General features: G+C 59.0%; 108 protein-coding genes and 1 pseudogene (2 of these 109 cut by a window edge). 59 read left to right on the forward strand and 50 right to left on the reverse strand.

The window, feature by feature from the left end:
• The 7 genes from modA to ACZRJ6_RS14650 all read right to left on the reverse strand — a co-directional run.
• On the reverse strand, window positions 1-321 hold the beginning of the coding sequence (gene modA, locus ACZRJ6_RS14620) for a molybdate ABC transporter substrate-binding protein (RefSeq protein ID WP_463968608.1). It extends 447 nt beyond the left edge of the window; 321 of the gene's 768 nt are visible here — the first part of the coding sequence; its start codon is at window positions 319-321; its stop codon lies beyond the left edge, outside the window.
• Window positions 322-471: 150 nt separating this feature from the next.
• The gene (locus tag ACZRJ6_RS14625) at window positions 472-1,536 is read right to left on the reverse strand and encodes an NAD(P)H-dependent flavin oxidoreductase (protein WP_463968607.1); all 1,065 of its coding nucleotides are present in this window, start codon (window positions 1,534-1,536) and stop codon (window positions 472-474) included.
• Window positions 1,537-1,708: 172 nt separating this feature from the next.
• The gene (ada, locus tag ACZRJ6_RS14630) at window positions 1,709-2,761 is read right to left on the reverse strand and encodes a bifunctional DNA-binding transcriptional regulator/O6-methylguanine-DNA methyltransferase Ada (RefSeq protein WP_463968606.1); all 1,053 of its coding nucleotides are present in this window, start codon (window positions 2,759-2,761) and stop codon (window positions 1,709-1,711) included.
• An 87-nt stretch (window positions 2,762-2,848) separates the two neighbouring features.
• Window positions 2,849-3,514 carry a DNA oxidative demethylase AlkB gene (gene alkB / locus ACZRJ6_RS14635; protein WP_463968873.1) on the reverse strand — a complete coding sequence of 222 codons (666 nt, stop codon included), beginning with the start codon at window positions 3,512-3,514 and terminating at the stop codon, window positions 2,849-2,851.
• 4 nt (window positions 3,515-3,518) lie between these two features.
• Window positions 3,519-4,247 (reverse strand): 2OG-Fe(II) oxygenase, encoded by a 729-nt coding sequence (locus ACZRJ6_RS14640; RefSeq protein ID WP_463968605.1) that lies wholly within the window; start codon window positions 4,245-4,247, stop codon window positions 3,519-3,521.
• An 82-nt stretch (window positions 4,248-4,329) separates the two neighbouring features.
• Window positions 4,330-4,497, reverse strand: a complete 168-nt coding sequence (locus tag ACZRJ6_RS14645) for a hypothetical protein (RefSeq protein ID WP_463968604.1) — start codon at window positions 4,495-4,497, stop codon at window positions 4,330-4,332.
• 29 nt (window positions 4,498-4,526) lie between these two features.
• Window positions 4,527-4,829: a DUF1883 domain-containing protein gene (locus tag ACZRJ6_RS14650; protein ID WP_133102683.1), complete on the reverse strand. Its 303-nt coding sequence runs from the start codon at window positions 4,827-4,829 to the stop codon at window positions 4,527-4,529.
• A gap of 211 nt (window positions 4,830-5,040) precedes the next feature.
• Between ACZRJ6_RS14650 and ACZRJ6_RS14655 the strand changes: the two genes are divergently transcribed.
• From ACZRJ6_RS14655 to ACZRJ6_RS14670, 4 genes are all read left to right on the forward strand, one after another.
• Window positions 5,041-5,391, forward strand: a complete 351-nt coding sequence (locus ACZRJ6_RS14655; RefSeq protein ID WP_149414659.1) for a hypothetical protein — start codon at window positions 5,041-5,043, stop codon at window positions 5,389-5,391.
• Window positions 5,392-5,617: 226 nt separating this feature from the next.
• Entirely contained in the window at window positions 5,618-6,268 is a 651-nt protein-coding gene (locus ACZRJ6_RS14660) for a c-type cytochrome (RefSeq protein WP_463968603.1), read from the forward strand.
• Window positions 6,265-7,191: a c-type cytochrome gene (locus ACZRJ6_RS14665; protein ID WP_463968602.1), complete on the forward strand. Its 927-nt coding sequence runs from the start codon at window positions 6,265-6,267 to the stop codon at window positions 7,189-7,191. Before ACZRJ6_RS14660 ends, ACZRJ6_RS14665 begins: the two co-directional genes overlap by 4 nt.
• A gap of 71 nt (window positions 7,192-7,262) precedes the next feature.
• Window positions 7,263-7,493 carry a hypothetical protein gene (locus ACZRJ6_RS14670; RefSeq protein ID WP_463968601.1) on the forward strand — a complete coding sequence of 77 codons (231 nt, stop codon included), beginning with the start codon at window positions 7,263-7,265 and terminating at the stop codon, window positions 7,491-7,493.
• A gap of 9 nt (window positions 7,494-7,502) precedes the next feature.
• Here ACZRJ6_RS14670 and ACZRJ6_RS14675 read toward each other — a convergent pair whose 3' ends face one another.
• Window positions 7,503-7,784, reverse strand: coding sequence for a hypothetical protein (locus ACZRJ6_RS14675; RefSeq protein ID WP_463968600.1), 282 nt, complete (start codon window positions 7,782-7,784; stop codon window positions 7,503-7,505).
• A gap of 145 nt (window positions 7,785-7,929) precedes the next feature.
• On the reverse strand, window positions 7,930-8,115 hold the full coding sequence (locus ACZRJ6_RS14680) for a hypothetical protein (protein ID WP_016969599.1): 186 nt from the start codon (window positions 8,113-8,115) through the stop codon (window positions 7,930-7,932).
• 307 nt (window positions 8,116-8,422) lie between these two features.
• On the opposite strand from ACZRJ6_RS14680, the gene galU reads away from it, so the two are divergent.
• Together galU and gorA are read left to right on the forward strand one after the other, a co-directional pair.
• Window positions 8,423-9,262, forward strand: a complete 840-nt coding sequence (galU, locus tag ACZRJ6_RS14685; RefSeq protein WP_463968599.1) for a UTP--glucose-1-phosphate uridylyltransferase GalU — start codon at window positions 8,423-8,425, stop codon at window positions 9,260-9,262.
• Window positions 9,263-9,394: 132 nt separating this feature from the next.
• Window positions 9,395-10,753: a glutathione-disulfide reductase gene (gorA, locus tag ACZRJ6_RS14690; protein ID WP_463968598.1), complete on the forward strand. Its 1,359-nt coding sequence runs from the start codon at window positions 9,395-9,397 to the stop codon at window positions 10,751-10,753.
• Here the strand turns inward: gorA and ACZRJ6_RS14695 are convergent, their stop codons facing one another.
• Window positions 10,754-11,761, reverse strand: coding sequence for a DNA-binding protein (locus ACZRJ6_RS14695; protein WP_463968597.1), 1,008 nt, complete (start codon window positions 11,759-11,761; stop codon window positions 10,754-10,756).
• A 173-nt stretch (window positions 11,762-11,934) separates the two neighbouring features.
• Here ACZRJ6_RS14695 and ACZRJ6_RS14700 point away from each other — a divergent pair, with 173 nt between their 5' ends.
• From ACZRJ6_RS14700 to ahpF, 3 genes are all read left to right on the forward strand, one after another.
• Window positions 11,935-12,867 carry a site-specific integrase gene (locus ACZRJ6_RS14700; RefSeq protein WP_463968596.1) on the forward strand — a complete coding sequence of 311 codons (933 nt, stop codon included), beginning with the start codon at window positions 11,935-11,937 and terminating at the stop codon, window positions 12,865-12,867.
• A 132-nt stretch (window positions 12,868-12,999) separates the two neighbouring features.
• A complete protein-coding gene (ahpC, locus tag ACZRJ6_RS14705) occupies window positions 13,000-13,563 on the forward strand; it encodes an alkyl hydroperoxide reductase subunit C (protein WP_463968595.1) in 564 nt (187 codons plus the stop codon).
• A gap of 131 nt (window positions 13,564-13,694) precedes the next feature.
• On the forward strand, window positions 13,695-15,260 hold the full coding sequence (gene ahpF / locus ACZRJ6_RS14710) for an alkyl hydroperoxide reductase subunit F (protein WP_463968594.1): 1,566 nt from the start codon (window positions 13,695-13,697) through the stop codon (window positions 15,258-15,260).
• Window positions 15,261-15,322: 62 nt separating this feature from the next.
• On the opposite strand, the gene gloA is transcribed toward ahpF, so the two are convergent.
• Window positions 15,323-15,844, reverse strand: coding sequence for a lactoylglutathione lyase (gene gloA, locus ACZRJ6_RS14715; protein WP_463968593.1), 522 nt, complete (start codon window positions 15,842-15,844; stop codon window positions 15,323-15,325).
• A gap of 199 nt (window positions 15,845-16,043) precedes the next feature.
• On the opposite strand from gloA, the gene ACZRJ6_RS14720 reads away from it, so the two are divergent.
• The gene (locus ACZRJ6_RS14720) at window positions 16,044-16,580 is read left to right on the forward strand and encodes a DUF4946 domain-containing protein (RefSeq protein WP_463968872.1); all 537 of its coding nucleotides are present in this window, start codon (window positions 16,044-16,046) and stop codon (window positions 16,578-16,580) included.
• A gap of 224 nt (window positions 16,581-16,804) precedes the next feature.
• On the opposite strand, the gene ACZRJ6_RS14725 is transcribed toward ACZRJ6_RS14720, so the two are convergent.
• The 3 genes from ACZRJ6_RS14725 to ACZRJ6_RS14735 form a co-directional block, all read right to left on the reverse strand.
• The gene (locus tag ACZRJ6_RS14725; protein ID WP_463968592.1) at window positions 16,805-17,170 is read right to left on the reverse strand and encodes a histone-like nucleoid-structuring protein, MvaT/MvaU family; all 366 of its coding nucleotides are present in this window, start codon (window positions 17,168-17,170) and stop codon (window positions 16,805-16,807) included.
• 197 nt (window positions 17,171-17,367) lie between these two features.
• On the reverse strand, window positions 17,368-18,909 hold the full coding sequence (locus ACZRJ6_RS14730; RefSeq protein ID WP_463968591.1) for an EAL domain-containing protein: 1,542 nt from the start codon (window positions 18,907-18,909) through the stop codon (window positions 17,368-17,370).
• Between the two features lie 122 nt (window positions 18,910-19,031).
• Window positions 19,032-19,904, reverse strand: coding sequence for a LysR family transcriptional regulator (locus tag ACZRJ6_RS14735; protein WP_463968590.1), 873 nt, complete (start codon window positions 19,902-19,904; stop codon window positions 19,032-19,034).
• A gap of 78 nt (window positions 19,905-19,982) precedes the next feature.
• On the opposite strand from ACZRJ6_RS14735, the gene ACZRJ6_RS14740 reads away from it, so the two are divergent.
• Both ACZRJ6_RS14740 and hppD read left to right on the forward strand, forming a co-directional pair.
• The gene (locus ACZRJ6_RS14740; RefSeq protein WP_463968589.1) at window positions 19,983-20,912 is read left to right on the forward strand and encodes a DMT family transporter; all 930 of its coding nucleotides are present in this window, start codon (window positions 19,983-19,985) and stop codon (window positions 20,910-20,912) included.
• A 273-nt stretch (window positions 20,913-21,185) separates the two neighbouring features.
• Window positions 21,186-22,262 (forward strand): 4-hydroxyphenylpyruvate dioxygenase, encoded by a 1,077-nt coding sequence (gene hppD, locus ACZRJ6_RS14745; protein ID WP_149414648.1) that lies wholly within the window; start codon window positions 21,186-21,188, stop codon window positions 22,260-22,262.
• A gap of 66 nt (window positions 22,263-22,328) precedes the next feature.
• Here the strand turns inward: hppD and rarD are convergent, their stop codons facing one another.
• On the reverse strand, window positions 22,329-23,210 hold the full coding sequence (gene rarD, locus ACZRJ6_RS14750) for an EamA family transporter RarD (RefSeq protein WP_463968588.1): 882 nt from the start codon (window positions 23,208-23,210) through the stop codon (window positions 22,329-22,331).
• Window positions 23,211-23,341: 131 nt separating this feature from the next.
• Here rarD and ACZRJ6_RS14755 point away from each other — a divergent pair, with 131 nt between their 5' ends.
• Window positions 23,342-23,818, forward strand: a complete 477-nt coding sequence (locus ACZRJ6_RS14755) for an Lrp/AsnC family transcriptional regulator (protein WP_463968587.1) — start codon at window positions 23,342-23,344, stop codon at window positions 23,816-23,818.
• Between the two features lie 36 nt (window positions 23,819-23,854).
• On the opposite strand, the gene ACZRJ6_RS14760 is transcribed toward ACZRJ6_RS14755, so the two are convergent.
• Both ACZRJ6_RS14760 and ACZRJ6_RS14765 read right to left on the reverse strand, forming a co-directional pair.
• Window positions 23,855-24,865 carry an aldo/keto reductase gene (locus ACZRJ6_RS14760; RefSeq protein ID WP_463968586.1) on the reverse strand — a complete coding sequence of 337 codons (1,011 nt, stop codon included), beginning with the start codon at window positions 24,863-24,865 and terminating at the stop codon, window positions 23,855-23,857.
• A gap of 120 nt (window positions 24,866-24,985) precedes the next feature.
• Window positions 24,986-26,296, reverse strand: a complete 1,311-nt coding sequence (locus tag ACZRJ6_RS14765) for an MFS transporter (protein ID WP_463968585.1) — start codon at window positions 26,294-26,296, stop codon at window positions 24,986-24,988.
• Between the two features lie 171 nt (window positions 26,297-26,467).
• Here ACZRJ6_RS14765 and ACZRJ6_RS14770 point away from each other — a divergent pair, with 171 nt between their 5' ends.
• From ACZRJ6_RS14770 to ACZRJ6_RS14780, 3 genes are all read left to right on the forward strand, one after another.
• Window positions 26,468-27,568: a sugar diacid recognition domain-containing protein gene (locus ACZRJ6_RS14770; protein ID WP_463968584.1), complete on the forward strand. Its 1,101-nt coding sequence runs from the start codon at window positions 26,468-26,470 to the stop codon at window positions 27,566-27,568.
• A 111-nt stretch (window positions 27,569-27,679) separates the two neighbouring features.
• The gene (locus ACZRJ6_RS14775) at window positions 27,680-28,825 is read left to right on the forward strand and encodes a glycerate kinase (protein WP_133102658.1); all 1,146 of its coding nucleotides are present in this window, start codon (window positions 27,680-27,682) and stop codon (window positions 28,823-28,825) included.
• A gap of 78 nt (window positions 28,826-28,903) precedes the next feature.
• A complete protein-coding gene (locus tag ACZRJ6_RS14780) occupies window positions 28,904-29,416 on the forward strand; it encodes a GNAT family N-acetyltransferase (protein WP_463968583.1) in 513 nt (170 codons plus the stop codon).
• On the opposite strand, the gene ACZRJ6_RS14785 is transcribed toward ACZRJ6_RS14780, so the two are convergent.
• Complete coding sequence (locus ACZRJ6_RS14785) at window positions 29,413-30,105, reverse strand: aspartate/glutamate racemase family protein (RefSeq protein WP_463968582.1); 693 nt, start codon at window positions 30,103-30,105, stop codon at window positions 29,413-29,415. The genes ACZRJ6_RS14780 and ACZRJ6_RS14785 overlap by 4 nt on opposite strands.
• Before the next feature lie 126 nt (window positions 30,106-30,231).
• On the opposite strand from ACZRJ6_RS14785, the gene ACZRJ6_RS14790 reads away from it, so the two are divergent.
• Window positions 30,232-30,726, forward strand: coding sequence for a hypothetical protein (locus tag ACZRJ6_RS14790; RefSeq protein WP_149414639.1), 495 nt, complete (start codon window positions 30,232-30,234; stop codon window positions 30,724-30,726).
• Between the two features lie 49 nt (window positions 30,727-30,775).
• On the opposite strand, the gene ACZRJ6_RS14795 is transcribed toward ACZRJ6_RS14790, so the two are convergent.
• Entirely contained in the window at window positions 30,776-30,901 is a 126-nt protein-coding gene (locus tag ACZRJ6_RS14795; RefSeq protein ID WP_463968892.1) for a hypothetical protein, read from the reverse strand.
• 283 nt (window positions 30,902-31,184) lie between these two features.
• Between ACZRJ6_RS14795 and ACZRJ6_RS14800 the strand changes: the two genes are divergently transcribed.
• On the forward strand, window positions 31,185-31,856 hold the full coding sequence (locus ACZRJ6_RS14800; protein WP_463968581.1) for a DUF3313 domain-containing protein: 672 nt from the start codon (window positions 31,185-31,187) through the stop codon (window positions 31,854-31,856).
• Window positions 31,857-32,116: 260 nt separating this feature from the next.
• Here the strand turns inward: ACZRJ6_RS14800 and ACZRJ6_RS14805 are convergent, their stop codons facing one another.
• The 4 genes from ACZRJ6_RS14805 to ACZRJ6_RS14820 are packed head-to-tail and all read right to left on the reverse strand — an operon-like array spanning window position 32,117 to window position 34,275.
• Window positions 32,117-33,517, reverse strand: a complete 1,401-nt coding sequence (locus ACZRJ6_RS14805; protein ID WP_463968580.1) for a DUF1254 domain-containing protein — start codon at window positions 33,515-33,517, stop codon at window positions 32,117-32,119.
• A 27-nt stretch (window positions 33,518-33,544) separates the two neighbouring features.
• Complete coding sequence (locus ACZRJ6_RS14810) at window positions 33,545-33,775, reverse strand: hypothetical protein (protein WP_463968579.1); 231 nt, start codon at window positions 33,773-33,775, stop codon at window positions 33,545-33,547.
• A gap of 9 nt (window positions 33,776-33,784) precedes the next feature.
• Entirely contained in the window at window positions 33,785-33,919 is a 135-nt protein-coding gene (locus tag ACZRJ6_RS14815; protein WP_463968891.1) for a hypothetical protein, read from the reverse strand.
• The gene (locus ACZRJ6_RS14820; RefSeq protein ID WP_463968578.1) at window positions 33,916-34,275 is read right to left on the reverse strand and encodes a response regulator; all 360 of its coding nucleotides are present in this window, start codon (window positions 34,273-34,275) and stop codon (window positions 33,916-33,918) included. The genes ACZRJ6_RS14815 and ACZRJ6_RS14820 overlap by 4 nt, the downstream gene beginning before the upstream one ends.
• A 602-nt stretch (window positions 34,276-34,877) precedes the next feature.
• Here ACZRJ6_RS14820 and ACZRJ6_RS14825 point away from each other — a divergent pair.
• From ACZRJ6_RS14825 to ACZRJ6_RS14845, 5 genes are all read left to right on the forward strand, one after another.
• Window positions 34,878-38,372, forward strand: coding sequence for a response regulator (locus ACZRJ6_RS14825; RefSeq protein ID WP_463968577.1), 3,495 nt, complete (start codon window positions 34,878-34,880; stop codon window positions 38,370-38,372).
• Window positions 38,373-39,188: a CheR family methyltransferase gene (locus tag ACZRJ6_RS14830; RefSeq protein ID WP_463968576.1), complete on the forward strand. Its 816-nt coding sequence runs from the start codon at window positions 38,373-38,375 to the stop codon at window positions 39,186-39,188.
• Complete coding sequence (locus tag ACZRJ6_RS14835) at window positions 39,185-39,790, forward strand: chemotaxis protein CheB (protein ID WP_463968575.1); 606 nt, start codon at window positions 39,185-39,187, stop codon at window positions 39,788-39,790. Before ACZRJ6_RS14830 ends, ACZRJ6_RS14835 begins: the two co-directional genes overlap by 4 nt.
• A complete protein-coding gene (locus ACZRJ6_RS14840) occupies window positions 39,784-40,977 on the forward strand; it encodes a hybrid sensor histidine kinase/response regulator (protein ID WP_463968574.1) in 1,194 nt (397 codons plus the stop codon). The genes ACZRJ6_RS14835 and ACZRJ6_RS14840 overlap by 7 nt, the downstream gene beginning before the upstream one ends.
• A gap of 78 nt (window positions 40,978-41,055) precedes the next feature.
• Entirely contained in the window at window positions 41,056-41,433 is a 378-nt protein-coding gene (locus ACZRJ6_RS14845) for a response regulator (RefSeq protein WP_463968573.1), read from the forward strand.
• A gap of 68 nt (window positions 41,434-41,501) precedes the next feature.
• On the opposite strand, the pseudogene ACZRJ6_RS14850 reads toward ACZRJ6_RS14845, so the two are convergent.
• The 3 genes and pseudogenes from ACZRJ6_RS14850 to ACZRJ6_RS14860 all read right to left on the reverse strand — a co-directional run.
• Window positions 41,502-41,969, reverse strand: a pseudogene (locus tag ACZRJ6_RS14850) (response regulator); the annotation flags it as partial.
• Between the two features lie 37 nt (window positions 41,970-42,006).
• Window positions 42,007-43,065, reverse strand: a complete 1,059-nt coding sequence (locus ACZRJ6_RS14855) for a tetratricopeptide repeat protein (protein WP_463968572.1) — start codon at window positions 43,063-43,065, stop codon at window positions 42,007-42,009.
• Between the two features lie 75 nt (window positions 43,066-43,140).
• The gene (locus ACZRJ6_RS14860) at window positions 43,141-44,034 is read right to left on the reverse strand and encodes a bestrophin family protein (RefSeq protein WP_463968571.1); all 894 of its coding nucleotides are present in this window, start codon (window positions 44,032-44,034) and stop codon (window positions 43,141-43,143) included.
• 237 nt (window positions 44,035-44,271) lie between these two features.
• Here ACZRJ6_RS14860 and ACZRJ6_RS14865 point away from each other — a divergent pair, with 237 nt between their 5' ends.
• Genes ACZRJ6_RS14865 through ACZRJ6_RS14885 form a run of 5 tightly spaced genes read left to right on the forward strand, consistent with a single transcriptional unit; the run spans window position 44,272 to window position 49,871 of the window.
• Window positions 44,272-45,936: an AMP-binding protein gene (locus tag ACZRJ6_RS14865; protein ID WP_463968570.1), complete on the forward strand. Its 1,665-nt coding sequence runs from the start codon at window positions 44,272-44,274 to the stop codon at window positions 45,934-45,936.
• Between the two features lie 22 nt (window positions 45,937-45,958).
• Complete coding sequence (locus ACZRJ6_RS14870; protein ID WP_463968569.1) at window positions 45,959-46,726, forward strand: SDR family NAD(P)-dependent oxidoreductase; 768 nt, start codon at window positions 45,959-45,961, stop codon at window positions 46,724-46,726.
• A 12-nt stretch (window positions 46,727-46,738) separates the two neighbouring features.
• A complete protein-coding gene (locus tag ACZRJ6_RS14875; RefSeq protein WP_463968568.1) occupies window positions 46,739-47,932 on the forward strand; it encodes an acetyl-CoA C-acyltransferase in 1,194 nt (397 codons plus the stop codon).
• A gap of 23 nt (window positions 47,933-47,955) precedes the next feature.
• Window positions 47,956-49,083, forward strand: coding sequence for an acyl-CoA dehydrogenase (locus ACZRJ6_RS14880; protein WP_463968567.1), 1,128 nt, complete (start codon window positions 47,956-47,958; stop codon window positions 49,081-49,083).
• A gap of 14 nt (window positions 49,084-49,097) precedes the next feature.
• Window positions 49,098-49,871 carry an enoyl-CoA hydratase gene (locus ACZRJ6_RS14885; RefSeq protein WP_149414049.1) on the forward strand — a complete coding sequence of 258 codons (774 nt, stop codon included), beginning with the start codon at window positions 49,098-49,100 and terminating at the stop codon, window positions 49,869-49,871.
• A gap of 63 nt (window positions 49,872-49,934) precedes the next feature.
• Here the strand turns inward: ACZRJ6_RS14885 and ACZRJ6_RS14890 are convergent, their stop codons facing one another.
• A complete protein-coding gene (locus ACZRJ6_RS14890) occupies window positions 49,935-50,930 on the reverse strand; it encodes an aldo/keto reductase (RefSeq protein WP_463968566.1) in 996 nt (331 codons plus the stop codon).
• Between the two features lie 120 nt (window positions 50,931-51,050).
• Here ACZRJ6_RS14890 and ACZRJ6_RS14895 point away from each other — a divergent pair, with 120 nt between their 5' ends.
• Together ACZRJ6_RS14895 and ACZRJ6_RS14900 are read left to right on the forward strand one after the other, a co-directional pair.
• Entirely contained in the window at window positions 51,051-51,968 is a 918-nt protein-coding gene (locus tag ACZRJ6_RS14895; RefSeq protein WP_463968565.1) for a LysR family transcriptional regulator, read from the forward strand.
• A 211-nt stretch (window positions 51,969-52,179) separates the two neighbouring features.
• Entirely contained in the window at window positions 52,180-52,374 is a 195-nt protein-coding gene (locus tag ACZRJ6_RS14900) for a hypothetical protein (RefSeq protein ID WP_149414052.1), read from the forward strand.
• A gap of 1 nt (window position 52,375) precedes the next feature.
• Here ACZRJ6_RS14900 and ACZRJ6_RS14905 read toward each other — a convergent pair whose 3' ends face one another.
• On the reverse strand, window positions 52,376-52,759 hold the full coding sequence (locus ACZRJ6_RS14905; protein ID WP_463968564.1) for a fe2+ zn2+ uptake regulation protein: 384 nt from the start codon (window positions 52,757-52,759) through the stop codon (window positions 52,376-52,378).
• 251 nt (window positions 52,760-53,010) lie between these two features.
• On the opposite strand from ACZRJ6_RS14905, the gene pvdQ reads away from it, so the two are divergent.
• Window positions 53,011-55,338, forward strand: a complete 2,328-nt coding sequence (pvdQ, locus tag ACZRJ6_RS14910; protein WP_463968563.1) for a bifunctional acylase PvdQ — start codon at window positions 53,011-53,013, stop codon at window positions 55,336-55,338.
• A gap of 60 nt (window positions 55,339-55,398) precedes the next feature.
• Here pvdQ and ACZRJ6_RS14915 read toward each other — a convergent pair whose 3' ends face one another.
• The 3 genes from ACZRJ6_RS14915 to ACZRJ6_RS14925 all read right to left on the reverse strand — a co-directional run bounded on the left by ACZRJ6_RS14915 (window position 55,399) and on the right by ACZRJ6_RS14925 (window position 58,279).
• Entirely contained in the window at window positions 55,399-55,923 is a 525-nt protein-coding gene (locus ACZRJ6_RS14915) for an AAA family ATPase (RefSeq protein WP_463968562.1), read from the reverse strand.
• Window positions 55,920-56,483, reverse strand: a complete 564-nt coding sequence (gene pnuC / locus ACZRJ6_RS14920) for a nicotinamide riboside transporter PnuC (protein WP_463968561.1) — start codon at window positions 56,481-56,483, stop codon at window positions 55,920-55,922. Before pnuC ends, ACZRJ6_RS14915 begins: the two co-directional genes overlap by 4 nt.
• 161 nt (window positions 56,484-56,644) lie before the next feature.
• On the reverse strand, window positions 56,645-58,279 hold the full coding sequence (locus tag ACZRJ6_RS14925; RefSeq protein WP_463968871.1) for a methyl-accepting chemotaxis protein: 1,635 nt from the start codon (window positions 58,277-58,279) through the stop codon (window positions 56,645-56,647).
• 252 nt (window positions 58,280-58,531) lie between these two features.
• On the opposite strand from ACZRJ6_RS14925, the gene ACZRJ6_RS14930 reads away from it, so the two are divergent.
• Window positions 58,532-59,362, forward strand: a complete 831-nt coding sequence (locus ACZRJ6_RS14930; RefSeq protein WP_463968560.1) for an undecaprenyl-diphosphate phosphatase — start codon at window positions 58,532-58,534, stop codon at window positions 59,360-59,362.
• Window positions 59,363-59,367: 5 nt separating this feature from the next.
• Window positions 59,368-59,751: a DUF1294 domain-containing protein gene (locus ACZRJ6_RS14935; RefSeq protein ID WP_463968559.1), complete on the forward strand. Its 384-nt coding sequence runs from the start codon at window positions 59,368-59,370 to the stop codon at window positions 59,749-59,751.
• On the opposite strand, the gene ACZRJ6_RS14940 is transcribed toward ACZRJ6_RS14935, so the two are convergent.
• Both ACZRJ6_RS14940 and ACZRJ6_RS14945 read right to left on the reverse strand, forming a co-directional pair.
• The gene (locus ACZRJ6_RS14940) at window positions 59,740-60,090 is read right to left on the reverse strand and encodes an MmcQ/YjbR family DNA-binding protein (protein WP_463968870.1); all 351 of its coding nucleotides are present in this window, start codon (window positions 60,088-60,090) and stop codon (window positions 59,740-59,742) included. The genes ACZRJ6_RS14935 and ACZRJ6_RS14940 overlap by 12 nt on opposite strands.
• Before the next feature lie 11 nt (window positions 60,091-60,101).
• A complete protein-coding gene (locus tag ACZRJ6_RS14945) occupies window positions 60,102-61,010 on the reverse strand; it encodes a LysR substrate-binding domain-containing protein (RefSeq protein WP_463968558.1) in 909 nt (302 codons plus the stop codon).
• A 125-nt stretch (window positions 61,011-61,135) separates the two neighbouring features.
• Between ACZRJ6_RS14945 and ACZRJ6_RS14950 the strand changes: the two genes are divergently transcribed.
• Window positions 61,136-61,747, forward strand: a complete 612-nt coding sequence (locus ACZRJ6_RS14950) for an FMN-dependent NADH-azoreductase (RefSeq protein ID WP_463968557.1) — start codon at window positions 61,136-61,138, stop codon at window positions 61,745-61,747.
• 226 nt (window positions 61,748-61,973) lie between these two features.
• Window positions 61,974-63,011 carry a dienelactone hydrolase gene (locus ACZRJ6_RS14955; RefSeq protein WP_133102622.1) on the forward strand — a complete coding sequence of 346 codons (1,038 nt, stop codon included), beginning with the start codon at window positions 61,974-61,976 and terminating at the stop codon, window positions 63,009-63,011.
• Here ACZRJ6_RS14955 and ACZRJ6_RS14960 read toward each other — a convergent pair.
• Both ACZRJ6_RS14960 and ACZRJ6_RS14965 read right to left on the reverse strand, forming a co-directional pair.
• A complete protein-coding gene (locus tag ACZRJ6_RS14960) occupies window positions 63,005-64,177 on the reverse strand; it encodes an MFS transporter (RefSeq protein ID WP_463968556.1) in 1,173 nt (390 codons plus the stop codon). The two genes, ACZRJ6_RS14955 and ACZRJ6_RS14960, sit on opposite strands and share 7 nt — an antisense overlap.
• Window positions 64,178-64,361: 184 nt before the next feature.
• Window positions 64,362-65,951: an ABC-F family ATPase gene (locus ACZRJ6_RS14965; protein ID WP_149414063.1), complete on the reverse strand. Its 1,590-nt coding sequence runs from the start codon at window positions 65,949-65,951 to the stop codon at window positions 64,362-64,364.
• A 589-nt stretch (window positions 65,952-66,540) separates the two neighbouring features.
• Between ACZRJ6_RS14965 and ACZRJ6_RS14970 the strand changes: the two genes are divergently transcribed.
• Complete coding sequence (locus tag ACZRJ6_RS14970; RefSeq protein ID WP_463968555.1) at window positions 66,541-67,353, forward strand: class I SAM-dependent methyltransferase; 813 nt, start codon at window positions 66,541-66,543, stop codon at window positions 67,351-67,353.
• 138 nt (window positions 67,354-67,491) lie between these two features.
• Here the strand turns inward: ACZRJ6_RS14970 and ACZRJ6_RS14975 are convergent, their stop codons facing one another.
• The gene (locus ACZRJ6_RS14975; protein WP_463968554.1) at window positions 67,492-67,899 is read right to left on the reverse strand and encodes a TIGR03067 domain-containing protein; all 408 of its coding nucleotides are present in this window, start codon (window positions 67,897-67,899) and stop codon (window positions 67,492-67,494) included.
• 382 nt (window positions 67,900-68,281) lie between these two features.
• Here ACZRJ6_RS14975 and ACZRJ6_RS14980 point away from each other — a divergent pair, with 382 nt between their 5' ends.
• The 4 genes from ACZRJ6_RS14980 to ACZRJ6_RS14995 all read left to right on the forward strand — a co-directional run bounded on the left by ACZRJ6_RS14980 (window position 68,282) and on the right by ACZRJ6_RS14995 (window position 72,466).
• On the forward strand, window positions 68,282-69,625 hold the full coding sequence (locus tag ACZRJ6_RS14980; protein ID WP_463968553.1) for an LPS O-antigen chain length determinant protein WzzB: 1,344 nt from the start codon (window positions 68,282-68,284) through the stop codon (window positions 69,623-69,625).
• Window positions 69,626-69,938: 313 nt separating this feature from the next.
• Window positions 69,939-70,838 carry a lipid A hydroxylase LpxO gene (gene lpxO / locus ACZRJ6_RS14985; RefSeq protein WP_463968552.1) on the forward strand — a complete coding sequence of 300 codons (900 nt, stop codon included), beginning with the start codon at window positions 69,939-69,941 and terminating at the stop codon, window positions 70,836-70,838.
• 119 nt (window positions 70,839-70,957) lie between these two features.
• Window positions 70,958-71,275 carry a hypothetical protein gene (locus tag ACZRJ6_RS14990; RefSeq protein WP_463968551.1) on the forward strand — a complete coding sequence of 106 codons (318 nt, stop codon included), beginning with the start codon at window positions 70,958-70,960 and terminating at the stop codon, window positions 71,273-71,275.
• Window positions 71,276-71,305: 30 nt separating this feature from the next.
• Window positions 71,306-72,466 (forward strand): PQQ-dependent sugar dehydrogenase, encoded by a 1,161-nt coding sequence (locus ACZRJ6_RS14995; protein ID WP_463968550.1) that lies wholly within the window; start codon window positions 71,306-71,308, stop codon window positions 72,464-72,466.
• A gap of 31 nt (window positions 72,467-72,497) precedes the next feature.
• On the opposite strand, the gene ACZRJ6_RS15000 is transcribed toward ACZRJ6_RS14995, so the two are convergent.
• The gene (locus ACZRJ6_RS15000) at window positions 72,498-72,977 is read right to left on the reverse strand and encodes a nuclear transport factor 2 family protein (protein WP_463968549.1); all 480 of its coding nucleotides are present in this window, start codon (window positions 72,975-72,977) and stop codon (window positions 72,498-72,500) included.
• A 57-nt stretch (window positions 72,978-73,034) separates the two neighbouring features.
• Window positions 73,035-73,598, reverse strand: coding sequence for a TetR/AcrR family transcriptional regulator (locus tag ACZRJ6_RS15005; RefSeq protein ID WP_463968869.1), 564 nt, complete (start codon window positions 73,596-73,598; stop codon window positions 73,035-73,037).
• Between the two features lie 125 nt (window positions 73,599-73,723).
• Here ACZRJ6_RS15005 and pssA point away from each other — a divergent pair, with 125 nt between their 5' ends.
• The gene (gene pssA, locus ACZRJ6_RS15010; protein WP_463968548.1) at window positions 73,724-75,067 is read left to right on the forward strand and encodes a CDP-diacylglycerol--serine O-phosphatidyltransferase; all 1,344 of its coding nucleotides are present in this window, start codon (window positions 73,724-73,726) and stop codon (window positions 75,065-75,067) included.
• Window positions 75,068-75,115: 48 nt separating this feature from the next.
• On the opposite strand, the gene efeO (ACZRJ6_RS15015) is transcribed toward pssA, so the two are convergent.
• From efeO (ACZRJ6_RS15015) to efeU, 4 genes are read right to left on the reverse strand one after another with little or no spacing between them, the layout of a single operon-like run.
• Window positions 75,116-75,934 carry an iron uptake system protein EfeO gene (gene efeO, locus ACZRJ6_RS15015; protein ID WP_463968547.1) on the reverse strand — a complete coding sequence of 273 codons (819 nt, stop codon included), beginning with the start codon at window positions 75,932-75,934 and terminating at the stop codon, window positions 75,116-75,118.
• A gap of 28 nt (window positions 75,935-75,962) precedes the next feature.
• Entirely contained in the window at window positions 75,963-77,267 is a 1,305-nt protein-coding gene (gene efeB / locus ACZRJ6_RS15020) for an iron uptake transporter deferrochelatase/peroxidase subunit (RefSeq protein WP_463968546.1), read from the reverse strand.
• A gap of 13 nt (window positions 77,268-77,280) precedes the next feature.
• Entirely contained in the window at window positions 77,281-78,483 is a 1,203-nt protein-coding gene (efeO, locus tag ACZRJ6_RS15025) for an iron uptake system protein EfeO (RefSeq protein ID WP_463968545.1), read from the reverse strand.
• Window positions 78,484-78,493: 10 nt separating this feature from the next.
• Window positions 78,494-79,342 (reverse strand): iron uptake transporter permease EfeU, encoded by an 849-nt coding sequence (gene efeU, locus ACZRJ6_RS15030; RefSeq protein WP_463968544.1) that lies wholly within the window; start codon window positions 79,340-79,342, stop codon window positions 78,494-78,496.
• Window positions 79,343-79,509: 167 nt separating this feature from the next.
• On the opposite strand from efeU, the gene ACZRJ6_RS15035 reads away from it, so the two are divergent.
• Both ACZRJ6_RS15035 and ACZRJ6_RS15040 read left to right on the forward strand, forming a co-directional pair.
• Window positions 79,510-80,526 carry an AraC family transcriptional regulator gene (locus ACZRJ6_RS15035; protein ID WP_463968543.1) on the forward strand — a complete coding sequence of 339 codons (1,017 nt, stop codon included), beginning with the start codon at window positions 79,510-79,512 and terminating at the stop codon, window positions 80,524-80,526.
• Between the two features lie 118 nt (window positions 80,527-80,644).
• A complete protein-coding gene (locus ACZRJ6_RS15040; RefSeq protein ID WP_463968542.1) occupies window positions 80,645-80,938 on the forward strand; it encodes a hypothetical protein in 294 nt (97 codons plus the stop codon).
• A 227-nt stretch (window positions 80,939-81,165) separates the two neighbouring features.
• On the opposite strand, the gene ACZRJ6_RS15045 is transcribed toward ACZRJ6_RS15040, so the two are convergent.
• From ACZRJ6_RS15045 to mexE, 3 genes are read right to left on the reverse strand one after another with little or no spacing between them, the layout of a single operon-like run.
• Window positions 81,166-82,581, reverse strand: coding sequence for an efflux transporter outer membrane subunit (locus ACZRJ6_RS15045; protein WP_463968541.1), 1,416 nt, complete (start codon window positions 82,579-82,581; stop codon window positions 81,166-81,168).
• Complete coding sequence (locus ACZRJ6_RS15050) at window positions 82,578-85,757, reverse strand: efflux RND transporter permease subunit (protein ID WP_463968540.1); 3,180 nt, start codon at window positions 85,755-85,757, stop codon at window positions 82,578-82,580. Before ACZRJ6_RS15050 ends, ACZRJ6_RS15045 begins: the two co-directional genes overlap by 4 nt.
• A 15-nt stretch (window positions 85,758-85,772) precedes the next feature.
• Complete coding sequence (mexE, locus tag ACZRJ6_RS15055) at window positions 85,773-87,017, reverse strand: multidrug efflux RND transporter periplasmic adaptor subunit MexE (protein WP_463968539.1); 1,245 nt, start codon at window positions 87,015-87,017, stop codon at window positions 85,773-85,775.
• Between the two features lie 367 nt (window positions 87,018-87,384).
• Here mexE and ACZRJ6_RS15060 point away from each other — a divergent pair, with 367 nt between their 5' ends.
• The 10 genes from ACZRJ6_RS15060 to ACZRJ6_RS15105 all read left to right on the forward strand — a co-directional run bounded on the left by ACZRJ6_RS15060 (window position 87,385) and on the right by ACZRJ6_RS15105 (window position 97,304).
• The gene (locus ACZRJ6_RS15060) at window positions 87,385-87,678 is read left to right on the forward strand and encodes a metal-sensing transcriptional repressor (protein WP_463968538.1); all 294 of its coding nucleotides are present in this window, start codon (window positions 87,385-87,387) and stop codon (window positions 87,676-87,678) included.
• 7 nt (window positions 87,679-87,685) lie between these two features.
• Complete coding sequence (locus ACZRJ6_RS15065) at window positions 87,686-88,555, forward strand: nickel/cobalt efflux protein RcnA (RefSeq protein ID WP_463968537.1); 870 nt, start codon at window positions 87,686-87,688, stop codon at window positions 88,553-88,555.
• 377 nt (window positions 88,556-88,932) lie between these two features.
• Window positions 88,933-89,838, forward strand: coding sequence for a catechol 1,2-dioxygenase (catA, locus tag ACZRJ6_RS15070; protein ID WP_463968536.1), 906 nt, complete (start codon window positions 88,933-88,935; stop codon window positions 89,836-89,838).
• 67 nt (window positions 89,839-89,905) lie between these two features.
• Window positions 89,906-90,853, forward strand: a complete 948-nt coding sequence (locus tag ACZRJ6_RS15075) for an AraC family transcriptional regulator (protein ID WP_463968535.1) — start codon at window positions 89,906-89,908, stop codon at window positions 90,851-90,853.
• Between the two features lie 107 nt (window positions 90,854-90,960).
• Complete coding sequence (locus ACZRJ6_RS15080; RefSeq protein ID WP_463968534.1) at window positions 90,961-92,337, forward strand: SRPBCC family protein; 1,377 nt, start codon at window positions 90,961-90,963, stop codon at window positions 92,335-92,337.
• Window positions 92,334-92,822: a benzoate 1,2-dioxygenase small subunit gene (benB, locus tag ACZRJ6_RS15085; protein WP_463968533.1), complete on the forward strand. Its 489-nt coding sequence runs from the start codon at window positions 92,334-92,336 to the stop codon at window positions 92,820-92,822. The genes ACZRJ6_RS15080 and benB overlap by 4 nt, the downstream gene beginning before the upstream one ends.
• Window positions 92,823-92,832: 10 nt before the next feature.
• Window positions 92,833-93,855 (forward strand): benzoate 1,2-dioxygenase electron transfer component BenC, encoded by a 1,023-nt coding sequence (benC, locus tag ACZRJ6_RS15090; RefSeq protein WP_463968532.1) that lies wholly within the window; start codon window positions 92,833-92,835, stop codon window positions 93,853-93,855.
• 10 nt (window positions 93,856-93,865) lie between these two features.
• On the forward strand, window positions 93,866-94,627 hold the full coding sequence (locus ACZRJ6_RS15095) for a 1,6-dihydroxycyclohexa-2,4-diene-1-carboxylate dehydrogenase (protein WP_463968531.1): 762 nt from the start codon (window positions 93,866-93,868) through the stop codon (window positions 94,625-94,627).
• A gap of 55 nt (window positions 94,628-94,682) precedes the next feature.
• Window positions 94,683-96,017: an MFS transporter gene (locus ACZRJ6_RS15100; protein ID WP_463968530.1), complete on the forward strand. Its 1,335-nt coding sequence runs from the start codon at window positions 94,683-94,685 to the stop codon at window positions 96,015-96,017.
• A 39-nt stretch (window positions 96,018-96,056) separates the two neighbouring features.
• Entirely contained in the window at window positions 96,057-97,304 is a 1,248-nt protein-coding gene (locus ACZRJ6_RS15105; RefSeq protein WP_463968529.1) for an OprD family porin, read from the forward strand.
• Here ACZRJ6_RS15105 and ACZRJ6_RS15110 read toward each other — a convergent pair.
• On the reverse strand, window positions 97,301-97,525 hold the full coding sequence (locus tag ACZRJ6_RS15110) for a DUF2790 domain-containing protein (protein ID WP_463968528.1): 225 nt from the start codon (window positions 97,523-97,525) through the stop codon (window positions 97,301-97,303). The two genes, ACZRJ6_RS15105 and ACZRJ6_RS15110, sit on opposite strands and share 4 nt — an antisense overlap.
• A gap of 110 nt (window positions 97,526-97,635) precedes the next feature.
• On the opposite strand from ACZRJ6_RS15110, the gene ACZRJ6_RS15115 reads away from it, so the two are divergent.
• Window positions 97,636-98,571, forward strand: a complete 936-nt coding sequence (locus ACZRJ6_RS15115; RefSeq protein ID WP_463968527.1) for a LysR family transcriptional regulator — start codon at window positions 97,636-97,638, stop codon at window positions 98,569-98,571.
• Between the two features lie 9 nt (window positions 98,572-98,580).
• Here ACZRJ6_RS15115 and ACZRJ6_RS15120 read toward each other — a convergent pair whose 3' ends face one another.
• A complete protein-coding gene (locus tag ACZRJ6_RS15120; RefSeq protein WP_463968526.1) occupies window positions 98,581-99,495 on the reverse strand; it encodes a LysR family transcriptional regulator in 915 nt (304 codons plus the stop codon).
• A gap of 248 nt (window positions 99,496-99,743) precedes the next feature.
• Between ACZRJ6_RS15120 and ACZRJ6_RS15125 the strand changes: the two genes are divergently transcribed.
• Both ACZRJ6_RS15125 and pgm read left to right on the forward strand, forming a co-directional pair.
• On the forward strand, window positions 99,744-100,766 hold the full coding sequence (locus ACZRJ6_RS15125) for a zinc-dependent alcohol dehydrogenase family protein (RefSeq protein WP_463968525.1): 1,023 nt from the start codon (window positions 99,744-99,746) through the stop codon (window positions 100,764-100,766).
• A 356-nt stretch (window positions 100,767-101,122) separates the two neighbouring features.
• On the forward strand, window positions 101,123-102,769 hold the full coding sequence (pgm, locus tag ACZRJ6_RS15130) for a phosphoglucomutase (alpha-D-glucose-1,6-bisphosphate-dependent) (protein WP_463968524.1): 1,647 nt from the start codon (window positions 101,123-101,125) through the stop codon (window positions 102,767-102,769).
• 623 nt (window positions 102,770-103,392) lie between these two features.
• On the opposite strand, the gene ACZRJ6_RS15135 is transcribed toward pgm, so the two are convergent.
• Complete coding sequence (locus tag ACZRJ6_RS15135) at window positions 103,393-104,631, reverse strand: acyl-CoA dehydrogenase family protein (protein WP_463968523.1); 1,239 nt, start codon at window positions 104,629-104,631, stop codon at window positions 103,393-103,395.
• Window positions 104,632-104,908: 277 nt separating this feature from the next.
• Between ACZRJ6_RS15135 and sfnG the strand changes: the two genes are divergently transcribed.
• Window positions 104,909-106,000: a dimethylsulfone monooxygenase SfnG gene (sfnG, locus tag ACZRJ6_RS15140; protein WP_149413352.1), complete on the forward strand. Its 1,092-nt coding sequence runs from the start codon at window positions 104,909-104,911 to the stop codon at window positions 105,998-106,000.
• A gap of 4 nt (window positions 106,001-106,004) precedes the next feature.
• On the opposite strand, the gene ACZRJ6_RS15145 is transcribed toward sfnG, so the two are convergent.
• Window positions 106,005-107,099 (reverse strand): GNAT family N-acetyltransferase/peptidase C39 family protein, encoded by a 1,095-nt coding sequence (locus ACZRJ6_RS15145; RefSeq protein ID WP_463968522.1) that lies wholly within the window; start codon window positions 107,097-107,099, stop codon window positions 106,005-106,007.
• Between the two features lie 94 nt (window positions 107,100-107,193).
• On the opposite strand from ACZRJ6_RS15145, the gene ACZRJ6_RS15150 reads away from it, so the two are divergent.
• Together ACZRJ6_RS15150 and ACZRJ6_RS15155 are read left to right on the forward strand one after the other, a co-directional pair.
• The gene (locus tag ACZRJ6_RS15150; RefSeq protein WP_463968521.1) at window positions 107,194-108,780 is read left to right on the forward strand and encodes a RimK family protein; all 1,587 of its coding nucleotides are present in this window, start codon (window positions 107,194-107,196) and stop codon (window positions 108,778-108,780) included.
• Window positions 108,781-108,786: 6 nt separating this feature from the next.
• Complete coding sequence (locus ACZRJ6_RS15155; RefSeq protein WP_463968520.1) at window positions 108,787-109,722, forward strand: magnesium transporter CorA family protein; 936 nt, start codon at window positions 108,787-108,789, stop codon at window positions 109,720-109,722.
• Window positions 109,723-109,765: 43 nt separating this feature from the next.
• Here the strand turns inward: ACZRJ6_RS15155 and map are convergent, their stop codons facing one another.
• Window positions 109,766-110,471, reverse strand: partial view of a type I methionyl aminopeptidase gene (map, locus tag ACZRJ6_RS15160; protein ID WP_463968519.1) — the 3' portion only. Its footprint extends 47 nt past the window's final position; only the last 706 of its 753 coding nucleotides appear in the window; its start codon lies off the right edge, out of view; it ends in the stop codon at window positions 109,766-109,768.

Consider the following 110,471-nt stretch of genomic DNA (forward strand, 5'->3'; position numbering starts at 1 on the left):
TACGGCGTAAGTGAAGCGCGAACCCTTAACGGTATCGCCTTCGCTTTCGAGTTTTTGCGGGGTGGTGTCGTCGGCGCTGAGGAACACCTCAAACGGCGCGCCGTTCTTGATTTGGGCGTAGAACTGGCCGGTGGCACCGTAGGCGGCGACCAGTTTGTGGCCAGTGTCTTTTTCGAAGTCGGCGGCAATTGCCTGGATTGGCGCGGTGAAGTTGGCGGCCACGGCCACCTGGACTTCATCGGCCTGGGCCGAGCCGAAGGCAAAGAGGGCGATAAACGTTGCGAGGGTGGACGGGGCCAGGCGTGAAGCGCGAATCATCATGAAGCAGCTCCTTTGGGGGCCGCCTGTGGCGGCTTGTTATAGGCAGAGGGCTAATCGCTATGTAGCGGAATATATAGCGGTTAGCCATCGGCGGTACAGTGCCACGTTGCCCCAGGACAGTGTGTTGATGACCTCCCTGCGAGGGTGATTTCAGGTTCTGCCGAGCTTCTCCAAGGTTTGGTGGGCCAGTTCCAGGGTTAGGTTGTAGGTGGAGATGTCTTTACCCAGGCGCAACGCCTGGCCCGCCCACAGGTTACTGAAGCCCGCTTCATCCCTGGCCCGTAGCGGCATCAGTGCGCCGCCGGACAGCGGGAAGGCCGGTGCCGTCGGGTTGATCGCCCCCAGTTCGCGCATCACTCGGTTGATGATGCCGCGCGCCGGGCGCCCGGTGAACAGGTTGGTCAGCGCCGTTTCGCTGGCCTGGGCGGTACGCAAGACATGGTGGTGCGATGGCGTGACGTTGGCCTCGGGTGTGAACAGGTACGCTGTACCCATCTGCACCGCCGACGCACCAAGGGCGAAAGCGGCAACAATGCCCCGGGCATCACCGATCCCGCCGGCGGCAATCACCGGCACGCTGACGGCATCGACGATCTGCGGCACCAGGGCCATGGTGCCGATCTGGCTGCTGAGGTCTGCGCTAAGGAACATCCCGCGATGACCGCCTGCTTCAAAGCCCATGGCGATGATCGCATTGCAGCCGTGCTGCTCAAGCCAGATGGCTTCTTCCACCGTGGTGGCTGATGACAGCACTTTCGCGCCGGTGGCCTTGACTCGATCCATCAGGGCTTTTTCCGGCAGGCCAAAGTGAAAACTGACGACTTCTGGACGGAATTCTTCCACCACTTGGCAGGCGGCATCGTCGAAGGGCGCGCGGTTGGACACGGGTGTCGGCGCCTCAAAGTCAGCGCCCAGCTCGCGGTAGTAAGGTTCCAGCAGGTTTTTCCACTCAGCGTCGCGCTCGGCATCGGGTGCGGGCGGCTTGTGGCAAAAGAAGTTGACGTTCAGCGGCGTTGAGCTGTGTTGACGAATGGCGGTCAGCGCTTCACGCAGTTGTTCGATGCTCAGCGCTGCGGCTGGCATTGAGCCCAGCGCGCCGGCCTTGTTGGCGGCGATGACCATGGCCGGGCCAGTGGCGCCAGCCATGGGCGCCTGGATGATCGGCAGTTCGATGCCAAGCAGGTCGAGAATTCGGGTGTCTGGCCAGGTGCTCATGGGTTGCTTCTCCAGCGTTGAAACACTTAGGAATGGCTACGGGTTGCTTTTAGCAGGGGTAGATAGCGTAAGGCCAGTCTGTATTACTCACTGGACGAGCCCGGCCTTTCGTGCGGGGTTGTATGGGGTGGGATCAGTCGTTGACCTGCCCAAGTGCCTCAAGGGCGAGTGATCAGCTTTCTGCCGTGCTTTCCCGCTCCAGCAACTGCCGCTTGCGCTCAACCCCCCAACGATACCCTGACAGGTTGCCATCGCTGCGCACCACGCGATGGCAGGGAATTGCCACCGCCAGGCTGTTGGCGCCACAGGCCTGGGCCACGGCGCGAAAGGAGGTCGGTGCGCCGATACGCTTGGCAATCTCTGCGTAACTGGCGGTGCTGCCCACAGGGATCTCTCGCAAGGCTTGCCAGACCCGTTCCTGGAAGGCAGTGCCGCGTAAATCCAGGGGCAAGTCCAGGCCCAGCGCCGGCGCTTCGATAAAGCCCACCACTTGGGCAATCAGTTGTTCGAAGTCACGGTCCGCGCCAATGAGATACGCGCGGGGAAATTGATCCTGCAGGTCGCGCAACAGCTTGTCCGGATCATCCCCGAGCAGAATTGCGCAAACCCCTCGATTACTCTGCGCCACCACAATTGCCCCCAGCGAGCATTGGCCAACGGCGAAGCGGATATCGCTGTTAGTGCCGCCGGCCTTGTAGTCGCTGGGTTTCATGCCGAGCAACCGGTCGGCTGATTCGTAGAAGCGACTGTTGGAGTTGAAGCCTGCGTCGTACAACGCATCGGTCACCGACTGACGATCCTTGAGGCCTTCTCGCACTTTGCGTGAGCGATGGGCGCTGGCGTATCCCTTGGGGGTCAGGCCGGTGACGGTCTTGAACACGCGGTGAAAGTGGAAGGGGCTCAAGCCGGCGAGGCTGGCCAGGGTTTCCAGGCTTGGGAGGTTCTCGGCCTGTTCGATATGTCGGCAGGCGGTTGCCACCAGTTGGGCGTGGCGCTGGGCAATTTGGGTTTGATCCCCTGAGGCGCGTTTGCTTGGGCGATAACCGGCGGCTTCGGCTTGTTGTGGCGTGTCGAAGAACTCGACGTTTTCCAGGCGCGGCAGGCGCGAGGCACTGCTGGGGCGGCAATATACACCGGTGGTTTTTACGCCGTAGACAAACGCCAGGTCAGCCTTGGGGTCGCGGGCGACAATCGCGGCCCAGCGCGGGTCTTGTTCAATGGTCATGGGCGACGGCTCGGCAGGAAACAGAGGGCAGGATAGTCGTTGTGATCAACCGAGGCACTCCGATGCTTGCGGTCAAATTCGAAGCCCTCAACCCGCTGTGCGAAACGTCAGGTTGATGCGTTGGGGGCCCATGACTGCATGCAGGCCTTCGTTGATTGGCATTACCCCGTGAAAGCGCAGGCGATCCACGCCGCCCCAGACCACCACGTCGCCATGGAACAGCGAGACCTTTTGCGTCTTGTCACTGCGCTCATGGCCGCCAAACAGGAACACTGCAGGCAAACCCAGGGACACAGAGACCACGGGTGCCGTGTAGCAGCGTTCGTTCTTGTCCTGGTGCAGGGACATCTTGGCCCCCGGCACATAGCGGTTGATCAGGCAGGCGTCCGGCATAAAGCCGTCGAATCCTGCGTCCGCCGCCGCCATCACCGCCAGTTCGCGTAGCGTTGCTGGCAACTGCGGCCAGGGTTGCTGGCGAGTAGGGTCGATGGTTGTGTAACGGTAGCCTGTACGGTCAGTGGTCCAGCCCAGGGCGCCACAACTGCTGAGAGCGGCCGACATGGTAAAGCCGCCTGGAGTGACCATTTGCCGAAACGGTGACTGGGCCAGCACGGCCCGGAGTTCAGGCAGCAGGCGCTCGACCCAGGGCAGGGCATAGCCCCTGAGGACGTAGGATTGTTCACCGATTTGTTCGCGGCTTGCGGGTTGTTGCAACGCTTCGTCGGCAAACAGGTCTGCGGTAGGGCCGGGAATCGGCTTACTGCGCATCGTGAAAAATCACTCCCAAGGTATGACGCTTGCCACTGTGCAGAACACTGACCCCATGACGCAAGGTCACCCGATGAAATCCCCGGGCACTGGGCATCGGCCGCTGATTGACGGCGAAGATCACCGCGTCACCCTTGTGCAGTGATACCACTTGGGCGCGGGATTGCATCCGTGGGCGTTGTTCGGTCAGCACCAGTTCACCTCCACTGAAGTCCTCTCCCGGCTGCGATAACAGGATCGCCATTTGTAGGGGGAAAACATGTTCACCGTACAGATCCTGATGCAGGCAATTGTAGTCCCCCGGGCCATATTGCAGCAGGAGCGGGGTCGGGCGTTGTTGCCCGGCAGCGTGGCAGCGGGCAATAAAGTCGGCATGGCGTGGCGGGTAGCTGATGGGCAGGTTCATCTGCTCGTTCCAGCGATTGGCCTGTGAGGCCAGGTACGGATAAAGCTGCTCGCGCAGGTTACTGACAAGCATCGGCAACGGGTGGCGGAAGTATTTGTACTCGCCCCGGCCAAAGCCGTGTCTAGCCATTACTACGTGGGAGCGGAATAGTTCCTGCCGCGGGTAATGGCCGCTGAGTTCGTTGCATTCGCTTGCATCCAGCAGTCCTGGAATCAGAGCATTGCCCTGTAGATCCAGGTGGTGCTCGATGACGTGCCAGTCCAGCTTGGCCAAGCGGTCTTGCAATGGGGGGCGGGTGGATGAGGAAGGCATCGGCGAATTCCTGTGGCAGCGGTTGAGTGCTGCCAGTCTAGGAAGTCGCTAAGTGTGTGGCACTCCGATGCTTGCGCTCGAATTACAGGGCCTTGCTGACTTTTATATCGCTGATTACATCGTCGGCAGCGTGAATCTTGGCCAAGGCTTGCTTGGCCTCTTCGACACTGCCGGATGCCAATTGGGCGAATTCAAAGCGCGGTTGGCCGTCGAGCTTGTACTTGATGACGTATTTGGTGGTTTGATTCACGGTCTTTCCTGTAGGCAATAGTTGCGCAATCAGCTCAGTTTGGAGTTGGTGCGGCGAACAATGCGAATTTTGTGGGACAAGGTCGGAACGCGAGTGACGCTGATGGCCCGACGGTTGACGGTGTCCAGGGTGATGTTCCAGAAACCGGTGCTTGGTGCGGTGATTTTGGCCGGAAACTTGTCGAATGCGCCGCCATGATAAGTATGGCGACCACCGTTCTTGAAACTGCGAAAATTCGCATCGCTCATCAGACGGATATTACAAATCTGCGAGCATTCGATGACGACAATGTCCCCTTCGTTAAGGTGCTCGCGCTGGTGGATGAATTTCATGAGGTGTCTCCAGAAGGGCTTTTTCTGAAAAATCAGAATGATACGTAGGTTAAGATGGAGTTTATCAGCCCCAGCACGTTTAATATCGGGTCGTCGTCGGCGTCTTCGACAATTTAAAACAGTTATTTACCGAGTTATCAGGGATAAATCCTTCGTGGGCGGGAGAAAAATACCATCCCCGCTGTCGTAGGGTCTTTATCGGAGGTTTTGTATGAAGTGGAGTGTATTGGTTCTGGCCTTGGCGATAGGTGGGTGTGCTTCGGTTTCAGACATCAAGCAAACACCGCCAACCTTGGCGGTCATCTCCGGCAAGAAACCGCAGGAATATGCGGCGTGTGTTGTACAGAAACTGTCATCGACCCGCAGACCGTCACAGATCGAACCCCACAAGGAAGGTGTTCGGGTGATCGTGCCGCAGAAGTTTTCTGCTGATCCGTCTGCCATTTTTGAAATCGAAGACCGCTCCAGCGGCAGCAGTATCAAGCTCTACGAGAGTATGTCGAATGTCCCGATTCGTCCGGGTGATGTGAAGAAAGCTGCGGAAGAATGCATTTCCGGTTGAGCCTGCAAGGCCGCCTATACGCTATCGAATCCGATTTGAAGAGCCTGACCTGCTGATGCAGTGTCAGGTTTTTTTTGTCTATTGTTTGTAGGTCGTTTCTACTGATTATCGATTTACGATTACTTTTCCTGCCGCTTGAGGTGTTGTGGCGGTTAGCTCATTGACCTACCATTTGTAGGCTTATGCCTTATGGACCTAAGCATATAACTATAAAAATGGAGTCGTGATGATGTCTCTGGATAGAGTTCTGATGGGTAGCGCGTTGCTGTTGATGCTGGGCAGCGCCCACGCGCTGGAAGGTAAGAAGGTCTTTGCCGAGGGCGGCGCGCAGCCTGGCGCGGCGGCTTGCATGGCCTGTCATGGTGCCGATGGGTTGGGCTTGGCGGCGGCGGGCTTCCCACGCTTGGCGGGGTTGCCGGCGGCGTATTTGCGCAAGCAACTGGATGATTTCAGAAGTGGCGCGCGTAGCAGCCCGGTGATGCAGTCGCTGGCCAAGGCACTTACTGAAGAAGAAATTGCAGCGGTGACCCAAACGCTGGCGGCGATGCCGGCGCCCGCCGTTGCCACTGCCCATCGAAGTGCTACACCTGGCAGCCCCGCAGAAAAACTCGCGCTGCAAGGCGCCTGGGATCGGCAAATTCCCGCCTGTGTCAGCTGCCATGGGCCGTCAGGTGTTGGTGTCGGGGAGGCTTTTCCACCATTGGCAGGCCAGTCTGCGGCTTACCTGGCGGGACAGTTGAATGCCTGGCAGAGCGGGGCGCGGCACAACGACCCCAATGACCTGATGGGGCACATCGCCAAATCCCTTACAGCTGAAGAAGTGCAAGGCGTGGCCACTTACTTCGCTTCGCTGAGCGGTCAGGAGGTCAAGCCATGAAGATCTTTTCGTTTGTATCCCTGCTGGGTTCTTTGGTCAGCTTGCCCGTGCTTGCTGCCACCGTCGTCATGGAAGATCAATCGCAACTGCAGGTACCGGCGGCGTCGCATCCGGCCATCAGCCAGTTCCAGCCGCCCCAGGAAAGCGAGTTGCCAGACAATGCCTACGGCAAGCTGGTGATGCAGGGGTATGCGCTGTTTGTCGACACCAAGCGTCTGGCGCCGCAGTTTGTCGGTAATGGCCTCAATTGCAGCAACTGCCACCTGGACCAGGGCCGCCTGGCCAATTCGGCGCCGTTATGGGGCGCTTACCCGCTGTACCCGGCCTATCGAAAAAAGAACGACAAGGTGAATACCTTTGCCGAGCGCCTGCAGGGTTGCTTCCAGTTCAGCATGAACGGCGGCAAGCCGCCTGCTGCGGACAGCCCGGAGATTACTGCGCTGTCGGTCTATTCCTATTGGTTGGCGAGTAAGGCGCCATTGGGCGTCGAGTTGCCGGGGCGAGGTTATCCTGATGTGCCGCAACCGGCCAAGGGCTATGACCTGGCCGGGGGGGCCGAGGTATACAAGGGCCAGTGTGCGGTGTGTCATGGTACTGAGGGGCAGGGTCAGAAAGTCGGTGACAGTTATGTGATGCCGCCGTTGTGGGGTAAAGACTCCTACAACTGGGGCGCCGGTATGCACCGGATCAACACCGCGGCGTCCTTCATCAAACACAATATGCCCTTGGGCAAGGGTGGCAGCTTGACCGATCAGCAGGCGTGGGATGTGGCAGCGTACGTCAACCGCCATGAACGGCCCCAGGACCCGCGCCTGGTGGAGGGGTCCGTGGAGAAGACCCGGGTCAAGTTCCACGCCAATGATGGCGTCAACCTGTATGGGCAAACGGTCGATGGCGTGTTGATTGGCCAAGGCATCCGTTAAACTGTCGGTAACCCACAAAAATAACGCTGAGGCCTGAGGTTTCAGCGGTATTGTCTTTTCGGAAATCAGACATGAAACGTGAGCAAGTCAGAGAGCGGCATGCAGAGAGTCAAATCTCGGCGACCCATGTGATTCAAAATCCGGCCGATCTAGGGGAATGGATTGTATTTTTCAAGAAAAGCGCCGGGCGTAGCTTTTTCCTGGTGGATGATCAGGACGAGGTCGAATCTTTTGCTCACCTGGACGACCTGATCGACACTATTCGTGGCCTGGGTATCAAGTTCGCCGAAATTCACATGTAATCGGCAAGCTTACTTGCAGACCACCACCACGCTGCGGCCTTTGAAGTTGCCGACATCCGCGCCCAAGGTCTTGTCGCTTTCCTTCAGGGACGGCGTGCCCTCGGTGCCGACGATACGGTAGCCGGTGCCCGCGCAGGAAGCTTCGGCTTTTTCGTAGCAACTGGCCCAGGAATTGGCTTCGCCGGAGCAGTCGATGGTGAGCCCTTGTTCGCCGTTGTTCAGGTAAGTGTCGGAGGCGGTGGTGCAGCCGGTGAGCGCCAGTGCCGCAATCAGTGCCAGAATCTTGTTCATGTGAGGGTCGTCGTCAAAAGGTGTTGAGGGGGGCGCTGACACTGTCGTGGGGCGTTTCGAGGGAGATTATAGCGAACGGCCATCAAGGTACAGGCAAACACAAAAAAGCCCCGTTCACCGGGGCTTGATGCGCAGGGCGGCAGGCTTACTTGCCCTTCGGTCTTTTGCTCGAAGCGTGGCCAGCTTCATCCACAAACACTTCGGCTACCGCAATGGCTTCGCGTTCGGTCGCGAATGTTCCGGCGACGCTGTCACCGTGGAAGTTGATCAAGTGCCAGCCATCCGCTCGCTGTGTGATGAGGTAGCCGTTCACGCCTTTTGGTTCTGACATCTATCAATCTCGTTGTCTGGTTCAAGGGTGCAATGATAGCGCCAAACGCGATCGGGTCGCGCAAGTTGTTGCAGGTCAGTGCCGATATCCTCCAAAGCATGCTAAAAAGGTTGCAGACCTTTGAAATAATGAGGTGCAGCCGATTTTGATGATGCCATTGGTGAGGCTTGTTGGAAGATGGGCGGAACTAACGCCGACATTTTTTCTCTATGTTGACATCGCAACGCCAGCAGCACCCATTGTAAGGTGACTGCGGCCTGATTAGACTGCGCCGAATTTCGTACGCACAGCCCTTTTAAGGACTCATATGATCAAGAAATGCTTGTTCCCAGCAGCCGGTTACGGTACTCGCTTCCTGCCAGCGACTAAAGCCATGCCCAAAGAGATGCTGCCGGTGGTAAACAAGCCACTGATCCAGTACGGCGTCGAAGAGGCATTGGATGCCGGTCTGAACGAAATTTCCATCGTGACCGGTCGTGGCAAGCGTGCCCTGGAAGACCACTTCGACATCAGTTACGAGCTGGAAAACCAGATCAAGGGCACCGATAAGGAAAAGTATCTGGTCGGCATCCGTAAACTGCTCGACGAGTGCTCGTTCTCCTACACTCGCCAGACCCAGATGAAGGGCCTCGGCCACGCGATTCTGACCGGTCGCCCGCTGATCGGTGATGAACCTTTCGCCGTGGTGCTGGCGGATGACTTGTGCGTCAACCTGGACGGCGACGGTGTGTTGACTCAGATGGTCAACCTGTACAAGAAATACCGTTGCACCATTATTGCCGTTCAAGAAGTCGATCCTCAGGAAACCAACAAGTACGGTGTGATCGCTGGCGATGACATCGGGGATGGTCTGATCCGCGTGCGTGACATGGTCGAGAAGCCGGCTCCGGAAGATGCACCATCGAACCTGGCGATCATCGGTCGCTACATCCTGACCCCGGACATCTTCAAGCTGATTGAAGAGACCGAGCCAGGCAAGGGCGGCGAAATCCAGATCACCGACGCGCTGATGAAGCAAGCCAGAGACGGCTGCGTGATTGCCTACAAGTTCAAAGGTCGACGTTTTGACTGCGGCGGCGCTGAAGGCTACATCGAAGCGACCAACTTCTGCTTCGAACACTTCTACAAAACTGGCAAGGCTTACTGATTCACGGTTGCCTGCTTGATCTCAAGAAAGCCACCTTCGGGTGGCTTTCTTGTTTTCCGGGTCCGTATTTCGGGTCATGTATTGCCTAGTGAATGGCAGCAGGTATGCTGATGACCTGCCGAGGAGAGTGAAATGGCCTACGATTTTGATCTTTATGTAATTGGCGCCGGTTCCGGCGGTGTGCGGGCTGCGCGGTTTGCTGCAGGGTTTGGAGCCAAGGTGGCCGTGGCGGAAAGCCGCTACTTGGGCGGCACCTGTGTCAACGTTGGTTGCGTGCCAAAAAAACTGCTGGTGTATGGCGCGCACTTCGCCGAAGACTTCGAGCAAGCCAGTGGCTTCGGCTGGTCCCTTGGGGAGGCGAATTTTGATTGGGCGACCTTGATTGCCAATAAGGATCGCGAGATCAATCGCCTCAATGGCATTTATCGCAACCTGCTGGTCAACAGTGGCGTGACCTTGCATGAGGGGCATGCGCGGCTGGTGGACCCGCATCAGGTGGAAATCAACGGTGAGCGCTTCACCGCCAAACATATTCTGATTGCCACCGGTGGCTGGCCGCAGATCCCGGAAATCCCGGGGAGCGAGCACGCCATTGGCTCCAATGAGGCGTTCTTCCTTAAAGAACTGCCCAAACGCGTGCTGGTGGTGGGCGGTGGTTACATCGCGGTGGAGTTCGCCGGGATTTTTCATGGCCTGGGTGCCCAGACTACCTTGCTGTATCGCGGCGACCTGTTTCTGCGCGGTTTTGATGGCGCGGTACGCAAGCATTTGCAGGAAGAGCTGACCAAGCGCGGTCTGGACTTGCAATTTAATGCTGATATCGAGCGCATCGACAAGCAGGCAGATGGCAGTCTCAAGGCCACCTTGAAAGATGGTCGCGTGCTGGAGGCTGATTGCGTGTTCTACGCCACCGGCCGGCGGCCGATGCTCGACAACCTGGGGTTGGAAAACACCAAGGTCAAGCTGGACAAGCGCGGTTTCGTTGAAGTCGATGATCTGTACCAGACTGCCGAATCGTCGATCCTGGCCATTGGCGATGTCATCGGGCGTGTGCAACTGACGCCTGTAGCATTGGCTGAAGGCATGGCTGTGGCTCGCCGCCTGTTCAAGCCTGAGCAGTATCGCCCGGTGGATTACGCGATGATTCCGACGGCGGTGTTCAGCTTGCCGAATATCGGTACTGTCGGCTTGAGCGAAGAGCAGGCAAAGGCTGACGGTCACAAGGTGCAGATCTTCGAAAGCCGTTTCCGGCCGATGAAGCTGACCCTGACCGACTGCCAGGAACGTACGTTGATGAAGCTGGTGGTGGACGCCGAGACCGACAAGGTCCTGGGTTGCCACATGGTCGGGCCGGATGCCGGCGAGATTGTCCAGGGTTTGGCGATCGCCCTCAAGGCGGGTGCGACCAAGCAGCACTTCGATGAAACCATCGGCGTGCACCCGACGGCTGCGGAAGAGTTCGTCACCATGCGCACGCCTGTGGCTGGTTAATCAGTCCTTGGCAGTTGCCTCTGGCGCCGTTGCAACGACGGCCGCCAGGCGCAACGTTTCGATACTGGCCTGGGCTTTGGCCAGATTCAGTTCCAGGGTCTTGTTGATCTGCTGGTGTTCGGCCAGGGCCTCCTGGCGTGACTGAGTTTCCAGCAGGGCGACCCGCAGGCGTTCCTGCAGAAGCGTGCGTGCGCTGTCGATCAGACTGACCTGTTCGCTCAGTTGGCGCTGTTGCTCGCGGTCTTTGCGGGACTGCTCTTGCAGTGCGCCCAGCTCCTTGACGGTAACTCGATGCTCAATCAGCAGTCGCTCGTTATCGCGGTGCAATTGGGTAATCTCGTCCTGGCGCACCATTGCGCTCTGCTGCGCCTGGCGCAGTTCTGCCTGCACCTGCTGCAACTGACCCTCATGGCGCCGCTGCTCCTGCTCGCGCTGGTCCTTGATCGCGTTGCGGTAATGCTCCAGGGCATCCCGCGCATGCAGGTGCTTTTCTTCCAGTGAGCGAACCTGCTCGTCCTTGTCGTTGATACGTAGTTCGTAATCACTGCAGGCCTGGCTCAGGCCGGCATTACGGGTTTGTTCGGTCTGCAGGCTGGAGCAGGTGCTCTGCAGTTTGGCGCTTTCATCGGCCAGTGCTGCGGCTTGTATATCGAACTGCTGCTTGAGTTGCCCGTGAGTCAGTCCCAGTTCTTCAAGCTGGGCGAGCAGGGCGCTCTTCTGCTGCTCAAATTGCGCCAGGGCGTTATCAATGGGTTCCTGGGCTTTGTCCTTGAGGCGCTGGGCCAGCTTCGCCACCAGCTCTGCCAGCTCGTCATCGATAGGCGCCTGGGTAATGGTTTGCCGTGAGTCGCTTTCGTCCAGTTCTTTCAAATAGCGGTGAATCGTGGTTTTCGAACCGGTATTGCCCATTTCGATGCGTACCGCGTCGATGCTGGGGTTTTCGCCGCGGGCGATGATCGCCAGGCGGGCCGTTTGAACGACTGCTTTGTTAATGCCACCACGAGCCATGGAGTCTCCGTCGATTTCGTACTGTGTTACGTGGTATGTATATACATACTGTATCACGATAAAATATTCATTTAAATTGGTGATTTAACAGCTGGGATATTGGCGTATTATCCCGTGTCATAAGCATTTTTGAAGGGTTCTCGCCCAATGGCCGTACACATAAGGTCTTCGCCGTGAGCGAACTGGATCGCTATCTAAACGCGGCCACCCGCGACAACACCCGTCGCAGCTACCGCGCGGCCATCGAACACTTTGAAGTGAGCTGGGGTGGCTTCCTGCCGGCCACCAGCGACAGCGTGGCGCGTTATCTGGTGGCGTACGCTGGCGTGTTGTCGGTCAACACCCTGAAGCTGCGTCTTTCTGCCTTGGCGCAATGGCACGCCAGCCAGGGGTTTCCCGATCCGACCAAGGCCCCGGTAGTGCGCAAGGTGTTGAAGGGCATTCGCGCCTTGCACCCAGCCCAGGAAAAACAGGCGCAACCCCTGCAGCTCCAGCATCTGGAACAGGTCATTGGGTGGCTTGAACGCGAAGGCAATGAGGCAAGAAGCGTTGATGATCAGCCTGGATGGCTGCGCGCCAAGCGCGATGCGGCCCTGATCCTGCTGGGTTTCTGGCGTGGCTTTCGTAGTGATGAACTGTGCCGAGTCACTATCGAGCACGTGCAGGCGGTGCCCGGCTCGGGGATCAGCCTGTATTTGCCCCGCAGCAAAAGCGACCGGGAAAACCTCGGCAGGACCTACCAGACCCCAGCCTTGCTGCGCTTGTGCCCAGTCCAGGCCTACAGCGAATGGCTCAGCGCGTCGGCCCTGGTACGTGGCCCGGTGTTTCGCGGCATCGATCGCTGGGGCAACTTGAGCGAGGAGGGCTTGCACCCCAACAGCGTGATCCCGTTATTGCGCCAGGCTCTGGAGCGCGCAGGGATTGCCGCCGAGCAGTACACCAGCCACTCGCTGCGACGCGGCTTTGCCACATGGGCCCATCGCAGTGGCTGGGATTTGAAGTCGTTGATGAGTTACGTCGGCTGGAAGGACATGAAATCGGCCATGCGCTATGTTGAAGCAACGCCTTTTCTCGGTATGACCGTGACCAATGACAAGCTGATTTGAGATTTCTTCTATTAATACAGTTCGTTGATAGCGAAAACCAATCGTCAACATCAGGTTTGCCAATGAGCCATCGGTCGCGAGACTGGGTAGGATTCACCTCATCAACTTTTAACCCCTGACGGAGAGTCAACGATGCCTATCATCAACAGCCAAGTAAAACCGTTTAAAGCCACTGCTTACAAAAACGGCAACTTCGTAGACGTGTCGGACGCTGACCTGAAAGGCAAGTGGTCTGTCGTATTTTTCTACCCAGCCGACTTCACCTTCGTTTGCCCAACCGAACTGGAAGATCTGGCTGACAACTACGCCGAATTCCAGAAACTGGGCGTCGAAATCTACAGCGTGTCCACCGACACCCATTTTGCCCACGCTGCCTGGCACAACACTTCGCCAGCCATCGGCAAAATCCAGTACACCATGATCGGTGACCCAACCCAGATCATCTCCCGCAACTTCGACGTACTGATTGAAGAAGCTGGCCTGGCGGATCGCGGCACTTTTGTGATCAACCCGGAAGGTCAGATCAAAATCGTTGAACTGAACGACGGCGGCGTTGGCCGTGACGCTTCCGAGCTGCTGCGCAAAATCAAGGCCGCTCAGTACGTCGCTGCTCACCCAGGTGAAGTCTGCCCAGCCAAGTGGAAAGAAGGCGAGGCCACTTTGGCTCCGTCCCTGGACCTGGTCGGCAAGATCTAAGCCTGTGACACGCTACAGGGCGGGTTTTACCGCACCTAAGTAAGCTGCACCGCCCTCAAAAACGCCCGGGCGAGATTCGCTCGGGCGTTTTTTTTCGACCGTATTAAATGAATTAACAGGAAATCGCCCGTATGTTGGACGCCAATCTTAAAGCTCAGTTGAAGTCATACCTGGAGCGGGTCACCCAGCCGATCGAGATCATCGCCTCCCTCGACGACGGTGCGAAATCCCAGGAAATGCTTGCCTTGTTGCAGGATGTCAGCAGCCTCTCGACGCTGATTACCCTGCACAGCGATGGTACCGACGCGCGTAAGCCATCGTTCTCCATCAACCGCCCGGGAGCCAATATCAGCCTGCGTTTTGCCGGCATCCCCATGGGCCATGAATTCACTTCGTTGGTGTTGGCACTGCTGCAAGTCGGCGGCCACCCTTCGAAAGCCAGTGTCGAAGTGATTGAACAGATCCGCGCCCTGAAAGGCGAGTTCAGCTTCGAGACTTACTTCTCGCTGTCGTGTCAGAACTGCCCGGACGTGGTCCAGGCACTGAACCTGATGGCCGTGCTTAACCCGAACATCCGTCACGTTGCTATCGACGGCGCGCTGTTCCAGGCCGAAGTCGATGATCGTCAGGTCATGGCTGTGCCGAGCGTCTACTTGAATGGTGTGAACTTCGGCCAGGGCCGCATGGGCCTGGAAGAAATCCTCGCCAAGCTCGACACCAGTGGCATCGAAAAACAGGCCGAAAAAATCAGCGCCAAGGCCGCCTTTGACGTACTGGTGGTCGGCGGTGGTCCAGCCGGTGCGGCGGCGGCGATCTACGCCGCTCGTAAGGGTATTCGTACCGGTGTTGCCGCCGAGCGTTTCGGCGGTCAGGTGCTGGACACTATGGCCATCGAGAACTTCATCTCGGTCCAGGAAACCGAAGGGCCGAAGCTGGCCAGTGCCCTGGAAGAACACGTCAAGCAGTACGACGTCGACATCATGAACCTGCAACGTGCCAGCGCGCTGATTCCGGCGAAGAATGCCGGTGAGTTGCACGAAATTCGTTTCGAAAACGGTGCCAGCCTCAAATCCAAGACCGTGATCCTGGCGACCGGCGCAAGGTGGCGTGAAATGGGCGTGCCGGGCGAGCAACAATACAAGGCCAAAGGTGTGTGCTTCTGCCCGCACTGTGATGGCCCGCTGTTCAAAGGCAAACGTGTTGCCGTGATTGGCGGCGGTAACTCCGGCGTTGAGGCGGCGATTGACCTGGCGGGTATCGTCAGCCACGTCACCCTGCTGGAATTCGACAGCAAGCTGCGCGCTGATGCGGTATTGCAGCGCAAGCTGTACAGCCTTCCCAACGTTGACGTGATCACCAGCGCGCTGACCAGTGAAGTCAAAGGTGATGGCCAGAAAGTCACCGGCCTGGTGTACAAGGACCGCAACTCCGGCGACTTCAAGACCGTCGACCTGGAAGGTATCTTTGTACAGATCGGCTTGCTGCCCAATACCGACTGGCTCAAGGGCACCGTCGAACTATCGCCCCGTGGCGAGATCATTGTCGATGCCCGTGGCGAGACTTCACTGCCTGGCATATTTGCTGCCGGCGACGTCACCACCGTGCCGTACAAGCAGATTGTGATTGCGGTAGGCGAGGGCGCCAAAGCGTCCCTGAGCGCTTTCGATTACCTGATTCGCAGTTCTGCTCCGGAATAACGGCTGGCCTGAAAACAAAAAACCCCATGAGCAATCATGGGGTTTTTTATGGCCGGCAGTATTTACATCGGCGCGGGCTGGATGATTTCGACCCAGTACGCATCCGGGTCCTTGATGAACGCCAGGCTTTTCATACGGCCGTCAGTCAGGCGCTTCTGGAAGTCGCAGCCCAGCGCTTCGAAGCGCTCGCATGCAGCTACGATGTCCGGCACCGAGATGCAGATATGGCCAAAGCCGCGCGGGTCGGTGTTGCCGTTGTGATAGGCGAAGTCGGCATCGTTTTCAGTGCCGTGGTTGTGGGTCAGTTCGAGAATGCCCGGAATCGACTTCATCCACTGGGTGCGTTCGGCGGCGTCGGCGGGGATCTGGGATTTCTCCACCAGGGCCAGGAAGTACAGGCTGAATTCAGCCTCCGGGAAATCGCGTTTTTCCACCAGGGAGAAGCCTAGGACGCGGGTGTAGAAGTCCAGCGACTTGGTGATGTCCTTGACCCGCAGCATGGTGTGATTGAACACGAAGTTCGAGGTGGCGGTGTCCGGTTGGGCGGTGACGCCCGGGAAGGTGTTCAGTTCGTGCAGGCTCATGGGCCCTCCAGAAAAAATGGGGCAAACGCGACTCAAGACATGAGCGGTCCCTTGGCGTGCGGTTGCCAGGCGTCCGTGCAGCGGGTCCATGATACGCAGGCCCCGTCTGCCGCGCCAAATGAAAAAGGTCGCGCGGGCCTTGCGGCTAGCGTGCGCAGGGGCTCAAACTTTGTCTCTTGGCCCGCGAGTGTTTTTCACAATGACCCGATTCCGCAAATCGCTGTTGAGTATCCTGTGCCTGTTGCTCGGCAGCACTGCTGTGTCGGCTGCCGACCCGCAAATTCACTGGCCCGCTGGCTGGCAGGTGGAAGAGGTCGTGCCCGACGATGAAGCGCCTACCCAGCCCTCGACGGTTTCCCGTCAGCGTGCGATAAAAAACGATGAAAACGGTACGACGCTAATGGTCATGGAATTGACGGGCACCCCCATTGCGGCCGGGCATAAAGTCAATTTACAGGGTGTGCTGCTGGAGATGCGCAAGACCATCCAGAAGGATTTCGCTCGCACGGGTTATCAAAGCGTCTGCAGCAAGATTCATCCGACAACATTAAGTCGTTTTGAGGCTCTGGAAACTACCTGCGTCATCACCGAAAACGGCCGGCATGTGTTGTCGCAAACATTGGTGGGGGCTGTTGATACCGATAAGGCTTATGTTCTTTCATACGCAGGGCAGGCCGAGGCTTATGCCGCGAGCAAGGATGAAGTCAACTCTGTGCGTGACAGCCTGAAACTTTGATCCCTCAGACTAGAGCGTCAGATTTTTCCGATGATGGCCTGTGGGTGCAACTTAGTGGCTATATCGTGGCGTTGCTGGTGAGTGGTGTTATTGGTATTTTTACAAAATGAAATGTTTTTTAAAGTTGATTATCGAAAGCGCCAGGCAACGGTACTTCTTCGAAAGCGAGTACCCCAAAACAAAAAAGGCCCTGCAGATGCAGGGCTTTCGTTAGTACCTTTGTATTAGCCGCGAAGCCAGGAATCTACAGTGGCTGCGCCGTACTGTTCTTTCCAGGCCTTCAGGCCGCGGTGGTTGCCGCCTTTGGTCTCAATCAACTCGCCGGTGTGCGGGTTGTGATAGACCTTGACCACGCGTGCGCGGCGCTGTTTTGGTGCGGTCGCCACTTTAATACCAGATTTGCCCGGGCTTGGATCAAGGATGGCGATGATGTCACGCAGGCTCTTGCCGTAGGTTTTCATCAGGCCTTGAAGCTTTTCTTCGAATTCGATTTCTTTCTTCAGGCCGGCGTCGTTCTTCAGGGATTCCAGCTGGGCGAGCTGCTCTTGAAGGGCTTTTTCTGCTGCGCGAAATTCGGCGAGTCTGGACAAAATCTATACTCCAATAGTGTATTTGGCTGATACCAACTGCATACAAGGCTATAAGCCAAGAGCCTTAAGGCGACTCAACGAAAGTGACCTTCCTGCCAGTTTTGCACAGGCAGGAAAAATTGTAGTAGTTAATTCGTTAAGAGTAAATCATGACGTTTGTATAAATAACGATATTTCATTCAGAGGGTAGATGGCTATCAATGGCTGTGCAGGCTTTGAATAAACTCAGCACACGGCATGGGTCGCCCAAACAGATAACCCTGCAAAAAAACCACACCCTGCGCTGCAAGATACTGGCATTGCTCGTCTGTTTCGACCCCTTCGGCGACGATGCCCAGCTCAAGCTTGGCGGACAGTTCAATGATGCTGTCGAGTATATGCCGCGATAGTGCATCGACCCCGATCATCGCCACAAAGCTTTGGTCGATCTTCAAGTAGTCGACGTTGAAATTGCGCAAATAACCCAGGCTGGAATGGCCGGTACCGAAGTCGTCAATGGCGATCATGACCCCCAGGTTGTGCAGGGCTTCGAACAGTTGGTGAGTGATGTCGGTGGGCTCGATCAGCTCCCGTTCGGTCAACTCCAGCACTAGCGTGACCTGGCCCGGAGGGAAGGCAGCGAGAAATCCCCGGCAGTCCTCTACCAACTCCAGGTCGTGGCAATGGCTGGCGGTGATGTTGATGCCCACATGGAAGCCGGCAATCAATGAATCGGCGTGGGGCGCCAACTGCGCGGCGGTCTGGCGCATCAATGCACGGGTCATTGGGACGATTAGCCCCGAATGTTCGGCCAAGGGGATAAACAGGTCAGGACGCACCAGGCCTTCCTTGGGGTGCTTCCAGCGCATCAGTACTTCACAGCCTGCCCATTGGCGTGTATCGCCGCGAACGACCGGCTGGAAGTAAGGCACAAACTCGTTGGCTCCCAACGCTCGTTGCAGCTCGCGGGTAGGGGGGGATGAACGCTTTTGCAACCAGTGCGCGAGGATGCCCGCCAGTACGCCGAAGAACACCACCAGGCTGAACAGCGCCGGATATCGGGCCTCCATGTAGCGCCACACCTCACCTTCGGACATGCCGGCTTCGATGCTGTAGGCGTACCGTTTGGAGTCAAGTTGATGATGGGCCACGGCAAACACCGGGGGCGCTGTGTCATGGACTTTTCCGTCGGACGCCAGCCAGTTGGGCCCGACCTGCAGCACCAGGTCCGTGTAGCGGCTGATCAGGCGCAAAGCGTTCGTCAGGTGGTAGCCGTCGATGGAGGCAAAGGCGCCCTGATCGCCTTGCGTGAGCCGGTATACCAGCAACGCCGTGTCGGGTGTCACCGGATTGCCATTCATCAACCACAGGCGGCCGTTGACGTAGTCGTCCGGATTGACCAGTGACACGTAATTGCCGCCGAACAATGAGCTGCAATAAATGCTCTTTTGCCACGACAAGGTGGTAGCGCGCACGAAGGGGCGGCGGGTGACCTGTTCGCGCAGGGCCAACTGCGTCTGGTTGTCACATTCATGGCCGGCCAGCGGCAGTAGATCCTGGGCGGCGAGGGCGGTGTTGTCGAGCATCAGGTCGAACTGGCGCACTGCTTCCCCTGCTGTTTCGGCGGTGCTTTGTTCCAGCGTGCGCTCGGCCTGCAAATACAGGATCACTACGCCGAACACAATTGGCAACACACCACTGAGCAGGCTGATCAGGTGGCGGGTGGTGCTTTTTCGTGGGCCTTTGACGGTCAGTGGCATTGGCGCGGACCTGTAGCGGGTAGCGGCGATAGGGCTCTCAAAGGCGGGCGGGACAACAGTAACCGTGCAAAAAAGAGTGTGGGTAATGGCCATGATAGATGGCGCCGGGCATCTGCGCCTGCTCAGTCAGTATTGATACGTGTGGCCAGCCGGATAAACGCCAGCGTCGCCGGTGACGACTGCCGTTGATCCAGCACCGCCAGCCCGATCTGTCGCTTGACTGCCGGCTCGAGGGGCTTTTTCAGGTAGCCCGGCTTCGGGGTGTCTGGCAGCGACAGCTCGGCGACCAGGGTCACGCCGTCGCCCCGGCGCACGGTGTCCAGGGTGCTGAGCAACTGCGAGCAGCGGTAGCGGATATCCGGCTTGAGTCCGGCGCCGACGAACAAGCGAGATACCAGTTGCGAAGAACCAGCTTCGGTCAGGATAAACGGGTCGTCGCACAAGGCCCGAAGGCTGATGCTGGAGTGCCCTCCAAGCGGATGGTCGACAGGCAGCAGAGCCACCAGTTGATCCTCGATCAGCGGGAACGTGTCGAAGCGCTCTTCAGGTAATACCACAAACCCCACATCAATCCGCCGCTCCTCAAGCCACTGCATGACGTGTCGATCCGGTCCTTCGTCGACATGCACTTCGATTCCCGGATGCAACCGTCGATATTCGCCCAGGATCTTCGGCAGTAAGCGAATGGACGAAGTGGGTCCGAAGGAACCAATGCGCAACGTCCCGCTTTTCATGCCGCGGGCATCGGCGGCCTCCTGTTGCAGGGTGTGGGCCAGTCCGAGCATGGCGCGGGCACGCAACAGCAGTTGTTGGCCAATGTCGCTGAGTTCGACCTGGGACTGATGTCGGCGGATTAACTCCACCCCCAGCTCCTGCTCCAGTGACTTGATCGCATGGGACACCGCCGATTGGCTGATGCCCAGGCGATTGGCAGCGCTGGTGAAACCTTGCAGCTCGGCCACCAGGGAGAAGATTTCCAACTGGGTGAGGGTCATGAGTGTTTACTCATTTTACGATGATCAGACATTAGGCAAAGAATACGTCAAACACCCCGTTTAATCCTCAGGAACCTTATGACCAGCCAAACCCTTGCCTTGACGTCCGACCGTGGCACTTACCTGAAACTGGCCGTCGTCACCATGATCTGGGGCGGCACGTTTGTCGCCGGGCGCTTTCTCGCCGCCGACCTGGACCCTTTGTTGGCGGCCAGTCTGCGCTTTGTGCTGGCGAGCCTGGCCTTGCTGCTGTTCATGGCCTTTGCCCGAATCGCGCTGGCGTGTCCGACTCCCCGGCAAATGGTGCAACTGACAGCCCTGGGGTTTTTCGGGATCTTCTTTTACAACCTGTGTTTCTTTTATGGGTTGCAATTTATCAACGCCTCCCGCGCCTCACTGATCGTCGCCCTGAACCCGGCGGTGATCGGCCTGGCTTCCTGGCTGCTGTTCAAGGAGCGCCTGGGCCGGTTCAAATGGCTGGGCATCGCGTTGTGCCTGGGCGGGGCGGGTGTGGTGATCGTCAGTCGCAACCCGCAATTGTTGCAGGGCACGGCCAATGCCTGGATCGGTGACTTGCTGATTTTCGGCTGTGTGCTGGGCTGGGGCGTTTACTCGCTGTTTTCCCGCGGGCTTAACCAGAGCCTGGGCCCGTTGCAGACCGTGACCTGGTCGATCCTGTTGGGAACGCTGATGCTTGCAACCACCACCCTTGTGACGGGCAGGCTGACGGTTGAAGCGCTGGGCGCCATTCATCTGCCACAACTGCTGAGCCTGCTGTACCTCGGCGTGTTGGGATCGGCCCTGGCCTACATTGGTTACTACGATGGCATCCGGCGCATCGGCGCCACCCGCTCTGGGGTGTTTATTGCCCTTAATCCGCTGACGGCAGTGATTTGTGGTGCGCTGTTGCTGGGGGAACAACTGACTGCGCCAATGTATCTGGGAGGCGCAGTGATCCTGGTGGGGATTTATCTGTGCAATAAACCCCTTGCACCTGCCAGGGCATAGGGTTTTGATAGGGAATACGGACAAACTTGGTTACGCTGTGTAGAATCGGTTTACGCATACAAGAATAAGCGCTTGCATTCACGCAAGCCTCGTCCGCCAGAGACGCCCGTAAGAGAATGATCCAACCATGAAGCTACTCGGGTCCCCACTCATCTATGGTGACTTCCTCGCCCGCAGCGTGCGGGGCATCTCCTGTGCACCACCTGCCGCCCTCATCCTTGCTGGCAACTAACGATATCCGTTAATTCTAAGAAGATGATGAGGCGCCAAACCATGGCAGATTTATACGAAAACCCAATGGGCCTGATGGGCTTTGAATTCATCGAATTCGCATCGCCGACCCCTGGCACCCTTGAGCCGATCTTCGAGATCATGGGCTTTTCCAAAGTCGCGACCCACCGTTCGAAAAACGTGCACCTGTACCGTCAGGGCGAGATCAATCTGATCCTCAATAACGAACCCAACAGCGTCGCCTCCTACTTTGCCACCGAGCATGGCCCGTCGGTGTGCGGCATGGCGTTCCGGGTCAAGAACGCCCAACAGGCCTACGCACGCGCCCTGGAACTTGGCGCCCAGCCGATCCATATCGAAACCGGCCCGATGGAATTGAACCTGCCGGCCATCAAAGGCATTGGTGGTGCGCCGCTGTACCTGATTGACCGTTTCGGCGAGGGCAGTTCGATCTATGACATCGACTTCGTCTACCTGGAAGGCGTTGATCGCAACCCACCGGGCGCCGGCCTGAAAGTCATCGATCACCTGACCCACAACGTCTATCGCGGGCGCATGGCCTACTGGGCCAACTTCTACGAGAAGCTGTTCAACTTCCGTGAAGCTCGCTACTTCGATATCAAGGGTGAGTACACCGGCCTGACCTCCAAGGCCATGAGCGCCCCGGATGGCATGATCCGCATCCCGCTCAACGAAGAATCGTCCAAGGGTGCCGGGCAGATCGAAGAGTTCCTGATGCAGTTCAACGGCGAAGGCATCCAGCACGTGGCCTTCCTCACTGACGACCTGGTCAAGACCTGGGATCAGTTGAAGAAGATCGGTATGCGCTTCATGACCGCGCCGCCGCAGACCTACTACGAAATGCTCGAAGGTCGCCTGCCGAACCACGGCGAACCCGTGGATCAACTGCAAGCGCGGGGCATCCTGCTGGACGGTTCGTCGGTTGCAGGCGACAGGCGCCTGCTGCTGCAAATCTTCTCGGAAACCCTGATGGGGCCGGTGTTCTTCGAATTTATCCAGCGCAAGGGTGATGACGGGTTCGGTGAAGGCAACTTCAAGGCACTGTTCGAATCCATCGAGCGTGATCAGGTGCGTCGTGGTGTATTGACCGCTGACTGATCGATGACAAGGCTGTAAAAAAGCCCGGTCGAGGACTCCCTCGGCCGGGCTTTGTTTTGCCTGTTATCAGGCTTTGCGTTGTCGCACTAAATGCTTGAACCCTTCAAACACCAGCACCACCACCGCCAGCCAGATCGGGATATACGTCAACCATTCCCCCGGCCCGATGCTTTCCCCCAGTAACAGGGCCACCCCCAGCAACAGCACCGGTTCCACATAACTGAGCAATCCGAACAGGCTGAACGCCAACAAGCGGCTGGCAATGATATAGCTCACCAGCGCTGCTGCACTGATCAGCCCCAGCATGGGAATCAACGCGTATAGCCCCTTGTGGGTATCCAGCACCGCAAAGCCCTGTTCGCCGCTTTGCACAAACCACAGCGCCACCGGCAGCATCAGCGCCATATCGAGCCACAGCCCGCCCAAATGGTCGGTAGCCAGCCGTTTACGGAGAACAAAGTAGGTTGGGTAACCAATGATCACCAACAGTGTCGCCCAGGAAAAACCACCCACCTGGTACAGTTCGTTGAGTACGCCTGCGGCGGCAAAAAATACCGCAATCTGTTGCAGGCGTGACAGCCGTTCGCCATACACCAGGCGACCGGTCAGGACCATGGTCAACGGCAGCAGGAAGTAACCGAGGGACACATCGAGGCTGCGGCCGTTGAGCGGCGCCCACATGAACAGCCACAGCTGCACCCCAAGCAACACCGAAGACAACAAAATCCCTCCGATCAGCCGAGGTTTGCCCGCCAGCAGTCGGACCAACTCCAGCACCCGTCGCCACTCGCCGCTGACCGCCATGAACACGGTCATGCACGGCACCGTCAGCAGCATCCGCCAACCAAAAATCTCAAGGCCACTCAAGGGTGTGAGCAAGGATGTGAAGTAATACATCACGGCAAACAACACCGAGGCCAATACCGATAGAGCAACACCTTTAGACACGCTGTCCTCGCGAAGACGATTCATACAAGAGAGGGGGAAATCAAGGTGGGAATATATTGCTTTTGCTGTGAGACGTTTGCTCTGTTTTACGGCATCTTATGAGAAATTTTCTCACCTCAAGGTCTGCCCTGATGCCCGTCAACCCACAACCGCCCCTCGATGCCTTCGACCTGGCGATCCTCAAGCACCTGCAACATGACAACACCACGGCGCTGCGGGTGATTGGCGAGCAGGTCAGCCTGTCTACCGCTGCGGTGCAACGGCGGATCAAACGCATGGAGCAGAGCGGGGCGATCACTGCCAATACGGCAGTGGTGAATCAGGAGGCGGCGGGCAAGCCCATCACCATTCTGGTGGAGGTGCATGCCGAACGAACCCACATTGAAGACCTCGACGTGCTCAAGGCGCAGATGTCGATCCCTCAAGTGCAGCAGTGCTATTACGTCACTGGCGACGCCGACTTCATGCTGGTGGTTGTGGTGGAGACCATGAAGGCCTACGAAACCCTGGCGCGACAGTTGTTCTATGAGAACCGCAACATCAAATGGTTTCGCAGCATCGTGGTGATGGACCGGGTGAAGGTGAGCCTGGACGTGCCGCTCGATTAACTGACAATACAGCTCCCACGGGGTTTAGGGTGCTCATCAAGGATGAGCAATCCGCCCCGACACAAAATGCCCCACATCATTGAACCCTGGCGTCGAGGCATGCCCTGGCGTCACCAGCGAATCAATGAACGCCTCATCCTCGGCACTGATCTTCACCGCCAGCGCCTGGGTATAGGCATCCCACTGCGCCTCGGTGCGCGGCCCGACAATGGCCGAGCTGACCGCCGTGTTGTTCAGTACCCAGGCAATCGCAAACTCGACAATCCCGACACCCCGCCCCTGGGTGTACTGCTGGATCTGCTGAGCAATGCGCAGGGACTCGACCCGCCATTCGGTTTCCAGGATGCGCTTGTCCTGGCGCCCGGCACGGCTGCCGATGTCGGGTGTGACATCCGGCGCGTACTTGCCGCTCAGCACGCCACGAGCCAATGGGCTGTAGGGAACAACGCCAAGGCCGTAGGCTTGCGCAGCAGTAATCTGTTCCACCTCGGCCTGGCGATTGACGATGTTGTACAGCGGCTGGCTGATGACAGGCTTGTCCACCCCCAGGCGCTCGGCCACGCGGATCACCTCGGCGATACGCCAGCCCCGATAGTTGGACAGGCCCCAATAGCGGATCTTGCCCTCGCGGATCAAGTCGCCAATGGCCGACACCGTTACCTCCAGTGGGGTGTTGTGGTCTTCGCGGTGCAGGTAGTAGATGTCCAGGTAATCAGTGTCGAGGCGGTTGAGGCTGGCCTCCAGGGCATTGAACATTCGCTTGCGGCTCAAGCCGCTGCGGTTGGGCGGGCCGTCAGCCGGGCCGAAGCCAACCTTGGACGCCACCACCCAATCCTGGCGATGACGGGCAATGGCTTCACCGACGATTTCTTCGGAACGCCCACCGGTATAGACGTCGGCGGTGTCGATGAAATTGAGACCCTGATCCCAGGCCTTGTCGATGATGCGCAAGGAGTCCTCGGCGCTGGTCTGCTCGCCAAACATCATACTGCCCAGGGTCAGCGCGCTGACCTTGAGCCCGGACTGGCCCAGTGTGCGGTAAATCATGGTGAACTCCTCATAAGGGATGACGTGGGCTATGCAATACCAGAGAGCGAGGCTCTGGAACAAGCCCAGCGCCTGTGTCCACGTAAACCTTCATTTGCGAGCAAGTCCGCACCGAGCGCGTTACACCTTCAGCGTGCGCGTCATCCGCAACGCCAACACACTACCTGTCACGATCACCGCCGCCAGCAGATACAGCGCCATATCGGTAGACCCGGTGGCGTCCTTCACAAACCCGACCAAATACGGGCTGAGGAAGCCCGCCATCTGCCCCATGGAGTTGATCAACGCCAAACCACCGGCTGCGGCGCCAGCACTGAGCATGGCCGTCGGTACCGGCCAGAACATCGGCAAGCCGGTGAGGGCGCCCATGGTGGCGATGGTCAGGCCGAGGATGGCGATGGCCGGCGTGGTGGCGAAGTTCACCGCGATTATCAGGCCGATGGCACCCATCAGCATCGGTACTACAAGATGCCAGCGCCGCTCTTTGCGCAGGTCGGCGGAACGGCCTACCAGCAACATGAAGACGGCGGCCAGGAGGTAAGGGATCGCACTGAGCCAGCCAATTACCAGGTTATCCGAGAATCCCATGTTCTTGATGATCGACGGCAGCCAGAAGTTGATGGCGTATACGCCGCTCTGGATGCAGAAGTAAATCAGGCCAAACGCCCAGATCGCTGGGTTCTTGAATACTTCCAGTAGGGAGTCGCTGGTGGTTTTCGGTTTGTTGGCCAAGTCCGTCGCGTGGTCGGCTTCCAGCACCGAGCGCTCATGTGGGGTGAGCCACTTGGCGTTGGCAAAGCTGTCGCTGAGCAGGAAATACGCCAGGGCGCCGAGGATGATCGTTGGAATACCTTGCAGCAGGAACATCCACTGCCAGCCGGCAAGCCCGCCTTGGCCGACGGCGAAGTGGTTGAGGATCCAGCCGGAAAACGGGCCGCCCAGCAGGCCGGAGACCGGGATCGCCGACATGAACAGCGCCATGATCCGCCCACGGCGGAAGGTTGGGAACCACTGCGAGAGGTACAGCACCACGCCTGGGAAGAACCCGGCTTCGGCGGCACCGGTAAGCAGGCGCAGGGTGTAGAAGTGAGTGGGTGTCGTGACGAACAGCAGGCACGTCGACAGGGTACCCCAGATGATCATCATCAGCGCAATCCAGCGCCGTGGACCAAACTTGGTCAACGCCAGGTTGCTCGGCACGCCGCACAGCACGTAGCCGATAAAGAAGATCCCGGCGCCGAGGCCGTATACCGTCTCGCTGAACTTCAAGGCGTCGAGCATCTGCAGCTTGGCAAAGCCGACGTTGACGCGGTCCAGGTAATTGAACAGGTAGCAGATGAAAATGAAGGGGATCAGGCGCAGGGTGATGCGCTTGTAGACGGCGTTTTTGTCGTCATCGTTGGCCAGGGTAACGGTGGCGCTCTGTGACATGGCGTTCTCTCTTTATTATGATTTTTTGCAATGCGGGGGTAACGTTGATCGCCCCCAGAGTGTCGGCCACCCCACTGTGGGTGTCTTTGTGCCCGCGCACAGCAATTAATCGTTTGCGCTGTGCCTTTGAACAACCGCTCAAAGAAACCGCTTTCCAAGGAATTTAGCCCCATGTTCGAACTGGATCATGACCTGGCGCAAGATATTGTCGATCGGACGATGGCCATTTTGCCCTATAACGTCAACGTCATGGACAGCCAGGGCCTGATCCTCGGCAGCGGCGAACCGGAGCGCATCAACACCCGCCATGAAGGCGCACAACTGGTGCTGGCCAACGGTCGGGTGGTGGAGATCGACGGGCAGACCGCCAAGCACCTCAAGGGCGTGCAGCCGGGGATCAACCTGCCGCTGCTGCACGATCAGCGCTTGATCGGCGTGCTGGGCATCACCGGCGAACCGGAGCTGTTGCGCACCTACGCCGAACTGGTGCGCATGACCGCCGAAATGCTGGTCAGCCAGCGCCACCAGCAGGCCGAGCAGCAATGGCGGCGCCAGCGTTGTGATGATTTGCTCGCCCTGTTGCTGGCCGAGCGCGGCGACTCGCCGCGCCTGGTGGACGAAGCGCAGCAACTGGGTCTCAAGCCGCAACTGGCCCGCACGCCGTATTTGTTTGAGCTGGGCCCTGGGCAGACGGCCGATGCCTTGAGCGCCTGGCTGGCGTCGCGCTACCCGGACAGCTGGTGCGTCAGCTCAGCGCAGTTCTCTTTGCTGTGGTGCCGGCCGGCGTCAGTGCTGGTGGACAACCCGCGCCTGCTGGAAAAACTTGAAGGCCTGGGCTGGAACATCCTGCGGGTTGCTGTGGGCGGACAGGCTGATGGGCTGTCTGGATTGCGCCGCTGTTATAGACGGGTGGGCGATCTACTCGCCTACGGGCGTGATGTGCTGCCTCAGTCGAGGCTGCTGACCCTCACGCGCTACCGATTGCCAGTAATGCTCTGGCGCCATCGCAACGATGATGCCCTCGACGAACTGCTCAACCCCCTGCGCAAGGTGCTGGCCAAGGACAACAACGGCCAATTACTGGCGACGCTGCGCAGTTGGTGCGAACACGATGGCCAGAGCCAGGCCTGCGCCGATGCCCTGGGCATTCACCGCAACAGCCTGCGCTACCGCATGGAGCGCATCGCCGAGCTGAGTGACGTCGATCCGTTGACTCTGGATGGAATGCTGGCGTTGTACCTGGGCGTACAGCTGCTCCCCCAGCCTGTGTAGGAGCGGTTTTGTAGAAATGAACAACAAACCTCACCGGAACTTGTGCAAAGGACCGGCGTTATTGCCGGTGTCAACTGGCAGCATGGGCGTCATACACACCGGAGAAAGCCCATGAAGATCATCATCGCACCCGACTCATTCAAGGACAGCCTGAGTGCCGAAGGCGTTGCCGAGGCCATTGCCCAAGGTCTGGCACAGGTCTGGCCTGACGCGCAGTTGATCAAATGCCCGATGGCGGATGGCGGTGAAGGCACAGTGGAGTCGGTGCTTGCGGCCTGCGAGGGTGAGTTGCGTAGCAATCGGGTGCAAGGTCCGTTGGGTGGCACTGTAGAGGCACGTTGGGGCTGGTTGGCCGCAAGCCACACCGCAATTATCGAAATGGCCGAGGCCAGCGGCTTGCAACTGGTAGCCCCGGGCAAGCGCGATGCCTGTTCCAGCAGCACCTTTGGCACCGGCGAATTGATCCGTGCCGCCCTGGATGCCGGAGCCCAACGCATCATTCTGGCGATTGGCGGCAGCGCCACCAATGATGGTGGCGCCGGGGCGATGCAGGCGCTCGGTGTGCAACTGCGTGATGCCAGCGGCGAGCTTCTGGCCCGTGGCGGCCTGGCGCTGGCGAAGTTGGCGCATATCGACCTGGAGCAACTGGACCCGCGCCTGGCCCAGGTACGCTTCGAAATCGCCGCCGACGTCAACAATCCCCTGTGCGGTCCTCACGGCGCTTCGGCAATTTTCGGCCCGCAAAAAGGCGCCAATCCCCAGCAAGTCGAACAGTTGGACAAAGCCCTCGGCCACTTTGCCGATCACTGCGCCCAGGTCCTGCCCAAGGATGTACGCGACGAACCCGGCAGCGGCGCAGCAGGCGGCCTGGGTTTCGCTGCCAAGGCCTTCCTCGGCGCGCAGTTTCGTGCAGGCGTTGAAGTGGTCGCCGAACTGGTAGGCCTGGAAGCTGCCGTGCGCGGCGCCGACCTGGTGATCACCGGCGAAGGCCGTTTCGACGCTCAGACCCTGCGCGGTAAAACGCCGTTTGGTGTGGCCCGCATCGCCCAGCAGCACAACGTCCCTGTGATCGTCATCGCAGGCACCCTGGGCGATGGCTACGAGCAGATGTACGCCCACGGTGTGGATGCGGCGTTTGCCTTGCCGTCCGCGCCGATGACCCTGGAACAAGCCTGCAGCGACGCGCCGCGACTGTTGCGTGAGCGCGCGGCGGATATTGCGCGGGTGTGGCGCCTGGCGGCCCAGCGTTCCAACTGACGGCAGCGTTGGGCTCGCCTTCCTGTGTGCATGCCCTCTACACTGGTCGGCCACTTGTTTTTCAAAGGATGAAACACAATGCACGCCCCCGAACCCCAGATCGTCATTCAGCGCTTTACCGAAGCCCATCTTGAAGGCGTCGCCGCGCTCTACAACGACCCGGCCGTATGCCGTCAGGTGCTGCAAATGCCTTACCAGTCCGTCGAGGCCTGGCGCAAACGCCTGGTGATGGATAACGAGCGGCGACTACAGTTGGTGGCGCTGCATGCCGGTGAGGTGATCGGCCAACTTGGGATGGAACAGTACTTGCGCGTTCGCCAAAGCCATGTTGGCTCACTCGGCATGGGCGTTGCGGTGGCCTGGCAAGGCAAGGGCGTAGGCTCCAAACTACTGGGCGCAGCGCTGGAGGTGGCCGACAACTGGATGAACCTGCACCGGGTGGAACTGACGGTGTACGCCGACAACGAAGCCGCCCAGCGCCTGTATCACAAGTTCGGCTTCGAGACCGAAGGCCAGTTGCGCGATTATGCCCTGCGTGACGGCGTTTTTGTCGATGCCCTGACCATGGCGCGGCTGCGCAAGTCAGCCTAGTCCTCCAAGGCAAACGCCACCGCAGCCTGCGCATGCAGCTCGGTGGTGTCCAGTAGCGGCAGGCCGCAATGCTCGGGCTTGATCAGCAGGCCGATTTCCGTGCAACCGAGAATGATGGCCTGGGCGCCGCGAGCCGCCAGGGATTTGATCACCTGTTGATAGACCTGGCGTGACGCCTCGCTGATCACCCCGACACACAACTCCTCATAGATGATCCGGTGCACTGCCTGGCGGTCTTGCGCGTCTGGCACTAGCACGGTCAAGCCTTGGGCAGTCAGGCGTGCCTTGAGAAAGTCTTGTTCCATGGTAAACGCGGTGCCCAGCAGGCCGACGGTCAGGGTGTTTGCTTGCACCGCCGCGGCACCGGCGGCGTCGGCAATATGCAGAAACGGTATCGACACCGCCGCCTCAATTCGCGGCGCCACCCGATGCATGGTGTTGGTACACAGCACGATGCACTCGGCGCCACCGGCCTGCAGACGGCGGGCCGCATCTTCCAGGATCAGTGCGGCGTCATCCCAGCGCCCGGCGTGCTGGGCCTGCTCCACGGGGCCGAAATCGACGCTGTACATCAACAGTTGCGCCGAGCGCAGCGGGCCGAGTTGATCACGCACGCGCTGGTTGATGATCCGGTAATACTCGGCGCTGGACTCCCAGCTCATGCCGCCGATTAGACCAATGGTACGCATGCAAAGCTCCTGAAACAGGTGGGCGAGTTACCCACCTTACCCAATGGCTACGCTTTAGTCATACGCCCTCTGCCGGCATCTGCCATGATTCAGGCTCGCAACATGGGTCACCCAAGGAACACCGCAATGGACGATGTACAGCAACTGGGCGAAATGCTCCGTCATTACGCCGATAGCGAAGCGCACAAGCAGCAGCAATTTGAGGTGCAATCGGCCCATTGGACGCAAAAGATCGGCGAATTGTTCGACCAGATCCAGCAGTGGCTGGAGCCAGTGAAAACCGTCGGTTTGCTGGAAGTGCAGCGTGAAGCGTATGTGGCGTTCAGTCCGGCCGTTCTCGCCGAAGTCTCGACCTTCAAGACCGAGAAGCTGACCATCCACATCGCCGGCAAACCGGTGGAGTTCGTGCCGGATGTGATGGGCGCTGGCGGCCTGATTTCCCTATCAGTGATGGGCTTGACCGCCGCTCGATACGGCAGCATTTCCCTGGTGCTGCTGCCGGGTAAAAACGACTGGCTGTGGAAGAAAACCAACGGCCTGAAAGACCCGGACACCTTCGCCTTCGATGCCAACTTCCTGGCCTTGCAGTTGCAGAGCCTGATCCCCCGCGAGCGCGGTTGATCGTGCAGGAGCGAGCAAGCACCAGGCGTCACCTCGCTCCTACAAAAATCTAAAGCTCGACATTGCCCCAGCCTGGTTTCGCTTCTTGCGGTACCACCGCCTTGACCTGCTTGCCGGTCGCCAGCTGGGCCTTGGGCTCCTGACCGTTTTCCAGGTAGTACTGGATCAACGACAACCGGGCATTGCGGTTTATTGATGCAACGGTGCTATGCCGAAGGTGCAGGCCACCTTGAAGTCGGCCAGCACCGTCTCGGACGTGGCCTCCTGCATCGCCAATTGATGGCGCGAACCTTGTCAGTCCTTGACCTGGGCGGTATGCAGTCCTGACGCAGGCCATCGGTCTGTCAAATCAGCGCTGTAGAATATCCCGCAATCGTGAATGGAAAACGGGTTATTTCGCCAGAGTTGGCTATACCTACAGCTCAGTGTTCAGACGATGACTGTCAAGGAGTTGTGCCATGAAGCTAGGGCTAATGATTAGTACACTATGCATCGCCTCGATCGGGTTGGTGGGTTGTGCCAGCAAGGTCACGCAACCGGACGAGTACTCCGGATTTCTCAAGGACTACGGCAAGCTGCAAGAAGCCAAGTCACCGTCGGGTGTGGAGGTGATGCGCTGGGTCGATCCCAAGTTGAATCTGCGCCGCTACACCGCCGTGTATATCGAACCCACCCAGTTTTACCCGCAACCCCAGGCTACCACCAAGATTCCCCAGGCAACCCTGAACGGCATCAATGCTTACTATAACGAGGCCCTCAGGCGTGAACTGAGTAAATCATTGCCGCTGGCCAACGGCCCCGGCCCTGCAATCATTGTAGTGCGCGCGGCGATCACCGCCGTCAGCAGCAAGGCCGAAGGCCTCAAGCCCTACGAACTGATCCCTATCGCGTTGGTGGCAGCGGCGGTGAACACGGCATCAGGCGGGCGCGACGAGGAAACCACCCTGGGCACCGAAGCGGTGTTCCTTGATGGCGATACCAACCAGGTGGTGGCGCAAGTGGTGCGCAAAGGCACCGGTAAGGAATTGGAAAATGATGCCCAAGTGATGAAGCCCGAAGATGTGAAGAATGTGATTGATGGCTGGGCGTCGGATATGCACCAGTCGTATCTCAAACTCAAGAGCAAGTGATCGCTATCTACACATCTCTTGAGGTTGCTGATAGCTGAGGGGGCAGGTTCGGTTCTGAGTACATATCCGTTGTTGCGGTAAGGGTGTAACCCTATGCAGCCCTGACCAAAATAGCGGATATGTACCCAGCCCAGCCTATGCCTGCAGCCCCAGAGGGGGCAAGCCGGCTCGCCACAGTAGGCCAGGCAGAAGTTGGTCAATCGCCGGTAATACCATGGCTCTACTCCTTGTTTCGGCCTGACGTCAGGGATGTGCGGGTGTTACTTCATCGGGGTCAGCAGTGGCAGCTTCCACTGGCCGCTACCCACCTCAGGCTTGGGCAGGTAAATGCGCAGCACGGTGTAAAATGGACCGGGTGGTGCGGGCAACCAGTTGCTTTGTTCGGCTTTCGGCGGCTCGTGATGTTGCACCATCAGCGTCAGGCCGCCGTCGGCATCAAGCTTGAGGCCGGGCAACATCCGCGAATTGATCAGGTAGCGCTTCTTGTGGTTGGGCACCAGCAGTTTGCTCTTGCCGTCGTACATCGTCAGCGACCAGAAGGCATCGGTCGGCGGCAATTGGTCCTTGGCAAAGTGCAGGGTGTAGCTGCGCTTGGCACCGTTGGCGGGTTTGCCTTCGCTGTCGACGAAGTAGCCCATGTACGCCGCTTCATCGGTGGAGTTACCGAAAATCCCCATGTCGGCACCGGCGTAGCGGTACAGGTAATTGTTTTTCAGGTGGTCGCGGCTGCCGAACAGATCACCGCTGGACACTTGGTGGCTGTCGACCTTGTCTTTCTTGAAGGTGGCGAATTCAGCCTTGCCGTCGGCGATCCCGTCTTCCAGGGCCTTGCGCTGTTCGGCGCTCAGTTGGGCGACCTTGAACGGTGCCCCAGGGGCGATGCCGATTTTGGCGAAGCGCACCAGGGTGTCTTTTTCACTGTCCTGGGGCGCGGCGAAGGCCAGCATGAAGTTGAGGTAGCGAAACAGCTGCGGGCTGTCGCTCATGTTGGGGGTGGGTTTGGGCCATTGGATTTTCGCCGTCTTGGCCGGGGCCGGTTGTTTCACGTAGCTGCTCAGGGACTGGACCTTGTAACCGGCCTGGATCTGCTTGACCTTGCCCAAGTCCTTGTCGTCGAACAGCTGAGTGCGGTACAGCGCGTAGGCGATGTTGCTTTCGCTATACACCACCCGGTCGATGTCCACCGGCTGCTGACCTTTCCAGCTCGGGCCGGCAATCATGTAGTGCCCGCCGTTGTTGCCGGTACTGCGGGTGCCCAGGTAGGCGAAGTTTTGCGTGTAGAGGTCGATCAACTGCACCGAGTAATAGCGGCTTTCATCGATTTTCGGCAGGGTCAGCACCACGGGCTCACGGCGCAAATCCAGCCAGACGAAGGAGTAGGGCGTGTCCGAATTGGGGGTGACGAACGCGGTGTCCTTGGGCGTGAAAACCTGGGCAGTGTTGCCGATGTGGTTGAACGACGCCTTGAAGTTGGCACCACTCTTGTCCACCGCTTGGGTGTAGAGGGTTTTGTACATTTCTACCACCGGGAAGCCGTACAGATACGCTTCCTTGGCGATGGCTCGGGCTTCGCTGGGTGTGGCTGTGAAATCGGCCCAGGCGCTGGCGCTCATGAGTATCGAGAGGCTCGCCAGCAGCAGGCGGGTCGGTTTTCCAATCATGTTGTTGCGTCCTTACTGGGCTCTTTATTAAAGAGCCGGGGTGATGTCGTCGGGTTTCCAGCTCTTATCGAGGTAGGCCTGGGTGGGCGCAGACAGTCGTAAATAGCTGAACCAGGGCTTGCCCGGCAGAGTTTGCACCCAGGTGTTCTGGAAGTCTTTTGCGATGCGGGTGTCGAGCCCCTGGGCCTGTACACCCACACCACAACTGGCCGACAGGGCCAACAGGCTGAATCCGGCATTGCGAGTCAAGGCATGCATATCACGTCCTTATTTTCCGAAGGTCACGTTGATCCCGGCAAACAGGGTGAACTGTGGCAAGCCGTTACCTTTACGGGCAACGGTCCACTGGGGTTTGACGAAAGCGTTGAAAATATTGCCGCCGGTGAGGGGAAAGGGTTTCAAGCCAGGATGGACTTTACCTTGTCCCGCAACTGGTCGATGGAAAATGGCTTGCCAATCACCTGCATGTCTGCCGGCACATCAATGCTTTCGGCATAGCCGCTGGCAAATAATATGGGCAGGGTGGGACGCAATTCACGGGCCTTGCCGGCCAGTTCCTGGCCATTCATATCCGGCAAGCCGACGTCGGTCATCATCAGGTCGATCACCTGTTCGGACTTTTTGATGATCATCAGGGCTGCTGCGGCATCTGCGGCTTCAAGCACCAGGTACCCCAGCTCTTCGAGGACATCGACGATCAACATGCGCACGATGGCGTCGTCTTCGACTACAAGGATGGTGGAGGCAGCGGCGGACATAGTGAAGGTTCCCAAGAAGTGGAGGTACAGGTCTTTATGGGTTGAAAGACCATCTTCCAATGAATCATGCCAGGACCGGTAAGCTCCCGAAACAGTGACGGCATTGTAAGGGCATTGCAAAGGATTTTCTCGCTCGGGCGTGTCGCCCAATGGGGTGGCCGCAGAATACCTGGCAGCCATCCAGAGGATGCCTGCCAGGCCCGCTGTATTTATATAGCGTTGGCAAAAAAACTAGTGAGGCTATCGAGTTTTCCAGGGGTGTTCATCAGCTCCAATTCGTTGGACTCAGCAAATTTGTATTCCGGATTGGCACGGTTTGCGCCATACGGCTGAAGGATTGTCCGGCTGTTGCGATGAGCCTGGCGCAATGACCAGTGGCGGATTGTTCAATTGGACGGGTATTTGATCTGCGGAGGGGGAAGGCGTTATCGACTAGGAATATTGTTGAGCCGGTACAGTGACTGGATGTGAGCGTCGCCATCTCTCGTTGATTTCTCAATGAGTTACGTCATCACGGTGGCCATGGTTGGCAGAAAAATAGCGTTCAAGCGCGACTTTGGGGCAAACTCCTTGTTTTTCCGTACTTTGGCCAAGGCATGCCCATGATTCCTGCGTCGTCAGTCGATGAGAAAAGTTTCCGCAAGCTTCTGAGCCGTAACGTGGCCCTGCCACTGAGCGTTGGCGTGCTTAGTGCGGTATTTTTCGTTTGCTTGATCTCTTACTTGTTGTCGGTGATTCAATGGGTCGGGCACACGGACCGGGTGATCAACAATCTCAATGAGACGTCGAAGCAGACCATCGACCTGGAAACCGGAATGCGCGGCTTCCTGATCACCGGCGACGAGCATTTCCTCGACCCTTATGAGGTCGCCAAGCCGCGGATCATTTCTGACCTGCGCGGGTTGCAGGAATTGGTGGCCGACAATCCGCAACAGGTTGACCGTCTCAAGCGCCTGGAGTCCTTGCAGGTGGAATGGAACGGCTACGCCCAGGCAATGATCAACCTGCGTCGCGAGAGCGGTGATTACCGGGCGGCGGTCCAGGCCGGCCGGGGCAAGCGCCTGACTGACGAAATGCGCAAGGAATACGACCAAGCGGTGGCCATGGAGCAACAGCTGCGGATCAACCGTAATGAAGACGTCACCCGCACCACGGTGATGAGCGTCACTCTCTATCTGCTGCTCGTGATCGGGCTCAGTGGTTTCCTGGCGTACATTGGTAGAAAAAATCTCTTAGCACTTTCAGAGAGTTACAGCACAAGTCTCGCGTCACAACAGAAGATAGCCAAACGCCTGGAACAGCAAGCCTGGCTACGCAGCGGCCAGACCGAACTGGCAGAACAGGTGCTGGGGCAACTGACCCTGGACCTGCTGGGCCGCAACATCCTGCAGTTCTTTGCCCAATACATGGGCTCGGTGGTCGCTGCACTGTATGTACGTGAAGAGCACGGCGGTCTGAAGCGAGCGGCCACCTATGGCTTCTCCCGTGAACAGGAACAGCAGGAACAGTCGATCTACAGTAATGAGGGCATCGTCGGCCAGTCTGCCCAACAGGGCCGGTTGATTCGTCTGGATGACGTGCCGGTGGACTACTTCAAGGTCAGTTCGGGCCTGGGGGAGGGCGTGACGCGTAGTGTGCTGGTGGTGCCTACCAGCGACGATGATCGTGTTAACGGTGTGATCGAGCTGGGCTTTCTGCGTCCCCTCGACGAGCGCGATGTCGAGTTGCTGGAGCTGATTGCCGGCAACATCGGCACCTCCATCGAAGCCGCGCGTTATCGCCAGCGCTTGCAGGAAGTGCTGGCCGAGACCCAGCAGCTCAACGAAGAGCTGCAAGTGCAACAGGAAGAACTCAAGACGGCGAACGAAGAGCTGGAAGAGCAGTCGCGCATCCTCAAGGAGTCCCAGACTCACCTGGAAACCCAGCAGGCCGAGCTTGAACAGACCAATGAACAACTGGCCGAGCAGGCCCAGGCCCTGGCCGACCAGCGCGATGCGATGGACCGCAAAAACGGTGAACTCAAGCTGGCCCAGACTGAACTGCAAGATCGCGCCGACGAGTTGCAGCGCTCCAGCAAGTACAAGTCCGAATTCCTCGCCAACATGTCCCACGAGTTGCGCACACCGCTCAACAGTTCGTTGATCCTGGCCAAATTGCTGGCCGAGAACCCCCAGGAAAACCTCAGCGCCGAGCAGGTCAAGTTTGCCGAGTCGATTTATTCGGCCGGTAATGACTTGCTCAACCTGATCAACGACATCCTCGATATCTCCAAGGTGGAGGCCGGCAAGCTGGAAGTGCGCCCGGAAAACACCAGTGTGGCGCGCCTGGTGGACGGCTTGCGCGGGATGTTCGAACCGCTGGCGGCCGACCGCAAGCTGGCCTTCCAGGTGGAGGTGCAGGAAGGCGCACCGCTGATGCTGTTCACCGATTGCCAGCGGCTGGAGCAAATTCTCAAGAACCTGCTGTCCAATGCGGTCAAGTTCACCGAGCACGGTCAGGTCAGCCTGACGGCGTCGCGTGCGCCAGGGGAGGGCATAGCCTTCACCGTGCGCGACTCGGGGATCGGCATCGCCCCGGATCAGCAGGAAAGCATCTTCGAAGCCTTCCGCCAGGCCGACGGCACCACCAATCGCCGCTACGGCGGCACCGGGTTGGGGCTGTCGATTTCCCGGGACCTGGCGACCTTGCTGGGCGGGTATATCAGCGTCACCAGCGAGCTGGGCCAGGGCAGTATCTTTACTCTGGTGCTGCCGGAACAATATGTCGAGCGCGACGAAGACGCTCCGGTCGTCGAGCAGCCTCGGGCTGTTGCCGCCCCGGCGCCGGCAAGCATCAAGGTCTCGCCGCTGCCGATAGCCCAAGAGGTGGTGATTGCGCGCTTTGCCGATGACCGCGACAAGGCCCCCTTTGCTACCCGCTGCATCCTGGTGGTGGAAGATGAGCCGAACTTTGCGGGCATCCTCTTCGACCTGGCCCATGAGTTGGGTTACCAGTGCCTGGTAGCCCACGGCGCGGACGAAGGTTACAACCTGGCCGAACAATTCATTCCCGACGCGATCCTGCTGGACATGCGCCTGCCGGACCATTCCGGGCTGACGGTGCTGCAACGTCTCAAGGAGCACGCAGGGACCCGGCACATTCCGGTGCACGTGATTTCCGTGGAAGACCGGGTGGAAGCCGCGATGCACATGGGCGCCATCGGTTATGCGGTCAAACCGACCACCCGAGAAGAACTCAAGGATGTGTTCGCCCGCCTGGAAGCCAAGCTGACCCAGAAGGTCAAACGTATCCTGCTGGTGGAAGACGACGACCTGCAACGCGACAGTATTGCCCGTCTGATCGGCGACGATGACATCGAGATCACTGCCGTAGGCTTCGCCCAGGAAGCCCTGGACCTGCTGCGCACTAACATCTACGACTGCATGATCATCGATTTGAAGCTACCGGATATGCTCGGCAATGAGCTGCTCAAACGCATGTCTACCGAGGATATCTGCTCGTTCCCGCCGGTGATTGTCTACACCGGGCGCAACCTGACCCGTGATGAAGAGGCGGAACTGCGCAAGTATTCACGCTCGATCATCATCAAAGGCGCTCGCTCACCTGAACGTTTGCTGGACGAGGTGACACTTTTTCTGCACAAAGTCGAATCCCAGTTGTCCCATGAACGCCAGAAGATGCTCAAGACCGCCCGCAGCCGCGACAAGGTTTTCGAGGGACGCAAGGTGCTGTTGGTGGACGACGATGTACGCAATATCTTCGCCCTCACCAGCGCCCTGGAACATAAGGGCGCGATTGTGGTCATTGGCCGTAACGGCCGTGAGGCGATCGAAAAACTCAATGAAATCGATGACATTGACCTGGTTCTGATGGACGTGATGATGCCGGAGATGGACGGCTACGAAGCCACCGCGCTGATCCGCCAGGACCCGCGCTGGCGCAAGCTGCCGATCATCGCGGTGACGGCCAAGGCCATGAAGGATGATCAGGAGCGCTGCCTGGCGGCAGGCTCCAACGATTACCTGGCCAAGCCCATCGACCTTGATCGACTGTTTTCGTTGATCCGTGTGTGGCTACCGAAGATGGAACGTATTTAATTGGAACGAAACACTGACATCGAACTGCGTCTGTTGATTGAGGCGATTTACCTCAAGTACAGCTATGACTTTCGCGACTACTCCGGCGCGTCGGTCAAGCGCCGCGTCGCCCATGCCTTGCGCCAGTTCGACTGCAAGACCATTTCGGCCCTGCAGGAACGGGTGTTGCACGACCCTACGGCGTTCATGCAGTTGCTGCAATTTCTGACCATTCCCGTCAGCGAGATGTTTCGCGACCCCTCGCACTTTCTGGCGATACGCCAGGAAGTGGTGCCGCTGCTCAAGACCTACCCGTCGATCAAGATCTGGATCGCCGGTTGCAGCACCGGCGAAGAGGTGTACTCCATGGCCATTCTTCTGCGGGAAGAGGGTTTGCTGGAACGCACGATTATCTACGCCACCGATATCAACCCCAGCTCCCTGGAAAAAGCCAAGCAAGGAATTTTCTCCCTGGAAAATATCCGTGCCTACACCCATAACTATCAGCAGGCCGGTGGAAAGCGTTCGTTTGCCGACTATTACACGGCGGCTTACGATTACGCGATCTTCGACAAAAGCCTGCGAGAGAACGTTACCTTCGCCGATCACAGCCTGGCGACCGATAGCGTATTTTCTGAAACGCAGTTAATTTCATGTCGTAACGTGCTGATTTATTTCAATAAAAAGTTGCAGGATAGGGCGTTTGGATTGTTTCATGAGTCGCTGTGCCATCGTGGCTTCCTGGTGCTGGGCAGCAAGGAAACCCTGGATTTTTCCAGCTACAGCAAACAGTTCGAACCCCTGGTCAAGCAAGAGCGGATCTACCGAAAATCATGAATGAAGCCGCTACAGGCCAGTTGTACGCGCCTGGTATCGAAGCCATTGTCATAGGGGCATCCGCAGGTGGTGTCGAGGCGTTGCTGAACATTTTCGGCGCCTTGCCCAAGGGCTTCGGCTTGCCAATCATTGCCGTCCTGCATTTGCCCGACGAGCGTTGCAGCCTACTGGCGGAAGTCTTTGCCCGCCGCCTGCCGATACCGGTCAGGGAAGCGCGCGACAAGGAGCTGATCGAGGCCGGCACTTTGTATTTTGCCGGTCCCGGTTATCATTTGTCGGTGGAACATGACCGCAGTCTGTCATTGAGCCAGGAGGACCGTGTGCACTACTCGCGCCCAGCCATTGATTACTTGTTTGAGTCGGCCGCCGATACCTATGGCACAGGCCTGTTGGCGATACTGCTCACCGGCGCCAACCAGGACGGCGCCCAAGGCCTGGCCCACGTCAAGCAATACGGCGGCACCACTGTGGTCCAGGACCCGGCGGAGGCGCAGGCGGCGGTCATGCCCCGAGCGGCCCTGGCGTTGCATATTCCCGACCATGTTCTTACCTTGAGCCGTATCGGCGCCTTGTTGGCTTCCCTGGAATCATCCCCATGCTAAGTACTATCCAGGCCAAACTGCTGATCGTCGACGATCTGCCGGAAAACCTGCTGGCCCTCGAAGCGCTGATCAAGCGTGAGGGTCGTCAGGTCTACAAGGCGCTGAGCGCCGACGAGGCCTTGTCGCTGTTGCTCGAACACGAGTTCGCCATGGCCATTCTCGACGTGCAGATGCCCGGCATGAACGGCTTCGAACTGGCCGAACTGATGCGCGGCACGGAAAAGACCAAGAACATCCCTATCGTATTTGTCAGTGCCGCAGGTCGTGAGTTGAACTATGCCTTCAAGGGCTATGAGAGCGGTGCGGTGGACTTCCTGCACAAGCCGCTGGATATCCATGCGGTCAAGAGCAAGGTCAATGTATTCGTCGACCTGTATCGCCAGAGTAAGGCCATGAAGCAGCAGGTCGAAGCCCTGGAGCAGAGCCGCCACGAGCAGGAAGCCTTGCTTACGCGCTTGCAGGCCACCCAGGCGCAGCTTGAGCAGGCGGTGCGCATGCGCGATGACTTTATGTCGATCGTCGCCCACGAAGTACGCACGCCCCTCAATGGGCTGATTCTGGAAACCCAGTTGCGCAAGATGCACCTGGCCCGGGACAACGCTGCGGCCTTTACGCTGGACAAGATGCACGCCATGGTCGATCGCGATGAGCGACAGATCCAGAGCCTTATCCGCTTGATCGAAGACATGCTTGATGTGTCGCGTATTCGTACCGGCAAGCTGTCGATTCGCCCCGGGCGCTTTGACCTCGCGCAACTGGTGCGCAACCTGTTGGAGAACTTTGCCCCGCAAGTGACGGCAGCCGAGTCCTCGGTGCAATTGGATGCGCCGCTGCCGGTGGAAGGCAACTGGGATGAGTTTCGCATCGAGCAGGTAGTGTCTAACCTGTTGACCAACGCGCTGCGTTACGGCGCCAAGAGTCCGGTGGACGTAAGGGTGTACACCGCGCATGGCGAAGCCCGGGTCGAAGTTCGTGATCGCGGGATAGGCATCAGTGAAGACAATCAGAAGCGAATTTTTCAGCAGTTCGAGCGGGTCTCCGTCAATCATGCGGCGGCAGGACTGGGTCTGGGGCTGTTTATTTCCGAGCAGATCGTCGCGGCTCATGGTGGGACGATTGAAGTCGAGAGCCGGATAGGTGAGGGTGCATTGTTTCGCGTGTGCCTGCCCCTTGAGGCCAGTACGTGAAATCAATCGCATATCCAACGCAACCTCCGCGTGACCCTATGGTCGTATCAGCAGCAATTGACCGGACAAAGGCTTCCCATGAGTGAAGATGCACAAGACGTTGTACTGATCGTCGAAGATGACGAGTCAATAATGTTCGTATTGGGCGAGTACCTGTCGGGGCAGGGGTATAGGGTTTTAAAGGCGGTCGATGGCGAGCAGGCCTTCGAAATCCTCGCCAGCAAGCCGCACCTGGACTTGATGGTCACCGACTATCGCCTTCCTGGCGGCATTTCCGGGGTGCAAATCGCTGAACCTGCCATGAAGTTGCGGCCGGAATTGAAAGTCATCTTTATCAGTGGTTATCCGCAGGAAATCCTGGATTGCAACAGTCCGATCACCCGCAATGCGCCGATCCTGGCCAAACCGTTTGATCTGGATACGTTGCAGGAACATATCCAGCGGTTACTGGCTTAAAGTTGGCTGATCCTGCCTGGAGGCGAGGAGGGTTTTGTCACCCATGGGCAGCGAAGCCCCGATCAAAATCATGCCCGAATCATCTCCCGCACCTTTGCTGTCAACAAATCAAACGTAAACGGCTTGGTGATCAACTGCATCCCCGGGCCCAGGAACCCACCACGCACCGCCGCATGTTCGGCATATCCCGTGATAAATAACACCTTCAAGTCCGGTCTGATCTGCCGCCCGATTTCCGCCAGTTGCCGGCCGTTCATGCCCGGCAGGCCAACGTCGCTGATCAGTAGGTCAATCCGTTGGCTGGATTCGATAATCGGCATGGCACTGTCGGCATCGCCAGCTTCTACAAAGGCATAGCCCAGTTCACTCAGCACGGCGCTGACCAGCACCCGCACGGCCGGGTCGTCTTCGACGATCAGCACCGTCTCGCCGGCGTTGGCGAAAGGCAGCAAGGCGGGGTTAATCGGTTTTTCAACGGTCGTTTCGCCGACAAAACGCGGCAGGAACAGGCTGACCGTGGTGCCGTGTGGCAGTTCAACGTTTTGTGCCAATTGCAACTTGTTGGCGTGAGGCCTACAGGCCTTGGGCCAATGCAGGGTCGTCCGGATTCTGTTGTTCAAGCTGTGCCAGCAACACCTGGACGTTCTGCAACTGGCCACTTTCCTTCCAGTATTTGACCAGCAGCACCCGCGCCTTGCGGTTGGCGGGATGGCGCTGGACGATCTCTTCCAATTGGCGCTGGGCGGCTTCCAGTTCCTGCTGGGCATGCAGGGTGGTGGCCAGGTCATAGCGATAATCCTGGTGGTCTGGTTCCAGCTCCACCGCTTTGGACAGGCCGAGCAGGGCGTACTCGCGCTCGCCGTGGCGCAATAACCACATGCCCAAGGCGTGTTGCAGATAGGGCGATTCGGGGTGGGCCTGCAGTTGTTTGGCCAACAGTTGGCGGGAGTCGTCGACCTTGCCCTGCTTATCCCATAGCTCGATTTGTGCGACCACTGCCTGCAGGTTGTCCGGTTCCAGGCGCAGGGCCTGTTCCAGCGCATTTTGCGCGTCGGGCAGCAGGGCGCTGTGAATGTACAGGCGCGCCAGCTGAATCCAGCCGTCAGGCGTTTCGGGTTGGCTCTTTAGCGCTTTTACATATTCATCCAGCACCTGCTGCAAGGGTCCGAAGTAAAGGCCCAAGGCGTCCGGTGAAAGGCCCAGCAAGGCGTTGGCGGCGGCAAAGCGCACGCTCTGCTCCTGATCATCAAGCAGCGGGCCGAGCAGCAGCGTGCGTTGGCCGCTGGGCACCAGGCCGACAATGCTGCTGATCGCCGCCTGGCGTACCAGTGGCGACTCGTTGGCCAGGTCCTTGTCCGCCAGCTTCAGAGCCTGGGGGCTGGGGTAGTTGGCGAGTTCGGCATGCAGAGCGGCGCGGCGCACATCGGTCAAGTCCGCCCGGCCCAACTGTTGATACAACACCCGCGCAGCCCCCGGCTCGCCGTTATGGGCTTGCTTGAGGGCCTTGGAATAACCATGGGCGATGGCCGCGGGGACGGCTACGGTGGTGCTGCGGGAGAAATACCAGGTGATCAGCACAATAAACAACAGGGCGCACAGACCGATGATCGAGTAACGGCGTGACTTTGACATGCAGGCGTCCAAGAGCTGGGCAGCTATTACAAAGCTATCAGCTTCGGCCAGACACCGACGGGTGTCAAACCGGCGTCACGTCAGCACGTAGTCCACCGGCTCCATGGCTGGGGGCAGTGACGTTTCGCCAAGGGCTGCGAGGATCTCCCGTTCCAGGGTGCGTACGATCGCATTGCAGGGCAGGTCGTTTTCGTCGAAGCCGAACGGGTCTTCCAGATCGTCGCCGATTTCGTCTAGGCCAAAGAAGGTGTAGCTGACGATGGCGGTGAAAATCGGCGTCAGCCAGCCCAGGGGCTCGGCCATGGCAAACGGCAGCAGAATGCAGAACAGGTAGATGGTGCGATGCAGCAATAGGGTGTAGGGAAACGGCAGCGGTGTACTTTTGATCCGCTCGCACGCGGCCTGGACTTGGCTGAGGCCCACTAGGCGGGTTTCCAACTGGGTGTAGCGCCAATCGCTGATACAGCCCTGTTCAGCCAAGCTTGAGCAGCGGGCACCGAGGGCTTGCAGAACGCTGTCGGGCAGATTGGGGTGGTTTGAGTCAATGGTGATCCACGGTTTGATAGCGCATGCCTCGTCTTCCAGGCGCAAGCGGGCAACCAGTCCGTGGGCAAAGCCGCACAGACCGCGAAGTATACCTTCGTGTTCGGCGCAGTTATTGAAGACCTGGGTTTCCCGGATCAGCGAACGCACCTCGATGATCATTTGCCCCAATTGCTTGCGGCCTTCCCACCAGCGGTCGTAACAGGCGTTATTGCGAAAACTCATGAAAATCGACAGGGACAGCCCCAGCAGGGTGAATGGCGTGGCGTTGACCTTGGAGAAATACGCCGGGTGCAGCGTCTCCACCAGCACGATCACTGACGCCAGCAGCGTCACCAGCAGGCTGCGCAAGGCGATGCGCTTGGCAACCGAGCCCTTGAGGGAAAACAGAATGCCGAACAGGTTGGGTTTGAGGCGAACGATCATCGAGGAGCTCTGGGTGGCGCAGGCCCTCAGACTAAAAGCTGATGGGCAGGGCGTCCAATCGCTTATGCCGACCGGGTGATCAGCGCGCTCTATGAACGACGCCATTGGCCAAACCAGTCAGCCATGTTGAAAGCTTTGACCATTGTCCATTGAGTGCTCTGGAGCGACTATTTCCCAGGTCTAACCCCTCAAAAGCACGCCCCCTCAAAAAAACAAAAGACACAGGGATTTGCCACGATGCGCGATTATTTGGCTGCTACCACCGAGTTCAACTACCAGCAAACCGTCGAGGCCGCGCTGGCCGGTCACCTGCAAGGGCTTAATGCCTGTATCGAATGTTGCGATCGGCACGCGCTGCCGGGCCGTATTGCGTTGTTTTGGGAGGGCAAGGACGGCCGCAGCGCCACGTCGACCTTTACCGAACTGCAGGACCAGGCGGCACGTTTCGCCAACTTCCTGCTGGCCCAGGGCGTCAAGCGCGGTGACAAGGTCGCCGGGCTCTTGCCACGCACCGCTGAATTGCTAGTGACGGTGCTCGCCACCTGGCGCATTGGCGCGGTCTATCAGCCGCTGTTCACCGCTTTCGGCCCCAAGGCCATCGAACACCGCCTAAGCAGTTCCGGCGCGGCGCTGGTAGTCACCGACGCAGTCAACCGTCCCAAACTCAACGAGGTAGAGAATTGCCCGATCATCGTCACTGTGACGGGTGCCAAGGGTGAGGGAATTGTTCGTGGTGATTTCAGCTTCTGGGCAGAGCTGCCCAACTACTCCAATGTCTGCGAGCCGGTACTGTTGGGCGCCGATGATCCGTTTCTGCTGATGTTCACCTCTGGCACCACCGGCCCGTCGAAAGCGTTGGCAGTGCCGCTCAAGGCGATTGTCGCGTTCCAGAGCTACACCCGTGATGCGGTGGACTTGCGCCCAGAAGATGCGTTCTGGAACGTCGCCGATCCGGGCTGGGCCTACGGCATCTATTTTGGCGTTACCGGGCCGTTGTCCATGGGCCATCCGATCACTTTCTACGACGGCCCGTTCACCCTGGAAAGCACCTGCCGGGTCATCAACAAATATGGCATTACCAACCTCACCGGGTCGCCCACGGCCTATCGTCTGCTGATTGCTGGCGGCGAGCAGTTCGCCCGTTCGATCAAGGGCAAACTGCGTATTGTCAGCAGTGCTGGCGAGCCGCTAAACCCGGAAGTGATCCGCTGGTTTGCCGACAATCTGGGCGTCACCATTCATGACCACTACGGCCAGACCGAGTTGGGCATGGTGCTGTGCAACCACCACGGCCTGGATCACCCTGTGCACGTCGGCTCCGCCGGTTTTGCCTCGCCGGGCCACCGTATCGTGGTGCTGGATGACAACCATCAGGAGCTGGCGGCCGGCCAACCGGGGATTCTGGCCATCGACCGCGATCAGTCGCCGATGTGCTGGTTTGCCGGCTATGAAGGGGGCAAGACCAAGGCGTTTGTTGGCCAGTACTACCTCAGCGGCGACACCGTGGAATTGAACCCCGATGGCAGCATCAGCTTTGTCGGGCGCAGCGATGACGTGATCACCACCTCCGGCTACCGGGTCGGCCCGTTTGACGTGGAAAGCGCGCTGATCGAACACCCGGCAGTGATCGAAGCCGCAGTGGTCGGCAAGCCGGATGCGCAACGCACCGAACTGGTCAAGGCCTTCGTGGTGATCAGTGCCCAGTACCGCCCCGACCCCGAGTTGGCCGAAGAGCTGCGCCAACACGTGCGCAAGCGCCTGGCGGCGCACTCGTACCCACGGGAAATCGAATTTGTCAGCGAACTGCCGAAGACGCCGAGCGGCAAGCTGCAGCGCTTTATTTTGCGTAACCAGGAAATCGCCAAGGTCCAGGCGTCACAAGCGACCGTGACCACGGCGTAAGCCCATTTTCAAGGAAACAATGATGCAGATTGAGAACAAGGTTTTTCTGGTCAGCGGCGGGGCTTCGGGCCTCGGCGCGGCCACCGCTGAAATGTTGGTGGCGGCGGGTGCCAAGGTGATGCTGGTAGATTTGAACGCAGAGGCCGTGGCGGCTCAGGCCAGCAAACTGGGCGATCAGGCCCGCAGCGTGGTGGCCGATATCAGCCAGGAAGCGGCTGCCGAAGCGGCGGTGCAGGCCACTGTTGCGGCATTTGGCGGCTTGCACGGGCTGGTCAACTGCGCGGGCGTGGTGCGCGGTGAGAAAATCCTTGGCAAGAATGGGCCGCATGCCTTAGCCAGTTTTGCCCAGGTGATCAACGTTAACCTGATCGGTAGCTTCAACTTGTTGCGCCTCGCGGCAGCGGCCATTGCTGAAACCGAGGCTAATGCTGACGGCGAACGCGGGGTGATCATCAACACCGCTTCGGTGGCGGCCTTTGACGGCCAGGTCGGCCAGGCGGCCTATGCTGCGTCCAAGGGTGCGATTGCCAGCCTGACGCTACCTGCCGCACGGGAGTTGGCGCGTTTTGGCATTCGGGTGATGACGATTGCACCGGGCATCTTCGAAACCCCGATGATGGCTGGCATGACGCCTGAAGTGCGCGACTCGTTGGCGGCCGGCGTACCGTTCCCGCCACGCCTGGGCAAGCCCTGCGAGTACGCCGCGTTGGTGCGGCATATTATTGAAAACAGCATGCTCAACGGCGAGGTGATCCGTCTTGACGGGGCCTTGCGCATGGCGGCCAAGTAAGGAGGATTTGTCATGACTCAGAATCACGATCCAATCGTTATAGTCAGTGCCGTGCGCACCCCAATGGGCGGCTTCCAGGGTGACCTCAAGGGCTTGACCGCGCCACAACTGGGCGCTGCCGCGATTCGCGCCGCTGTCGAGCGCGCCGGTATCGCCAGCGATGGCGTAGATGAAGTGCTGTTCGGTTGCGTGCTCCCTGCGGGTTTGGGCCAGGCCCCGGCACGCCAGGCGGCCCTGGGCGCGGGCCTGGATAAATCGACCCGCTGCACCACCCTCAACAAGATGTGCGGCTCGGGCATGGAAGCGACCATCCTCGCCCATGATTCGCTGCTGGCAGGCAGCGTCGATGTGATTATCGCCGGCGGCATGGAAAGCATGTCCAACGCCCCGTACCTACTGGACCGCGCCCGTAGCGGTTACCGCATGGGCCACGGCCGGGTGCTCGACCACATGTTCCTCGACGGCCTGGAAGACGCCTACGACAAGGGCCGCCTGATGGGCACCTTTGCCGAAGACTGCGCCGAGCACCACGGCTTTACCCGTGAAGCCCAGGACGCCTTTGCCATTGCCTCCCTGACCCGTGCCCAGCAGGCGATCAGCACCGGTAGCTTTGCCGCCGAAATCGTCCCGGTGCAGGTCACTGTAGGCAAGGAACAGAAAACTATCACTGACGACGAACAGCCGCCCAAGGCCAGGCCGGACAAGATCGCCACCCTGAAGCCGGCGTTCCGCGAAGGCGGTACGGTGACGGCAGCCAACTCCAGTTCGATTTCCGACGGCGCCGCTGCACTGCTGCTGATGCGTCAATCCGAAGCGCAAAAACGTGGGCTCAAGCCCTTGGCCGTGATCCACGGTCACGCGGCGTTCGCCGATGAGCCCGGTCTGTTTCCGGTGGCGCCAGTGGGCGCGATTCGCAAACTGATGAGCAAGACCGGCTGGAACCTGGGTGACGTGGATTTGTTTGAAATCAACGAAGCCTTTGCCGTGGTCAGCCTGGTGACCATGAGCAAACTGGAAATCCCCCACGACAAGGTCAATATCCACGGCGGCGCCTGCGCACTGGGGCATCCGATTGGTGCGTCCGGCGCGAGGATTCTGGTGACGTTGCTCTCGGCGTTGCGCCAGAAGGGCCTCAAGCGCGGCGTTGCCGCGATCTGCATCGGCGGTGGTGAAGCCACGGCCATGGCCGTTGAATGCCTGTATTAAGCTTTTTATTTTAGAGGCTGTTTATGCTCCCCAATGACGAACAACTGCAAATCAGCGAAGCCGCCCGGCAATTTGCCCAGGAACGGCTGAAACCGTTCGCCGCCGAGTGGGACCGCGAGCATCGCTTTCCCAGGGAGGCTATCGCTGAAATGGCCGAACTGGGCTTTTTCGGCATGCTGGTCCCGGAACAGTGGGGCGGTTGCGACACCGGCTACCTGGCCTACGCCATGGCCCTGGAAGAAGTCGCCGCCGGCGATGGTGCCTGCTCGACCATCATGAGCGTGCATAACTCTGTGGGCTGCGTGCCGATCCTCAAGTTCGGCAACGATCAGCAGAAAGAGCAATTCCTCACGCCCCTGGCCAGCGGCGCCATGCTCGGCGCCTTTGCCCTGACCGAACCCCAGGCCGGCTCCGACGCCAGCAGCCTGAAAACCCGTGCCCGCCTTGAGGGTGATCACTACGTACTCAACGGTTGCAAACAGTTCATCACGTCGGGGCAAAACGCCGGGATCGTGATTGTGTTTGCGGTCACCGATCCCACGGCCGGCAAGCGCGGCATCAGCGCCTTTATCGTGCCCACCGATTCGCCTGGCTATAAAGTGGCGCGGGTCGAAGACAAGCTTGGCCAGCATGCATCCGACACCTGCCAGATCCTCTTTGAGGACGTCAAAGTGCCGGTGGCCAACCGTCTGGGTGAGGAGGGCGAAGGCTACAAGATTGCCCTGGCCAACCTGGAAGGTGGCCGTGTCGGTATTGCCTCGCAATCGGTGGGCATGGCCCGTGCTGCGTTTGAGGCAGCCCGTGACTACGCTCGTGAACGCGAGAGTTTTGGCAAAACCTTGATCGAGCATCAGGCGGTGGCCTTCCGCCTGGCGGACATGGCCACCCAGATCGCCGTCGCACGGCAGATGGTGCATTACGCCGCGGCCCTGCGCGACAGCGGCCGGCCTGCACTGGTGGAGGCATCCATGGCCAAGCTGTTTGCTTCGGAAATGGCGGAGAAGGTCTGTTCGGCGGCCTTGCAAACCCTGGGCGGTTACGGTTACCTGAGCGACTTCCCCCTGGAGCGGATCTACCGCGATGTGCGGGTCTGCCAGATTTATGAAGGCACCAGCGATATTCAACGCATGGTCATTTCACGCAACCTTTGAAGAGGAACTGACGGATGAGCTACGAAACCATTTTGCTGGAGGTTCAGGGCCGCGTTGGGCTGATTACCCTTAATCGCCCACAAGCGCTGAACGCCTTGAACGCACAACTGGTCAGTGAGGTGAACCAGGCGCTGGACAGTCTGGAAGCCAACCCCGAGATCGGTTGTATCGTGCTGACCGGCTCGAAAAAAGCCTTTGCCGCCGGCGCCGACATCAAGGAAATGGCTGAGCTGACCTACCCGCAGATCTACCTGGACGACCTGTTCAGCGACAGCGACCGAGTGGCCAATCGTCGCAAGCCGATCATTGCCGCAGTCAACGGTTTTGCCTTGGGTGGCGGCTGCGAACTGGCGCTGATGTGCGACTTCATCCTGGCCGGTGACAACGCCAGGTTCGGCCAGCCGGAAGTCAACCTCGGCGTGCTGCCGGGCATGGGCGGCACCCAGCGCCTGACCCGTGCGGTGGGCAAGGCCAAGGCCATGGAAATGTGCCTGACCGGGCGTTTCATCGATGCGGTGGAAGCGGAGCGTTGCGGCATCGTTGCGCGGATCGTACCGGCGGATGAGTTGCTGGAGGAGGCGCTCAAAGTCGCCGCGCTGATCGCCAGTAAATCGCTGCCCATCAGCATGATGGTCAAGGAAAGCGTCAACCGCGCGTTTGAGGTCAGTTTATCGGAAGGCGTGCGTTTTGAGCGGCGGGTATTCCATGCCGCGTTTGCCACTCAGGATCAGAAGGAAGGGATGGCGGCGTTTGTGGCCAAGCGCGCGCCTGAGTTCAAGGATAAGTAACGGTCGCTTATTGATTGTTCCCACGGGTGTGGGAACAATCAAAAAAACATCGCGAGCAAGTGCCTACTTATTCAGCATCTGCATCACCTCTTGCGGATAGCGCAACCCAGCCATGGCATTGGCTGGAAATATCGCTTCCAGCGCCGCCAACTCGGCGGGGCTGAGTTTGATTTCCAGCGCGGCGACATTTTCTTCCAGGTATTTACGCTGCTTGGTCCCTGGAATCGGAATCAGATAATCCCCCTGCGCCAACACCCAAGCCAACGCCAGCTGTCCGGCAGTGACGCCTTTGTCCTGCGCCAGTGCCTGTACCTGTTCCACCAACAGCAGGTTTTTCGCAAAGTTCTCACCCTGGAATCGTGGGCTGAACCGACGGTAATCATCCGCCGCAAAATCATTCGCGCTCTTCAGTGCTCCGGTGAGAAAGCCACGCCCCAGTGGGCTATAGGGTACAAATGCAACCCCCAATCGCTGGCAAGCCGCCAGGCACCCGTTGTCTTCCTGATCCCGACTCCACAGCGAATATTCGCTTTGCAGGGCGCTGATGGGATGGACCTTGTGGGCCCGCTCCAGCGTGGCGGCAGACGCTTCACTCAAACCCAGGTAACGCACCTTGCCCTGATGCACCAGTTCAGCCATGGCGCCGACGGTTTCTTCGATAGCGACATCGGGGTCGATGCGATGTTGGTAATACAAATCCAACGTCTCGACGCCCAGGCGTTTCAAGGTGCCTTCGATCGAGTCGCGAATGTACTGCGGTCGGCCATTGACCCCACGCAACGTCGGGTTCGCCGGGTCGCGGACGATGCCGAATTTGCTGGCCAAAAAGACCTGGTCGCGCTTGCCGGCGATGGCCTTGCCAATCAGCGCTTCATTGGTATGTGGGCCATACATATCGGCGGTGTCCAGCAGGTTGATGCCCAGTTCCAGGGCGCGATGCAGTGTGGCGGTGGCCTCCCGGCTATCGATACCGGTGGTGTAGAAATCCGTCATGCCCATGCAGCCGAGGCCAATAGCGCTGACGTGTGGGCCGTTTTTGCCGAGTTGACGCTTAAGCATGGGTAAGGCTCCTTTAATGGCTAAGACGCCTATTGTTGTCCTCGACAAAAACAAGATAAACCGGCTAAAAGCATTATCACTATTGGTAAATTCTAAATAATCCGTGAAGGGAGTCAGGATTTGGACCGTTTTAATGCCATGCGGGTGTTCACGCGGATCGTTGAATTAGGTGGGTTCGCCAAGGCGGCCGACAGCCTGCACCTGTCTCGCGCTTCGGTGACGATCTTGATCAAGCAGTTGGAAGCCCATTTGGGTGTGCAATTGCTGCAACGCACCACGCGACAGGTCCATCCGACCCTGGATGGCGCGGCCTATTACCAGCGCTGCGTGCGTTTGTTGGCGGATCTTGAAGAGGCTGAGGCGGTGTTTTCCACCCGCCGGAAAAATCCGCGAGGCACGCTGCGTATCGACATGCCCGCAGCGGTGGGACGCTCTATCGTGATTCCGGCCTTGCCGGAGTTCACCGCACGCTACCCGCTGATCGACCTGGAGATCGGTTTGAACGATCGCCCCGTGGACTTGATTCGCGAAGGTGTGGATTGCGTGCTGCGCGGTGGCCGGTCTTTGGACGATTCACTGGTGGCAAAGCCGCTGACGATGATGGACCAGTTGACCTGCGCCAGCGCTGGCTACCTGCAGAGGATGGGAGTACCGCAAGACCTCAATGATTTGGCCAACCACCAAATGATTGAATATTTCTCCAGTGCCACCGGTAAACGTTATGGTCTGGAGTTCCAGTGCGGAGACGATATTCGCCTGGTGGACTTGCCCAAGAAACTGGCGGTCAACAGCGCCGATGGCTACCTGGCCGCCTGCGAGGCCGGTTATGGCCTGGTTCAGGCGCCGTACTATCACGTCGCCCGGCAGTTGGAGCAGGGCACGCTCGTAGAGGTACTGGCCGATGTGTTGCCACCCAGGCTTCCGCTGACGGCGCTCTATCCGCCACATCGCCAGTTATCCCAGCGGGTGCGGGTGTTTGTCGACTGGCTGGTAGAGCTTTGCGCCCGTCCGGGCAGCGGGTTACAGCGTTACCCTTGAGTCGTGGTGCATGAGGGTAAAAAGGAGTCAGGCCAAGACCCGGGAATGAGCCTGGCTCTCACAGGTTCAATCAGGCGCAAGGCAAGCCAAAGTTTTTCATCGCCTGTAACATGAGACCCCGCCAGCCCGCGTCCATCCTCGCAACCGGGTATGTACTTGGCATGGCTGGCGATACAAAGTGGATACATATTTTCAGGTTCAGGAACCCGTCATGACCCAAAAGCAACGCTTGAAATACTCGATTCTGATTTCCCTGGTCGTCCTTGGGACGATGTTTGGCCTGTCCTATTTGCAGAACAACGGGACCATCAGCGAAAAAACGTTCCAGTACATCGCCATTGCCGTGGCAGTGATCGTGGTGGTGGTCAACGGCGTGATGCGCCGCAAGGTCAAGCCCAACGCCTGATTCAGGCGTTATTGGCAGCCAGCACTTTGGCAGCCTGTTCATGCAGGCTGTAGCTCTTGTCGGCGTTGAGGGCGATCACGCCCTCGCTGCATAGACGCTTTAGCACTTCGCGCACACTGAGAAAGGACAACGGGATGCCCAGTTCCAGCAAGTGGCTGTGGACACCTCGTACACCCAGCGAGCGGCCGTTATCGGCGGCCGTGAGCAGGGCGTCGATGACCTTCAGGCGAATCAGACTGGTGCGCAGGCCAAAACACTTGAGCAAGTGTCGGATGCGTTGGTTGCCTTGATGTTCGGGTGACTTGCCGAATACTTGGGTACCCGAGCCGAAAGCCGCGTCGTGTGCCATTGAATGTCCGTCCGTGGGCAGTTGCGAGTTGTACATGCAAAAACTCCTTATCAGAGCCTGATCAGGAAAATGATGGCGCTCTTAGTAATAAGACGTATGAGATGCGCAAATCATGAAGCGGGCGATGTGTAAATTTCGTCGGTATCAGTTCTGTCACATTTCCACGCCAACGAATTAACGCCTGCGCTCGTTAAATTATTCCCCGCTATTACGTCTTTATGGGTGGGCCGGTATTGGCGAGATTGTCCTGCCCGGGACGGTTAATTTGGGTTGAATATGGAGTCTGCGTGATTATTTCCAACGGGTTGTCCAAGGTGTGCGTGGCGGGTGTGTTTCTTGGCTTGAGCCTTTCGGTATCAGCCCGGCAGGTGGGCGAGGTGCAGGCAGGCGAGGCAATGGCCGATATCCGCCGTACCAGTTTTGGTGTCCCCCATATCCGCGCCAGCGATGAGCGCGGGTTGGGATACGGTATTGGTTACGCGTACGCCCAGGACAACCTGTGCCTGTTGGCCAACGAAGTGGTGACGGTGAACGGTGAACGCGCCAAATATTTCGGCGCCGAAAAGTCCACCCTGGAAGAGCGCAACAACCTTACCAGCGACGTGTTTTTCACCTGGCTCAATACACCCCAGGCGGTCGCAGCATTCTGGAAAGTGCAGCCCCCGCAGATGCAGCAGCGCATCGAAGGCTATGTGGCGGGATACAACCGTTACCTGCAAGAACGTCGCACCGAGGGTTTGCCGGCGCAGTGCCAGGGCGCTTGGGTACGGTCGATTACCCCGCAGGATCTGGTCAAGCTGACCCGTCGCCTGTTGGTAGAAGGCGGCGTTGGGCAATTCGCCGAAGCCCTGGTGGGTGCCGCACCGCCCCAGAGCCACGCCGGTGTACAGAACGACACTGGTGCGTTTGAGATCGCTGCGGCGAACCAGCAGCGCTTTACGCTGGATCGCGGCAGCAACGCCGTCGCGGTCGGCGGGGAGCGTTCATTCAATGGTCGCGGCATGTTGCTGGCCAATCCGCATTTCCCGTGGATCGGTGGTATGCGCTTCTATCAAATGCACCTGACCATTCCCGGTCAGTTGGACGTGATGGGCGCCGCCTTGCCGGGGTTGCCGGTGATCAATATCGGCTTCAACCAGCATGTGGCCTGGACTCACACCGTCGACACATCCAAGCATTTCACCCTCTACCGCTTGACCCTGGACCCGAAGGATTCGACCCACTACCTGCTGGACGGCAAGTCGGTGCCGATGGAGAAAACCAGGGTGACGGTGCAGGTCAAGGAAGCGGATGGCAGCACCAAGGCGCAATCCCACACGGTCTACAGCTCGCTATTCGGTCCGGTGGTGCGATGGCCGGGGAAACTGGACTGGGACGGGCAATACGCCTTCAGCCTGAGGGATGCCAACCTGGGCAACGACCGCGTGCTGGCGCAGTGGTACGCGATGAACCGCGCCGGTAGTCTCAAGGAACTGCAAGCCTCAGTGCACACCTTGCAAGGCATCCCGTGGGTCAACACCCTGGCGGCGGATGATCAGGGACAGAGCCTGTACATGAACCTGTCGGTGGTGCCCAACGTGAGTGCGCAAAAGCTGGCGCAATGCAGCGATCCCCGCGCTGGTTTGCAGTTGATCGTGCTTGATGGCGCCCACAGTGCTTGTGCCTGGGACATCGATCCGCGTGCCGCCCAGGCCGGTATTTTTCCGGCGGATCAGTTGCCGCAGCTGGAGCGTAGGGACTATGTGCAGCACTCCAATGATTCGGCGTGGATGGCCAACCCCAAGGCCCCGCTGACCGGTTTTTCGCCGGTGATCAGCCAGGAGCAGATTGCCCTGGGGCCGCGCTCGCGCTTTGCCTTGCAGCGTTTGCAGGCGTTGGACACACACCCGATTAGCGCAGCTTCCCTGGAAAACATGGTGATGGACAATCAGGTCTACCTGGCCAGCCAAGTGATGCCCGACCTGCTGAAATTCTGTGGCGAAAGCCTGGGCGTAGATGCGCCAGCCCTGAAACCGGTCTGCGCAAGCCTGAAAAACTGGGACCAGCGCGCCAATCTTGAAAGTGGGCTGGGGCTGGTACATTTCATCAATGTGATGGACCAGGTGCAGCAAGTGCCTGAACGGTGGCGCGTCGATTTTGACCCGCAGCAACCGCAAACTACGCCGCGCGGCCTGGCCATTGAGCGGGCGCCGGTGGCCAAGGCGTTGCGTGAAGCGATGCTGGCATCGGTCGCTGAAGTTGCCAGGCAGGGGCTGAGCGAGAGCAGTCGCTGGGGCGATATCCAGGTGTCTGGCACCACGCCGATCCATGGTGGGCCGCAAGAATTGGGGGTATATAACGCGATGCAGAGCGTACCCAGGGACGACGGCAAGCGTGAGGTGGTCAGCGGCAGCAGTTACTTGCAGGTCGTCACCTTCGACGACAAGGGGCCGCAGGCCCAGGGCGTGCTGGCGTTCTCGTTGTCCAGCGACCCGGACTCAACGTATTCGAAGGACCAGACCCAGGCGTTTTCCGAGAAGAAACTCAGCCCGTTGCCCTTTACCGAGCAGCAGATTGCAGCGGACCTGCAGTATCAGGTGCGGGTGATCAGCGAGAAGGATGGGGCAGGGCGATAGAGCGTACCGACCCGGTGATCGTTCCTATGCTCTGCATGGGAGTGATCATACAAGGGGCCTTCACGCTCGAAGCAGTTGCGCCACTGCCGCGAAAGCCTTGTTGCGACGCTCCTCCCAATCGCCGCGAATCACCGCAAATGGCTGTTGATGCAGTTCCAGCCACCGCTGGCTGGCCTGGAAGAAAGCCTGGCGATCTGCCAGTTCCGGTTGGCAGCGCTGCCCGTCATCGGCCCAACCGACATCTTCCGGGGACAGCAGCAAATGCAGGTCGTAATGGCGAGCCAGCAGCTCACGGTCGAGCCATTCAGGGTAGTCGCCGAACAGTGTCTGGCTCCACAGTTTGTTGGTCAACAGGTGGGTGTCGAGGATCAATAACTCAGGCTGTTCAGCACGGGCCGTATCCTCCCAGGCCAGTTGGCCGCGGGCGATTTCAGGAATATCCGCCAGGGTAGTATCGCGCTGAAAGTGATCGATGAAATACCGAACAAATTCGCCCACCAACACCCCGCCGAAATGCGTCTGCAACTGCTCGGCCAGCCAGCTTTTACCGCTGGATTCGGGACCTGCCATGACCACCACTTTCATGTGCGCAACGCCGGATCAACCCGCCATTCCCGCCAACCCTGCACGGCGATCATGGTGAACAAGGCGTAAAGGGCCGCCGTGAGGTACAGACCCTTATAGAGAAACAATCCGACAAAAATCACATCGACGGCAATCCACAACGGCCAGCATTGCACGCGTTTCTGCGCCATCCATATTTGCGCCACCAGGCTGAAACCGGTCAAGGCTGCGTCCAGCCAGGGTTGTGCGGCATCGGTCCAATGCGCCATGGCGGCGCCCAGCAACAGGCTACCTACCGCGCCAATCGTCAGGTGCAGGAGGATCGATTGGGCGCCAAGGCTGGTCACCTGACGACCCTGTTTAACCTCGCCGGCCCGTGTCCATTGCCACCAGCCGTAGAGCTGCAGCCCGGCGTAGACCACCTGCAGCAACATGTCCGAATACAGCTTTACCTCGAAAAAAACCCAGGTGTAGAGCAATACCATCACCAGGCCGATGGGCCAGCACCAGGGGTTCTGCTTGACTGTCAACCAGACGGCGATCACCCCCAGGGCGGCGGCAAACAGTTCAAGCCCGGACATGAAGATTCCTTGGGATATTCGAAGAGGGGGGCGATTGTAACCACAGGTGGGCTTGGCGCAAAGGTATGCAGAGAGGTGCTCGTTGCGGCAAAGCGGGCCTGTTGTGGCAAAGGGGCTTGTTGTGGCGAGCGGGCAAGCCCGCTCGCCACAGGGGGCTGGCGCTAGACCTTGAACTGGCGCAGCAACCCGTTTAACTCCTCGCTCAAGCCCTTCAAGTGCGTACTGGCAACACTCGATTGCTGCGCCGCCAGTGCCGTACTGTGAGAAAGCCCAGCGGCTTGGGTGACGTTCTGGTTGATATCTTCCACCACATGGGCCTGTTGCAGGGTGGCGCTGGCAATCGAGGCGTTCAGGCCATTGAGGTTGCGCAGGGCCTGGCCGATGGCAGTCAGGCTGGCACCGGCCTGGCCGGCTTGTTCGATGGTCAGTTGTGATGCCTGGTGGCTGTCGCTGATCACCTGGACCGCCGCTTCGGAATGGCCTTGCAGGCGCTCGATCATGCTCTGGATTTCTGCTGTGGATTTTTGTGTGCGCTGGGCCAGCAGGCGCACTTCGTCGGCGACCACGGCAAAACCACGGCCTTGTTCACCCGCGCGGGCCGCTTCGATGGCGGCGTTGAGGGCCAGCAGGTTGGTCTGGTCGGCGATGGAGCGGATCACCTCCAGTACGCCGCCAATCTGGGTGCTTTCCGAGGACAGGGTACGGATCACCTCGACCGCCTGGCTGATGGTGTTGGACAGTGCATCAATCTGCTGCAGGCTGCCGTCGATATTGACTTGGCCTTGCTCGGCCTGGACCTGGGCGTCGCGCATTTCGCTGGCGGCATGCTCGGCATTCTTGGCCACGTCCTGCACGCCATAGGTCACTTCATTGATGGCAGTGGCCACCAGTTCCATTTGCTGGGACTGTTGCTGGCTGCGGTCATGGGCGGCGCTGGCATTGCTGCCCAGCTCTGAGGACGACTGGCCCAGGGCGTTGGCGCAGGTCTGCAATTGGCTGACCACCTGGCGTAGCTTGGTGGTGAAGCTATTGAAGTGCCGGGACAGTTGGGTGACTTCGTCCTGGCCGTGGGTGTCCAGGCTGCGGGTCAGGTCGCTTTCGCCGCTGGCGATATTGGCCATGGCGTTCACTGCTTCCTGGAGCGGCCTCACGATGCTGCGGGCGATCAGCGACACCAGCAGGGCCATGATCAGGGCAATGCCCAGGCCGATGATCGAGGTCTTCCACACCTGGCCCTGAAACTGGGCTTGCACGTCATCCACGTAGACGCCTGAACCGATGATCCAGCCCCACGGCTGGAACAACTGGATATAGGAGGTTTTTGCCACTGGGTCAGCCGCGCCGGGTTTTGGCCAGCGGTAGTTGACCATGCCGGCGCCCTTGGCCTTGGCCAGGCTGACAAACTCGTTGAACACGGCAAAGCCGTCCGGATCACGAATAGCCGATAGGTTCTGGCCATCCAGCTTCGGGTTGGCTGGGTGCATCACCATCATTGGCGACAGGTCGTTGATCCAGAAATAGTCGTCATGGTCGTAACGCAGGCCACGTACCACGCTCAAGGCTTGTTTTTGCGCCGCGTCTCGGGTCAAGACGCCGGCGGTTTCGAGGGTGTGGTAATACGTCAGTATCCCGTTGGCGGTTTCCACCACATGCTGGGTCTGTTGGCTCTTGGCCTGATACAGATCGTCATGGATCTGCTTGAGCATCAGCAAGCCTAGGGTCAGCAGCATTAACACGGCGACTATCAGGATCAGCCAGAGGCGCCGGCTGATCGACATATTGCGCAAGCTGTTCATAGTCATGTCACTCCGTGCTCTTATAATTGTTGGCGCAGTAATCGACTGCCCAAGCGATAACGCGAAGCGAAATTCGGGCTTGTCTGATAGGCTTTCGGCCCGGAATCAAAAAACCTGAGTCCTGCTGATTTTTCACAGAATTTTTGCAGTTCGGCCTTGATCCTGCGCGCTGCGATTTTAGCGTGCTCATCGTTAGTGAACGTCTAGAAAATATCAACGAGGCATGCGGTCGCATGACCTTATGGGGGAATAATGGATCTTTGGACTGCCGTACAGGCATTGATACTTGGAGTTGTCGAAGGGCTGACGGAGTTTTTGCCGATCTCCAGTACTGGTCACCAGATCATCGTCGCCGACTTGCTCAACTTCGGTGGCGAACGGGCCATGGCGTTCAACATCATCATCCAGCTCGGCGCCATACTCGCGGTGGTCTGGGAGTTCCGACGCAAGATCCTCGATGTGGTCATCGGTTTGCCGACCCAGCGCAATGCCCAGCGTTTTACCATCAACCTGTTGATCGCCTTTATGCCGGCAGTGGTATTGGGGGTGATTTTTGCCGATATGATCCACGAGTATCTGTTCAATCCGATCACCGTGGCCACCGCGCTGGTGGTGGGCGGCATCATCATGTTGTGGGCTGAACGCCGGCAGCATGAAATCCACGCCGAAAGTGTCGACGACATCACCTGGAAAGACGCTTTGAAAGTCGGTCTTGCCCAGTGCCTGGCGATGATTCCGGGAACTTCACGTTCCGGCTCGACCATCATTGGCGGCCTGCTGTTTGGCCTGTCACGCAAGACCGCCACCGAGTTCTCGTTCTTCCTGGCAATGCCGACCATGGTTGGCGCGGCGGTGTACTCGGGCTACAAGTACCGTGACCTGTTCCAGCCGGATGACCTGCCGGTGTTCGCCATTGGTTTTGTCACCTCGTTCATCTTCGCGATGATCGCGGTCAAGGGTTTGCTCAAGTTCATCGCCAGCCACAGCTACGCGGCGTTTGCCTGGTATCGCATTGCCTTCGGCCTGCTGATCCTGGCTACCTGGCAGTTCGGCTGGATTGATTGGGCTGCAGCCAAGGCGTGAATAGCATGAACATCCAGCATCCACGCTTCAAGGCCCTGGTGTTTGTGCTGTTGTGTGCCGTGCCGCTGTTTGGCTCGGCATCGCTTGGGTATCGCGGTGTTTCGCTGATCCCGCTGGTGGCCTATGGCGCGGTCAGCGTGGTCACGTTTTTCCTGTACTGGAGCGACAAACGCAAGGCCCGCAGCGACAGCTGGCGTACCCCGGAAAAAATCCTCCATACCCTGGAACTGGCTGGCGGTTGGCCGGGTGCGCTGATTGCCCAGCAGGTGTTTCGTCACAAGACGCGCAAGGTGTCTTATCAGGTGGTGTTCTGGTTGATCGTCTTGCTGCACCAAGTGTTCTGGATCGATCAACTGTTCCTGGGTGGCATGCTGCGGTCAGTGTTCTAGTAAAAGCCCGACCTGCGTGCGCTTGGGCAGCTTGCTGACCACCAGTTGGTGCGAGCGTTGCAACAAGCCACGCAGCTCCTCGCCGCCCAACGGGTAGGGCGCTTCCATGATGATCCATTGCGCCCGAGCCAGGTAAGGCGCCGGGTGAATCCCTGGGCGGTCCACATGGCCGAGAAATAGCTCCTTGTCGACCTTGAACGCGAGGGACTCGCCCCGCAGGTTCTGCAACGCAAACATCTTGTTTCCGGCAATCGAAAACACCCGCACGCCGCCCCACTTGTAATCCTCTCGGGCACCGGGCAAACCCAGGCAAAAGCGTGCGACATCTTCTTCAGTCATTTTCTTCGCGCTCATAGCTGTCGCTCTCCACAACCTTTGAAGGCATGATCCAAATAGTCGATCCAGGCGCGTACCGCCGGTGACACACCGCGCCGATGCGGGTAAACAGCTTGCAGCCAGCCGCCGGGCAGTGACCATTGCGGCAACAGTTGCACAAGCTGGCCGCTTTCCAATTCCTGCTCGCAATACATCATGGGTAGCACGGTAAAACCCAGGCCGGCGAGGGTGCTGGCCTTGCGTACGACAAAGTCATCGATGCCTAGCCGCGCTTCCATCACCAAATCGCAACTGTTGCCGTCGGGATCGAGCATGCGCAGGTGGACCATGCGGTCGGCTTCCAGTGCGCCGAGCACCGGCAGTTGCTTGAGGTCTTCCAGGGTATTGATCTGGCGGTTGCGCACAAAGTCGGGGCTGGCGACCATCGCGGTCTGTGCCTGGCGCAGACGGCGGGTTACCAGCAACGGGTCTTCATCCCCCAAGTCCCGCACGCGCAGGGCGACGTCGATACCTTCGGCCACCAGGTCGACGCGGCGATTGATCAGCATCATTTCCAGCTGCACCAGCGGATACGTCGCGAGGAATTCGGCGACGACCGTGGGCAGGATTTCGTGGGCCAGGCCTACCGGGCAACTCACCCGCAGGCGGCCCCGAGGCTCACTGGACATGCTGGCGACGGCTTCGTCGGCCATTTCCGCTTCCTGCAGCATCGCCTGGCAGTGCACCAGGTAGCGTTCGCCGACGGCGGTCAGGGTCAACTGGCGGGTGGTGCGTTGCAATAAGCGTGCGCCAAGGCGTTCTTCCAGCTCGGCAATGCGCCGGGACAGCCTTGATTTCGGAATGCCCAGCAAGCGCCCTGCGGCCGCGAAGCCACCGGCTTCCACCACCTTGGCGAAATAGTAGAGGTCATTGAGATCTTGCATGGCGCGCCTATTGTCCTGTCAGTAGGACGAACTATCGCATTTTAACCCGCTAATCGGCTATTGGATTCATCTGTAGGATTGTCAGCACTTGATCGCCCCGTGCGATCCTCACTTGGAGATCCCACATGAAACTCTTGCATATCGATTCCAGCATCCTGGGCGACAACTCGGTGTCCCGTCAGTTGAGCGCTGGCGTGGTCAAGGCCTGGCAAGCCGCCGAGCCAGGTATTGAAGTGACCTACCGCGACCTGGCCAGCGATGCCATCAGCCATTTCTCCGGCGTCACCCTGGGCGCACTGGGCACCGCCGCTGAATTGCGTGATGCCGTGCAAAAACACGAAGCCGACCTGAGCGCATCGACCTTGGCTGAATTTCTCGCCGCCGACGCCGTGGTGTTGGCTGCACCGATGTACAACTTCACCATTCCGACTCAGTTGAAAGCCTGGATCGACCGTATCGCCGTTGCCGGCCAGACCTTCCGCTACACCGAAGCCGGCCCTGAAGGCCTGTGCGGTAACAAGAAGGTGATCATCGTTTCCACCGCAGGCGGCCTGCACGCCGGCCAGCCTACTGGCGTGGCTCACGAAGACTACCTGAAAGTGCTGCTGGGCTTCCTCGGTATCACCGACATCGAGTTCGTCCGTGCCCACGGCCTGGCTTACGGTGACGAAGTGCGTGGCAAGGCGCTGAACGATGCCAATATGCTGATCAGCGAGCAATTGTTCGTCGCTGCGTAAGACTTGTGTAAATTTCACCGAGGCTCGATATCAATCTGAATCGAGCCGTCTAAACTCTGTATTCTGGTGGCCTGAAAGCGGCCGGAGTACGGAGTTTTTTTGTTTTATCCGGGCGGATTTGGCTCAGGTTATGCAATCCAAGGTCATATCACCCGAGCCTGAGTGCCATGGTCATGGTTTTTTTCAATCGACACACAGGCGTCACGCAACAAAGGTGGACATCCCCATGATGCGTCTTTGTGCAGTCTTGCTTCTTTCTTTGTTCGCCAGCCTCGTTTCAGTGCAGGCCGCGCCAGCGCCGCACCCTCACTGGAGTGTGGGCTATCACCGCATGAGCTTTCTCGATCCGCTGGATTTACAGCCGATGAGCGCTATAGCCTTTTACCCGTCCACCGGCCAGGAACAGACCAGCCAAGTGGGCGCCTATCGCATCGCCGCCACGCAAGACTCCAGGATTGCCATTGGCCGTTTCCCGATGCTGATGCTTTCCCATGGCAACACCGGCACACCGCTGGCCCTGCATGATTTGGCCACGTCCCTGGCGCGCAAGGGCTTTGTGGTGGTGGCGGTGTTGCACCCCGGTGACAACTACAAGGATCACAGCCGCCTGGGCACCTTGAGCAATCTGTATGGACGGCCGATCCAGATTTCCGAAGCGATCACCGCAACCCTGGGCGATTCGATGCTGTCGCCCTTCGTCAACGTCGACCAAGTGGGAGTAATCGGCTATTCGGCAGGGGGTGAGACAGCACTGATCCTGGCGGGTGCCAAACCTGATTTAGACCGGCTGCGGCGCTATTGCCAGCAACGTCCCGAAGACCGTGACGCCTGCACCACCAAGGGCGAGCTGATTGTTGATCGCGATGACTTGCAGCCCCAGGCCGACTCACGGATCCACGCTTTGATGCTGATGGCGCCGCTGAGCTTGATGTTCGGCCGTCATACCCTGGCCGATGTGCATGTCCCGGTGCTGCTCTACAGCGGCGACGGCGATAAGCTGGTGGCGGTGGACAAGAACGCAGCTGCCCTGGCGCGCAAGCTGCCGGCACCGCCGGACTTCAAGTTGCTGGCCGGGGCAGGGCACTTCATCTTCATGGCGCCCTGTGATGACGATCAACTGGCGGCCATGCCAACCGTGTGCACCGATGCCGATGGTGTCGACCGTGAAGGCATTCACCGCAACCTGATCTCCGAGGCCGGACGCTTTTTCAGCCACGCTCTCGGGCAATCCAGCCGTGCCGGCATGCAGACGGCGGATCAGTAGGCTCGGCGCTTGAGCAGCAAGGTCAGGCCAAGGCCGGTGACCGAAAGCAGGGCGGCAAAGAAGAAAATCCACGAATACCCCAGGTTCAACGCCACCGCGCCCATCAGCGGCCCGGCAATCGCCAGCGCCAGATCGAAGAACACTGCATAGGCACTCAAGCCTGCGCCGCGACTGCTGCTGGGCACCTGCTTGATCGCCTCGACACCCAGCGCCGGATACACCAGTGACAGGCCAAAACCGGTCAGCCCCGCGCCAATCAGCGCGACGCCGGTGGACGGTGCCAGCCAGAGCAACACCAGGCCCACGGTTTCGAGGGTCATGCACGCAATTGCTGCGGTAAACCCGCCGAAGCGGTTGATGCTGGAGATGAACAGCAGCCGGGAAACGATGAAGCAAATGCCAAATACCGTCAGGCACCACGCGGCGCCGGTCCAGCCACGGTTCAGGTAGTACAGGGTGATAAACGTGGTCAGGGTGCCGTAGCCAATCGATGCCAGGCATAGGCTGGCGCCGAAAGGGGCAATGCGCCCAAACACTGCCCAGAACGGCAAGCGCTCCCCGCGGACCACCGGTACCGACGGTTTGCTGCGGATCAGCAGCAGGCCCAATGCCGCCAATACGAACAGGGCCGGTCCCAGGCTGGTGTAGCCGTATTGGGCAACCATCACCACCCCCAGCGGTGCGCCAATGGCAATGGCGCCGTAGGAGGCGATCCCGTTCCAGGAAATCGAGCGTGCGGTGTGTTCGGCGCCGACCTGGCCCATGCACCAACTGATGGTACCAACACCGATCAAGCCTTGGGCCACACCCAGCAATAGTCGGCCGACGATCAGGATGCTCAGGCTCAACAGGGGTGTGCCGTCCAGTAGTGTGGCGATCCACGTCAGCACACCGCTGATCAGAATGCCGCTCAAGCCCAGCACAATCGCCCGTTTGGTTCCGACAGTGTCTGACATGCGCCCGGCCATGGGCCGACTGAGCAGCGTCGCCAAGTATTGCGAACCGATGGTCACTCCGGCGATCACGGCGCTGAAGCCCAGTTGCTCGTGAACATAACCGGGGATCACTGCAATAGGCAGGCCGATGCAGATGAAGGCGATGAAGGTGTAGAACACAATGGAGACGATCTGCAGGGTGATCGACAGTGAACTGGGGGAGGCGGGCATGGGAGCTCGTTCGCGTGCAGGCGGTGAGCGCATCATGGCGTGGGTGTAGGAGAAAAGAAAGCTGGCTAACTAATTTGTGCTGTACCTGAGGGCCTCGACGCAGCCTAGGCCAGAAAAGCAAAAGCCCCGTCACAATGGACAGGGCTTTTGCTTGCAGCTTGCAGCTAAGAGCTAATGGCTGCCCTTAAAACACCACACCCTGGCTGCGCAGGTAATCGTCATAGGTGCCGCTGAAGTCGATCACGCCACTTGGGCTCAGCTCGATGATGCGGGTGGCCAGGGACGAAACGAACTCACGGTCGTGGCTGACGAAGATCAGCGTGCCCGGATAGTTTTCCAGCGCCAGGTTCAGCGCTTCAATGGATTCCATGTCCAAGTGGTTGGTCGGTTCGTCCATGATCAGCACGTTAGGCTTTTGCAGGATCAGCTTGCCGAACAGCATGCGACCTTGTTCACCACCGGAGATGACCTTGACTGACTTGAGGATATCGTCGTTGGAGAACAGCATGCGGCCCAGGGTGCCGCGAACTACTTGTTCGCCTTCCTTGGTCCAGCGGCCCATCCAGTCGAACAGGTTGGATTCATCTTCGAAGTCCGAAGCGTGGTCCTGGGCGTAGTAGCCGATTTCTGCCGCATCGGTCCACTTCACGCTACCGGCATCCGGGCTCAGCTCATTGACCAGGGTACGCAGCAGAGTGGTCTTGCCGATACCGTTCGGGCCAATGATCGCCACGCGCTCGCCGGCTTCAACGTTGAAGCTGAAGTCTTTGAACAGTGGCTTGCCATCAAAGCCCTTGGCCATGCGTTCGACGATGACCGCCTGGCGATGGAGCTTTTTGGTCTGCTCGAAGCGGATGAATGGACTGACCCGGCTCGACGGCTTGACTTCGGCCAGGTGGATCTTGTCGATCTGCTTGGCACGGGAGCTGGCTTGCTTGGATTTCGAGGCGTTGGCCGAGAAGCGGCTAACAAATGATTGCAGCTCGTTGATCTGAGCTTTCTTCTTGGCGTTGTCCGACAGCAGTTGCTCGCGGGACTGGGTCGCCACGGTCATGTACTCGTCGTAGTTGCCCGGGAACAGGCGCAGCTCACCGTAGTCCAGGTCGGCCATGTGGGTGCAGACACTGTTCAGGAAGTGACGGTCGTGAGAGATGATGATCATCAGGCTCGAACGTTGGGTCAGGATATTTTCCAGCCAGCGGATGGTGTTGATGTCCAGGTGGTTGGTGGGCTCGTCGAGCAGCAGTACTTCCGGATCGGAAAACAGTGCCTGGGCCAACAGAACGCGCAATTTCCAGCCTGGAGAGACTTCGCTCATCGGGCCGTTGTGCTGCTCGATGCCGATACCCAGGCCCAGCAGCAGTTCACCAGCGCGGGATTCGGCGGTGTAGCCGTCCATCTCGGCGAACTCGGTTTCCAGCTCGGCGACGGCCATGCCGTCTGCCTCGGTCATTTCCGGCAGCGAATAGATTCGGTCGCGCTCAGCCTTGACCTTCCACAGCTCCTCGTGCCCCATAATCACGGTGTCGAGCACGGTGAATTCTTCATAGGCGAACTGGTCCTGGCGCAGTTTACCCAGGCGCACGTTCGGCTCCAGCATGACCTGGCCACCCGACGGCTCCAGATCGTCACCGAGAATTTTCATGAAGGTCGACTTGCCGCAACCGTTGGCCCCGATCAGGCCATAACGGTTGCCAGCGGCGAACTTGACCGAAACGTTCTCGAAGAGCGGCTTGGCGCCGAACTGCATGGTGATGTTAGCTGTGGAGATCAATTACTTTACCTATCAATGGGTTGCGACAGCGCTGATGGCGCCTGGACCATTCCTGGGGCATTCCGGGACTGGACCAGTCTGAGCATGAGCTTGGGCCAGCGGGCATACGTCGACAGCGACATCAAGGCGTGAAGCCCAGTCGCTGAGCAGAATATATGGGTGCATGTTGGAATTTGGCGCGCATTGTCGCATATGTGGGGCGCGAGTTGTATGGCGGGGTGGAGTGGATGTTGAGGGCAGTTCTCTTACTAGGCGTTTTGCCCTGCCAGGCGAATGCAGCGAAGGTCAATCCTGTGTGGTCTGGTCCTTGAAGGCAAAACAGCGGAGCTTGCGGATAGATATCTCACCAAGTTCGACGAAAACTCCTACAAAATCAGCGTAACTGCATCAAGAGATGTCGGATGGTCAGATTTTTTCAGTTTCGTATTGATGACAGTTGAACATCTCAAGGGCCTCGCTTATTTTGCGTTTGTTCGCCCTACAGTGATGGCTCTTTACCGGTTCAGGGATGGCGAGGCTTTCGCTGTAGGGCGAACCTCTTCATGTCGCAATGACAGAAAACACCCTATAAGCGTCAGGTGCAAATGCAATGGAAATGCTTTCAGCTCAACAGGCAATCTCCAGCAACAAGGACGCCTGGAACGAATCCGCCAAACACCATAGAGGCACCGACAACTGGCAGGCTCTGCGCGCTGCTGTTGGTAAACCCGATTTTTCGTGCCTGGACCCAACGCTTACTGCACTAATGCTTCAGGTCGGCGTCAAGGGTAAGGACGTGGTGCAATTGGGCTGCAATAACGGGCGTGAAAGCCTGTCACTGTTTGGCCTTGGGGCTCGTGCCGTGACAGGTGTGGATCAATCCGAGGCCTTTCTTCAGCAGGCTCGGGAGCTGGCGAGTGAATCGCCTCATGCCCCTGAATTTATCGAGTCCGATATCCATCATCTGCCAGAACAGTTGCAGGAGCGCTTTGATGTCGCCCTGATCACCATTGGTGTGCTGGGCTGGATGCCGAACGTTGCACTGTTCATGTCCCATGTCGCCAGCACACTGAAGACGGGCGGCACCCTGGTGATTTACGAGACTCACCCCTTTCTGGAAATGTTTGACCCCAAGGCTGATAACCCGATGCTGCCGGTCAGCTCGTACTTTCGCCGTGAGCCTTTTGTGTCCCAGGAAGCCATCGTCTATGAAGGGAACGCCGAAAGTGCCCAAGCGACTTCCTACTGGTTTGTGCATTCGATGGGTGACATCGTCAGCGGCGCTATCAAGGCGGGCTTGCAGATCAGCGATATGAGGGAGTACCCGCACTCCAATCGCGAAGAACTCTACGACCAATATGAGCATCAGCCTGCGCAGTTGCCAATGTGCTTCACCCTGACGGCCATCAAACGCCCGGTTTGAGGTGCAATCGAAACACAAAAAAAAGCCCGCTGGGGGGCGGGCCAAGGGATTCACTTGAGGAGTAGGTTTCACCCTATAGCGGCAAAGGTGAAGAGTTTGTGAAAACGATGTCGCAAGAACGGATGCCCGATCCCCTCACTATTTACGTACGAAGGTGCGCATGGTTTGCCCCCGCTCGGTGCTGAAATACGTCGGCCTTGGCATGCCCTCATCGGCGGCAATAAACACAAAGTGATCCCCCTCCAATCGATAACTCGCCAGCAATTGCTTGCCCGCATCGGCGCCCATTGAGTCCACCCAGATGATGGTCTTGGGCGTCGTACAGGCGTCGAGGGTAAAGCTGCCTGCCAGTAACACCTCGCCGCCAAGGGTAACGACCCGAAATTGATCGCCACTGATGGTAGTCAGGGCGCCGGGAGCGCTGTGTTCATCTACCGGGTTGATCACGCCGCTGTCTTCCAGTGCGGTCTGTTCCCATTCTCCCTGGAGAGCCAATTGGTCATGGTGGCTGGCGCCGTGGGAAGGCTGGCTTGAGGGGGATGACATGCAAAATTCCTTTTTTATGAGCCGTTAGTTGCGGGGGAATTCAACAGCGATGAAGCAAATTTTTGAGAAAGCGCTCAAAAATGAGTGTTGGATGGGGTTTTTTCCTTTATTGGCGGACATTTGACACGATTTTGACATACGTTAAGCAAAATGCTCCGCTGCTTGTCGTCTACGCTCATGAATCTCGGGTATGACATTTGTATGTCTAAAAGGAAAAAATCTTCACGGGCCTGGAATTTTTTCTATGAAGGGAGGGTCGGATGACCCGTCGGCGCGACTGCGTATGTCCGGTGTTCAGGGCGTTGTCCCTGTTTTTTCAGTCGGTTATAAAGATCTAGCGTGTTTTGGGCGTTGCGTGTCCACTTTTTAGGGTGTAACAATTTTGAATAAAACTCCCCAGCTCCAAACTCATGCTGCATCGGACGAAATTGATTTGTTTGAACTGTTTCACTCTATCTGGCGGCAAAAGAAACTGGTTATTGGCTGTACGCTTTTCGCGGGGCTTGTGGGAGTTGGCTACGCATTCTTGGCGCCACGGGAATATCAGGTCAGCAGCGTTCTGCGCCCGGCGGCGATCAACGAACTGGACGCGCTAAACCGTTCTGAAGTCTATAAGTTGCCGCCTGCGGATGCGCTGGCCAAAGTAGGTACGCAACTGGATTCCTACGAGGCTCGTTTGAGCTTTTTCAAGGCTAACCAAGCCTTGTTCAAGGAATTTCAGCGGCCGGGGCAGAGCCTTGAGCAGAGTTTCGAGGCGTTTAATCGCGACTCTATCAAGCTGATTTTGCCCGATCCGAAAAAATCCGATTCTCTGAGCAGCTATATCCGCCTGGAGTTGCAGTACCCCACTGATATTGACGGGGTGGCGATTCTCAACGGGTTTGTCGACTACGCAGTTGCCGCTGAGCGTGAGCAAGTTGGCGCCGATCTTAAAGTGATCGTCAACAATCGCCTCACTGAACTCAAAGGCAAGATTGACGCCGCTCGCTCCAATTACGAAACCGACAAGGCGTCGAAAATCGCCAAGCTGCTGGAGGGCGACAAGCTCAAGCGGGCGCAGCTGGAAGACGAACTCGGCGCATTGCGTCTGCAGATGAAAATGGAACGCTCCAATCGCCTGGCGGAGCTGGCCGAGGCGATCTCGATTGCCAAGTCCATGGGCATCAAAAGCCCGACGACGCCGTCGTCCATGGCTGATGCGGGGCGCAGTGGCTCAAGTCAGGTCATGCGTACCGAGGTCAACAATCAGCGGATTCCGCTGTACTTCATGGGTACCGATGCCCTTGAGGCCGAACGCACCGCGTTGCAACAACGCACCAGCGACGACTTCACCAACAGCCGCGTTGCCGAAATTGGCAAGGAGCTGCAATTGCTGGAGGTCAACCGCCAGGTTGAGGTGCTGAATAAGCGTGGGAATGAAGATATCTTCCTGCAGGATGTTGAGCCCTTGCGTGCCGAAGTGGCGCGCTTGCGAAGCCTGAACATCGATATGAGCAGCTTGAAACTGGTGACGATCGACCGTCGCGCCCAAGAGCCGCTAAGCCCGATCAAACCGAAGAAAATCCTGGTGGTGGCCCTGAGCCTGGTGGCCGGCTTGGTGCTGGGGATCATGGTTGCACTGATTCGTCATTTCATCCTGATGCGCCGGGAAGCGGTACCGTACTCGCCGTTGGATGATCATCGTTTTTCCCGCCGTGAGCGCAAGGATGATGAGCCTCTGAGCTGATCAACTCGCGCCGCCCATAGGGTCGGCGTGAAGATCCCGGGCTGCTGCCTCGCAGCCCGGCGCGATACCGGCTAGCTCACCTTCGCAGAACTTCCTTCGATCACAGTTGCTGCGCACCTTTTCACAATTCATAGTTAACCTTTGGTTACAGTCTATGGCTAAAATAACAGCCAATGGTCATGGTCAGGATTGTCACCGAGCCTGCCGTATTGCCTGTTTGCCGAATTGTGATTTCAGGAGCTGCTTATTTAATCCTCGGCCGTCGTGGGCACGCAGGAGCAGCCGGTTCTCTTCTGACTTGTGACGAATTCCCTTGAAACTCATCATTGTTGCTCTCTACGTTGTCTCCATTGCGTATGTACACCTGCGTGGCCGGGTGCGGCATACGCTGGGCCGCCAATTAAGCGATCACTCGACCTTCCTGGCTCCGATTAATTGCTTTCTCTACCTGTTCTCCAAATTGCCCAGCCGGCCCTATCTGTCGCCCAGTGATTTTCCTGACCTGAGCCCGCTTCAGGAGCATTGGGAAGAAATTCGCCAGGAAGGCCAGAACCTGATGCGGGCAGGGGAGATTAAGCGCTCGGACCAATACGACGACGTGGGTTTCAACTCGTTCTTCAAGTCGGGCTGGAAACGTTTCTACCTAAAGTGGTACGGCGACAGTCATCCGTCCGCCATGAAGTTGTGCCCGCGCACTACCGAGTTGGTGCAAGGCATCAGTTCGATCAAGGCCGCGATGTTTGCCGAGTTACCACCGGGCTCCAAGCTGGTGCGCCATCGAGACCCGTATGCGGGTTCCTATCGCTACCATTTAGGCCTCGATACGCCCAACGACCCGGGCTGCTACATCGACGTTGACGGTGAAAGCTACTACTGGCGTGACGGTGAGCCGGTGATGTTCGACGAGACCTACATCCACTATGCGCAAAACACCACGCAACAGAACCGCATCATTTTGTTCTGCGATATCGAACGGCCGATGAAATACCGCTGGGCCGCGGCGTTCAACCGTTGGTTCAGTCGCAATGTCATGGCGGCGGCCGGTTCGCCCAATGAAGCCGGTGACAAGACCGGTGGTTTGAACCGTGCCTTTACTCGACTGTACAAGATCCGCTTGCGGGGCAAAGAGCTGAAAAAGCGTAATCGCACCCGCTACTACCTGGAAAAGTGGGCGATCTTTGCCGGTCTGGCAGCGATTTTTCTTCTGGTCTGAGATCACCTGTCAGAAAAGTCGTGTTACACCTGAAGAGAAACTATTTAGTTACCAAAGCCGAACCCTGGGCGTAGCGTGTTATCGAAAGCAGGTATTCCTCGCCACAGAGAGGCTTTGTCATGAACACCCATGTGCGCAACCTTGCAGTACTGGCGTTGGGCCTCGCGCTGACCTCGCTGGTACAGGCGCAAAATCTGCCTGGCAACAACAATCCCTACAACAGCCCCATTCATCGGGCCAATCCCAACAGCATGCAGGGCACCCAGCCCAATTCCCCCGCCATTCGTGGAACCAACGTCACTCCGGTGCCTCGGCCACCGACCCTGGAAAATGGCGGGATCGGTAACCGTTACCCACAGCGCGATGCCGCGCCCACTCGTCCTGCAATCCAACCGCAGGCGCCGACCCGTGACGCCAATGGCAATCGCCAGCCTTGAGTGTGTGAACCGAAAAAGGAACCCCACGGTATGTTTCTACGCAAAACCCTTTTAGCGACGTTCTGCGCCAGCGCCTTGTTGCCTCTGATGTTTCCTGTTTTCGCTGCCGATACCCAGCAGTTTCCCAGCGAGCAGGGCAGTGTCACTGCTACCCCTATTGTCAAAGGCCTGGACCATCCGTGGGCGGTGGCGTTCCTGCCAGATAAGCAGGGCTTCCTGGTCACCGAACGGCCCGGTCACCTGCGTTTTATCAGCGCAGACGGCAAGTTGTCGGCGCCCTTGAGTGGTGTACCGCAAGTATGGGCCAAAGGGCAGGGCGGTTTGCTGGATGTAGTGCTGTCGCCGGACTTCAAGCAGGATCGGATGGTCTACCTGTCCTATGCCGAAGGCGGCGGCAAGGGTGGCACCGCTGGCACTGCTGTAGGGCGCGGGCGCCTGGCCGACGACCTGAGTGGGTTGAAGGACTTCCAGGTCATCCTTCGCCAGGAACCCAAGCTGTCCACCGGCAATCACTTCGGTTCGCGGCTAGTGTTTGATCGCGATGGCTATCTGTTCGTAACCCTTGGGGAAAACAACGACCGTCCTACGGCCCAGGACCTGGACAAGTTGCAGGGCAAGGTCGTACGAATCTTCCCCGACGGGCGTGTGCCGGACGATAACCCGTTTGTTGGCCAGGAAGGTGCCAGGCCCGAAATCTGGTCCTATGGGCAGCGTAATCCTCAAGGCGCCGCCCTTAATCCGTGGAGCGGCACGCTGTGGGAAAACGAGCACGGCCCTCGCGGTGGTGATGAAATCAACATCATCGAACGGGGCAAGAACTACGGTTGGCCGTTGGCGACCCATGGCATCAACTATTCCTTGCTGCCCATTCCCGAAGCCAAGGGCAAGACAGCCGAAGGCACCGTCGCGCCTCATCATGTGTGGGAGAAATCACCGGCCATCAGCGGCATGGCGTTCTATGACGCCGACCGCTTCAAGGCTTGGCAGCACAATCTGTTTATCGGCACATTGGCCAGCCAGGAGTTGATTCGCTTGCAGTTCGATGGCGACAAGGTGGTGCATGAAGAACGCTTGCTGGGGGATTTGAAAGCGCGCATACGGGACGTGCGGCAGGGACCGGATGGCTTTTTGTATGTCCTGACGGATGAGGATGACGGTGTGCTGTATCGGGTTGGACTGAACCAGGATTGAGCCGCAAGCTTGAAACTTGCGGCCACGCCACCTACAGGCCGAGCTCCGACAATCCCGGATGATCATCCGGGCGCCTGCCCAACGGCCAATGGAACTTGCGCTCGCGTTCCTTGATTGGCATGTCGTTGATGCAGGCGTGGCGGTTGGACATCAGGCCGTTATGGTCAAATTCCCAGTTCTCGTTGCCGTAGGAGCGGAACCAGTTGCCGGAATCATCGTGCCATTCGTAGGCATAACGCACGGCGATGCGGTTATCGGTGAACGCCCACAGCTCCTTGATCAGCCGATAATTCAACTCCCTGGCCCACTTACGCGTGAGGAACCCCTTGGCCTCTTCGCGAGTCTTGGCGAATTCGGCTCGGTTGCGCCATTGGGTGTCCAGGGTATAGGCCAGGGATACCCGCTGTGGGTCCCTGGAGTTCCAGCCGTCTTCGGCCAGGCGGATCTTCTCAATCGCTGATTCGCGGGTGAATGGCGGCAATGGTGGGCGCACTTCAGCATCGGATGACATGTGATTGCTCCTGAAGAAAGTCTAGGTTCAAACCGACGTTGCGTGGATCAATAGCATTCAAAGTGCCAATAAGGTTCGCGCCATGCATTGCGCATTATCAGCGGCTGTTGAATCGCCCATGACCAGGGCAACGGTAATGGCGCCATCGATGAGGATCAACAGCTGCGCTGCCTGTCGTTTTGGGTCGCGGATGCCATGTGCTTTACACAGTTCAAGAAGGTACTCGAACAGTTTCTGTTTGTGGGCCTTGGCCAGCAGGCGCACCGGGTCTTGTGCATCGCCGGTTTCGCCGCTGGTATTGATGAAGGCGCAGCCGCGAAAGTCTCCGCAGCCGAACCAGGCCTTGAGGGCGCTGAACACCGCCAGCAAGCGCTCGCCTGTGTTTTCGGTACGCTCAACTTCACCGCGCAGCCATTGCATCCAGCGCTCATCGCGGCGCTGCAAGGCGGCGATGACCAGCTCATCCTTGTTGGCAAAGTAGCGATAGATACTTTTCCTGGAGACGCCGGCGGTTTTCACCAGAAGCTCCATGCCGGTGGCTGCGATGCCACTTCGGTAGATTAATTTTTCGGTGACGTCGAGGATGATGTCGCGGGTTTCATTGCTGGTCATATCGTTCATGATCCATAAAGTAGAACGATCGTTCTTCTTGGTCAAGAGGTTATTTCTGCCCGTGGATGGGCAGACCTGAGCCCCCCCATGGTGTAAGCTCGTGGGCTATTCGGATTCGACCCATTGCGAGCCCTATGCCGTCGTTCTTCAAACGCTCCCTGTTGCCCAAGCTGCGCGGTTTCCCCCTCACTACCGACGCCATCGAGGTGCTGTCCGGTGCCGCCGAGTTTCGTCGGTGCCTGCTGGAAAAAATCGCCCAGGCCACCCAGCGCATCTACATCGTCGCGTTGTACCTGCAACAGGATGAGGCCGGCCAGGAAGTATTCGACGCCCTGCATGCCGCCAAGGCTGCCCGGCCCGAGCTGGATATCGTGTTGGTGGTCGACTGGTTGCGGGCGCAGCGCGGCCTGATCGGTGCCGGCAAGCAGCCGGGCAACAGCGCCTGGTACCAGGCCATGACCCAGTCCCACGAAAGCCAGGTGCCGGTATACGGCGTACCGGTGCAAACCCGTGAACTGTTTGGCGTGTTGCACCTCAAGGGTTTTGTGATCGATGACAGCGTGCTGTACAGCGGTGCTAGCCTCAACAATGTGTACCTGCACAAGTTCGACAAGTACCGCTTCGATCGCTATCACCTGATTCACAACAAGGCCCTGGCCGATTCGATGCAGCACCTGGTAGAGCACGGGCTGATTGCGTCAAAAGCTGTGCACCGCCTGGACCTGCCGGACTTGCCCAGCACCCGCAGCTTGCGCAATGACATTGGCGACTTGCGCAGCCGCTTGAAACACGCGACCTATGACACCACTACCGGCGCAGTGCCAAACGGCAACCTGTCAGTCAGCCCGCTGCTTGGCGTTGGCAAGAACAACCCCCTGAGCCGGGTGATCTGCGAGCTGATTGCCAGTGCCCAGCATCAACTGACCATTTGCACCCCGTATTTCAACCTGCCCCTGGCGGTAACTCGGGAAATCAACCGCGCCCTGGCCCGTGGGGTAAAGATCGACATCATCGTTGGCGACAAAACCGCCAACGACTTCTACATCCCGCCGAGCGAGCCGTTTAAGGTGATTGCCGCGCTGCCGTACCTCTATGAAATCAGCCTGCGGCGTTTTGCCAAGCGCCATCAGAGGATGATCGATACTGGCCAGCTGAATCTGCACCTGTGGCATGACGGTGATAACACCTATCACCTCAAGGGCATGTGGATCGACCAGCGCTACACCTTGCTCACTGGCAATAACCTCAATCCACGGGCATTCCGTCTGGATCTGGAAAATGCCTTGCTGATCGATGATCCACAGGGCGAATGGCTGGTGCCACGTCGTACTGAGTTGACGGAAATTTTCCGGCACACCTCGCGAATCGAGCGCTACCAGCAACTGCAAACCCTGGTGGAGTACCCGGAGGCTGTCAGCAAGTTTCTGCGTCGGGTCAGCCGGGTACGGATTGAGCGATTGTTGTATCGGATACTGTAGGGCTCAGGCCGATTGCCGTGCAGCCGGCCAGCAAGCAGTGAGTTGAAGTCAGTTCAAACCCAGTTTGCCCCGCAAGGTCGACAGGTCTTCCGCCAGGGTATTGACCGGTCCCACCAGCGCCTTGCGGTCGTTTTCCTTGACCTTGTCGTAGGTCTCAAAGCCGCCATCGGCGGTTTTGTATTTGGCCAGGATCTGGTCGACGGTGGCGAAGTTCTTGTCGACCTTGGCCATGAAGGCCTTGTCCTGTTTCTCGATCTGCCCACGGAATAGGTCGACGATTTTTTTCGCGCCGTCGATGTTGCCCTGGAAGTCATACAGGTCGGTGTGGCTGTAGCGGTCCTCTTCACCGGAGATCTTGGTGGCGGCGACTTCTTCGAGCAGTGCGGCGGCGCCGCCGACGACTTTTTCCGGAGGGAAGGTCAGGCCGGCGACGCGGGTCTGCAGGTCTTTGACGTCCTTGTTCAAGCCGTCAGTCAGCGCATCCAGGCCTTGGGTGGTGTTCTCGGAGAACAGTGTGTATTCGATGCGATGGAAACCGGTGAAGTCATCGGCCTTCACGCCTTTTTCGTGGTCGTCGACCCGCGAATCGATGGCAGCGTCGAGGTCGCTGAACAGTTCTGCGATCGGCTCGATGGACTCATAGTGAACGCGGGTTGGTGCATAGAGCTTCTTGGCCGTGGCCAGGTCGCCTTTCTTGACGGCGTCGGTGAACACCTGGGTCTGGGTGACCAGCTCATCGATCTTGTCAGTGACGTAGATTTTGTAGTCCGAGACCGGGCCCACCAGGTCCAGCGGTGCCGTAGCGGCAAAGGCCGCCGGCACAGAGAGGGTCAACAACAACGACAATGCCAGGGACGACTTTTTCATGGGAAGATTTTCCGCTGTGGGGTTGGTTTCAAGTGTTGGCAGTGGTTTGAGGATGCGTGGCAGCCAGCAGCGTGCGACCGATGAAATCCTGCGGCCCGGTGGCCCCCGGCAAGGTGAAGAAATAACCGCCACCTACCGGTTTCAGGTATTCCTCCAGAGGCTCGCCGTTAAGCCTTGTTTGCACGCTGATAAAGCCTTTCTCCAGGTCAGCCTGGTAGCAGATAAACAACAGCCCCATGTCCAGCTGACCATTTTTGTTGACGCCGTTGGAGTAGTTGAACGGCCGACGCAGGATCAGGTTGGCCTGAGTCTTGTGGGTGCGCGGGTTGGCCAGGCGGATATGGGCATCGAGCTTGGTCAACTTGCCTTCGGGGTCCTTGGTGTAATTGGGTACCTGGGTTTCGGTGTGGCCGTCCATGGGCGCGCCGCTGGGCTTGATCCGGCCGATGATGCTTTCTTGCTCCTGCAGGGGCGTGCGGTCCCAGCGCTCGACGAAGTTGCGAATGATCCGCACCGCCTGGTAGCTGCCATTGGCGGCCCAGGCCGGTTCGTCACTGCCCGGTTGGACCCAGACAATCTGGTCCATGGTCGTGTTGTCGTTGGAGTCGGGGTTGGCCGAACCATCACGAAAGCCGAGGAAGTTGCGCGCACTTTGCGCCGGCTCGCCTGGGTGAGCAGGGGCCTGGGGCGGCACGCTGCCTTCCTGCTTCCAGCGCACTAGCAGCAGGTCTGGCAGGTTTTTCACGATGTCACGCAGGGCGTGAATATTGGTGTCGGGGGTGTTGGAGCTGAACTGCAGGCTCAGGTCACCGTGGCACTGGGCGGGTTCCAGGGCGTCGTTGGGGAAACCGACCATGCGGCTCAGGCGTTTGGGCTTGGCGCTGGCCAGTGCGAAGCGCTCATCAAACAGCGACTCGCCGACGGACACGGTGATGGTCAGGTTGTCTGGCGTTACCACGGGGCCGAGAATTCCGGAATCGGTGGGCGGCAGTTTCGGGTCGACTTGCGGCACGGTGCCGCCGGTCATCAGGAAGCTGATGCGCTCGTTCAGCGTGCGCAGCAGCCGTTCCAGATCTTCACGATCGCTGGCCAGTACATCAAAGGACACCAGCATGCCGCAGGCCGGGCGCGGGGTGACGATGCCTGTTTGATGCTGGCCATGAAAATCGTGACGGTCCTGGGTCTTTTCACTGCTCGGCGCGGTGGTGACTTGTGCCGCGCTGGCGGCCATCGCCGGGCAACTGAGGTTGCTGCCGGCAATTGCCGCGCCTGTGGCAGCCATGCCTAGCAAGACACGACGACGCTGGGCTGAAAATTGTTCTGAATCACTCATGCTTTCAGTCATCTCACTGCAGGCCAGAAAGGCCAAGGGCGGGGTCGATTCCATCGAGTGCAACGGCCAGAGCCTTGGCCTTATCGGCGATCTGCTTGCGCTGATCGACGGTGACGCTGTCGTATGTGCTGTAGCTATTACCGACTTTCAAACTACTGAGCTGGGCGTCGAGGGCGTTGATGGCGCTGTCGATACCCGGCAGCAGGTTGGCAGCCGACTTGGTCAGCAGTGGACGCATCAGGCCCACTACCTTGCGCGTGACCTCCAGGTTGGCGGCAAAACCATTGAGGTCGTTATGGCTGTAGCGCTCTTCCTCACCGCTGGCTGCACGCACATCCGCCAGACTATTGAGGTTGCGCACCAGGATGCTCACCAGTTGTTCCGGTGGCAGCGATTGGGCGAGCAACTGTTGCTTGAGGCGGGTGACATCGGTCAGCAGGCGCTGGGCAATCGGTGTCAGGCCGTCGAGGTTGCGCTGCTGGAACAGGCCGTACTCAAGGCGGTGGAAGCCGCTGAAGGCCGGGTCCTGCTCACGTTTTTCAAAGTAATCGGCGCGGGCGTTGATGACGTTATCCAGCTCCGCCAGGCGTTGCGAGGCCGGGGCGAGACGCTGATAAGCCTCACGTGCCGGCACGTAAAGCGCCCGGGCCTGGCTCAGTTCGCCGGCTGCGATGGCCTGCTCAAGTGCGGTGACCGCCTTGATCAGCGCGCCGCCCTGGCTGCTCAGGTACACGCGAAATTCCGACAGTGGGCCAATAAACGCCACCATTGATGGCTTGGCCTTGGCTTGTGCGTCCGACTCGGCGGTCGGCGTCACATGCAGGGTGCCGCGTGGGTTGCTCTGCAGACCGCAGGTGATGACGTAGTCGCCGGGCGCCAGGTTAGCGTTGATCACCTGGCTCAGGCCGGGGGCGATATTTTCGCGTTCTTCGACCACCAGCACGCCGTCGAGAATTTCCCATTCCACCGCCCGGTCCGAGCGGTTGATGATGCGAAAACTGGCGTGGCCCGCCGGTACGGTCAGGGCATTGGGCTCGCAACTGTGGGCGTGAATGGTCACGGCGATTTCATCGTGGTTGGTCTGGCGCTTGGCGGCGGCCATTTTCGAGGCGTAGTAGAACAGGCCGCCGGCGGCGATCATCACGATCACCGAGCCGGCCACCGCCCAGCGCAGGGCACGGGGAGGCGAAGCCGGTTGAGGGGATTGGCTGGACAAGAGGCGGTCCTTATTGGCTGGAAGCGGAAGAGGTATTGCGGGCGATCGGTTTGCTGGGAGCCGCCGGCAGGAAGAACATCACCAAGGCCACCACCAGGTAAATCAGGTAGGCGCCGAGGGTGCTGATGGTGGGCGCATCCTGATAGCCAAACATCCCCGCCAGTACCGAACCCAGCGGGCCATCCATCGGCAGCGTGGCGCTGAAATCGAACAGCACGGTTTGCAGGCGGTTCCAGGCGCCAGCTTCGTGCAGGGCTTGTACCGAGTTGGCCAGGATGCCGGCGGCCACCACCAGGATGAATAAGCCGGTCCAGCGAAAGAACGCGCCGAGATTCAGGCGCATGCTGCCCGAATAGATCAGGAATCCGACGATGATCGCCAGGATCAGGCCGAGCAGGGCACCCATGGGCGCCGCCGGGCCTTCGCTTTGTTGGAACACCGCCAGCAGGAAGAACACAGTTTCCAGGCCTTCACGGGCCACGGCGAAAAACACCATGGCGATCAGCGCCGTGACCTGGTGTTTGGAGCCGGCCAGGGCGTGATCCAGGGATTGGTGCAGGGAATGCTTGATGGAGCGCGCTACCTTGCGCATCCAGAACACCATGGAACTGAGAATGCCAACGGCCACCAGGCCGACAATGCCTTCGAACAGCTCTTGCTGTTTTTGCGGGAATTCCGCGCTGACCAGTTCCAGGCCACCGCCTACCAGCAGCGCCAGGGCTGCGGCGAGAAATACACCGATCCACACCGCAGGCATCCATTGGCCGCGGCCGGTCTGTTTCAGGTAACTAGCGATGATGCCAACGATCAATGCCGCTTCAATCCCTTCGCGCAGCATGATTAGAAATGGAACGAGCATTCAGCACCGAAGCGTAATTAGATAGGAGGCTAAGTTGTAACATAATGATACTCATTGCTAAACAGGAAAAATTGCCATTTGCTGAACGGCAGCTGAACGGTGGTGACGAAGCGCAACCCCCACTATGATGCGCGACATCTTCTGCACAACCGGTCATCACACTTCCCATGTCGGAAAAAGACACCATCTCCATCCATCTGGTCCGCGAAGCGTTGTTGCAGAGCTGCGCGCCGGGTGCCGCTACCCATGAAGTGCTGAACAAGGTCGGGATTGCCCCGGCGCTGCTGGCACAACCGGGTGCCCGCGTTCCGGCGACGGCTTATGCACGGCTGTGGCGTTTGCTGGCGCGGCGACGGGATGACGAGTTTTTCGGTATGGACCCGCGCAAGCTTAGGTCCGGCAGCCTGGCGTTTTTCTGTCGTGCCTCCATGGCACAACCGACCCTGGCCGCCGGCCTGGAAACCGGCCTGGGCTTTCTCTCATTGATGCTTGAGCACATGCCTGCGCAATTGGTGCGCCAGCAAAGCCTGGCAGAAATAGTCCTGCTGGAGCCCGAACCTGAGCCCAAGCGGGCGTTTACCTATTTCGCCTACTGGATGATCGTCCACGGAGTCGCCTGCTGGCTTGCCGGTCGGCGCATTCCGATTCTTGCCATTGAGCTGCGCTGTTCGCAACCGGCCTTTTGTGGCGACTATCAGGTGATGTTTTCCGACAACCTGCGCTTTGACCGGCCACGCACCCGGATGATTTTTTCCGCCGACTGCCTCGACCTGCCGATCAAACGCAGCCCGGAAGAACTCAAGCGGTTCCTGGCGCAGGCGCCAGCCAACATCCTGGTCAAGTACCGAGACCCCGACAGCCTCGCTACCCGGATCAAGAATGACCTGCGCCAGATGCCGCCCCAGGACTGGCCGGAGACCGAGAGCCTGGCCAACACCTTGTGCATGTCGGCCTCGACACTGCGCCGTCGCCTGGCGGAAGAAGGCCTGACCTACCAAGGCCTCAAGGACAGTGTGCGCAAGGAGCTGGCCGTTATCTGGTTGGCCGAGCCTCATATCAGCTTCGCCGAGATTGCCAGCCGCCTGGGCTTTGCTGATACCAGTTCGTTCTACAAGGCCTTTCGCAAGTGGTCGGGCTCCAATCCTGGGCATTACCGCAGCCTGATCCTCAACGAGGTCAGTTGAAGAGTTTTCGTACATACGCTGATCGTCAAGCGGGGCTTGCTTGAGATTTTCCCTCTGTAGGGGCCAACGGAGCCATCCTTAAGCTGGCTGCACTTTTTCCATGTTGAAGAGTGCCGCAATGCCACTGGATCCTTTACAAGACAACGCGTCATCTTCATATGAGGATACGCGGAGCACCCCACAGAAACTCAAGGGTTTTCTTGTGCAGGTGATCAGTGCCAGCTTCGGGCATAAGCCGGGGCATGCTCCCAATGCTTCACTGCAAAAGGCCTGGGCCGCTGAAGAAAAGCTGGCCTGCCTGGAACGTCGCTATTTGCCACTGGACCAGGCGGACACTTATCGGACAACCGTGAATTCGACGGGCGCTATCTTCAGTGCGGCCGATGCCGTGCAAGGTCTTGTTAATGAGTAATCGGTACGGTGCCCGGACTTTCTCGAAGATCAAAGGGGGATGTATGAAGATGACGTTAGAAGGGCCAAAAACGTCGATGCCTTGCTGCCACGGTTTTCGTGCACGCTGATCCTCGCCGATGAAACGCCGGTGCAGGTGCTTACTTTGGGCGCAAAAAAAGCCCCGTGACCGAATGGGGCACGGGGCTAAAAATTGGCTGGATGCGACCAACCAAAGGAGCTCTTTACTCAGCGAATGCTGGCGACCGTGGTGTCCGGCTGCCAACCACCGCCCAGCGCTTTGTAGATCGCGACGATGCCGCGATACAGGTCGACTTCGGCTTGGGCCTGGGAGTCTTCGGCGGCCAGGCGTTCACGCTGGGCGTCCAGCAGCACCAGGAAGTCCACGGTGCCTTCGCGGTAGCGAATTTCGGCAAGATCCGCGGCGGCGCGGCTGGACTCACTCTGACGAATCAACGAAACCAGGCGCTGCTGGCGCTTGCCGTAATCGCTGAAGGCGTTTTCCGACTCTTCCAGGGCCAGCAGCACTTGCTGCTCGTAGGTCGCCAGGGCGCCATCGGCTTCAGCACCCGCCCCGCGCAAACGGGCGCGCACGCTGCCCAGGTCAAAGGCCGCCCAGGTAATGCTCGGGCCCAGCGCCCAGGCATTGGCCGCTGACGAGCCGATCTGCGATCCACGGCCGGCGGTAAAGCCCAGGAAGCCGCTGAGGCTGACCCGAGGGAATAAGTCGGCCTTGGCCACGCCGATCCGCGCGGTGGCGGCGGCCAGTTTACGTTCGGCGCTGAGAATGTCCGGGCGCCGCTGCAGCAGTTGCCCCGGATCGCCAATCGGCAAGGCCTTGGCAATCGCCGGCAGGCTGGCCGGACTCAGGTCTACGCTCAGTTTGTCTGGACGCTGGCCGAGGAGGGTGGCGATGCGGTTCCGCTCGCGCACTTGTTCGGCCTGCAATTGCGGCACGCTGGCTTCAACGGCGGCCAAGCGCGCATCGGCACGCACCACGTCGAGCTGATCGCCGACACCGGCGTCCCGCAGGCTTTCGGTGATGGTGCGCGAATCCTGCTGGTTCTTCAGGTTGGCCAGGGCTATTTTCTCGCGCAGTTGCGCGCCCCGCAGTTGACCGTAGGCGTCCACTAGTTCGGCAATCATGGTGACTTGCAGTTGATAGAGGTCGGCTTCGGCGGCCTGCTGGTCGGCATCGCTGGCTTGCAGGTTGCGCTGGATGCGGCCGAACAGGTCCAGTTCCCAGGCCATGTCCAGGCCCAGGTCGTAGCGTTCACTGTTGACGCGCTGGGTGGTTTGGCCAGGAATCTGCCCCTTGGCCAAATCGCTGCTGACGCGGCTGGTGATCGTCGGCATGGCGTCGTTGCTGGCGTCATCACGAATCGCACGGGCTGCCCGCAGACGGGCAAACGCTACGCGCAGATCACGGTTGCCGCTCAGGGACTGGGTCACCAGTTGGTTGAGGATCGGGTCCTCGAACTGCTGCCACCAGATCCCTTCGAAACGTGCGTGGTCGTATTGTTTAGCGTCGGTGGCGGCCGTGATATTGGCCGCCTCCAGGCTCTGGGTTTTATAGTCCGGGCCCACGGCACAGGCGCTCAGCGCCAGTACCAGCAAGCTCGGCAGGAAGACTTTCACGCTCATTGCTGTGTCTCCAGCTTCAAGGCCTTGGCCGCTTTGCGGGCTTCGCCGCGCTCGACAAAGCGCCGGATCAATACGTAGAACACGGGTGTCAGCAACAGGCCGAAGAAGGTCACGCCGATCATCCCGGAGAACACCGCCACACCCATGGCATGACGCATCTCGGCACCGGCACCGCTGGAGAACACCAGGGGCACCACACCCATGATGAAGGCGAACGAGGTCATCAGGATCGGCCGCAGACGCAGGCGGCAAGCTTCCAGCACCGCAGCGAGCGGATCGAGGCCTTCCTCCTGTTTATCCTTGGCAAATTCGACGATCAGAATCGCGTTTTTACAGGCAAGCCCCACCAGTACGATCAAGCCGATCTGGGTAAAGATGTTGTTGTCGCCGCCAGAGAGAATCACCCCGGTGATGGCCGACAGCAGGGTCATCGGGACGATCAGAATCACCGCCAGTGGCAGGCTCCAGCTTTCGTATTGAGCGGCCAGTACCAGGAACGCCAGCAGTACGCAGAGCGGGAACACGAACAGCGCGGTATTGCCCGAGAGAATTTGCTGATACGTCAGGTCCGTCCACTCGTAGGTCATGCCGTTGGGCAGTTCCTCGTTCAACAGTTTCTCAATCGCGATCTGGGCCTGGCCCGAGCTGTAGCCGGGTGCGGCGTTGCCGTTGATTTCAGCCGTGATGAAGCCGTTGTAGTGCATCACGCGGTCCGGGCCCGAGGTGTCGCTGACCTTGATAAAGGTCGCCAGGGGAATCATCTCGCCTTTGTTGTTGCGCACTTTCAGTTGGCCGATCTGCTCTTCGTCGAGGCGGAACTGCTGCTCAGCCTGTACGTTGACCTGATAGGTACGGCCAAAGCGGTTGAAGTCGTTGGCATACAGCGAACCCAGGTAGATCTGCAGGGTGTCGAAGATGTCGCTGATTGCCACGCCGTGGGTCTTGGCCTTCTCCCGGTCGATAGCGGCATTGACTTGCGGCACGTTGACGGTGTAGCTGGTGAACAGCCCGGCCAGTTCCGGTGTGGTCTGGCTCTTGGTGATGATGTTCTGCACTTCTTTGTACAGTTCTTCATAGCCCAGGTTGCCACGGTCTTCGACTTGCAGGCGGAACCCGCCGATGGTGCCCAGGCCCTGTACCGGCGGCGGTGGGAAGATCGCCATGTAGGCTTCCTGGATGTCGCTGTACTTGCCATTCAACGCGCCAGCAATTGCACCGGCTGACATGCTTGCATCCTTGCGCTCATCGAACGGCTTCAAGGTCACGAAGACGATGCCGCTGTTGGAGCTGTTGGTGAAACCATTGATCGACAGGCCAGGGAACGCCACGGCGCTTTCCACGCCAGGCTGTTTCAGGGCGATGTCGGACATGCGCTTGATCACGTCTTCGGTGCGGTCCAGGCTGGAAGCGTCCGGCAACTGGGCGAAGGCCACCAGGTATTGCTTGTCCTGAGCCGGGACGAAGCCAGTCGGGGTGTGGGCAAAACCGAACCAGGTCAGCACCATGAGACCGGCATACAGGAACAACGCAATGCCGCTGCCACGGATAACCCGGCCCACGGTGCGGACGTAGCCACCGCTTGCGCGGTCGAAGAAGCGGTTGAAAGGACGGAACAGCCAGCTACCGAAGATCCCGTCGAGGATTTTCGAGAAGCGATCTTTCGGTGCGTCATGGCTGCGCAGCAACACGGCGGCCAGGGCAGGGGACAAGGTCAGCGAGTTGAAGGCTGAGATCACTGTCGAGATGGCAATGGTCAAGGCGAACTGCTTATAGAACTGCCCGGTCAAACCGCTGATAAAGGCCGCCGGGATAAACACCGCACACAGCACCAGTGCCGTGGCGATAATCGGGCCGGTCACTTCACGCATGGCGCGCTTGGTGGCCTCCACTGGGCTAAGCCCCAGGCCGATGTTTCGCTCGACGTTCTCCACCACCACGATGGCGTCGTCCACCACGATACCGATGGCCAATACCAACCCGAACAGCGACAGCGCGTTGAGGGAGAAGCCAAACAGGTGCATGACCGCAAAGGTACCGATCAAGGATACCGGCACCGCCACCAGCGGGATGATCGAGGCGCGCCAGGTCTGCAGGAACAGGATCACCACCAGCACCACAAGGATCAGCGCTTCGAACAGGGTGTGCACCACAGCCTCGATGGAGCCACGCACGAAGATGGTTGGGTCATAGACGATGCTGAAGTCCATGCCTTCGGGGAAGCTTTGTTTAAGCTGCGCCATCTTGTCGCGCACTTCGTTGGAGATCTCGATAGCGTTGGAGCCCGGTCGCTGGAAGATCGGGATCGCCACCGCCGGTTGGTTATTGAGCAACGAACGCAGAGCGTATTGGCTGGAACCCAGCTCCACACGTGCGATGTCTTTCAAACGGGTGATTTCACCGTTATCGCCTGCGCGAATGATGATGTTCTCGAACTCTTCCTCAGTAACCAGGCGGCCCTGAGTGTTGACCGACAACTGGAAGCTGGTGGCATTCGGCGCAGGCGGCGTGCCGAGGGCACCGGCGGCCACTTGACGGTTCTGCTCGCGGATCGCGGTGACCACATCGGTGGCCGTCAAATTACGCGAAGCGGTCTTGTTCGGATCGAGCCATACCCGCAGGGAGTAGTCGCCCATGCCGAACAATTGCACGTCACCGACACCGCCCAGGCGCGCCAACTCATCCTTGATATTGAGCAAGGCGTAGTTGGACAGGTAGAGCATGTCGTAGCGCTTGTCCGGCGAGGTCAAGTGCACAACCATGGTCAGGTCGGGGGAAGCCTTGTCCACGGTGATACCGATCCGGGTCACTTCTTCGGGCAGCTTGGGCTGGGTCCGGGTGACGCGGTTCTGGACCTGGACCTGGGCATTATCCAGGTCGGTTCCGAGGGCGAAGGTGATGGTCAGGGTAATCTTGCCGTCGGCCGTCGACTGCGAGGACATGTACAGCATGTTCTCGACGCCGGTAATGGCTTGTTCCAGCGGCGCGGCAACGGTTTCACCGATGACTTTCGGGTTGGCGCCCGGGAAGTTGGCGCGTACCACTACGGTCGGCGGCACCACTTCCGGGTATTCACTGATCGGCAATTGGAACAGTGAAATCGACCCGGCGATCAGGATCAACAGCGAGAGCACCGCTGCGAAGATCGGCCGCGAAATGAAGAACTGGGAAAAATTCATCTTGAGTGTTATCCCTTAACCGCGTGGAGTCGCGACGCTTGCGAGCTTGGGCGCGGATTTATCCGGCGTCACTTGCTCCAGGTTGCTGGCTTCAAGCGCTTGTCGTTGTTGTGCCAATGCGGCGAGGGTTTCCTTGCTGGCCATCGGGATGGTTTCCGGGGCGACCGGCGATCCCGGGCGAACCCGCTGCAGGCCCTTGACGATAATGGTGTCGTCCTTGTTCAGGCCGCTGCGCACGATGCGCAAGCCTTCGATCTTCGGGCCCAGCTCCACGGCGCGGTACGACGACTTGTTGTCGGCATCCATCACCAGCACGAACTTCTTGCCCAGGTCGGTACCGACTGCTTCGTCGTTGATCAGTACGGCAGAGTAGGTGCCGCTGCCTACCAGTTTCAGGCGTGCGTACAGGCCTGGGGTGAAGCGCCCGTCGGTGTTATCAAAGACTGCTCGACCCCGAATGGTGCCGGTCGCCGGGTTGACCTGATTGTCGACAAAATTCATCTGGCCCAGATGCGGGTTGCCGTCTTCATTGGACAGGCCCAGGTATACCGGGGTGGTGGCGCCACGGCGGCCCTGGCGGGCCAGCTCGGTGTACTTGAGGTACACGCGTTCATCGGCGTCGAAGTAGGCGTAGACCTTGTCGGTAGACACCACGCTGGTAAGCGAAGTGACATCAGCGGTCACCAGGTTGCCGGCAGTGATGTCGGCACGGCTGACACGGCCGCTGATGGGCGAGGTGACGCGGGTGAAGCTCAGGTTCAGCTTGGCCAGGTCCAGTTGCGCCTGAATGCCAGCGACAGCAGCGCGGGCTTCCTGGGCAGCGGAGGTACGGGAGTCGGCAAGCTCGGCGGAAATCGCGTTGCTCTGACGCAGGCGCTCGCCGCGCTGGGCTTCGTTATCGCTGCGGCTTGCTGCTGCGCGGGTTTGTTGCAACTGGGCTTCAAGGCGGCGGACTTCGGCCTGGAACGGACGCGGGTCGATTTGGAACAGCAACTCGCCTTTCTTGACCAAGGCACCTTCGGTGAAGGCGACCTGATCGATCTGGCCGGAAACCCGAGGACGAATCTGCACGGTTTCCGGCGCTTCCAGGCGACCGGTGAACTCGTCCCATTCGTTGACGGGCTGTTCAAGGACCTTGGCAACGCTGACTTTACTGGCTGGCATGGCGGCCGCTTGGTCAGGGGTCTTGCCGCATGCGCTTATCACCATCACGGCCAAAATGGCCAGGGGATAGCGCAAATGTTTGAGTGACTGTTCCATGAGGTGCATCCGCCAATGTATTTGAGATGGGCGGATCATGCTCGGCGATGTGCTCTCTCACGAATCGAATGAAACAAAGGTAACTATCATTCGGAATGATATAAGCGCGAACCAAGCCCTCTAGAATGGGGCTTTCGTTAGGTAGCTATCAATAGTATTGATGACAAAGGACTGTTGTGAGGAATGCAAAGACGCGGCAAGCGAAGAGGGCGCCCCATCAAGAAAATCGGCGAACGAGGAGATGAGTAGCGCAGCGCATCACCTGCAGGGTATGTCGACGGGTTCTCATCAATGCAATACGTTTGACCATATCCCCCCTGGGGGGATAGGATGCCAGCGTAATTCATAGAGGCCTGAGGCCTAAACCATGAGCGAGCACGAGCACAATCACCGCCACATCCACCAGAGCCACGAGGCGATCATCAAGCGCCTTAAACGGGCGGACGGTCACCTGCGCAGCATCATCACCATGATTGAAGACGGTCGTGAGTGCGTCGACATTGCTCAGCAGCTGCATGCTGTGGAGAAAGCGGTGTGCCAGGCCAAGCGAACGCTCATCCAGGATCACATTGATCACTGTCTGGAGGACACCGTTTCGGCCCTGAATATTGGCGAGCGTGGTCCGTTAGAAGCCTTCAAGCAAATCACCAAGTACCTCTAGGTCTGATATGCCTAACTTCGCTGAAATCTTGCAGCAGGGTGGCTCGCACGCCTGGCTGTACTTTCCGAGCGCAATTCTGCTCGGTGCTCTGCATGGGCTGGAACCAGGCCATTCAAAAACCATGATGGCGGCCTTCATCGTGGCCATCCGCGGCTCGGTAAAGCAGGCCGTTTTATTGGGCCTGGCCGCTACGCTGTCGCACACTGCCGTGGTTTGGTTGGTTGCCATCGGCGGTATGTACCTGGGCAAAGGCCTGGATGCTCAAACCACTGAGCCTTACTTCCAGCTCGCCTCTTCTGCACTGATCATCGCGATTGCGCTTTGGATGCTGTGGCGTACTTGGCGCGGTGAGCAGATGTTCAAGTTCGAGCAAGGTGATGATCATCATCACGGCGAGCATGCCGGTCACTCCCATGATGACGACCTGGAATGCCAGGAACATCATCACGGGCACGCCCATGGCGAACGGGAAGGCTTGGAACTGTCGATTGATGGTTATCAGGATGCGCATGAGCGTGCCCATGCCACCGATATCCGCAAGCGTTTCGCCAACCGCGAAGTCACGACGGGACAGATCATCATGTTTGGCTTGACGGGTGGGCTCATTCCTTGCCCTGCGGCCATTACCGTTCTACTGCTCTGCCTTCAGGTCAAGGAAGTCACCTTGGGTGGCGTGCTCGTCCTGTGCTTCAGCATTGGCCTGGCGCTCACCCTGGTAACCGTCGGCGCCGCAGCAGCTATTGGCGCCAGGCAGGCCTCCAACCGCTGGCCCTGGATGGGCGCCGTTGCTCGTCGCGCACCTTACCTGTCCAGCGCGCTGATTATCGGAGTCGGTCTCTATGTGGGCATCCATGGCTGGATTGGTCTGAACGCTTAGGGCGACTCTTGAGTGTTTGCCAAGGGCGTCGGGATTAGCGTAAATGACGAAGTTTCACGATACCTCCAGGGTATTAAGTGAGACCTAATCAATATTGGACGGCCTGCGCCCTCAGCGTCAATCTCTGCTGAAGAACAACTATTATGCAGGCTGAACGTCTCATGGTCGCTGTCACCATCGAACGCTTCGATACCCAGATTGTCGACCCCCGACGATCCGCTCGCACAGATGGTATGACCGTTAAGCGTCCTACTGACATGCCGGTAGATAAGGCCAGTAAACTCAAGTCCGATGAAAAGAAACTGGCCTGTGCCTACACCCTGTCTTCGGCAGCTCTTGCCATCAACAAAAACAAGATAATGATGAGGACCACTGCCATGACTATCCGTATTTCGCAAACTGCTGAAGTACAGCAGTTCTTCGAAAGGGCATCCGGCTTCGACCAGACCGCTGGCGGCCAGCGCATGAAGACTGTGGTACACCGAGTGTTGAGCGACACGATCAAGATCATCGAAGACCTGCAAATCACTCCTGAAGAATTCTGGAAGGCCGTCAACTATCTCAATGACTTGGGCAGCCGCCAGGAAGCCGGCTTGCTCGTCGCAGGCCTTGGGCTTGAGCATTACCTCGACTTGCTGATGGATGCAGAGGATGAGCAGGCCGGGCATGTAGGTGGTACGCCACGCACCATCGAGGGGCCGCTGTATGTTGCCGGAGCGCCGTTGTCCGAGCACTACTCCCGCCTGGATGATGGTCAGGACGCTGGCACTGTCCTGTATATGCGCGGCCAGGTTCGCGACACCGATGGCGAGCCGTTGGCCAACGCCATTGTCGATGTGTGGCACGCCAATACCGGCGGTACCTACTCGTACTTCGATCCTTCGCAGTCGGAGTTCAACCTGCGTCGCCGCATCCAGACTGATGCTGAAGGGCGCTACCGCTTCCAGAGCATCGTGCCGTCCGGCTATGGCTGCCCACCTAATGGCCCGACGCAACAGTTGCTCGATCAACTGGGTCGTCATGGTCAGCGTCCGGCGCATATTCACTTTTTTATCTCGGCGCTCGGCCATCGTCACCTCACCACCCAGATCAACCTGGCCGGGGACAAGTACCTGCACGATGACTTTGCCTATGCCACTCGTGACGAGTTGATCGCCGAGATTCATTTCAGCGACGATACCAATGGCCGGCGTGCCGATATCGATTTTGACTTTGTATTGCAGCCAACCGCTGCGGCCAAGGACGAGAATCGTCATGAACGGGTGAGGGCGTTGGAGGCTTGATACCCCAACAGGACTTGTTGCCTGCGGGGGCGTTTTGGCGTCAGCCTAGGGCCAAAGAGGCGCAACCATGACCGTGCTATTGAGTGAGTGCAGCCAGATTTTTGATCGTGCAGATGCCTATGCTGTGTCGGATTACGTCAACCAGCATGTGGGCAGCCACTGTATCCTCCTGCCACCCAGGGGGCGCCCACAGGCGAGCATCAGCCACCGGACCTTTTCCAGCCTGGATTTGTGCCGCATCAGCTACGGCGCTCCGGTGCGGGTAACCTCAGTGGCGCTGGAAACGATTTACCACCTGCAGATTCTGCTGCGCGGTCACTGCCGCTCCACCTCCCGTGGCGAAGAGCAGATTTTAGGACCGGGTGAAATCCTGCTGATCAATCCGGATGACCCGGTGGACCTGACCTATTCTGCCGACTGCGAAAAGTTCATCATCAAGTTGCCCGTGCGCCTGCTGGAAAACGCCTGCCTTGAGCAGCACTGGACGCTGCCGCAACAGGGCATCCGTTTCGCGGCGGCGCGCCACGTGCTCAGCGAGATGGGCGGATTCCTGCCATTGCTGGGGTTAATCTGCCAAGAGGCCGAAAATGCCGCAGAGCCCGAAGTGCAGGGCCTGTATGAGCGCATTGTGGCGAATAAACTGCTGGCATTACTGGCCAGTAACGTCTTGCGTGTGATTCCCCGGCCGGATCAACGCGGCGGCTTTGAAGCGGTGCGCCAGTTTATTGAGGAGCACCTGACCGAGGATGTCAGCGTCGAACAACTGATGGCCATCGCCAGGGTCAGCGAGCGTTCGCTGTATACCTTGTTCGAACGCCAGGTCGGCCTATCGCCGCGTGACTATATGCGTCAACGCAAGCTGGAGCGGGTGCATGCCATGTTGCAACTGGGCACGGCTCGCAGCGTGACGGAAGTGGCGCTGGATCACGGTTTCCTGCATTTGGGGCGTTTCTCCGAGTCCTATCGCAAACGCTTTGGCGAGCTGCCTTCGCAGACCTGGAAGCGGCAACGATAAACCGGTTGCGCCAGGCGGATAGCGATTTGCAGTCAGCGGATATTGAAGGGTAAGACGAGTACATAAGGTGGGGGTGCCTGATACAAGAACAACGGAGGGCCTACCCCATGATCAGCACACTCGACCGACTTGCCCGACAACTGCGCGAATCCGTCCAGGACGATCCCGCTACCGGGGTTTTCCGCTGCCGCCGCGACATATTCACCGACCCTGACCTATTCGCCCTGGAGATGAAGCACATTTTTGAAGCGGGTTGGGTCTACCTGGCACATGAAAGCCAGGTGCCAGAGATCAACGACTACTTCACCACCTGGATCGGCCGCCAGCCCGTGGTCATCACCCGCGACAAACAAGGCGCGCTGCACGGCCTAGTCAACGCCTGTGCACACCGCGGCGCCATGTTGTGCCGCCGCAAACAAGGCAACAAGGGCTCATTTACCTGCTCATTCCACGGCTGGACGTTCAGCAACGCCGGCAAGCTGCTCAAGGTTAAGGACGCCAAGACCGGCGCCTATCCCGACAGTTTCGACTGTGACGGCTCCCATGATCTCAAGCGCCTTGGCCGCTTCGAAAACTATCGAGGTTTCCTGTTTGGCAGCCTGAGTGAAACGGTTGCGGAACTGAGCGATTATCTGGGTGAAACTCGGGTGATTATCGACCAAATGGTCGATCAGGCACCGCTGGGCCTGGAAGTGCTGCGCGGCAGTTCGTCGTATGTCTACGACGGCAACTGGAAGTTGCAGATCGAGAACGGCGCCGATGGTTATCACGTCAGCTCCGTACACTGGAATTACTCGGCGACCATGGGCCGGCGCAACTACGAAGCCGAAGGCACGCGCACCGTCGATGCCAATGGTTGGTCGAAAAGCCTCGGCGGCGTGTATGCCTTCGAACACGGGCATATCCTGCTGTGGACGCGCCTGCTCAACCCCGAAGTACGCCCGGTGCATGCTCACCGCGAAGCGCTGGCCGAACGCCTGGGCCAGGAACGCGCCGACTTTATCGTCGATCAAACCCGCAACCTGTGCCTTTATCCCAATGTTTACTTGATGGACCAGTTCTCCACGCAGATCCGTGTCGTACGGCCGATCGCGGTCGACAAGACCGAGGTGACGATTTATTGCATGGCGCCCAAGGGCGAAAGTGCCCAGGAGCGCACCACGCGCATCCGTCAGTACGAAGACTTCTTCAACGTCAGCGGCATGGGTACACCCGATGACCTTGAAGAGTTCCGCGCCTGCCAGACCGGCTACCAGGGCGCGACCACCTTATGGAATGACCTCAGCCGCGGCGCGAAACAGTGGGTCGAAGGCGCGGATGAGAATGCCAAGGCCATGGGCATGCACCCGCAACTCAGCGGCGTGAAAACCGAAGACGAAGGGCTGTTCGTACGCCAGCACGCTCATTGGGCACAAAGCCTTCAGCGCGCGATCAAGTTGGAGCAGCAAGGCTTGATCGCTACCGACAAGGAGGTGCTGTCATGAGCATTTCCCGTGACCGCCTGCTGGACTTTCTGTACCGCGAAGCGCGCCTGCTGGATGACCGCCAGTGGGACGAGTGGCTGGAGTGCTACTCACCCAAGGTCGAGTACTGGATGCCTGCGTGGGACGACCACGACACCCTGGTAGAAGACCCGCAGAGCGAAATCTCGCTGATTTACTACCCCAGCCGTGACGGCCTGGAAGACCGCGTATTTCGCATTAAGACCGAGCGTTCCAGCGCCAGCACACCGGAGCCGCGCACTGCACACCTGATCACCAACCTCGAAGTACTGGCCGACGACGGTCAGCACGTGGAGCTGCGCTTCAACTGGCAAACCCTCAGCCATCGCTACAAGACCACGGATACGTATTTCGGCACCTCGTTCTATCGCCTGGATATCAGCGCCGAACAGCCGCTGATTACGCGCAAGAAGGTCGTGCTGAAAAACGATTACATCCATCAGGTCATCGATATCTACCACATCTGAGGACACACCCATGACGTACTCCATTGCCCTGAACTTCGAGGACGGGGTCACCCGTTTCATCGACTGCAAGGTGGGTGAAAAGGTCCTCGACGCCGCCTTCCGCCAACGTATCAATTTGCCGATGGATTGTTCGGACGGTGTGTGCGGCACCTGCAAATGCCGTTGTGAAACCGGCGTCTATGACTTGGGTGATGACTACATCGAAGACGCCCTGAGCAAGGACGAAGCCGAGGAGCGCCAAGTTCTGACCTGCCAGATGGTGCCGCAATCCGATTGCGTGATTGCGGTGCCGGTGTCATCCAGCGCCTGCAAGACTGGTACGGCGCAATTTGCCGCTACGGTCGCGACCATTACCCGCCATGCTGATGCTGCCCTGGAGGTCAGTTTCGAACTGGATCAGGCGCCGGTATTTCTCCCTGGTCAGTACGTCAATATTGGCGTACCCGGCAGCGGACAGACACGTTCCTATTCCTTCAGCAGCCACCCCGGCGACAAGCGCGCGAGCTTCCTGATCAAGCATGTGCCTGGCGGGTTGATGAGTGGTTGGCTGGAGCGCGCCCAGCCCGGAGACGCGGTACCGATGACCGGGCCACTGGGCAGTTTCTACCTGCGTGAAGTGGCTCGGCCATTGCTATTCCTGGCGGGCGGTACTGGTCTGGCGCCGTTCTTGTCGATGCTGGAAGTGCTGGCCGAGCGAAAGGAAACTCGACCGGTAACGCTGATCTATGGCGTGACACGGGATCAGGACCTGGTGATGGTCGAGGTTCTGGAAGCCTTCGCCAAACGCTTGCCCTGCTTCCGTTTTGTCACCTGCGTGGCCGATCCACAGACCGCTCACCCGCAGCAGGGCTATGTCACACAGCACATGGCCAAAGAGCTGCTGAACGACGGCGGGGTTGATGTTTACCTCTGTGGGCCGCCACCGATGGTCGATGCCGTGCGCCAGCACTTCAAGAGCCAGGGTGTAACCCCGGCCAGCTTCCACTACGAGAAGTTCACGCCCAACGCCATCGTCACTGGCGATGCCGCCTGAGGAAACAATCATGAGTCCACGTTTCAACACCAAGGTTGCGCTGGTTACCGGCGCAGCCCAGGGCATCGGCCGGCGTGTCGCCGAGCGTTTGCTGGAGGAGGGCGCCTGGCTGATCGCGGTCGACCGCTCGGAACTTGTGCATGAATTGCAGCATGAGCGAGCGCTGACTCTGACCGCCGACCTTGAACAGCATGCCGAATGTGCCCGTGTAATGGCCGCAGCCAAGGAACGTTTCGGTCGTCTCGATATTCTGGTCAACAACGTTGGCGGAACCATCTGGGCCAAGCCGTTCGAGCACTACGCCGAAAATGAAATCGAAGCCGAAGTGCGTCGCTCACTGTTCCCGACGCTGTGGTGCTGCCATTGCGTGTTGCCTTACATGCTGGAGCAGGGCAGTGGCGCCATTGTGAATGTCTCCTCCGTCGCCACTCGCGGTGTCAATCGTGTGCCTTATGGCTCGGCCAAGGGCGGCGTCAACGCCCTGACTGCCTGCCTGGCCCTGGAGACCGCCGGCAGCGGCATTCGGGTCAACGCCACCGCACCGGGCGGCACCGAAGCGCCACCACGCCGGGTCCCGCGCAACAGCCAGCCCCAAAGCGAACAAGAGCGCGTCTGGTACCAACAGATCGTCGACCAGACCCTCGACAGCAGCCCGATGAAACGCTACGGCAGCATCGACGAACAAGCGGGCGCCATTCTATTCCTCGCCTCCGATGAGGCCTCTTACATCACTGGCGTCACCTTGCCGGTGGGAGGCGGTGACCTGGGCTGACCCGACGATTTAACTGCGGACATTGACTCACAACAACAATAATGAGAGCACTGCCATGCGTACCCATGACGTCCATTCGATTATCGATAACGCCCGTTTCAGCCGTTTCCACTGGCTGGTAATGGGCTTGTGTGCCTTGCTGTTAATCTTTGACGGCTATGACTTGTTTATCTACGGCGTGGTCCTGCCGGTGATCATGAAGGAATGGGGGTTGTCTCCCCTGCAGGCCGGCGCGCTGGGTAGTTATGCGCTGTTCGGCATGATGTTTGGTGCGTTGGCCTTCGGCAGCCTAGCGGACAGGATCGGCCGCAAAAAAGGCATCGCCATCTGCTTTGCGCTGTTCAGCCTCGCAACCGTGGTGAACGGCTTTGCCAGCACACCCACTGAGTTCGGCATCTGGCGGTTTATCGCTGGGTTGGGCTGTGGCGGACTGATGCCGAATGCGGTCGCGCTGATGAACGAATACGCGCCGAAGAAGATGCGCAGCACCCTGGTGGCCCTGATGTTCAGCGGCTATTCCCTGGGCGGCATGCTCTCGGCCGGCGTGGGGATTTTCATGCTGCCGCGCTATGGCTGGGAGTCGATGTTCTTCGTCGCCACCGTGCCACTTTTGCTGCTACCGCTGATCCTGTATTGGCTGCCTGAATCCATCGGCTTTCTGATCCGCCAAGGCCGGCTGGAACAGGCACGAGCGCTGCTCAAGCGCCTGTCGCCCGAAACCCATATCGAGGCCGAAGACCAGTTGCAGATCAGTGCCGGGAAGGGCAAAGGCGCCTCGGTGCTGGAGCTGTTTCGCCATGGCCTGGCGGTACGCACCGCGTCGATCTGGGTCGCGTTTTTCTGCTGCCTGCTGATGGTCTACGCCTTGAGTTCGTGGCTGCCCAAGCTGATGGCCGGTGCCGGTTACAGCCTGGGGTCGAGCCTGTCATTCCTGCTGGCGCTGAATTTCGGCGGCATGGCCGGGGCAATTCTCGGCGGTTGGCTGGGTGATCGGCTGAACCTGGTGAAAGTCATGATCGGCTTCTTCATCTCCGCCGCGGTGTCCATCAGCTTGCTGGGCATCAACAGCCCGATGCCTGTCCTGTACCTGCTGATCTTCGTCGCGGGCGCCACCACCATCGGCACGCAAATCCTGCTGTACGCCGGGGCCGCGCAACTATATGGGCTGTCCATTCGCTCCACCGGCTTGGGTTGGGCGTCGGGCATCGGGCGCAACGGCGCCATCGTCGGGCCGCTGCTGGGCGGTGCGCTGATGGGCATCGAGTTGCCCCTGCAACTCAACTTTATGGCCTTTGCGATTCCCGGCGCTATCGCTGCGCTGGCGATGACCACCTACGCCCTGAATGAGCGTCGCGCCAGTGCTGATTTGATCACCGCCCGGGCGCTGTAACTTTCCAAACCGTCGATAACAATAACTAAGAGCAACGACATGAATACACAACGTATCTGGCTGTCCCTGTTGGGCATGCCCCTTGCGGCGACGGCGGCTGAGGGCGGTTTTTTCGAGGGATCTACGGCCAGCTTGCAGGCCCGCAACTATTACTTCAGCCGCGACTTCTCGGACATCGTCGGCGCCAGCAAGCAGTCGAAGGCGCAGGAGTGGGGCCAGGGTTTTATCCTGACCTACAAATCCGGCTATACCCCGGGCCCCGTCGGATTTGGCCTGGATGCACTGGGCACCCTGGGCCTCAAGCTCGACAGTAGCCCGGACCGGGTCAATACCGGTTTGCTCCCGGTCAAGGGCGATGGCCGTGCCGCCGACGATTACAGCCGTTTGGGCCTGACCTTCAAGGCCCGGTTTTCCAAAACCGAATTGAAGGTTGGTGAGTTGCAGCCCAACCTGCCGGTGCTGGCCTTCAGCGATATTCGCCTGCTGCCGCCGAGTTACCAGGGGGTGAATGTCAGCTCCAGCGAGTTCGCTGGCCTGACGCTACAGGCCGGGCATTTGACCACCACCAGCCTGCGCAACGAAGCCGGTGACGAGAAGATGATCGCCATGTTCGGCCATGTGCCGCAGCGCGGTGCTGAAAGTGATGCGTTCAACTACGTCGGTGGCGACTACGCCTTCAACACCAACCGTACCAGCGTCAGCTTCTGGCATGGCCAACTGAAAGATATCTACAGCCAGGATTTTGTCGGCCTCAAGCACAGCCAGCCGATGGGCGATTGGGTGTTCGGCGCCAACCTGGGTTATTACGATGCGCGGGAAGACGGCGATAAATTGCTCGGCAAGATCGACAATCAAGCGTTTTTCTCGCTGCTGTCGGCCAGGCATGGCGGCCACACTTTTTATGTCGGCTATCAAGCGATGTACGGTGATAGCGCCTTCCCGCGAGTGTTTGCCAACATCTCTCCGCTGGGCAACGAGGTACCCACTTATGAGTTCGCCTACACCGACGAGCGCTCCTGGCAGGCGCGTTACGACTACGACTTCGTGGCGCTGGGGGTTCCGGGGCTGACCACCACGGTGCGCTATATCACCGGTAACAACGTGACCACCGGCGCAGGTTACGAAGGCAGAGATCGTGAGCGGGATCTGGATATCGGCTATGTGGTGCAGAGCGGCTATTTGAGCGGCCTGGGCGTGCGGGTGCGCAATGTCATGGCCCGTTCAAACTACCGCAGTGATATCGATGAGAACCGGCTGATCCTCAGTTACACCTGGAAGCTGCTTTAAACGCCGCCCTGGCAAGTGCCCATGACCTGGTAGTTGACGGTATGGCTGACGCCTTGGCTGTCGAGGTAAACCAGGGTCGCCGGTTCCACCCGGCAACTGCCGGGTACGAGTGTGATTGAAACGATGTGCTGGATATCTGGCGCTGGGCTTTCATTGCTGCCAGCCGCCATTGCGCCGGTAGCGATGAAGAGCAGGACAAGGCTGAGAAATTTGATATTCATGATGACTCCCTCTGTCAGTAGGGTTCATTTTAGTGATTACGGCGCTGGGTTAAAGGCAGGAACAGGTAAATGACTCGTACGTATCAGGTAGCAATAAAGGCGCAACGTTAATGGACCTGCTCAATGGCATGCAGGTCTTTGCGCGGGTTGTCGACAGTGGCAGTTTTGCTGCCGCTGCCGAGGTTCTGGATGTGTCGGGCGCGCACGTATCCCGGTTGGTATCCGACCTGGAGAAACATCTCCAGACCCGCCTCTTGCACCGCACCACCCGGCGCCTGAGCCTCACCGAATCAGGCGAGCGGTTCCTGCTGCGCTGTCGGGACATTCTTGAGGACGTCCGGGAGGCCACGGTTGAGGCCAGCGGGGCTCACCTCAACCCGCGCGGGCGTTTGCGGGTGCATTGCATGAGCGGGCTGGGGGTGCTGATAACGCCGTTGATCGCCCGTTACAGCGAGCATTACCCGCACGTTTCCATGGAGCTGACCCTCTCACAGCACAACCCGGACCCCCTTGAAGAAGGTCATGACGTGGTGATCTCCATCGCCCATTCGTTGCCGGATTCGGCCCTGGTCAGCCAGACGGTGGGGCAGCTATTCAGTGTGCCCTGTGCTGCGCCGAGGTACCTGGAGAAGCACGGAGTGCCCGAGCATCCTGGCCAACTGATGCAGCATCGACGCCTGCACCTGCAGGACTTTCAGGAAGATGCGTGGCTGTTCAAGGGGCCAGAGGGTGAAATTTCGGTTTCACCTGAGCAAACCTTCAAAACCAACGTTGCCGACGCGATGGTCAAGGCGACGCAGGAGGGCATGGGCATCAGCCTGTTGCCGTTTTTTAGCGCAAACCCGGCATTGCGCGAGGGTTCACTGATGCGTCTGTTGCCCGGTTACCGGCTGCGCGAGCGCACTATCTTCGCGGTGTACCCATCCCGGCGTTTTCTGGATGCCAAAGTGCGGACTTGGGTGGAGTTCTTGCAGGCGCAACTGCCTTCGTTGTTAGCCGAGCATGTGCGGGTGATTGAAAACTCTGAGTATTGGGCGCGTTGCTGATAACGCTGCTCAGAGGCTATCAGGGTCGCCAAAAAACATCTGAATCCGCGACCGCAACCAACGCTCCCCCGGATCGTTATCCTGCGATCCCCGCCAAGCCATGTGCAGCTCAAACGTGCGCACCGGCAACGGCGGGTCCTCTGCCCGCAAGCCGCCAGCAGCGGTCAGGGCTTCAGCAGCGTAATCGGGCACTGTTGCCAGAATATCGGTGCCTGCCAGCAGCGTACCGAGGCCGTTGAATTGCGGCACCGCCAATACGACATGGCGTTTGCGGTCGAGCTTCTCCAGCTCTTCATCGATAAACCCGCTCAGGTCGCCGGCAAAGGACACCAAGGCATGAGGGCGGGCGCAGAAATCATCCAGGCTCAGGGCGCCGGGCATGCTGTCGGCCCGCAGCAGCTTGGGCAGGCTGCGGCGCAGGATCTTGCGCTTGGCGTTGGCCGGCAGGTCGGTGGTGTAGCTGACGCCAATGGAGATTTCCCCGGAAGCCAGCAGGCCTGGCATCAAGATATAGTTGACGCGGCGCACCACCAGCACGATGCCCGGTGACTCGGCTCGCAGGCGTTTGAGCAGCATGGGCAGCAAGGCAAATTCCACATCGTCTGACAGACCTATGCGAAAAACCGCCGTGCTGGTGGCCGGATCAAACTCGGAGGCCCGGCTGACCGCCGTGGAAATCGAGTCCAGTGCCGGTGAGAGCAGGGCGAAAATTTCCACCGCCCGTGCCGATGGCTCCATGCTGCGCCCGGTGCGCACGAACAATGGATCATCGAACAGCCCGCGCAGCCGTGACAGCGCAGCGCTGATGGCCGGCTGGCCGAGGAACAATTTCTCGGCGGCACGGGTCACACTGCGCTCATGCATCAAGGTTTCGAATACGATCAACAGGTTCAGGTCGACACGACGCAGGTCGTTACGGTTCATCTTGTGTCCCAGGCGGCGTCAGTAAACTTGACGAGGGCAGCCACATAAGAACAATGGCCAGCATGAATCTTACGGGGAAAGGCTGGTACTCTGCACCGGATAATTCAGTTTTCCTACGCAGTTTGAGGTGTTTTCCGCAGGTGCGGAATCAATGGCAGACATGTCGACTATTAATGGTGACCGGTGGCCTTGCCCCGAAAGCCCAGATAAAGTCCATGGCATTAGAGGTTACTTTGACGAGGTTTGCGATGTCCCGCACGATCCGCTTTCACAAGTTTGGTCCGGCCGAGGTGCTCAAGTGCGAAGAGCATGTAGCCACGTTGCCTGCACCGGGCGAAGTGCAGGTGCGTGTCGAGGCGATTGGCATCAGTTGGTACGACATACTCTGGCGCCAGAACCTGGCGCCCTCCCACGCTCGCCTGCCATCAGGCCTTGGCCATGAAATGGCCGGGGTGGTTGAGGCCGTAGGCGATGGCGTCGATGACCTGAAGGTGGGTGACAAAGTCGCCAGCTTCCCGGCCGAGAGCCCCAATGATTACCCTGTCTATGGCGAAGTGATCGTCTTGCCCCGTTCGGCCTTGACCCGGTACCCGGATGTCCTGAGCCCGGTGCAAGCCAGCGTGCATTACACACCGCTGTTGATTGCCTACTTTGCCTACATGGACCTGGCACGGGTCAAGCCTGGGCAATTTGCCCTGGTGACTGACGCCAGCCATTGCGCTGGCCCCTCGTTTGTCCAGTTGGGCAAAGCCTTGGGTGTGCGGGTAATCGCCGCGACCAAGACAGCTGAAGAACGTGAAAACCTGCTGTCCCTTGGCGCGGAAAAGGTCATCGTCACCGAAGAACAAGACCTGCTGATGCAGATCAACAAGCTCACCGACAATCGCGGCGTCGACGTGGTATTCGATGGCCTGGGTGGCCCGCAAATGTCGCTGCTTGGCGATGTACTGGCTCCGCGCGGCAGCCTGGTGCTCTATGGCTTGCAAGGTGGCAACCAGACGCCATTCCCGGCCTGTGCCGCGTTTCAGAAGAACATCCAGTTCTTTGTGCACTGTATCGGCAACTTCACCGGCAAGCCGGAACTGGGGATCATCCAGGACCAGGTAGCGTTGCAACGGGCCCTGCGTGATATCAATCAACTCACCGCAGACGGTGTGCTGGTGCCGCTCAAGACCCGGGTGTTCCCGTTCAACGAGTTTGTCGAAGCTCACCGCTACATGGATGAATGCCCATGCCGCGAGCGCGTTGCGTTGCAGGTCGAGGCTGTTTGATCTGTGGGAATGTTCGTAAATGGACACTCCACCTGCGCTTCTGATTGGGCCAATACGCCACTTAGAAAGACTGGGCTTACGTTTGTGCTAAACACGTAAGCTCAGGTTTTACTCCTCCAAATCCCGCTCTTGCCGACGACGCCGCCCTGAATTTCAGTGAGCCAGCGGGCGATTGCCCGTCTCTACCAGAGCGGGCAGCCCTATTTGGCGCACGCCCTCAAGCAGGAGCAGATTGGGTAATCCTGAAGATGTGGGGAAACATCGCAATTTGATGTGGGATAGATACCGTCGCGCGGTGGTCGAACTCCCAGTAAACTGCATTTCTTTTCCGAATCCTTCTCTTCAGAGGTTTTTGCATGACTCTCAGTCCTTTTGCGGGCAAACCGGCGCCAGCTCAGTTGCTGGTGGACATCCCGCGACTGGTAACGGCCTATTACACCGGCCAGCCTGATGCAGCGATCTCCACTCAGCGCGTGGCCTTTGGCACTTCCGGGCACCGGGGCAGTTCCTTCGACCTGAGTTTCAACGAATGGCATGTACTCGCCATCAGCCAGGCCATCTGCCTGTATCGCGAGGCCCAGGGCATCAACGGCCCGCTGTTTGTCGGCCTGGACACCCATGCGCTGTCCACCCCTGCTGGTGCCAGCGCACTGGAAGTGCTGGCGGCCAATGGCGTCCACGTGATGCTTGCCGAAGGCGATGAGTACACGCCGACTCCGGCGATTTCCCACGCCATCATTTGCTACAACCGCGGCCGCACGACCGGCCTGGCGGACGGTATTGTCATCACCCCGTCCCACAACCCACCCCAAAGTGGCGGCTACAAATACAACCCACCCAACGGCGGTCCAGCCGATACCCACGTCACCAAGTGGATCGAAGCCAAGGCCAATGAACTGCTGGCCAACAAACTCGCCGGGGTCAAGCGCATCACCCACGCCCAAGCGCTGAAGGCTGACACCACCCACCGTCACGACTACCTCAACAGCTATGTCGCCGACCTGATCAACGTCATCGATATGGATGCTATCCGCAGCGCCGACTTGCGCCTGGGTGTCGATCCGCTGGGCGGAGCAGGGGTGCACTACTGGTCAGCGATTGCCGAGCACTACCGTTTGAACCTGGAGGTAGTGAACACGGAGGTCGACGCCACCTTCCGCTTCATGAGTGTCGACTGGGATGGCCAGATTCGCATGGACCCCTCGTCGAGCTACGCCATGCAAGGCTTGATCGGTCTCAAGGATCGTTTCGACGTGGCCTTCGCCTGCGATCCGGATCACGACCGCCACGGCATCGTCACGCCGTCCGGTGGCCTGTTGGCGCCGAACAACTACCTGGCGGTGTCCATCGACTACCTGTTCCAGAACCGTCCCGAGTGGCGCGCCGATGCTGGCGTGGGCAAGACCGTGGTCAGCAGTGGCTTGATTGATCGGGTGGCGGCGCGTATGGGTCGACGTCTGTATGAAGTCCCGGTGGGTTTCAAGTGGTTTGCCGACGGGCTGTTTGACGGTTCCCTGGGCTTTGGCGGCGAAGAAAGTGCCGGCGCCTCGTTCTTGCGCAAGGACGGCAGCGTCTGGAGCACCGACAAGGACGGCCTGATCCCGGCCCTGTTGGCGGCGGAAATGACCTCGCGCAAGGGCCAGGACCCCAGCCAGATCTACCGTGGGCTGACGGATGCACTGGGCGAGCCGTTCGCCATTCGTGTTGATGCCAAGGCCACGCCGGCGCAAAAAGCCTTGCTTGGCAAACTGTCACCGGATCAAGTCACGTCCACACAACTGGCCGGGGAAAGCATCCAGCAGATCCTCAGTCATGCGCCCGGTAACAACCAGGCGATTGGCGGGCTGAAAGTCATGACCGAAAACGGCTGGTTCGCCGCGCGGCCATCGGGCACCGAGGATATCTACAAGATCTATGCCGAGAGCTTTATTGGCGAGGATCACCTCAAGCGTCTGGTGCAAGAGGCTCAGGTGTTGGTGGATGGGGCGATTTCGTCCAAGTAACACCGTGGATTAGAGGTGGGGCGGTTGGGTACATATCCGTTATTTTGGTTAGACCGGCTTAGGGTTACGCCCTTACGGCGTGTCACTTTGAAAAGCCCAAAGTAACCAAAGGCTCTTGCCCCACCACTTGGTGCCTCGCTGTGGCTCGGCATGCCTTCACTCCGGCATTGCTCCGTGGGCCGCCGCGATGGGCCATCCCTGGCCCAGCGCGGCTAAACCGGCGTCCTGCCGGTTTACCCACAGATCAATGCCTGCGTTCAGCCATCGTGGTTTAACGGGGCGCCTAAGATCAAGATCAAAAGCACGGCGGCCTGGTAGCCGACCTGAGTGGTGAGAAGCAAGAGCGGACTCCATGCCACCTGTAGGAGCGAGGGGGACGCCTAGTTCTTGCTCGCGATGGTCGTTAACGATGACGCTGGCTTCCTGAATCACCGCGGTGCCCTCAGGTTCTTCGCGAGCAAGAACTAGGCGTCCCCCTCGCTCCTACAGAAAAGCGGATTGGCACTGGCTTTGCTCTACTCTTGATCTGCCTGCCCATAAAACTAGAGGCCGAACGCAGGTATTGATCCGAGGGTAAACCGGCAAGGATGCATGTGCGGTGTAACTGACCTACCTCGGTATACCTAGCCCCTGGCCGGCCCATTGCCAATCTGCCAGACAAATGGCGGTTCAGTCCCGTTGATCACCCAATCCCCGACAATCCGTGCCTTGTAGATCACCGGGTTGTGGGACGACACCGTGCGCGCATTGCGCCAATGCCTATCCAGGGATTTGCCCTCGCGGATATCCGAAGCCCCCAGGGCATTGAACAGCTCACTGGTGGCGCGCTGGATCAACTCCGACACCACCACCTGAGCCGTGGCCGACTCGATCTCGGCAGCGACATTGGCCTCGCGCTCCAGCGCGTCATCCCCGCCAAAGCGCGCCAGGTAAGCCCGCTGTGCCGGTATCGTCGCTTTCAAGGCGCTGGCCTCGGCGGCGTATACCAGGGCGGCGACTTCACCGACCACCTGCTGAATCTGTGCATCCTGGCTGACATGGGCGGCATTGCCGTGGCTGTAGATGCGTTTACGCGCACGAACCTGATAAGCCACATCCTTGAGCGCCGCGCGGCCGATACCGGCCAAGGTTGCCAGCAGCACCAGCTGGTAAAACGCCGTCTGGTATTTGAAGCGCGTGGCAAAGTCGATCACGTTCTCGGCTTCAACCACCGCATCGGTAAACCGCGATGTGCCGCTGCCTGTGGTGCGCTGGCCAAAACCGTCCCAGTCATCGCTTTGCACAATCCCCGGCTGTCGAGTGCGGGTGGCGGCAATAACGTCGCCTCCAGTGTCGCTGCGCTGAGCGTAGACGTCGATCCAGTCGGAGAAAATGCTCCCGGTACTGTAGAACTTCTCGCCGTTGAGTTTCCACTTGTCGCCGTCGGGGCGGACCTTGGTGATTACATCACCGATGGCCACGCTGCCGATTTCGGTCCAGGCACAGCCGACGATGTCACCGTCGACAAAGCGCTTGAACCACAGATCCCGACCAGCGCCGGGCGGTGCATTCAGACGGTCCTCGGCAAAGGCGAAGTGCCCGCGCAGGGCCTGGGGTACGTTGGAGTCGGCTTCAGCCAACTCAATCAGCAGTTCAAACAGCTGAGGTAGGGACGCGCCGCTACCACCGTATTCCACCGGCACCCGTACCGCGCCGAAGCCAGCTTCTTTCAGCCACTGGATCGGCTCACGGGGCAGCGCGCGGGTTTGCTCCCGCTCCACGGCACCTTCGGCGATACGCTCAAAGATCGGCCGGAAGCGCTCGGCCAGAGCCTGGTAATCGACGCCAGTGGACAGTGGGTTGATGACATGTTGCTCGGTCATGGGGACAGCTCCTGGGCAGGCAAAAAAGGCGGTGCGCTGCCAAGGTGTTTGCACGGACCATGCCGAGGTGAAAACCCCGTATTTACAGGGCAACAACCTGCTTCAAGTGTTGCGCCACCAACAGCAATCCAACAAACCCCCGACATCTGCAACATCAGACAGTGCGGGGTATCCACACCCAATTACCGCTCCAGAGCCCTGGCTTCGTGCATCTGCAATATGCTGGCACGCTTGCTGCTCCATGACCTGCATATCCCCTTGTGTGAGGTACCGTTCCATGAGTCAGCAAGCAGTCAAATTTGCCTATTGGGTGCCCAACGTCAGCGGCGGGCTGGTGGTGAGCAAGATCGAGCAGCGCACCAGTTGGGGCATCGACTACAACCGCAAACTGGCGCAACTGGCCGAAGAAGCTGGGTTCGAATACGCCCTGACCCAAATCCGTTTCACCGCCGGCTATGGCGCCGAGTACCAGCATGAATCCGTAGCCTTCAGCCACGCGTTGCTGGCGGCCACCACCACGTTGAAAGTCATCGCGGCGATCTTGCCCGGCCCGTGGCAACCGGCCCTGGCGGCCAAGCAACTGGCGACCATCGATCAACTGACCAACGGCCGCGTCGCCGTCAACATCGTCAGTGGCTGGTTCAAGGGCGAGTTCCAGGCCATCGGTGAACATTGGCTGGAGCACGACGAGCGCTATCGCCGCTCCGAAGAATTCATCCGCGCCCTCAAAGGCATCTGGACCCAGGACAACTTCACCTTCAAGGGCGATTTCTACCGATTCAACAACTACAGCCTCAAACCCAAGCCTCTGGGCGAACCCCACCCGGAGATTTTTCAGGGTGGCAGCTCCCGCGCAGCACGAGACATGGCCGCACGTGTCTCGGACTGGTACTTCACCAACGGCAACACCCCGCAAGGTATCAAGGCCCAGGTCGATGACATTCGCGCCAAGGCCGCCGCCAACAACCACTCGGTAAAAGTCGGGGTCAACGCCTTCGTCATCGCCCGCGACACCGAAGAGGAAGCCCGCGCGGTGCTTGCTGAAATCATCGACAAGGCCGACCCCGAAGCGGTCAATGCCTTTGGCGACGCGGCAAAACAGGCTGGCAAGGCATCACCGGAAGGCGAGGGCAACTGGGCCAAGTCCAGCTTCGAAGACTTGGTGCAGTACAACGATGGTTTCAAGACCAATCTGATCGGTACCCCGCAGCAGATTGCCGAGCGTATCGTCGCGCTCAAAGCGGTAGGCGTGGACCTGGTACTGGCGGGGTTCCTGCACTTCCAGGAGGAAGTGGAGTACTTCGGCAAACGGGTATTGCCGCTGGTACGCGAGCTGGAGGCCAAGGCCGGGATCAAGCAGGTAGCCTGATCGCTCACCTGGCATATACCACGACCGCCGCGCGCAACTTGTTATTGCCAAACCGGCACATCCGTTCGAACTCCCCGTGGCTGACCGGCAGGTGCTGGCAGTCCAGGGGCTGGCGGTGCTGGCTGTGATCCACGTCCGGGTCATGCAGGTAGACAAAGTCTTCATCGCAATCGGTGACGATCACCCAGTGGGGTGACTTGGAGCGTGTCAGGCGGTAGCTGCTGATCAAGACCAGCGGTTGCCCGCCATCACGCAGTACCTGCGGCAAATCCAGCGACCCGCCGAGCACCTGCTCAACATCGCTGCTGGCCAGTTCTTCCTCGAAGGCCTCATGCACCAGGCGCATGACATCTTTTTTATGCTGGTCACGCACCCCGTCCAGAAACAACGGCCCGCTGACATTGACCTGCATGTGCACCCGAAAGCCTCGACGCCAGGCTGACAGCGCCAACCCTTGAGGGCTGCAGCCGCCATGGCCGGCGGTCATGAACACGGTGGTCGCCTCGCGCCAGATTTGCAGTTCTTCGCGCCGCTGTGCCACACGCTCAGGTTGCAGGGCGCCCATGGCCATCAGCAAGCTCGCCGCACCGCAGGTGAAGTCGGTGGTTTGCTGGTAATACGGCACGCTCAGGGCCCTGGCTTCCTGATGCTGGAGAATGCGCTTCTCCAGGCGCAAGGCGTCGGTGTGATCTTCGTAATAATCATTGATCAGGGCAAAGCGCCGGTAGCCATTGCGCTCGTACAGGGCGATGGCGCCGGGATTGTCGGTGCGCACCTCCAGGCGCAGGTAGGCACAGTCATGTTCCACGGCGCAGGCTTCAATAAGCGCCAGCAGTTGCTTGCCCAGCCCCATGCCTCGGGCAGGAGCGGCAATGGCGATTGAATACAGGCGTGCCAGCGAAGTACCACGGTGGAACAGCACCAGCGCGTAGCCGAGCAACTGCTCTTCGTTTTCGGCCACCAGCAGGCGTCCGTTGGCACGGCTGATCATCCACTGAAAGCTGCGGGGCGAGAGCCGGTCAGTGGTGAAGCAATGCTCTTCCAGTACCACTAAGGCTGGTAAGTCATCAAGGGTTGCAACGCGAAAGGAAAGAGCCATATGACCGCCGTAAAAGTTGCGTAACGAAACGGGACTTCTCTGAAATATCGTGCTTAATAGAAAAGGTCTAGTTCTCTAAAGCGGATCAATCAATATGTCAGCGGTACAAGGTCATTGGCGTGAAGTATCCGAGCAAACAGTGGCGGCGACAATAACTTCCGCCGGTTATTTTTCCACACCTCCCAAGCCGTCAAGTCAAGTCGTGATTATTGTTGAGCGCAAGGAGGACTGGGCCTCCTACTTCCCCAGTGAAGACATTGTTACCGCCCAGGAATACCTTGAGCAAACCCGGGAAAGTGAAACCGGCAAGCGGGTCCAGGTGATCAACCTGTGTCGCAGCTACAAGTACCTGGGGCACGGCTACTACTGCTCGCTGCTGGCCGAGGCGCGGGGCCATAAGGTGATTCCGTCGGTGCGCACCATCAGCGAACTGACGAAAAAATCCCTCTACGGCCTGGCCCTGGATGACCTGGATAAAACCCTTGATAAAGCCCTGAGTCATCATCTTTATAGCAATACCGAAGGTTTTACCCTGACACTTTATTTTGGCCGAACGAATATCGAGCCACTGCAGGACTTGGCCCGTCAGTTGTTTGAAGCGTTTCCGTGTCCAATATTGCTAGTTGAGTTTCGCAAGAATAACGGCTGGCATATCGAAGGCATAAAGTCTGGCGTGTTGCATAAGTTGCGTGACGATCAGGAAGATCAATTTGCCAATGCCCTGGACAACTTCAGTCGCAAGATCTGGCGACAACCACGCTCCCGCCGCCTGGCCCGTTATGACCTGGCGATCCTTCACGATCCCCAGGAACAGTTGCCGCCGTCCAACGCCAAGGCGCTGGAAAACTTCGTGCGAGTGGGCAAGGGCTTGGGCATCGATGTCGAGTTGATTGAACGCAAGGATTACTCCCGCCTGGCCGAATACGACGCCCTGCTGATCCGCGAGACCACCAGCGTCGACAACCACACCTACCGCTTCGCCAAGAAGGCTGAGAGTGAAGGGCTGGTGGTGATGGATGACCCCGCCTCGATCCTGCGTTGTACCAACAAGGTCTACCTCACCGATATGCTGAAAAGCCATCAACTGGGCATGCCCGCCACCGAGATTCTCTACAAGGAGCGACCGGAAGATTTCGAACGAGTCGGCGAGCGCCTGGGCTTCCCCCTGGTGTTGAAAATACCCGACGGTTGTTTCTCCCGCGGGGTGATCAAGGTGGAAAGCCAGCAAGCGCTGCTGACGGCCACCGCCGAATTGTTCGAACATTCTGTGCTGTTGCTGGCCCAGGAGTTTTTCTACACCGAGTACGACTGGCGCATCGGCGTGCTCAACCGTAAGCCGATCTTTGCCTGCCAGTACTTCATGTCCAAGGGCCATTGGCAGATCTATAACCACAAGGCCATCGGCCAGGACATCAACGGCGAGTGCCGCACCATGGCGGTCCACGAAGCGCCGAAAGCGGTGGTGGACCTGGCGGTGAAGACCGCCAACCTGATCGGCGACGGGCTGTACGGCGTGGACCTCAAGCAGTCCGGCGACAAAGTGGTGGTGATCGAGGTCAACGACAACCCGAACATGGACGCCGGTATCGAAGATGCCTACCTGCAGGACGACTTGTATTCCCTGGTGCTGGAAGAGTTTGTCCGCCGCCTGGAACTCAAACGCCAAGGCCAGGGGTGGTGATGCACGATGATTCAGTGCTTTGAATTGACCGATGGCGCGCTGCGCAGCAGTCAGCGCGAGGCCGCCGATATCATGCTGTTCAACAACCCCGATGCCCACGAGCGGGAACTACTGCGCGATCACTATAAGCTTGACGAACACGCCCTGGCCTCGGCGCTGGACCCGGACGAGGTGTCTCGCATCGAGTTTCACCCTGACAACCTGTTCCTGATTTGGAAACGCCCGGAAAACTACTCTGGTGCCGGCAACCTGGTGTTCGAAGTATCGTCCTGCGGCCTGCTGTTTTCCCAAAACCGCCTGCTGGTGATCGCCACCGGCGACAGCCAGCTTTCAGGCCTGGGCGCCCGCAGACCCCTGTATACGCCGCTGGATGTGCTGCTGGACTTGCTGCTCAACAACGTCCATCACTACCTCGGCCACCTCAAGGTGATCAAGATGGTTGCCCGTGAATTGCAGCAGCAATTCAACGCCTCCATGCACAATCGCCACCTGATGCAGATGTTCAACCTCAGCGAAAGCCTGATCTATTACATCAACGCCTTGCACAGCAACGGCGCGGTGCTGGCCCGCTTGCGTAACCACGGCGAGAAGGAACATTTCAGCGCCGAGACCCTGGGGTTGATCGACGATCTGATCATCGAGAACAACCAGTGCTACAAACAGGCGGAGATCTATTCCAACGTGTTCTCCGGGTTGATCGAGGCTCGGGGCAACCTGATGAACAACAGCACCAACAACCTGCTGCGCAAGCTGACGTTGATCAACGTGGTGTTCCTGCCATTGAACCTGATTGCCAGTATTGGCGGCATGTCCGAGTTCAGCATGATGACGACGGGCACGCCGTGGTGGGTGTCGTACCCGTTGTTCCTGACTGCGATGGGATTGGCGGCGGGGTTGATGGTGCTGGGGCTAAAGCGCATTGCAGGAGGCGCCCACCCGTAGAGACTCTGTTTGCGGTCAAACTTTAGCGAGGCTGCGTTGGGCTTTATGTTGGCTGCAAGGTCAACACCTCAAACCCGTCCGCCGTCACCACCACGGTATGTTCCCACTGCGCGGACAAGCTGTTGTCACGGGTCACTACCGTCCAGCCATCCTTCAAGCTGCGCACTTTGGCGCTGCCCTGGTTCAGCATTGGCTCAATGGTGAACACCATGCCTTCACGCAACTCCATCCCCGTGCCGGGACGCCCGAAGTGCAGGATCTGGGGCTCTTCATGCATTTCCCGGCCGATGCCATGCCCGCAATACTCACGCACCACGCTGTAGCCATTGGCTTGGGCGTGGTGCTGGATGGCATGGCCAATATCCCCCAGACGAGCACCGGGCTTGACCTGACGAATCCCGGCCCACATCGCCTCAAAGGTCATTTCCACCAGACGCCGGGCCTTGGGCGTCACCGTGCCGATCATGTACATCTTGCTGGAGTCGGCGATAAAGCCGTCTTTCTCCAGGGTGATATCGATGTTGACGATATCGCCATCCTTGAGCACAGCCTTGGCATCCGGCATGCCATGGCACACCACTTCATTGATCGAGGTATTGATGGAGAAGGGGTAGTCGTATTGCCCAAGGCTTGCCGGCCGGGACTGCAAATCCCGTCGGATAAAGGCTTCGACAGCGCGGTCCAACTCCAGGGTCGACTGACCTGCGCTCACAAAACCGTCGAGCATGCTGAAGACCTGAGCCAGCAGG

The organism is Pseudomonas sp. C321, assembly GCF_055407105.1.

What these genes read in the sequence shown, in the direction of transcription:
- ACZRJ6_RS14680 (WP_016969599.1), bottom strand. Translation starts at nt 8,115, where the DNA reads ATGTCAGAACCAAAAGGCGTGAACGGCTACCTCATCACACAGCGAGCG.
- ACZRJ6_RS15145 (WP_463968522.1), bottom strand. Translation starts at nt 107,099, where the DNA reads ATGGCTCTTTCCTTTCGCGTTGCAACCCTTGATGACTTACCAGCCTTA.
- ACZRJ6_RS14735 (WP_463968590.1), bottom strand. Translation starts at nt 19,904, where the DNA reads ATGACCCTCACCCAGTTGGAAATCTTCTCCCTGGTGGCCGAGCTGCAA.
- ACZRJ6_RS14950 (WP_463968557.1), top strand. Translation starts at nt 61,136, where the DNA reads ATGAAACTCTTGCATATCGATTCCAGCATCCTGGGCGACAACTCGGTG.
- ACZRJ6_RS14975 (WP_463968554.1), bottom strand. Translation starts at nt 67,899, where the DNA reads ATGTCATCCCCCTCAAGCCAGCCTTCCCACGGCGCCAGCCACCATGAC.
- ACZRJ6_RS14930 (WP_463968560.1), top strand. Translation starts at nt 58,532, where the DNA reads ATGGATCTTTGGACTGCCGTACAGGCATTGATACTTGGAGTTGTCGAA.
- ACZRJ6_RS15065 (WP_463968537.1), top strand. Translation starts at nt 87,686, where the DNA reads ATGCCTAACTTCGCTGAAATCTTGCAGCAGGGTGGCTCGCACGCCTGG.
- mexE (WP_463968539.1), bottom strand. Translation starts at nt 87,017, where the DNA reads ATGGAACAGTCACTCAAACATTTGCGCTATCCCCTGGCCATTTTGGCC.
- ACZRJ6_RS14670 (WP_463968601.1), top strand. Translation starts at nt 7,263, where the DNA reads ATGAAACGTGAGCAAGTCAGAGAGCGGCATGCAGAGAGTCAAATCTCG.
- ACZRJ6_RS14810 (WP_463968579.1), bottom strand. Translation starts at nt 33,775, where the DNA reads ATGCATGCCTTGACTCGCAATGCCGGATTCAGCCTGTTGGCCCTGTCG.
- ACZRJ6_RS14875 (WP_463968568.1), top strand. Translation starts at nt 46,739, where the DNA reads ATGACTCAGAATCACGATCCAATCGTTATAGTCAGTGCCGTGCGCACC.
- ACZRJ6_RS14695 (WP_463968597.1), bottom strand. Translation starts at nt 11,761, where the DNA reads ATGGCTCGTGGTGGCATTAACAAAGCAGTCGTTCAAACGGCCCGCCTG.
- ACZRJ6_RS14720 (WP_463968872.1), top strand. Translation starts at nt 16,044, where the DNA reads ATGACCCGATTCCGCAAATCGCTGTTGAGTATCCTGTGCCTGTTGCTC.
- ACZRJ6_RS14885 (WP_149414049.1), top strand. Translation starts at nt 49,098, where the DNA reads ATGAGCTACGAAACCATTTTGCTGGAGGTTCAGGGCCGCGTTGGGCTG.
- pssA (WP_463968548.1), top strand. Translation starts at nt 73,724, where the DNA reads ATGCCGTCGTTCTTCAAACGCTCCCTGTTGCCCAAGCTGCGCGGTTTC.
- ACZRJ6_RS14640 (WP_463968605.1), bottom strand. Translation starts at nt 4,247, where the DNA reads ATGCCTTCCTCATCCACCCGCCCCCCATTGCAAGACCGCTTGGCCAAG.
- ACZRJ6_RS14970 (WP_463968555.1), top strand. Translation starts at nt 66,541, where the DNA reads ATGGAAATGCTTTCAGCTCAACAGGCAATCTCCAGCAACAAGGACGCC.
- ACZRJ6_RS15095 (WP_463968531.1), top strand. Translation starts at nt 93,866, where the DNA reads ATGAGTCCACGTTTCAACACCAAGGTTGCGCTGGTTACCGGCGCAGCC.
- ACZRJ6_RS14765 (WP_463968585.1), bottom strand. Translation starts at nt 26,296, where the DNA reads ATGTCACAGAGCGCCACCGTTACCCTGGCCAACGATGACGACAAAAAC.
- ACZRJ6_RS14785 (WP_463968582.1), bottom strand. Translation starts at nt 30,105, where the DNA reads ATGCGTACCATTGGTCTAATCGGCGGCATGAGCTGGGAGTCCAGCGCC.
- ACZRJ6_RS14925 (WP_463968871.1), bottom strand. Translation starts at nt 58,279, where the DNA reads ATGAACAGCTTGCGCAATATGTCGATCAGCCGGCGCCTCTGGCTGATC.
- efeO (WP_463968547.1), bottom strand. Translation starts at nt 75,934, where the DNA reads ATGAAAAAGTCGTCCCTGGCATTGTCGTTGTTGTTGACCCTCTCTGTG.
- ACZRJ6_RS14790 (WP_149414639.1), top strand. Translation starts at nt 30,232, where the DNA reads ATGGACGATGTACAGCAACTGGGCGAAATGCTCCGTCATTACGCCGAT.
- ACZRJ6_RS14900 (WP_149414052.1), top strand. Translation starts at nt 52,180, where the DNA reads ATGACCCAAAAGCAACGCTTGAAATACTCGATTCTGATTTCCCTGGTC.
- ACZRJ6_RS14890 (WP_463968566.1), bottom strand. Translation starts at nt 50,930, where the DNA reads ATGCTTAAGCGTCAACTCGGCAAAAACGGCCCACACGTCAGCGCTATT.
- gorA (WP_463968598.1), top strand. Translation starts at nt 9,395, where the DNA reads ATGGCCTACGATTTTGATCTTTATGTAATTGGCGCCGGTTCCGGCGGT.
- ACZRJ6_RS15060 (WP_463968538.1), top strand. Translation starts at nt 87,385, where the DNA reads ATGAGCGAGCACGAGCACAATCACCGCCACATCCACCAGAGCCACGAG.
- ACZRJ6_RS15115 (WP_463968527.1), top strand. Translation starts at nt 97,636, where the DNA reads ATGGACCTGCTCAATGGCATGCAGGTCTTTGCGCGGGTTGTCGACAGT.
- ACZRJ6_RS14625 (WP_463968607.1), bottom strand. Translation starts at nt 1,536, where the DNA reads ATGAGCACCTGGCCAGACACCCGAATTCTCGACCTGCTTGGCATCGAA.
- gloA (WP_463968593.1), bottom strand. Translation starts at nt 15,844, where the DNA reads ATGAGCCTGCACGAACTGAACACCTTCCCGGGCGTCACCGCCCAACCG.
- ACZRJ6_RS14880 (WP_463968567.1), top strand. Translation starts at nt 47,956, where the DNA reads ATGCTCCCCAATGACGAACAACTGCAAATCAGCGAAGCCGCCCGGCAA.
- ACZRJ6_RS14675 (WP_463968600.1), bottom strand. Translation starts at nt 7,784, where the DNA reads ATGAACAAGATTCTGGCACTGATTGCGGCACTGGCGCTCACCGGCTGC.
- ACZRJ6_RS14915 (WP_463968562.1), bottom strand. Translation starts at nt 55,923, where the DNA reads ATGAAAGTGGTGGTCATGGCAGGTCCCGAATCCAGCGGTAAAAGCTGG.
- ACZRJ6_RS14755 (WP_463968587.1), top strand. Translation starts at nt 23,342, where the DNA reads ATGCCCGTCAACCCACAACCGCCCCTCGATGCCTTCGACCTGGCGATC.
- ACZRJ6_RS15100 (WP_463968530.1), top strand. Translation starts at nt 94,683, where the DNA reads ATGCGTACCCATGACGTCCATTCGATTATCGATAACGCCCGTTTCAGC.
- ACZRJ6_RS14855 (WP_463968572.1), bottom strand. Translation starts at nt 43,065, where the DNA reads ATGTCAAAGTCACGCCGTTACTCGATCATCGGTCTGTGCGCCCTGTTG.
- ACZRJ6_RS14825 (WP_463968577.1), top strand. Translation starts at nt 34,878, where the DNA reads ATGATTCCTGCGTCGTCAGTCGATGAGAAAAGTTTCCGCAAGCTTCTG.
- ACZRJ6_RS14945 (WP_463968558.1), bottom strand. Translation starts at nt 61,010, where the DNA reads ATGCAAGATCTCAATGACCTCTACTATTTCGCCAAGGTGGTGGAAGCC.
- ACZRJ6_RS14990 (WP_463968551.1), top strand. Translation starts at nt 70,958, where the DNA reads ATGAACACCCATGTGCGCAACCTTGCAGTACTGGCGTTGGGCCTCGCG.
- sfnG (WP_149413352.1), top strand. Translation starts at nt 104,909, where the DNA reads ATGAGTCAGCAAGCAGTCAAATTTGCCTATTGGGTGCCCAACGTCAGC.
- ACZRJ6_RS14940 (WP_463968870.1), bottom strand. Translation starts at nt 60,090, where the DNA reads ATGACTGAAGAAGATGTCGCACGCTTTTGCCTGGGTTTGCCCGGTGCC.
- ACZRJ6_RS15105 (WP_463968529.1), top strand. Translation starts at nt 96,057, where the DNA reads ATGAATACACAACGTATCTGGCTGTCCCTGTTGGGCATGCCCCTTGCG.
- ACZRJ6_RS15150 (WP_463968521.1), top strand. Translation starts at nt 107,194, where the DNA reads ATGTCAGCGGTACAAGGTCATTGGCGTGAAGTATCCGAGCAAACAGTG.
- ACZRJ6_RS14760 (WP_463968586.1), bottom strand. Translation starts at nt 24,865, where the DNA reads ATGATTTACCGCACACTGGGCCAGTCCGGGCTCAAGGTCAGCGCGCTG.
- ACZRJ6_RS15000 (WP_463968549.1), bottom strand. Translation starts at nt 72,977, where the DNA reads ATGTCATCCGATGCTGAAGTGCGCCCACCATTGCCGCCATTCACCCGC.
- ACZRJ6_RS14960 (WP_463968556.1), bottom strand. Translation starts at nt 64,177, where the DNA reads ATGCCCGCCTCCCCCAGTTCACTGTCGATCACCCTGCAGATCGTCTCC.
- ACZRJ6_RS14995 (WP_463968550.1), top strand. Translation starts at nt 71,306, where the DNA reads ATGTTTCTACGCAAAACCCTTTTAGCGACGTTCTGCGCCAGCGCCTTG.
- pgm (WP_463968524.1), top strand. Translation starts at nt 101,123, where the DNA reads ATGACTCTCAGTCCTTTTGCGGGCAAACCGGCGCCAGCTCAGTTGCTG.
- ACZRJ6_RS15050 (WP_463968540.1), bottom strand. Translation starts at nt 85,757, where the DNA reads ATGAATTTTTCCCAGTTCTTCATTTCGCGGCCGATCTTCGCAGCGGTG.
- ACZRJ6_RS15035 (WP_463968543.1), top strand. Translation starts at nt 79,510, where the DNA reads ATGTCGGAAAAAGACACCATCTCCATCCATCTGGTCCGCGAAGCGTTG.
- hppD (WP_149414648.1), top strand. Translation starts at nt 21,186, where the DNA reads ATGGCAGATTTATACGAAAACCCAATGGGCCTGATGGGCTTTGAATTC.
- ACZRJ6_RS14770 (WP_463968584.1), top strand. Translation starts at nt 26,468, where the DNA reads ATGTTCGAACTGGATCATGACCTGGCGCAAGATATTGTCGATCGGACG.
- ACZRJ6_RS14870 (WP_463968569.1), top strand. Translation starts at nt 45,959, where the DNA reads ATGCAGATTGAGAACAAGGTTTTTCTGGTCAGCGGCGGGGCTTCGGGC.
- ahpC (WP_463968595.1), top strand. Translation starts at nt 13,000, where the DNA reads ATGCCTATCATCAACAGCCAAGTAAAACCGTTTAAAGCCACTGCTTAC.
- ACZRJ6_RS14935 (WP_463968559.1), top strand. Translation starts at nt 59,368, where the DNA reads ATGAACATCCAGCATCCACGCTTCAAGGCCCTGGTGTTTGTGCTGTTG.
- ada (WP_463968606.1), bottom strand. Translation starts at nt 2,761, where the DNA reads ATGACCATTGAACAAGACCCGCGCTGGGCCGCGATTGTCGCCCGCGAC.
- ACZRJ6_RS14740 (WP_463968589.1), top strand. Translation starts at nt 19,983, where the DNA reads ATGACCAGCCAAACCCTTGCCTTGACGTCCGACCGTGGCACTTACCTG.
- ACZRJ6_RS15080 (WP_463968534.1), top strand. Translation starts at nt 90,961, where the DNA reads ATGATCAGCACACTCGACCGACTTGCCCGACAACTGCGCGAATCCGTC.
- ahpF (WP_463968594.1), top strand. Translation starts at nt 13,695, where the DNA reads ATGTTGGACGCCAATCTTAAAGCTCAGTTGAAGTCATACCTGGAGCGG.
- ACZRJ6_RS15040 (WP_463968542.1), top strand. Translation starts at nt 80,645, where the DNA reads ATGCCACTGGATCCTTTACAAGACAACGCGTCATCTTCATATGAGGAT.
- ACZRJ6_RS14655 (WP_149414659.1), top strand. Translation starts at nt 5,041, where the DNA reads ATGAAGTGGAGTGTATTGGTTCTGGCCTTGGCGATAGGTGGGTGTGCT.
- ACZRJ6_RS14860 (WP_463968571.1), bottom strand. Translation starts at nt 44,034, where the DNA reads ATGATCGTTCGCCTCAAACCCAACCTGTTCGGCATTCTGTTTTCCCTC.
- ACZRJ6_RS14800 (WP_463968581.1), top strand. Translation starts at nt 31,185, where the DNA reads ATGAAGCTAGGGCTAATGATTAGTACACTATGCATCGCCTCGATCGGG.
- ACZRJ6_RS14905 (WP_463968564.1), bottom strand. Translation starts at nt 52,759, where the DNA reads ATGTACAACTCGCAACTGCCCACGGACGGACATTCAATGGCACACGAC.
- galU (WP_463968599.1), top strand. Translation starts at nt 8,423, where the DNA reads ATGATCAAGAAATGCTTGTTCCCAGCAGCCGGTTACGGTACTCGCTTC.
- ACZRJ6_RS14660 (WP_463968603.1), top strand. Translation starts at nt 5,618, where the DNA reads ATGATGTCTCTGGATAGAGTTCTGATGGGTAGCGCGTTGCTGTTGATG.
- ACZRJ6_RS14865 (WP_463968570.1), top strand. Translation starts at nt 44,272, where the DNA reads ATGCGCGATTATTTGGCTGCTACCACCGAGTTCAACTACCAGCAAACC.
- ACZRJ6_RS14845 (WP_463968573.1), top strand. Translation starts at nt 41,056, where the DNA reads ATGAGTGAAGATGCACAAGACGTTGTACTGATCGTCGAAGATGACGAG.
- benB (WP_463968533.1), top strand. Translation starts at nt 92,334, where the DNA reads ATGAGCATTTCCCGTGACCGCCTGCTGGACTTTCTGTACCGCGAAGCG.
- ACZRJ6_RS15110 (WP_463968528.1), bottom strand. Translation starts at nt 97,525, where the DNA reads ATGAATATCAAATTTCTCAGCCTTGTCCTGCTCTTCATCGCTACCGGC.
- ACZRJ6_RS14730 (WP_463968591.1), bottom strand. Translation starts at nt 18,909, where the DNA reads ATGCCACTGACCGTCAAAGGCCCACGAAAAAGCACCACCCGCCACCTG.
- ACZRJ6_RS14955 (WP_133102622.1), top strand. Translation starts at nt 61,974, where the DNA reads ATGATGCGTCTTTGTGCAGTCTTGCTTCTTTCTTTGTTCGCCAGCCTC.
- ACZRJ6_RS14650 (WP_133102683.1), bottom strand. Translation starts at nt 4,829, where the DNA reads ATGAAATTCATCCACCAGCGCGAGCACCTTAACGAAGGGGACATTGTC.
- ACZRJ6_RS14840 (WP_463968574.1), top strand. Translation starts at nt 39,784, where the DNA reads ATGCTAAGTACTATCCAGGCCAAACTGCTGATCGTCGACGATCTGCCG.
- ACZRJ6_RS15120 (WP_463968526.1), bottom strand. Translation starts at nt 99,495, where the DNA reads ATGAACCGTAACGACCTGCGTCGTGTCGACCTGAACCTGTTGATCGTA.
- ACZRJ6_RS14775 (WP_133102658.1), top strand. Translation starts at nt 27,680, where the DNA reads ATGAAGATCATCATCGCACCCGACTCATTCAAGGACAGCCTGAGTGCC.
- pnuC (WP_463968561.1), bottom strand. Translation starts at nt 56,483, where the DNA reads ATGTCCGGGCTTGAACTGTTTGCCGCCGCCCTGGGGGTGATCGCCGTC.
- ACZRJ6_RS14805 (WP_463968580.1), bottom strand. Translation starts at nt 33,517, where the DNA reads ATGATTGGAAAACCGACCCGCCTGCTGCTGGCGAGCCTCTCGATACTC.
- catA (WP_463968536.1), top strand. Translation starts at nt 88,933, where the DNA reads ATGACTATCCGTATTTCGCAAACTGCTGAAGTACAGCAGTTCTTCGAA.
- ACZRJ6_RS15125 (WP_463968525.1), top strand. Translation starts at nt 99,744, where the DNA reads ATGTCCCGCACGATCCGCTTTCACAAGTTTGGTCCGGCCGAGGTGCTC.
- ACZRJ6_RS14665 (WP_463968602.1), top strand. Translation starts at nt 6,265, where the DNA reads ATGAAGATCTTTTCGTTTGTATCCCTGCTGGGTTCTTTGGTCAGCTTG.
- ACZRJ6_RS15135 (WP_463968523.1), bottom strand. Translation starts at nt 104,631, where the DNA reads ATGACCGAGCAACATGTCATCAACCCACTGTCCACTGGCGTCGATTAC.
- benC (WP_463968532.1), top strand. Translation starts at nt 92,833, where the DNA reads ATGACGTACTCCATTGCCCTGAACTTCGAGGACGGGGTCACCCGTTTC.
- efeB (WP_463968546.1), bottom strand. Translation starts at nt 77,267, where the DNA reads ATGAGTGATTCAGAACAATTTTCAGCCCAGCGTCGTCGTGTCTTGCTA.
- ACZRJ6_RS14780 (WP_463968583.1), top strand. Translation starts at nt 28,904, where the DNA reads ATGCACGCCCCCGAACCCCAGATCGTCATTCAGCGCTTTACCGAAGCC.
- ACZRJ6_RS14835 (WP_463968575.1), top strand. Translation starts at nt 39,185, where the DNA reads ATGAATGAAGCCGCTACAGGCCAGTTGTACGCGCCTGGTATCGAAGCC.
- ACZRJ6_RS15155 (WP_463968520.1), top strand. Translation starts at nt 108,787, where the DNA reads ATGATTCAGTGCTTTGAATTGACCGATGGCGCGCTGCGCAGCAGTCAG.
- efeU (WP_463968544.1), bottom strand. Translation starts at nt 79,342, where the DNA reads ATGCTCGTTCCATTTCTAATCATGCTGCGCGAAGGGATTGAAGCGGCA.
- ACZRJ6_RS15045 (WP_463968541.1), bottom strand. Translation starts at nt 82,581, where the DNA reads ATGAGCGTGAAAGTCTTCCTGCCGAGCTTGCTGGTACTGGCGCTGAGC.
- ACZRJ6_RS15005 (WP_463968869.1), bottom strand. Translation starts at nt 73,598, where the DNA reads ATGAACGATATGACCAGCAATGAAACCCGCGACATCATCCTCGACGTC.
- ACZRJ6_RS14820 (WP_463968578.1), bottom strand. Translation starts at nt 34,275, where the DNA reads ATGTCCGCCGCTGCCTCCACCATCCTTGTAGTCGAAGACGACGCCATC.
- ACZRJ6_RS15075 (WP_463968535.1), top strand. Translation starts at nt 89,906, where the DNA reads ATGACCGTGCTATTGAGTGAGTGCAGCCAGATTTTTGATCGTGCAGAT.